This window comes from Actinocorallia longicatena, assembly GCF_039534125.1.
GTDB classification, from domain to species: Bacteria; Actinomycetota; Actinomycetes; order Streptosporangiales; family Streptosporangiaceae; genus Actinocorallia; species Actinocorallia longicatena.
This window is the reverse complement of sequence record NZ_BAAAUV010000017.1, coordinates 1-115343: the sequence shown is the minus strand read 5'-3', so window position 1 is coordinate 115343 and position 115343 is coordinate 1. Positions and strand designations below refer to the sequence as shown.

The 115343-nt window shown below is 71.8% G+C and carries 104 protein-coding genes and 1 tRNA gene (1 of these 105 running past the window's edge); 48 read left to right on the top strand and 57 right to left on the bottom strand.

Translation table 11 applies throughout. The annotated features are described in order from the left end of the window. Positions 1-176, top strand: the end of a protein-coding gene (locus ABD785_RS28300; protein ID WP_344834254.1) for a YihY/virulence factor BrkB family protein. The gene continues 769 nt to the left of window position 1, outside the view; the window shows 176 of its 945 coding nt (coding positions 770-945); the start codon falls outside the window, past its left edge; its stop codon occupies positions 174-176. 10 nt (positions 177-186) lie between these two features. Here the strand turns inward: ABD785_RS28300 and ABD785_RS28295 are convergent, their stop codons facing one another. Beyond that, positions 187-492, bottom strand: coding sequence for a DUF397 domain-containing protein (locus ABD785_RS28295; RefSeq protein ID WP_344834252.1), 306 nt, complete (start codon positions 490-492; stop codon positions 187-189). Beyond that, entirely contained in the window at positions 489-1352 is an 864-nt protein-coding gene (locus tag ABD785_RS28290) for a helix-turn-helix domain-containing protein (RefSeq protein ID WP_344834249.1), read from the bottom strand. The genes ABD785_RS28295 and ABD785_RS28290 overlap by 4 nt, the downstream gene beginning before the upstream one ends. A gap of 184 nt (positions 1353-1536) precedes the next feature. Between ABD785_RS28290 and ABD785_RS28285 the strand changes: the two genes are divergently transcribed. After that, a complete protein-coding gene (locus ABD785_RS28285; protein WP_344834247.1) occupies positions 1537-1944 on the top strand; it encodes an ATP-binding protein in 408 nt (135 codons plus the stop codon). A gap of 9 nt (positions 1945-1953) precedes the next feature. Here ABD785_RS28285 and ABD785_RS28280 read toward each other — a convergent pair whose 3' ends face one another. From ABD785_RS28280 to galE, 3 genes are read right to left on the bottom strand one after another with little or no spacing between them, the layout of a single operon-like run. Beyond that, positions 1954-2745, bottom strand: a complete 792-nt coding sequence (locus ABD785_RS28280) for a patatin-like phospholipase family protein (protein WP_344834244.1) — start codon at positions 2743-2745, stop codon at positions 1954-1956. 50 nt (positions 2746-2795) lie between these two features. Further along, a complete protein-coding gene (gene galK / locus ABD785_RS28275) occupies positions 2796-3896 on the bottom strand; it encodes a galactokinase (RefSeq protein ID WP_344834241.1) in 1101 nt (366 codons plus the stop codon). Then, entirely contained in the window at positions 3893-4840 is a 948-nt protein-coding gene (gene galE / locus ABD785_RS28270; RefSeq protein ID WP_344834238.1) for a UDP-glucose 4-epimerase GalE, read from the bottom strand. Before galE ends, galK begins: the two co-directional genes overlap by 4 nt. Positions 4841-4950: 110 nt before the next feature. Here galE and ABD785_RS28265 point away from each other — a divergent pair, with 110 nt between their 5' ends. From ABD785_RS28265 to ABD785_RS28255, 3 genes are read left to right on the top strand one after another with little or no spacing between them, the layout of a single operon-like run. Beyond that, positions 4951-5901 carry a hemolysin family protein gene (locus ABD785_RS28265; RefSeq protein ID WP_344834235.1) on the top strand — a complete coding sequence of 317 codons (951 nt, stop codon included), beginning with the start codon at positions 4951-4953 and terminating at the stop codon, positions 5899-5901. A gap of 2 nt (positions 5902-5903) precedes the next feature. After that, positions 5904-6986 (top strand): tryptophan--tRNA ligase, encoded by a 1083-nt coding sequence (trpS, locus tag ABD785_RS28260; protein WP_425547827.1) that lies wholly within the window; start codon positions 5904-5906, stop codon positions 6984-6986. Beyond that, positions 6976-7503: a 2'-5' RNA ligase family protein gene (locus tag ABD785_RS28255; protein ID WP_344834232.1), complete on the top strand. Its 528-nt coding sequence runs from the start codon at positions 6976-6978 to the stop codon at positions 7501-7503. The genes trpS and ABD785_RS28255 overlap by 11 nt, the downstream gene beginning before the upstream one ends. Before the next feature lie 25 nt (positions 7504-7528). Here the strand turns inward: ABD785_RS28255 and ABD785_RS28250 are convergent, their stop codons facing one another. The 9 genes from ABD785_RS28250 to ABD785_RS28210 all read right to left on the bottom strand — a co-directional run bounded on the left by ABD785_RS28250 (position 7529) and on the right by ABD785_RS28210 (position 19084). Beyond that, a complete protein-coding gene (locus ABD785_RS28250; protein WP_344834230.1) occupies positions 7529-8860 on the bottom strand; it encodes a GH25 family lysozyme in 1332 nt (443 codons plus the stop codon). Positions 8861-8925: 65 nt separating this feature from the next. After that, positions 8926-10017: a COG1361 family protein gene (locus tag ABD785_RS28245; protein WP_344834228.1), complete on the bottom strand. Its 1092-nt coding sequence runs from the start codon at positions 10015-10017 to the stop codon at positions 8926-8928. 128 nt (positions 10018-10145) lie between these two features. Then, positions 10146-11699, bottom strand: coding sequence for a serine/threonine-protein kinase (locus tag ABD785_RS28240; RefSeq protein WP_344834226.1), 1554 nt, complete (start codon positions 11697-11699; stop codon positions 10146-10148). Then, a complete protein-coding gene (locus ABD785_RS28235; protein ID WP_344834224.1) occupies positions 11692-12984 on the bottom strand; it encodes a protein kinase domain-containing protein in 1293 nt (430 codons plus the stop codon). Before ABD785_RS28235 ends, ABD785_RS28240 begins: the two co-directional genes overlap by 8 nt. A gap of 5 nt (positions 12985-12989) precedes the next feature. After that, positions 12990-14468 carry a serine/threonine-protein kinase gene (locus tag ABD785_RS28230; RefSeq protein WP_344834221.1) on the bottom strand — a complete coding sequence of 493 codons (1479 nt, stop codon included), beginning with the start codon at positions 14466-14468 and terminating at the stop codon, positions 12990-12992. Beyond that, positions 14465-16093 (bottom strand): serine/threonine-protein kinase, encoded by a 1629-nt coding sequence (locus ABD785_RS28225; protein WP_344834218.1) that lies wholly within the window; start codon positions 16091-16093, stop codon positions 14465-14467. Before ABD785_RS28225 ends, ABD785_RS28230 begins: the two co-directional genes overlap by 4 nt. 133 nt (positions 16094-16226) lie before the next feature. Then, complete coding sequence (locus tag ABD785_RS28220) at positions 16227-17216, bottom strand: malate dehydrogenase (protein ID WP_344834215.1); 990 nt, start codon at positions 17214-17216, stop codon at positions 16227-16229. 166 nt (positions 17217-17382) lie between these two features. Further along, positions 17383-18600, bottom strand: coding sequence for an NADP-dependent isocitrate dehydrogenase (locus ABD785_RS28215; protein ID WP_344834213.1), 1218 nt, complete (start codon positions 18598-18600; stop codon positions 17383-17385). A 127-nt stretch (positions 18601-18727) separates the two neighbouring features. After that, a complete protein-coding gene (locus ABD785_RS28210) occupies positions 18728-19084 on the bottom strand; it encodes a DUF3017 domain-containing protein (protein ID WP_344834210.1) in 357 nt (118 codons plus the stop codon). A gap of 143 nt (positions 19085-19227) precedes the next feature. Here ABD785_RS28210 and ABD785_RS28205 point away from each other — a divergent pair, with 143 nt between their 5' ends. Next, the gene (locus ABD785_RS28205) at positions 19228-19920 is read left to right on the top strand and encodes an FHA domain-containing protein (RefSeq protein WP_344834208.1); all 693 of its coding nucleotides are present in this window, start codon (positions 19228-19230) and stop codon (positions 19918-19920) included. Positions 19921-20111: 191 nt separating this feature from the next. Beyond that, positions 20112-22151 (top strand): TerD family protein, encoded by a 2040-nt coding sequence (locus ABD785_RS28200; protein ID WP_344834205.1) that lies wholly within the window; start codon positions 20112-20114, stop codon positions 22149-22151. A 10-nt stretch (positions 22152-22161) separates the two neighbouring features. Here the strand turns inward: ABD785_RS28200 and ABD785_RS28195 are convergent, their stop codons facing one another. Together ABD785_RS28195 and ABD785_RS28190 are read right to left on the bottom strand one after the other, a co-directional pair. Continuing rightward, complete coding sequence (locus tag ABD785_RS28195) at positions 22162-23007, bottom strand: bifunctional methylenetetrahydrofolate dehydrogenase/methenyltetrahydrofolate cyclohydrolase (RefSeq protein WP_344834202.1); 846 nt, start codon at positions 23005-23007, stop codon at positions 22162-22164. 88 nt (positions 23008-23095) lie between these two features. After that, positions 23096-23171: transfer RNA gene (locus ABD785_RS28190), tRNA-Thr, on the bottom strand. A 69-nt stretch (positions 23172-23240) separates the two neighbouring features. On the opposite strand from ABD785_RS28190, the gene ABD785_RS28185 reads away from it, so the two are divergent. Next, a complete protein-coding gene (locus tag ABD785_RS28185) occupies positions 23241-23828 on the top strand; it encodes a GNAT family N-acetyltransferase (RefSeq protein WP_344834199.1) in 588 nt (195 codons plus the stop codon). A 331-nt stretch (positions 23829-24159) separates the two neighbouring features. Here the strand turns inward: ABD785_RS28185 and ABD785_RS28180 are convergent, their stop codons facing one another. The 3 genes from ABD785_RS28180 to purN all read right to left on the bottom strand — a co-directional run bounded on the left by ABD785_RS28180 (position 24160) and on the right by purN (position 26638). Then, positions 24160-24333: a hypothetical protein gene (locus ABD785_RS28180; RefSeq protein WP_344834196.1), complete on the bottom strand. Its 174-nt coding sequence runs from the start codon at positions 24331-24333 to the stop codon at positions 24160-24162. A gap of 110 nt (positions 24334-24443) precedes the next feature. After that, a complete protein-coding gene (purH, locus tag ABD785_RS28175) occupies positions 24444-26006 on the bottom strand; it encodes a bifunctional phosphoribosylaminoimidazolecarboxamide formyltransferase/IMP cyclohydrolase (RefSeq protein WP_344834193.1) in 1563 nt (520 codons plus the stop codon). Next, positions 26003-26638 (bottom strand): phosphoribosylglycinamide formyltransferase, encoded by a 636-nt coding sequence (gene purN / locus ABD785_RS28170; protein WP_344834190.1) that lies wholly within the window; start codon positions 26636-26638, stop codon positions 26003-26005. Before purN ends, purH begins: the two co-directional genes overlap by 4 nt. A gap of 174 nt (positions 26639-26812) precedes the next feature. On the opposite strand from purN, the gene ABD785_RS28165 reads away from it, so the two are divergent. Then, positions 26813-27214: a hypothetical protein gene (locus tag ABD785_RS28165; protein WP_344834187.1), complete on the top strand. Its 402-nt coding sequence runs from the start codon at positions 26813-26815 to the stop codon at positions 27212-27214. Between the two features lie 21 nt (positions 27215-27235). Here ABD785_RS28165 and ABD785_RS28160 read toward each other — a convergent pair whose 3' ends face one another. Beyond that, entirely contained in the window at positions 27236-28924 is a 1689-nt protein-coding gene (locus ABD785_RS28160) for a cell division protein PerM (RefSeq protein WP_344834184.1), read from the bottom strand. Between the two features lie 122 nt (positions 28925-29046). Beyond that, positions 29047-29658, bottom strand: a complete 612-nt coding sequence (locus tag ABD785_RS28155; RefSeq protein ID WP_344834181.1) for an LUD domain-containing protein — start codon at positions 29656-29658, stop codon at positions 29047-29049. Positions 29659-29797: 139 nt separating this feature from the next. Here ABD785_RS28155 and sigJ point away from each other — a divergent pair, with 139 nt between their 5' ends. Further along, positions 29798-30691, top strand: a complete 894-nt coding sequence (sigJ, locus tag ABD785_RS28150) for an RNA polymerase sigma factor SigJ (protein ID WP_344834179.1) — start codon at positions 29798-29800, stop codon at positions 30689-30691. 56 nt (positions 30692-30747) lie between these two features. Here sigJ and sucD read toward each other — a convergent pair whose 3' ends face one another. Beyond that, complete coding sequence (sucD, locus tag ABD785_RS28145) at positions 30748-31635, bottom strand: succinate--CoA ligase subunit alpha (protein WP_344834176.1); 888 nt, start codon at positions 31633-31635, stop codon at positions 30748-30750. Then, positions 31635-32819 carry an ADP-forming succinate--CoA ligase subunit beta gene (gene sucC / locus ABD785_RS28140; protein WP_344834173.1) on the bottom strand — a complete coding sequence of 395 codons (1185 nt, stop codon included), beginning with the start codon at positions 32817-32819 and terminating at the stop codon, positions 31635-31637. Before sucC ends, sucD begins: the two co-directional genes overlap by 1 nt. Positions 32820-33037: 218 nt before the next feature. On the opposite strand from sucC, the gene ABD785_RS28135 reads away from it, so the two are divergent. Next, a complete protein-coding gene (locus ABD785_RS28135; RefSeq protein WP_344834170.1) occupies positions 33038-34411 on the top strand; it encodes a glycoside hydrolase family 15 protein in 1374 nt (457 codons plus the stop codon). A gap of 38 nt (positions 34412-34449) precedes the next feature. Here the strand turns inward: ABD785_RS28135 and ABD785_RS28130 are convergent, their stop codons facing one another. The 5 genes from ABD785_RS28130 to ABD785_RS28110 all read right to left on the bottom strand — a co-directional run bounded on the left by ABD785_RS28130 (position 34450) and on the right by ABD785_RS28110 (position 39744). Continuing rightward, complete coding sequence (locus ABD785_RS28130; RefSeq protein WP_344834167.1) at positions 34450-35646, bottom strand: MFS transporter; 1197 nt, start codon at positions 35644-35646, stop codon at positions 34450-34452. A gap of 6 nt (positions 35647-35652) precedes the next feature. Next, positions 35653-37392: a tetratricopeptide repeat protein gene (locus ABD785_RS28125; RefSeq protein ID WP_344834164.1), complete on the bottom strand. Its 1740-nt coding sequence runs from the start codon at positions 37390-37392 to the stop codon at positions 35653-35655. A 72-nt stretch (positions 37393-37464) separates the two neighbouring features. Beyond that, positions 37465-38304, bottom strand: a complete 840-nt coding sequence (locus ABD785_RS28120; RefSeq protein ID WP_344834161.1) for a serine hydrolase — start codon at positions 38302-38304, stop codon at positions 37465-37467. A gap of 90 nt (positions 38305-38394) precedes the next feature. Then, entirely contained in the window at positions 38395-39255 is an 861-nt protein-coding gene (locus tag ABD785_RS28115; protein WP_344834158.1) for a serine hydrolase, read from the bottom strand. A gap of 63 nt (positions 39256-39318) precedes the next feature. Then, on the bottom strand, positions 39319-39744 hold the full coding sequence (locus ABD785_RS28110) for an SRPBCC family protein (protein ID WP_344834155.1): 426 nt from the start codon (positions 39742-39744) through the stop codon (positions 39319-39321). Positions 39745-39940: 196 nt separating this feature from the next. Between ABD785_RS28110 and pcrA the strand changes: the two genes are divergently transcribed. Both pcrA and ABD785_RS41400 read left to right on the top strand, forming a co-directional pair. Further along, entirely contained in the window at positions 39941-42172 is a 2232-nt protein-coding gene (gene pcrA, locus ABD785_RS28105) for a DNA helicase PcrA (protein ID WP_344834152.1), read from the top strand. A gap of 121 nt (positions 42173-42293) precedes the next feature. Then, positions 42294-43559 carry a pentapeptide repeat-containing protein gene (locus ABD785_RS41400; RefSeq protein ID WP_425547830.1) on the top strand — a complete coding sequence of 422 codons (1266 nt, stop codon included), beginning with the start codon at positions 42294-42296 and terminating at the stop codon, positions 43557-43559. Between the two features lie 236 nt (positions 43560-43795). Here the strand turns inward: ABD785_RS41400 and ABD785_RS28095 are convergent, their stop codons facing one another. The 3 genes from ABD785_RS28095 to ABD785_RS28085 form a co-directional block, all read right to left on the bottom strand. After that, entirely contained in the window at positions 43796-45109 is a 1314-nt protein-coding gene (locus tag ABD785_RS28095) for an LCP family protein (protein ID WP_344834146.1), read from the bottom strand. A gap of 78 nt (positions 45110-45187) precedes the next feature. Further along, on the bottom strand, positions 45188-45814 hold the full coding sequence (locus ABD785_RS28090) for a LuxR C-terminal-related transcriptional regulator (RefSeq protein ID WP_344834143.1): 627 nt from the start codon (positions 45812-45814) through the stop codon (positions 45188-45190). Beyond that, on the bottom strand, positions 45811-46947 hold the full coding sequence (locus ABD785_RS28085) for an ATP-binding protein (RefSeq protein WP_344834140.1): 1137 nt from the start codon (positions 46945-46947) through the stop codon (positions 45811-45813). Before ABD785_RS28085 ends, ABD785_RS28090 begins: the two co-directional genes overlap by 4 nt. A 120-nt stretch (positions 46948-47067) precedes the next feature. On the opposite strand from ABD785_RS28085, the gene ABD785_RS28080 reads away from it, so the two are divergent. Both ABD785_RS28080 and ABD785_RS28075 read left to right on the top strand, forming a co-directional pair. Continuing rightward, a complete protein-coding gene (locus tag ABD785_RS28080) occupies positions 47068-48288 on the top strand; it encodes a PspC domain-containing protein (RefSeq protein WP_344834137.1) in 1221 nt (406 codons plus the stop codon). After that, a complete protein-coding gene (locus ABD785_RS28075; protein WP_344834134.1) occupies positions 48278-48472 on the top strand; it encodes a DUF6332 family protein in 195 nt (64 codons plus the stop codon). The genes ABD785_RS28080 and ABD785_RS28075 overlap by 11 nt, the downstream gene beginning before the upstream one ends. Here ABD785_RS28075 and ABD785_RS28070 read toward each other — a convergent pair. After that, the gene (locus tag ABD785_RS28070) at positions 48469-48879 is read right to left on the bottom strand and encodes a cupin domain-containing protein (protein ID WP_344834132.1); all 411 of its coding nucleotides are present in this window, start codon (positions 48877-48879) and stop codon (positions 48469-48471) included. The genes ABD785_RS28075 and ABD785_RS28070 overlap by 4 nt on opposite strands. Positions 48880-49115: 236 nt before the next feature. Here ABD785_RS28070 and ABD785_RS28065 point away from each other — a divergent pair, with 236 nt between their 5' ends. The 8 genes from ABD785_RS28065 (at position 49116) to ABD785_RS28030 (ending at position 58618) form a co-directional block, all read left to right on the top strand. Beyond that, positions 49116-50624, top strand: a complete 1509-nt coding sequence (locus tag ABD785_RS28065) for an alkaline phosphatase D family protein (RefSeq protein WP_344834129.1) — start codon at positions 49116-49118, stop codon at positions 50622-50624. Positions 50625-50672: 48 nt separating this feature from the next. Beyond that, positions 50673-52070 (top strand): MFS transporter, encoded by a 1398-nt coding sequence (locus ABD785_RS28060; RefSeq protein WP_344834126.1) that lies wholly within the window; start codon positions 50673-50675, stop codon positions 52068-52070. Next, positions 52067-52603, top strand: coding sequence for a TetR/AcrR family transcriptional regulator (locus ABD785_RS28055; protein ID WP_344834123.1), 537 nt, complete (start codon positions 52067-52069; stop codon positions 52601-52603). Before ABD785_RS28060 ends, ABD785_RS28055 begins: the two co-directional genes overlap by 4 nt. A gap of 18 nt (positions 52604-52621) precedes the next feature. Then, positions 52622-53338, top strand: a complete 717-nt coding sequence (locus tag ABD785_RS28050; protein WP_344834122.1) for an SRPBCC family protein — start codon at positions 52622-52624, stop codon at positions 53336-53338. A 236-nt stretch (positions 53339-53574) separates the two neighbouring features. Then, complete coding sequence (locus ABD785_RS28045) at positions 53575-54273, top strand: class I SAM-dependent methyltransferase (protein WP_344834119.1); 699 nt, start codon at positions 53575-53577, stop codon at positions 54271-54273. A 2-nt stretch (positions 54274-54275) separates the two neighbouring features. After that, positions 54276-54971: a class I SAM-dependent methyltransferase gene (locus tag ABD785_RS28040; protein WP_344834117.1), complete on the top strand. Its 696-nt coding sequence runs from the start codon at positions 54276-54278 to the stop codon at positions 54969-54971. Then, positions 54968-57289: a hypothetical protein gene (locus tag ABD785_RS28035; protein ID WP_344834116.1), complete on the top strand. Its 2322-nt coding sequence runs from the start codon at positions 54968-54970 to the stop codon at positions 57287-57289. Before ABD785_RS28040 ends, ABD785_RS28035 begins: the two co-directional genes overlap by 4 nt. A 183-nt stretch (positions 57290-57472) precedes the next feature. Beyond that, a complete protein-coding gene (locus ABD785_RS28030; RefSeq protein ID WP_344834113.1) occupies positions 57473-58618 on the top strand; it encodes a glycosyltransferase in 1146 nt (381 codons plus the stop codon). A gap of 15 nt (positions 58619-58633) precedes the next feature. On the opposite strand, the gene ABD785_RS28025 is transcribed toward ABD785_RS28030, so the two are convergent. The 3 genes from ABD785_RS28025 to ABD785_RS28015 all read right to left on the bottom strand — a co-directional run bounded on the left by ABD785_RS28025 (position 58634) and on the right by ABD785_RS28015 (position 61678). After that, complete coding sequence (locus ABD785_RS28025) at positions 58634-60313, bottom strand: class I SAM-dependent methyltransferase (RefSeq protein WP_344834110.1); 1680 nt, start codon at positions 60311-60313, stop codon at positions 58634-58636. Beyond that, positions 60310-61125 (bottom strand): hypothetical protein, encoded by an 816-nt coding sequence (locus ABD785_RS28020; RefSeq protein ID WP_344834107.1) that lies wholly within the window; start codon positions 61123-61125, stop codon positions 60310-60312. Before ABD785_RS28020 ends, ABD785_RS28025 begins: the two co-directional genes overlap by 4 nt. Positions 61126-61186: 61 nt before the next feature. Then, positions 61187-61678 (bottom strand): GNAT family N-acetyltransferase, encoded by a 492-nt coding sequence (locus tag ABD785_RS28015; RefSeq protein ID WP_344834105.1) that lies wholly within the window; start codon positions 61676-61678, stop codon positions 61187-61189. Positions 61679-61767: 89 nt separating this feature from the next. Between ABD785_RS28015 and ABD785_RS28010 the strand changes: the two genes are divergently transcribed. The 5 genes from ABD785_RS28010 to ABD785_RS27990 are packed head-to-tail and all read left to right on the top strand — an operon-like array spanning position 61768 to position 66166. Further along, positions 61768-62001, top strand: coding sequence for an acyl carrier protein (locus ABD785_RS28010; protein WP_344834103.1), 234 nt, complete (start codon positions 61768-61770; stop codon positions 61999-62001). Beyond that, a complete protein-coding gene (locus tag ABD785_RS28005; RefSeq protein WP_344834101.1) occupies positions 61994-62668 on the top strand; it encodes an SDR family NAD(P)-dependent oxidoreductase in 675 nt (224 codons plus the stop codon). Before ABD785_RS28010 ends, ABD785_RS28005 begins: the two co-directional genes overlap by 8 nt. Further along, entirely contained in the window at positions 62668-63933 is a 1266-nt protein-coding gene (locus tag ABD785_RS28000; protein ID WP_344834099.1) for an AMP-binding protein, read from the top strand. The genes ABD785_RS28005 and ABD785_RS28000 overlap by 1 nt, the downstream gene beginning before the upstream one ends. Then, on the top strand, positions 63930-64973 hold the full coding sequence (locus ABD785_RS27995; RefSeq protein ID WP_344834096.1) for a LuxE/PaaK family acyltransferase: 1044 nt from the start codon (positions 63930-63932) through the stop codon (positions 64971-64973). Before ABD785_RS28000 ends, ABD785_RS27995 begins: the two co-directional genes overlap by 4 nt. Next, positions 64970-66166 carry an acyl-CoA reductase gene (locus ABD785_RS27990; protein ID WP_344834094.1) on the top strand — a complete coding sequence of 399 codons (1197 nt, stop codon included), beginning with the start codon at positions 64970-64972 and terminating at the stop codon, positions 66164-66166. Before ABD785_RS27995 ends, ABD785_RS27990 begins: the two co-directional genes overlap by 4 nt. On the opposite strand, the gene ABD785_RS27985 is transcribed toward ABD785_RS27990, so the two are convergent. Together ABD785_RS27985 and ABD785_RS27980 are read right to left on the bottom strand one after the other, a co-directional pair. After that, a complete protein-coding gene (locus ABD785_RS27985; protein WP_344834092.1) occupies positions 66156-67904 on the bottom strand; it encodes a class I SAM-dependent methyltransferase in 1749 nt (582 codons plus the stop codon). The two genes, ABD785_RS27990 and ABD785_RS27985, sit on opposite strands and share 11 nt — an antisense overlap. Next, positions 67901-68617 carry a hypothetical protein gene (locus ABD785_RS27980; protein ID WP_344834090.1) on the bottom strand — a complete coding sequence of 239 codons (717 nt, stop codon included), beginning with the start codon at positions 68615-68617 and terminating at the stop codon, positions 67901-67903. Before ABD785_RS27980 ends, ABD785_RS27985 begins: the two co-directional genes overlap by 4 nt. 199 nt (positions 68618-68816) lie before the next feature. Here ABD785_RS27980 and ABD785_RS27975 point away from each other — a divergent pair, with 199 nt between their 5' ends. Both ABD785_RS27975 and ABD785_RS27970 read left to right on the top strand, forming a co-directional pair. Continuing rightward, positions 68817-70523, top strand: a complete 1707-nt coding sequence (locus ABD785_RS27975) for a hypothetical protein (RefSeq protein WP_344834087.1) — start codon at positions 68817-68819, stop codon at positions 70521-70523. Positions 70524-70528: 5 nt separating this feature from the next. Next, positions 70529-71578 carry a hypothetical protein gene (locus ABD785_RS27970; protein ID WP_344834085.1) on the top strand — a complete coding sequence of 350 codons (1050 nt, stop codon included), beginning with the start codon at positions 70529-70531 and terminating at the stop codon, positions 71576-71578. Here the strand turns inward: ABD785_RS27970 and ABD785_RS27965 are convergent. Then, positions 71504-72625 carry a DegT/DnrJ/EryC1/StrS family aminotransferase gene (locus ABD785_RS27965; protein ID WP_344834082.1) on the bottom strand — a complete coding sequence of 374 codons (1122 nt, stop codon included), beginning with the start codon at positions 72623-72625 and terminating at the stop codon, positions 71504-71506. The genes ABD785_RS27970 and ABD785_RS27965 overlap by 75 nt on opposite strands. Positions 72626-72629: 4 nt before the next feature. Then, a complete protein-coding gene (gene pseB / locus ABD785_RS27960; protein ID WP_344834080.1) occupies positions 72630-73610 on the bottom strand; it encodes a UDP-N-acetylglucosamine 4,6-dehydratase (inverting) in 981 nt (326 codons plus the stop codon). Between the two features lie 98 nt (positions 73611-73708). On the opposite strand from pseB, the gene ABD785_RS27955 reads away from it, so the two are divergent. Further along, a complete protein-coding gene (locus tag ABD785_RS27955; RefSeq protein ID WP_344834078.1) occupies positions 73709-74443 on the top strand; it encodes a cytidylyltransferase domain-containing protein in 735 nt (244 codons plus the stop codon). Further along, on the top strand, positions 74440-75453 hold the full coding sequence (locus ABD785_RS27950) for a PseG/SpsG family protein (protein WP_344834075.1): 1014 nt from the start codon (positions 74440-74442) through the stop codon (positions 75451-75453). Before ABD785_RS27955 ends, ABD785_RS27950 begins: the two co-directional genes overlap by 4 nt. Here ABD785_RS27950 and pseI read toward each other — a convergent pair. From pseI to ABD785_RS27910, 8 genes are all read right to left on the bottom strand, one after another. After that, entirely contained in the window at positions 75419-76456 is a 1038-nt protein-coding gene (gene pseI / locus ABD785_RS27945; protein WP_344834072.1) for a pseudaminic acid synthase, read from the bottom strand. The two genes, ABD785_RS27950 and pseI, sit on opposite strands and share 35 nt — an antisense overlap. A gap of 10 nt (positions 76457-76466) precedes the next feature. Beyond that, entirely contained in the window at positions 76467-79838 is a 3372-nt protein-coding gene (locus tag ABD785_RS27940) for a bifunctional glycosyltransferase/CDP-glycerol:glycerophosphate glycerophosphotransferase (protein WP_344834069.1), read from the bottom strand. Further along, positions 79835-83221 (bottom strand): bifunctional glycosyltransferase/CDP-glycerol:glycerophosphate glycerophosphotransferase, encoded by a 3387-nt coding sequence (locus tag ABD785_RS27935; protein WP_344834066.1) that lies wholly within the window; start codon positions 83219-83221, stop codon positions 79835-79837. Before ABD785_RS27935 ends, ABD785_RS27940 begins: the two co-directional genes overlap by 4 nt. An 11-nt stretch (positions 83222-83232) precedes the next feature. Then, positions 83233-84789, bottom strand: a complete 1557-nt coding sequence (locus ABD785_RS27930; RefSeq protein WP_344834065.1) for a CDP-glycerol glycerophosphotransferase family protein — start codon at positions 84787-84789, stop codon at positions 83233-83235. Continuing rightward, complete coding sequence (locus tag ABD785_RS27925) at positions 84786-86210, bottom strand: SDR family NAD(P)-dependent oxidoreductase (RefSeq protein WP_344834064.1); 1425 nt, start codon at positions 86208-86210, stop codon at positions 84786-84788. Before ABD785_RS27925 ends, ABD785_RS27930 begins: the two co-directional genes overlap by 4 nt. Continuing rightward, positions 86210-87790, bottom strand: a complete 1581-nt coding sequence (locus ABD785_RS27920) for a CDP-glycerol glycerophosphotransferase family protein (RefSeq protein WP_344834063.1) — start codon at positions 87788-87790, stop codon at positions 86210-86212. Before ABD785_RS27920 ends, ABD785_RS27925 begins: the two co-directional genes overlap by 1 nt. 80 nt (positions 87791-87870) lie before the next feature. Further along, positions 87871-88602 carry a CDP-alcohol phosphatidyltransferase family protein gene (locus ABD785_RS27915; RefSeq protein ID WP_344834060.1) on the bottom strand — a complete coding sequence of 244 codons (732 nt, stop codon included), beginning with the start codon at positions 88600-88602 and terminating at the stop codon, positions 87871-87873. Beyond that, positions 88599-88802, bottom strand: coding sequence for a hypothetical protein (locus tag ABD785_RS27910; protein ID WP_344834059.1), 204 nt, complete (start codon positions 88800-88802; stop codon positions 88599-88601). The genes ABD785_RS27915 and ABD785_RS27910 overlap by 4 nt, the downstream gene beginning before the upstream one ends. Positions 88803-88972: 170 nt before the next feature. Here ABD785_RS27910 and ABD785_RS27905 point away from each other — a divergent pair, with 170 nt between their 5' ends. From ABD785_RS27905 to ABD785_RS27880, 6 genes are all read left to right on the top strand, one after another. Beyond that, the gene (locus ABD785_RS27905) at positions 88973-89533 is read left to right on the top strand and encodes a peroxiredoxin (RefSeq protein WP_344834057.1); all 561 of its coding nucleotides are present in this window, start codon (positions 88973-88975) and stop codon (positions 89531-89533) included. Continuing rightward, entirely contained in the window at positions 89530-90066 is a 537-nt protein-coding gene (ahpD, locus tag ABD785_RS27900) for an alkylhydroperoxidase, AhpD family (RefSeq protein ID WP_344834055.1), read from the top strand. Before ABD785_RS27905 ends, ahpD begins: the two co-directional genes overlap by 4 nt. A 102-nt stretch (positions 90067-90168) precedes the next feature. Continuing rightward, on the top strand, positions 90169-91308 hold the full coding sequence (locus ABD785_RS27895) for a glycosyltransferase family 4 protein (RefSeq protein WP_344834051.1): 1140 nt from the start codon (positions 90169-90171) through the stop codon (positions 91306-91308). A gap of 74 nt (positions 91309-91382) precedes the next feature. Next, positions 91383-91835, top strand: coding sequence for a hypothetical protein (locus ABD785_RS27890; RefSeq protein WP_344834046.1), 453 nt, complete (start codon positions 91383-91385; stop codon positions 91833-91835). Continuing rightward, the gene (locus tag ABD785_RS27885) at positions 91832-92980 is read left to right on the top strand and encodes a glycosyltransferase (protein ID WP_344834042.1); all 1149 of its coding nucleotides are present in this window, start codon (positions 91832-91834) and stop codon (positions 92978-92980) included. The genes ABD785_RS27890 and ABD785_RS27885 overlap by 4 nt, the downstream gene beginning before the upstream one ends. Continuing rightward, complete coding sequence (locus ABD785_RS27880; protein WP_344834039.1) at positions 92977-93684, top strand: DNA alkylation repair protein; 708 nt, start codon at positions 92977-92979, stop codon at positions 93682-93684. Before ABD785_RS27885 ends, ABD785_RS27880 begins: the two co-directional genes overlap by 4 nt. Positions 93685-93691: 7 nt before the next feature. On the opposite strand, the gene ABD785_RS27875 is transcribed toward ABD785_RS27880, so the two are convergent. Further along, positions 93692-94669 carry a zinc metalloprotease gene (locus tag ABD785_RS27875; protein WP_344834036.1) on the bottom strand — a complete coding sequence of 326 codons (978 nt, stop codon included), beginning with the start codon at positions 94667-94669 and terminating at the stop codon, positions 93692-93694. 193 nt (positions 94670-94862) lie between these two features. On the opposite strand from ABD785_RS27875, the gene guaA reads away from it, so the two are divergent. Then, the gene (gene guaA, locus ABD785_RS27870) at positions 94863-96413 is read left to right on the top strand and encodes a glutamine-hydrolyzing GMP synthase (RefSeq protein ID WP_344834033.1); all 1551 of its coding nucleotides are present in this window, start codon (positions 94863-94865) and stop codon (positions 96411-96413) included. Between the two features lie 58 nt (positions 96414-96471). On the opposite strand, the gene ABD785_RS27865 is transcribed toward guaA, so the two are convergent. Further along, positions 96472-97053: a TetR/AcrR family transcriptional regulator gene (locus ABD785_RS27865; RefSeq protein ID WP_344834030.1), complete on the bottom strand. Its 582-nt coding sequence runs from the start codon at positions 97051-97053 to the stop codon at positions 96472-96474. Positions 97054-97246: 193 nt separating this feature from the next. Between ABD785_RS27865 and ABD785_RS27860 the strand changes: the two genes are divergently transcribed. Both ABD785_RS27860 and ABD785_RS27855 read left to right on the top strand, forming a co-directional pair. Beyond that, positions 97247-98809 (top strand): succinic semialdehyde dehydrogenase, encoded by a 1563-nt coding sequence (locus ABD785_RS27860; RefSeq protein ID WP_344834027.1) that lies wholly within the window; start codon positions 97247-97249, stop codon positions 98807-98809. A 41-nt stretch (positions 98810-98850) separates the two neighbouring features. After that, the gene (locus ABD785_RS27855; protein WP_344834025.1) at positions 98851-100566 is read left to right on the top strand and encodes a GMC oxidoreductase; all 1716 of its coding nucleotides are present in this window, start codon (positions 98851-98853) and stop codon (positions 100564-100566) included. Here the strand turns inward: ABD785_RS27855 and glpD are convergent, their stop codons facing one another. Beyond that, positions 100567-102225 carry a glycerol-3-phosphate dehydrogenase gene (gene glpD / locus ABD785_RS27850; protein WP_344834333.1) on the bottom strand — a complete coding sequence of 553 codons (1659 nt, stop codon included), beginning with the start codon at positions 102223-102225 and terminating at the stop codon, positions 100567-100569. It abuts the gene before it with no gap. A gap of 272 nt (positions 102226-102497) precedes the next feature. Here glpD and ABD785_RS27845 point away from each other — a divergent pair, with 272 nt between their 5' ends. Both ABD785_RS27845 and ABD785_RS27840 read left to right on the top strand, forming a co-directional pair. Next, the gene (locus tag ABD785_RS27845; RefSeq protein ID WP_344834023.1) at positions 102498-102971 is read left to right on the top strand and encodes a hypothetical protein; all 474 of its coding nucleotides are present in this window, start codon (positions 102498-102500) and stop codon (positions 102969-102971) included. Beyond that, positions 102968-103498 (top strand): hypothetical protein, encoded by a 531-nt coding sequence (locus ABD785_RS27840; RefSeq protein WP_344834021.1) that lies wholly within the window; start codon positions 102968-102970, stop codon positions 103496-103498. The genes ABD785_RS27845 and ABD785_RS27840 overlap by 4 nt, the downstream gene beginning before the upstream one ends. 52 nt (positions 103499-103550) lie before the next feature. Here ABD785_RS27840 and ABD785_RS27835 read toward each other — a convergent pair whose 3' ends face one another. Together ABD785_RS27835 and guaB are read right to left on the bottom strand one after the other, a co-directional pair. After that, on the bottom strand, positions 103551-104663 hold the full coding sequence (locus tag ABD785_RS27835; protein WP_344834019.1) for a GuaB3 family IMP dehydrogenase-related protein: 1113 nt from the start codon (positions 104661-104663) through the stop codon (positions 103551-103553). A gap of 64 nt (positions 104664-104727) precedes the next feature. Then, entirely contained in the window at positions 104728-106224 is a 1497-nt protein-coding gene (gene guaB / locus ABD785_RS27830; protein ID WP_344834016.1) for an IMP dehydrogenase, read from the bottom strand. A 146-nt stretch (positions 106225-106370) separates the two neighbouring features. Between guaB and ABD785_RS27825 the strand changes: the two genes are divergently transcribed. Further along, positions 106371-106751: a DUF5319 domain-containing protein gene (locus tag ABD785_RS27825; RefSeq protein WP_344834014.1), complete on the top strand. Its 381-nt coding sequence runs from the start codon at positions 106371-106373 to the stop codon at positions 106749-106751. Between the two features lie 90 nt (positions 106752-106841). Here the strand turns inward: ABD785_RS27825 and ABD785_RS27820 are convergent, their stop codons facing one another. The 4 genes from ABD785_RS27820 to groES all read right to left on the bottom strand — a co-directional run bounded on the left by ABD785_RS27820 (position 106842) and on the right by groES (position 110239). Continuing rightward, on the bottom strand, positions 106842-107408 hold the full coding sequence (locus ABD785_RS27820; RefSeq protein ID WP_344834012.1) for a hypothetical protein: 567 nt from the start codon (positions 107406-107408) through the stop codon (positions 106842-106844). Next, positions 107405-108001, bottom strand: a complete 597-nt coding sequence (locus tag ABD785_RS27815; protein ID WP_425547829.1) for a sigma-70 family RNA polymerase sigma factor — start codon at positions 107999-108001, stop codon at positions 107405-107407. The genes ABD785_RS27820 and ABD785_RS27815 overlap by 4 nt, the downstream gene beginning before the upstream one ends. Positions 108002-108191: 190 nt before the next feature. Continuing rightward, positions 108192-109814, bottom strand: coding sequence for a chaperonin GroEL (groL, locus tag ABD785_RS27810; protein ID WP_344834009.1), 1623 nt, complete (start codon positions 109812-109814; stop codon positions 108192-108194). A 116-nt stretch (positions 109815-109930) separates the two neighbouring features. After that, positions 109931-110239, bottom strand: coding sequence for a co-chaperone GroES (groES, locus tag ABD785_RS27805; protein ID WP_344834006.1), 309 nt, complete (start codon positions 110237-110239; stop codon positions 109931-109933). Between the two features lie 201 nt (positions 110240-110440). Here groES and ABD785_RS27800 point away from each other — a divergent pair, with 201 nt between their 5' ends. The 4 genes from ABD785_RS27800 to ABD785_RS27790 all read left to right on the top strand — a co-directional run bounded on the left by ABD785_RS27800 (position 110441) and on the right by ABD785_RS27790 (position 114739). Continuing rightward, positions 110441-111613 (top strand): class I SAM-dependent methyltransferase, encoded by a 1173-nt coding sequence (locus ABD785_RS27800; protein ID WP_344834003.1) that lies wholly within the window; start codon positions 110441-110443, stop codon positions 111611-111613. Between the two features lie 93 nt (positions 111614-111706). Further along, on the top strand, positions 111707-111937 hold the full coding sequence (locus ABD785_RS41395; RefSeq protein WP_425547826.1) for a TFIIB-type zinc ribbon-containing protein: 231 nt from the start codon (positions 111707-111709) through the stop codon (positions 111935-111937). Positions 111938-112178: 241 nt separating this feature from the next. Next, on the top strand, positions 112179-113669 hold the full coding sequence (locus tag ABD785_RS27795) for a hypothetical protein (RefSeq protein WP_344834000.1): 1491 nt from the start codon (positions 112179-112181) through the stop codon (positions 113667-113669). 128 nt (positions 113670-113797) lie between these two features. Continuing rightward, positions 113798-114739, top strand: a complete 942-nt coding sequence (locus ABD785_RS27790) for a phosphotransferase family protein (RefSeq protein ID WP_344833997.1) — start codon at positions 113798-113800, stop codon at positions 114737-114739. A 24-nt stretch (positions 114740-114763) separates the two neighbouring features. Here ABD785_RS27790 and ABD785_RS27785 read toward each other — a convergent pair whose 3' ends face one another. Further along, complete coding sequence (locus ABD785_RS27785) at positions 114764-115222, bottom strand: DUF4259 domain-containing protein (protein WP_344833994.1); 459 nt, start codon at positions 115220-115222, stop codon at positions 114764-114766. Positions 115223-115343 lie beyond the last annotated feature (121 nt).

The window sequence follows — 115343 nt, the reverse complement described above, 5'->3', positions numbered from 1 at the left end:
TCCTCAGCCGGACGGCCAACAACCCGGTCTACGCCTCGTTCGCCGTCCTCATCGGCGTCCTCATCTGGATGAACCTGGTCTCCCGGCTCACCTTCTACGCCGCCGCCTGGACCGCCACCCGCTCCAAGGTCATGACCGCCGACACCCCCACCCACGCCGACCCGGACGCCGCCTGACCGTCCCGGCCTAGGGCCTGACCCCCGCCCGGAACGCCTCCCAAGCCCCCGCCCCGAACACCAGCACCCCGCCCCCGGGATGCTTGGAATCCCGCACGAGCACCCGCCGAGCACCCCCGGCCACCTCGACGCACTCAGCTCCGCCGCTGCCGCTGTGGCTGCTCTTGTGCCAGGCTGCGATTTCGACGCACTCTTGGCCCTCGCTGCCGCTGTGGCTGCTCTTCCGCCAAGCCACAACCTCGACGCACTGCCCTTCCGCGCCGCTGCTGTAGGTGCTCTTGCGCCAAGGAAGTCCAGAGAACCTCAGACCGCTCATGCTTCTGACACTAGCCGTTCGATCAGATCCAGAGTGTTTGATTCGGACAGCGATACCGCGCGTAGATGGTCGAAGACGAGGCTATAGCGCTTGGTCTCTTCCACTTGCTCCAGGTACCAGCCTTGGGTGAGGTTCTCGACCAGAACGATGTCGAGGTTGTGCGCGGTGAAGATGCTGAACGAGCCGTTCAAGCCAGCGTGCCCCTGCGCCGAGTAGGGCAAGACCTGGATCGTCACGTTGGCCAGCTGGGCCTGCGCAAGAAGGTGCCGTAGTTGCTCTCGGCGAACCTGCGGGCCGCCGAACTCCTGCATCAGGCACGCTTCGCTCATGACGACCCGCAAGTGCGGGGGATCGTCAGATGTCAGTAGTTGCTGGCGGCGCGATCTTATGGCCGCCAATCCTTCGATATCGGGCGGCTTTCCCATAGAGATCCCGGACGCGATGACAGCCCGCGCGTAGTCGTCGGTTTGGAGCAAGCCGGGAATCAAATGAAGCTGCCAGGTACGGATCGACGCCGATGCGGCCTCTATCGAGATGTAGTCGAACATCGCCGAGGACATGCCCTCGTACGTCTGCCACCAGCCCTGTGACTTGGCGTTGCGGGCGAGCGCGAACAGAGACTCGCGCAGCAGCAGGTCCGTCACCGCGTACTTGTCGAGGATCTGTTCCAGGGCGGGGCGGCGGATGCCGCGTTGGGCGTTCTCCAGCTTGCTGAGGGAGGACTCGGTGCGGCCGAGGAGATGCGCGGCGGCGTGGAGGCCGAGGCCGCGGGACTCGCGGATGCGTTTCAGCTCCAGCGCCAGGCGTCGCTGGCGCCAGGTCGGGGGGTCGCTGCCGGGGACTGCGAGCGCGTCGGCCATGCACACATGGTGGCCGAGTCGCTACCGGAATTCTGGAAGTTGCGGGTTCGGTCCGGAATTGACTGAGTGCGGGGGCGCACCGGGGCAGGTGGGGACAGAGGGCGGGTGTGGGGGGTGATGGGCGGGTTCGCCGTTGATGCTTGCTGTCGGTAGCTGTAGCGAGTGGAACGGAAGGAGCGGCCGGGTGGAGACTGCGGAGCGGCGGCGGTTCGAGGTCATGGTGCTGCCCGGGGTGCCCAGGGCGGCCACGGCGGCGCGGCAGGTGCTGCGCGATCTGCTGGTGGACGGGCATCCGGGGCTGGCGGACGCCGAGGTCTGCATGTCGGAGCTGATCGCGAACGCGTTGCGGCACACCTCCAGCGGGGTCGACGGCGGCCGGGTCCGGGTCGAGGTCGAGTTCGGCAAGGAGTGCGTCCGGATCAAGGTCGTCGACGACGGCGGCGGCGACTCGACGCCCCGGCTGGTCGAAGGCGACGGCGAGTCCGGGCGGGGCATGACGATCGTCGACGCCCTGTCCAGCAGCTGGGACGTCGAGTACGTCGCGGGCAAGACGGGCGTCTGGTTCGAGATCCGGCCGGACCCGGGACCCTGAGGACGTCCCTCAGCGGCTCAGCAGCGGGGCGACGGCCTCCGCCTGGGCCCGTCCCGCCCGGTAGGAGGGCGTCCACGCCGCCCGCCTCCCGACGTCCGGGCCTATCGCCCCGACCGACGCGTCATCGGGCACGATCTTCAGACCGGCGCCTTCGGGAAGCGGCGGTGTGGGAAAGGCGTGGCCCATCGGTTCGAGGACGACGACGAATCCGGCGTGCGCGGCGAGGTCGGCGTTGGCGCCCGCGCGCAGGGCGCCGTCGAGGTGGGGCTCGCCCCGCAGGGTCACGGGCGGGGAGAGGGTCGGCATCGCGGTGCTCGCCGCCACGGCGGCCCGCAGCGGCACCCCGTCCTCGCGCGACCACACCACGGGACGCCCGGTCGCCGCGTTGACCGTGGGGATCAGCAGCGGGGTCGACGGCCAGGCGGGGTCGCCGCCGATCGTCCAGCCCATCTGCGCCAGGTGGAGTTCCTCGGGGTAGGGGGCGGCGGCCGCCGCCAGGAGCCCGACCTCGCGCAGGGCGGCGTCCGGCGCGAGCCCCTCCTTCCCGAGCAGCGCGAACACCTCGCCGAGCCGCTCAGGCCCCGCCGAGGGAACCTTCGACTCAGGAAGCTCCTCCAGGTCGGCCAGGTCACGCCCGGTCGTCAGGGCCGCCGCCACGATGGCCCCCGCCGACGTCCCGACCAGCAGATCCGCGGCCCCCAGATCGTGTCCGCGATCCCGCAGACCCCGCGCCAGCCCCGCCATCCACGCCGTCCCGACCGGTCCGCCCGGCCCCAGCACCACCGCAAGAGAGATCGTCATGACCCCACCCTGCGACTTCAACCTTCCTTGAAGTCAACCCCGGGGACGGATCAGGCGATGCGGCGGGCGCCCTCGGCGGCCACGGCCTCAAGATAGAGCGGGGTGCGCCAGCCCTTGGCCGTGTAGGCCGCGGTGACAGCCTGCTGGACGGTCTCGATGCGGTCGCGGTGGACGAGGGCGATGACGGAGCCGCCGAAGCCGCCGCCGACCATGCGGGCGCCCCGGGCGCCGGCGCGGACGGCGGTGTCGACGGCGGTGTCGGCCTCGGGCCAGGAGACCTCGTACTGGTCGCGGAGCGACAGGTGCGAGGCGGTGAGGAGGGCGCCGACCTCGGGGATCGCTCCGGCCTTGAGGAGGCCCACGGTGGCCTCGACCCGGTGGTTCTCGGTCACGACGTGCTGGACGCGGCGGCGGAGTTCGGGGTCGCGGAGCTTCATCAGGGCTCCGGCCAGGTCCTTGACGTCGCGCAGGCCCGGGACGCCCAGGATCCCGGCGGCCTTCTCGCAGGCGGCCCTGCGGTTCGCGTACTCGCCGTCGCCCAGGGAGTGGGAGGCCAGCGTGTTGATGATCAGGATCCGGTGGTCGCCGAGGGCCAGCGGGATCTGCGAGGACAGCCCGCTGCGGCAGTCGAGCAGCAGCGCGTGTCCCGCCCGGCCGAGCATCGAGGCGGACTGGTCGAGGATGCCGCACGGCACCCCCGCGTAGTCGTTCTCGGCCCGCTGGGCGACCTTCGCCAGCTCCATGCGCCCGGCGGTGTCCAGGTCGGCGACCGGCCCGCCGTACAGATCGCTCAGCGCGACGGCCGTGGCGCACTCCAGCGCCGCCGACGACGACAGTCCCGCCCCCTGCGGCAGGTCGGAGGAGATCCGCAGGGTCGCGCCGCCGACCTCGTGGCCCGCGTCCCGCAGGCAGCCCGCGACTCCGGCGACATAGGCCGCCCAGCCCTTCACGGCGCCGGGGGCGAGCCCCTCCAGCGGGACGGTCTCCGTCTGGTGGCCCGAGTGCAGCTCCAGCAGGCCGTCGTCGCGCCGTTCGGCCTCGACCGTGACGCCCTGGGGCAGCGCGAACGGCAGCACGAGGCCGTCGTTGTAGTCGGTGTGCTCGCCGATCAGGTTGACCCGGCCGGGAGCGTGCCACACGCCGGCGGTCACTGGCAGAACTTCCACGCGTCCGCGACCATCGTGGCGAGGTCGCGCTCGACCCGCCAGCCCAGCTCGGCCTGGATCTTCTCGGAGGAGGCGATCAGCACGGCCGGGTCCCCGGCGCGGCGCGGCGCGATCTCGGCCGGGATCGGGTGGCCGGTGACCTGGCGGCACACGTCGACGACCTGCTGGACGGAGTAGCCGCTGCCCGAACCGAGGTTGTAGATCCTGTGCTCGTGCTCGGTGCAGCAGTCCAGGGCGAGCAGATGGGCGTTCCCGAGGTCCACGACGTGCACGTAGTCGCGGATGCAGGTGCCGTCCTCGGTCGGGTAGTCGTCGCCGAACAGCTTCACGTGCTCGCGCGCCCCGGTCGCGACGGCCAGCACGTTCGGGATCAGGTGCGTCTCGACCGTGTGCCGCTCGCCGTAGGGGCCGAGCGCGCCCGCGACGTTGAAGTAGCGCAGCGAGACGGCGCCGAAGCCGTGCAGCCGCGCGTACTCGGTCAGCACCCCGTCGATCGCCAGCTTGGTGGCCCCGTAGGGGTTGGTCGGCCGGGTCGGGTCGGTCTCCAGGATCGGCGTCGACTCGGGCTCGCCATAGGTCGCCGCGGTCGACGAGAAGACGATCTTCGCGACGCCCGTCCTGCGCATCGCGTCGAACAGCGCCAGCGACTCCCCGAGGTTCTTGTCCCAGTACAGCGCGGGCTGCTCCACCGACTCGCCCACCAGGCTCTTGGCCGCGAAGTGGACCACACCGTCGAAGCCGCCCTCGGCCAGCACCCCGTAGGCGGCCTCGCGCAGGCTCCCCTGGACGAACCGCGCGCCCTCGGGAACCGCGTCCGCATGCCCGGTGGAGAGGTCGTCGAGGACGACGACCTCGTGACCGGCCTCGACGAGCTGGGCCCCCACCACACTGCCGATGTACCCGGCGCCACCTGTGACCAGCAGCTTCACGTTCCAAGCCTCCCGTGTTGGGGAACCAGTAGATTGACCTTCGACCGTCCCCGACTTCACCTGGACATGAAGCCTAACCATAGATCGGCCCTCCTCCGGGCGAGCGCCTCGTGACCGCCCTCCTCCTGATCGTCACGGTGCCCGCGGGGATCCTCGCGGGCTGGTTGTGGGGACGCGGCAGCGGCCGCGCGGACGCCTTCAGCGCCCAGGAGGTCAGGGATCTCGTCGCCGGGCACGACGAGATCACCGCCGACGAGCGGGAGCTCATCGAGGACGTCTTCGCCGCCGGGGAACGCCAGCTCCGCGAGGTGCTCGTGCCCAGGACCGAGGTCGAGTTCCTGGACGGCTCCCTGCCCCTGTCCAAGGCCGCCCGCCAGGTCGCGAGCAGCCCCCACTCCCGCTTCCCCGTCTACACGGGCAACCACGACGACGTGATCGGCTTCGTCCACGTCCGCGACCTGCTCAACCCGTCCGCGATGGAGTCGGACCGGCCCCTGTCCGAGGCCGTCCGGCCGGTGCTGTACCTCCCGGCCGGGCGGAAGGTCCTGCCCGTGATGTCGGAGATGCGCAGGGACGGCCGGCATCTGGCGATCGTCATCGACGAGTACGGCGGCACCGCCGGGATCGTCACGCTGGAGGACCTGGTCGAGGAGCTGATCGGCGACATCCGCGACGAGTACGACGTCGGCGACACCCAGGCGCGGCGGTTCCAGAACGGCGTCGTGGAGGTCGACGGCCTCACCAACACCGCCGACTTCGCCGACGAGACGGGGATCACCCTCCCCGGGGGACCCTACGAGACCGTCGGCGGGTATCTGATGGCCGTACTGGGGCATGTCCCCGGGGCCGGGGAGTCGACCGTGTTCGAGCGGCACCGGCTGGAGATCACCGAGATGGACCGCCGGCGCGTGGCCCGGGTGCGCGTCACGCCCCTCGCCGGACCGGACCCCGGACCGGAGGAGGCGGACGAGGGAGCGACGATCAACGGTTCGGTGCCAACCCGGGAGCGGGTCGCGGGCGTCGTACCAGAGGACGAGGTTTCTGGGAGAATCGGAACGTGACCGTGTCTGAACCAACTGCACCCGAGGCCGTGACCACCGGGACGACCACCGGGACGGCCCCCGGCCGCCCGCGGGTCCTCTCGGGGATCCAGCCGACCGCCGACTCCTTCCATCTGGGCAACTACCTGGGCGCCGTCCGGAACTGGGTCGGCCTCCAGGACTCCCATGAGGCGTTCTACATGGTCGTGGACATGCACGCGATCACCGTCGACTACGACCCCGAGGTGCTGCGCCAGAGGATCCGCCGGTCGGCCGCCCAGCTGTTCGCGGTGGGGCTCGAACCGTCGCGGAGCACGGTGTTCGTGCAGAGCCAGGTCCACGAGCACGCCGAGCTCGCGTGGATCCTCGGCGCCCTGACCGGGTTCGGCGAGGCGTCGCGGATGACCCAGTTCAAGGACAAGTCCGCCAAGCACGGCACCCAGGCGGCCTCGGTCGGGCTGTTCACCTACCCGATCCTCCAGGCCGCCGACATCCTGCTGTACACCCCGCCGCTCGGCGGCAAGGACTTCCAGGTGCCCGTCGGCGAGGACCAGCGGCAGCACCTGGAGCTCACCCGCACCCTGGCCGGGCGGTTCAACCACCGGTTCGGGCCGACCTTCGTCGAGCCGGACGCCCACATCCTCAAGTCCACGGCGAAGATCCAGGACCTGCAGGAGCCGGAGCGGAAGATGTCGAAGTCCTCCTCCTCCCCGCAGGGCATCATCGACATCCTCGACGAGCCCGGCCCGCTCAAGAAGAAGATCATGCGGGCCGTCACGGACGCCGAGACGGAGATCAGGTACGACCCGGAGACCAAGCCGGGCGTCTCCAACCTGCTGACGATCATGTCGGCGCTGGGCGGCGAGCCGATCGAGGGCCTCGAGGGGCACTTCGCCGGGGCCGGATACGGCCAGCTCAAGAAGGAACTCGCCGAGCTGGCGCTGGAGACCTTCGGTCCGATCCGGGAACGCACCCTGGAACTGCTGGCGGATCCGGCTGAGCTCGACCGCATGCTGGCCAAGGGCGCGGAACGGGCCAGTGAAGTCGCCGCCGGGACAATGGACACCGTGCGCGAACGAGTGGGCTACTTGAGGCGTGGTATCTGACCAGACCATCGGGGTCTCACTCGCCGTCCCCGATCCCTACGGGGCGGACCTTCAACGGCAGCGGGAGGCCTTCGGCGACCCTCTCGCCAGCAAGGTGCCCGCCCATGTGACGCTGGTGCCGCCGACCCCCGTGGCCGGCGGCGACATGGAGGCCGTCCTCGCCCATCTCACGAGCGTCGCGGCGATCACCGAGCCGTTCAGGCTCCGCCTGCGCGGAACCGGAACGTTCCGGCCGATCTCTCCGGTCGTGTTCGTGTCGGTGGTCGAAGGCATCAGCCCGAGTGAACTGCTCCAGGAGAAGCTGCGCAGGCCGCCGCTGGAGCGGGAACTGCTCTTCCCCTACCACCCGCACGTGACGGTGGCGCACAACGTCGAGGAGCACGTGCTGGACCGGGCCTTCAAGGAGCTGGCCGGGTTCCACGCGGTCTTCGACGTCGAGGCGTTCTGGCTCTATGAGCACGGTGCGGACGAGGTGTGGCGCCCGGTGCGGCCCTTCCCGCTGATGGGAGGCCGCTGACGGGCCGGCCGGAGCCGGCCGGGCGTCAGCGGGGGCAGACCACGCCGTTCTTGTCGCCGTCCTTGTACCAGTAGTACTCGGGGTCCCAGCCCTTGCGGTAAGGGCCGAGCTTGGCCTTGGTGACCGACTTGCAGCTTCCGTAACGCTTGTCCTGCGTGATCGCGGCCTTGCCGCCGACCTTGGCGCGCAGCCACGGGGCGTTGTAGCGGGAGACCGGGTCGAGGGAGCCGGTGGCCTTGACCGAGAACTTCGTGATCAGGGTGCCCTTGGCGCGCTTGGCGACCTTGAGCGTGAACCTGAAGGTGCCCTTCTGGTTCGCCTTCACCCAGGGGAAGGCGCAGACGGCGCCTCCGGTCGCGCGCTTGCACGACTTCCGGTTGCCGATCTTGCTGAGGGTGAGGCCCTTGGGCAGCTTGATCGTGAGCTTCACCGGGCCGGTGCCGTCCGGGCCGCGGTTGCCGGTGACGACCGTCAGGGTGGCCTTCTTGTTCGCCTTCAGCTTGCCGATCTTGGCCCGGACCACGACGTCAGCGACGGGCTTGTCGCGGCGCCCCGCGAAGGCCTGGAGGTCCTTGAGCGAGCCGGGGAACATGTTCTGGTCGCCGGGGAACAGCGGCTTGTCGTTGCCGTTCCAGAACTGCCAGATCGTGTACTTCGTGAAGCCCGACGGCATGATCGGCTGGGTGGGCTTGCGCTGCCAGTTGGCCGCCCACAGGGGGTTGGTCAGGTTGAACGCGCTTGTGCCGTTCGGCTCGGCGGCCGTTCCGGTGCAGTTCTTCCACCACGAGGCGTTGGTGTAGATCAGCGGATAGCGTCCGGTGCGCTGGAAGTAGCGGGAGCTGAACGACCTGATCCAGGTGATCATGGCTTCCGGCTTCATGTTGTAGCAGTCCTTGCGGACGCCCGCGACGGCCGGAAGCGACTTGTTCGCCGGGTCGTTCTCCAGGTCGACGGCGCCCGGGAGGGTGCGGCCGTCGGGGATCCAGCCGCCGCCGTTGTTCATGAAGAAGTCGGCCTGCACGGCGCCGGTCGTGCGGTTGGGCGTCGCGAAGTGGTACGAGCCCTGGATCAGCCCGGCGTTGCGGGCGCCCTGGACGTTCTGCGCGAAGTACGGGTCGGTGTACAGGCCCGCGTCGTTGACCTTGCCGCTGGTGCCGCGGGTCGCCCGGATGATCGTGAACTTCGCGCCCTTGGCGGCGATGTCCGGCCAGTTGACGTTCGGGCCCTGCCAGTAGCTGATGTCCGGGCCCGGGATGCTGCCGGGCGGTGCCACCGGGGGGACGGGTGCCTTCGCCTGGGCGCCCACGGCAGTGCCGAGGACGAGCCCGACCGAGATCAGGCCAGCCGCGACCCGCATACGAACCCCCATAGATCGGTGCAAGAGCGCCCAAACTCTAGCCCAAGATCATGAGGAATCCGGGCTTAACGCTCGAACCGGAGCAGCAGGCAGCCCGTCACCACCAGCATCAGGCCGAGCGCCGCCAGGGGCACGGGGTCGGTCCCGGTCTCCGGGAGCATCCGCCCCTGGGGCACCACGGGGGCCACGACCTCGACCAGGGCGACGGCCGTGTTGTTCTCCGGATCGACGTCCCCGACGTCGGCCGACGCGGTGGCCGCGAAGTTCCCGATCACGCCGTGGGCGTCCGGGTCGACGACGATCCTCACCCGCACGGTCGCGGATTCGCCGGGAGCCAGCCGTCCCAGGTCGCAGCGGCCCTCGTCGCCCCTGGCGCGGCAGTTCTCGGCGAGGCCCACGATCCGGGCCCGCTCGGTCCCCAGCGCGACCCTGACCCGGCCGGCGGCGACGCTCCCCCGGTTGACGACCCGCGCCACCATCGTGAACGCCCGGCCCGCCACGGCCCTGCGCGGCGCGGCCAGCCGCACGGCCAGATCGGTGCCCGGGCGCACGAAGACCGAGGCCGTCCCGGAACCCTCCAGCGCGTTCCCGCCCGACACGACCGCCCGGGCGATCTGCTCCCCTCCGGCCCGCGCCTTGACCACGGCGGACACGGTCACGGCCGCGCTGCCACCGACCTCGAGGCTCCCGACCCGGCAGAGGGCGCCGTTGCCCTGCTCGACGCAGCCGTCCCCGCCGACGCCGAGCAGCCCGACCCCGGCGGGCAGCACCACCGACACCCGGACCCCGGACGCGGCCGCCGTTCCCGCGTTCCGCACCCGTGCCACGTAGCTCAGCACGGTCCCCTGCCGCACCTTCCCGCCGGGCTCGACACCGAGCCCCACGTTCAGCACGCCCCTGCGGACGGCGGCCCGGGGGACCTCCGCCCGGGAGACCACGGGAGCCTCGGGGACCTCGGGGACTGCGGGGACCTCGGGGGCCTCGGGGACGTCCGCGCGGGCCTCCGCCACGGGACCGGGGAGGACGGCGCCCGCTCGTTTCAGGCGTCCCACCCCTGGCCGGTCGTTCGCCGCGGCGGGCGCGCCGGAGGAGGCGGCCAGGGCGGCCCCCAGGAGAACAGAGACCAGGACCGAGCGGCGGCGCATCGAGTAACCCACACCCCGTGGTTGTCGGTGAGCGTGTACATCCCGAAGGCTACGATCACCCCTAGTGATCATTTGGTCGCGACACGCCCGAGACCCGCTTGTTGGCCATCCCCTGACCGGCCGCCCTCCTAGGGCGTGTCTCAGTTCTGCGGGAGGTGGCCGGCCGCGGTGATCGCGATGTTCTTCGTCGCCTCGCGCTGGGCCGGGGTGACGACGCTTCCGTCGCTGACCCGATAGGTGATCTGGAGGAGCGTCCGGCCCGCGTAGAGGGTGGCGAGGGAGGTCGCGCTGGCGAAGGAGCCCTTGCCCACCTTCTCCTGGACGAAGGCCGCGTCGCCGGCGCCGGGGAGGTCCTTCACCGGGGTCGTGGTCTCCACGTAGACGGGGTCGCTGGAGGTCCCGGCGTCGTTGACGGCCTGGCGGCGGTAGAGGGCGTAGGCGTCCTTCGCCTGGTCGCTGCCGGGCTTCCCGGACTTGTCGGGGAAGAAGCGGACCTTGATCTCGACATTGCCCCAGGTGCACAGGCCCGGCCGCGCCGAACCCGCGTCGGTGCCCGTCAGCCGGGCGGCCTCGGCGGCGCTGAGCAGGCCGCACGGATCGGGGGCCTGGGCGGCCGAGGCGACCGGGGCGGTGGAGGGCGCGGTGCCCGGGTCCTGCGAGCCCGGCGGCGGTGTGGTCGCCGCCGAGCTGGGCCCTCCGCCGAAGAGGTCGTCCTTGAACAGGAGCGCGCCGGCGGCCAGGCACGTGGCGAGCAGGCCCGCGGCCAGCACGGCGAGCAGCCGTCCGGGACCGCGCGGCGGCGCGCTGGGGATCGTGGGGACGCCCTGGTGCGGCGGCATCCGCCCCGGCAGCGGCGGCAGGACGGCGGGAGCGGGGGTGCCGTCGCCCGCCACTGCCTGGAACGTCTGCCGGACGAGCCGGGGGTCCGGCCGCCGGGCCGGGTCGCGGGCGAGCATCGCCAGCAGCACGCCGCCCAGCGGGCCCGCGTTCACCGGCACCGGGGCGTCCTCGGTGAGAACGGCGCCGAGCATGGCCATCGCGTTCGGCCGGGCGAAGGGCGAGCGTCCCTCGACGGCCGCGTACAGGGTCGCCGCGAGGGACCAGAGGTCGGAGGAGGGCCCGACGGCGCTGCCCTGCTGGAGGCGTTCGGGGGCCATGTAGCCGGGGGAGCCGATCAGCCCGTGGGTCAGGGTCAGCCGCTCGTCGCCCGCGATCGTCGCGATGCCGAAGTCGGTGAGGATCGCCTGGCCCGAGGCCGTCAGCAGGACGTTCGCCGGTTTCACGTCCCGGTGGAGGATCCCCCTGCGGTGCGCCAGGGCGAGGGCGTCCAGGAGCTGGACGCCGATCTCGGCGACCTGCTTGGGCGGCATCGGACCGCGCTCGACCCGCACCTGCTCCAGCGAGGAGCCGTTGATCAGGTCCATCACGATCCACGGGCGGTCGTCCTGGCTGAGCACGTCGTGGACGGTGATGATCGACGGATGGGCCAGCGCCGCGGCGGCCCGGGCCTCCCGCATCATCCGCTCGCAGAACTCGGCCCGCTGCTGCGGGGTGAGCCCCGCGGGCAGCCTGACCTCCTTCACGGCCACGCCGCGGTGCAGGAACTCGTCCCTGGCCCGCCAGACGTCGCCCATCCCGCCGCCACCGAGCCGGTCCTCGAGCCGGTAACGGCCCCCGAGCAGCACATCAGACACGGTTCAGCGCCTCCGCGCTCCAGCGGGCGCCGCGCTCGGCGACGGGACGCATCTTCGGGTTCGGGTCGCCCCGGCGGGCGTACTCGACCGTGACGACGACGTTGGCCAGCCGGTAGACCACGCTCGTGCCGCGCAGGCCGCTGCCGAGGAACGCCTCGTTCCCCAGCCCGGCGAGGTCGCTGACCGGCCCGCCGCCGAGGCCGCCGAAGCGCTTGGCCTGGTCGAAGGCGTCCTCGCCGCCGCCCAGCTCGATGCGGATCGTCAGGTCGAAGGACAGGGAGCCGGGCAGGTCCGGCCGCAACGAGACCTTCGACCGCCAGTTGCAGGTGCCCGGCTGGTAGGAGCTCGGCTTGTCGTGGCGGGGCACGAGCGTCTCGGCCTGGGCGTCGGTGAGCAGCGAGCAGGCGTCCGGCATCGACACGAACTCCTTCGACCGGGGCGGCACGACCGGCCCGGGCGCGGGCCCGCCGTTCGCCGCCGGAAGCGCCGCCGGGGTCTTCTTCGGTTCGCCGGGAAGTGATGCGAAGACGGCCGCGGGCACGACCACCGCGACGATCGCCGCGGCGCCCAGCGCGACCGCGATCCGGTTCAGCCGCAGACGGCCGTCCCGGGAGGCGGGAAGAAGGTCGCGCAGCCCGCGGCGGACGAGGTCGGAGTCCGGACGGGCGGCGGGGTCGGGGCCGAGGAGCGGGGCCAGCACCGCGCCGAGCCGCCGACCGCGCAGCGAGGGCGTGACCTGCCCGTTCCGCAGCGCGCCGAGGTCGGCGAACGGGACCCGTCCCTCGACGGCCGTGTACAGGGTCGCCGCCAGCGCCCACAGGTCCGAGGCGGGCACGGTCACCGCCTCGGGCGGGGTGTAGGCCTCGTGCGGCCGGGTGATCCCGAAGCCGGTGAGCTTCACCTGGCCGTCCGCGGTGAACACGACGCCGTCCGGCTGGATCCCGCCATGGACGACCCCGAGCGCGTGCGCGCTCACCAGGGCGTCCAGCAGAGCCAGCCCCACCGCGACGGCCTGCGGCTCGTCCATCAGCCCCGACGTCGCCAGCGAGGGCCCCTCGGTCAGCTCCGTGACGACCCACGAACGGCCGTCCTGCTCGACGACGTCGTGGACGATGACGAGGCCCGGATGCCGCAGCACCGTCGCCGCCCGGACGGCGTCGAGCGCCGAGTCCTCGATCTGCCGGACCGTGACGTCACGGTGCAGCACCTCGTCGCGCGCCCGCCAGAGGGTCTGGGCGGGATCGAGCGCCTGGACGAGCCGGTACCGGCCCGACAACATGATCATCCGATTCACCCCTGCCTGTTCAGCGACGCCGCGACCAGGGAGGAGGCCTTCTCGTTGGCCGCCTTGACCTTCGCCTCGATGCCGGGGGCGTCCTTCTTGAGCAGGTCGTTCCGCGTGGTCACGACCACCGCGAGGTTGCTGACCGAGAACACCGTGACCGACGTGTGGTCGCCCAGCCGGACGGCGTCGTAGGCGATCGCCTTGTCGCCGAGGCCCGGGACCTCGCGGACCGGCGACTGGGAGTCCCCGCCACCGGCACCGTACTTGGCGCTCTCCTCGGCGTCGGCCCGCTCGCCCGTGACGAACTCCTGCGCCGTCTCCGGTCCGTTGCCGATCGGGCCCGGGGTCATCAGCACGAACTCGATCCGCACGTCGAGGTCGGCGTCACTGGCGTGCAGGACACAGGTGGCCTTCGGATCCGCGCCGCCGTAGGTGTCGCCGAGCTGCTTGGACCCGTTCGGCACCAGCTCCGTGACCTGGGTGTCCGTGAGCTGGCTGCACGCCCGGGGCATCTCCGCCCACTTGCCGGGCTCGTCCGGGGCCGCCGCCGGTGCCGCGACGGGTGCCGCCGGCGGCTTCTTCGGCTCGGTCAGCCCGACGGTCGCGATCACCGCGATCGAGGCGGCCGCGACCGCGAGCCCGAGGGCCCCGGCGAGCAGGCCGAGCGGCTTCACCCGGACCGCCGTGTCATCCCCCGGGCCGGCCTCGGCGATCCGCTCCAGGGCGTCGCGGAGATCCGCGGGACGGTCGGCCGGATCCTTGGCCAGCTGCCCGGCCAGAACGGGGCCCAGCGCGGCCGAGCGCTCCGGCGGCCTGGGCGTGCCCGCGACGACCGCGCTCAGCACGGCCAGCGGCCCGTCCCCGCCGAACGCCGGAACCCCCTCGGCCGCGAAGTACAGGCTCGCCGCCAGCGACCACAGATCGGCCGCGGGCGCCGGACGCGAACCGTCGAGCCGCTCCGGGGCGGTGAATCCGGGGGTGCCGACCGAGGCCGCCTCACCCGACCTGGCCCTGGCTCCCCCGCCGAAGCCGGTCAGCACCGCATGGCCGTCGGGGGTCAGCCAGATCCGCGACGGCCCGATGTCCCCGTGCAGGATCCCCAGCGCGTGCGCGGCCCGCAGCGCGCCCACCAGCTCGACCCCGAGCCCCGCCACCTGGACGGGCGTGAGCGGGCCGAATCCGGCGACCATCTCGTCCAGCGGACGGCCGGAGATCGGCAGCGTGATGATCCACGGCCGGTCCCCGTCCACGAAGGCGTCGAGGACGCGGTTGATCGACGGATGCCGCAGCCGCCCGGCCACCTCGGCCTCGGCCACGATCCGGCCGGTCAGATCGCGGCGGGCGTCCTCCTCCAGTTCGGGCGGAAGCGGGATCTCCCGGGCGAAGACCTGGGCGCCCGTGCGCTGGTCGAGGGCCAGATGCAGGGTGGCGGAGAGCGGCTGGAGCAGGGCGTAGTGGCCGGCCAACGGCGACGGCGCGCTCATGAGCGCGCCTTCAGGTTCTCGGCCGCCCAGCGGGCGAACTGGATCGCGTTCGCGCGGATCTGCTTCCCGCCGGTCTTCCGTGACACGTCGGCGTGGGTGACCTCGATGACGACGTTGCTGACCCGGAACACCACCTCGGTCTTCTGGGCGTCGAGGCGGCCCAGGGTGTCGGTCACGTAGGCCTCGTCGCCGATGCCGGTGAGCTGCTCGGCCTTGGTCTCGATGCCGGAGGTGATGCTCTCGCCCCCGATGTCCCCGTAGTGCCAGATGACCTTGTCACTGCCCTTCAGCGCGGACTGGAAGCGGGAGTGGAACCGGTCGTGGGCGTCCTCGGGGGTCATCGCGTACGGGTCGTCGTCGAGGGAGCCGCCCTGAAGGCCGATCTCGACGCCCGCGCCGGGGGCGTCCCACGCGCAGCTCGGTTCCTGGCTGCCGCTCGCCTTGCCCTCGCCCTTGAAGTTCTTGATGATCTGCCGGGCCTGGGCGGAGGTCATCACGGTGCAGAAGTCGATGGGGCCGGTGAACTTCCCCGCGGGCGCGGCCGAGGCCGTCGCGGGGGCGCTCGTGACCGGCGCCGAGGACTTGGCCACGGCCGGGGGCTTCGTCTCCGGCTCCCCGTCGGTCACGACCACCGCGACGGCGGCGAGGGCCAGGAGCAGGACGCCCCCCGCCAGGGCGGGGGCGAGGAGCCTGGAGGGCTTCCGGGGCGGACGCCAGTTCACGTCGACGGTCGTCCGGCCCTCGGGGGCAGCGGCGGCGGGCGGGGCAGGGGGCAGCGGGATCACCCCGGAGGCGCCGCCCTGGGCGACCCTGGCCAGCACCCCCTCGACGATCACCGGGTCGGGGCGGACGCGCGGATCCTTCGCGAGCATGTGGAGCAGCAGCGGAGCCAGCTCGCCCGCGGCGGACGGCGGGCGCGGATCCTGGGTGAGGACCTTGGTCAGCACCACGATGTGATCGTCGCCCGGGTAGGCCGAGATCCCCTCGACGGCACGGTAGAGGGTCGCGGCCAGCGACCACAGGTCCGACTGGGGACCGCCGCTCTCGCCGCGCAGCCGCTCCGGCGCGATGTGGCCGGGCGAGCCGACCAGCATCCCCGACCGGGTGATCGTCGCCTGGCCCTCGACGGTCGCGATGCCGAAGTCGGTGAGGACGGCCCTGCCGTCGGCGGTCAGGAAGATGTTGCCCGGCTTGATGTCGCGGTGCAGGATGCCGACCGTGTGCGCGGCGATCAGCGCCTTGACCACCTGGAGGCCGATCTCCGCGGCGAACGGCACGCTGATCGGGCCCTGCGACTTGAGGACCACGTCGAGGGTCTGCCCCTGGAGGAGCTGCATGACGATCCACGGCCGGTCGTCGTCGATGAACGCGTCGTGGACGACCACGATCCCCGGATGCCGGAGCTGGGCGGCGGCCTGCGCCTCCCGGACGGCACGGGCGCAGGCCTCGGCCCGCCCGCCGGCGTCGAGCTCGGGAGAGAGCGTCAGCTCCTTGATCGCGACCTCGCGGCCCAGGGTCTCGTCCCTGGCCCGCCAGACCGTACCCATCCCGCCGCTGCCGAGGACGCTGAGCAGCTGGTAACGCTCCACCAGACGGTGCGCGGTGACATCCGGACCTTCAGGCATGGCCGAAATCATAAATGCGGTGATAACCACTCATCACACCGAGGACCGTCCGTACCTGTCCGAACCCGGCCAGCGAAACAAGCGAAAGGCCCCGGGAGCAGGAGCTCACGGAGCCTTTTCACGAATTACAAGATCAGATGAGGCCGAGGGCCTTGACCGCGTCGCGCTCCTCGATCAGCTCGGCGACCGAGGCGTCGATGCGGGTGCGGGAGAAGTCGTTGATCTCCAGACCCTGGACGATCTCCCACTTGCCGTCCTTCGAGGTGACGGGGAAAGAGGAGATGATGCCCTCGGGAACGCCGTAGGAGCCGTCGGAGGGGATGGCCGCCGAGACCCAGTCGCCCTCGGGGGTGCCGTTGACCCACGAGTGGACGTGGTCGATCGCGGCGGAGGCGGCGGAGGCGGCCGAGGACGCGCCCCTGGCCTCGATGATCGCCGCACCGCGCTTGGCGACGGTCGGGATGAAGTCGTTCGCGAGCCACGCCTCGTCGTTGATGACCTCGGCGGCGTTCTTGCCGGCGATCTCCGCGTGGAAGATGTCGGGGTACTGGGTGGCGGAGTGGTTGCCCCAGATCGTCACCTTGGTGATCTCCGAGACCGGGGTGCCGGTCTTCAGGGAGAGCTGGCCCAGGGCGCGGTTGTGGTCGAGGCGGGTCATCGCGGTGAACCGCTCGGCCGGGACGTCCGGAGCCGCGGAGGCCGCGATCAGGGCGTTGGTGTTGGCCGGGTTGCCGACGACCAGGACGCGGATGTCGTCCGCCGCGCCGTCGTTGATCGCCTTGCCCTGCGGGCCGAAGATGCCGCCGTTGGCCGACAGCAGGTCGCCGCGCTCCATGCCCGCGGTCCGCGGACGGGCGCCGACGAGCAGGGCCACGTTCGCGCCGGCGAAACCGTCGGCCGGGTTGTCGAAGATGTCGACGGCCACGAGGTTCGGGAACGCGCTGTCGATGAGCTCCATCGCGGTGCCCTCGGCGGCCTTCACGGCCTGGGGAATCTCCAGGAGCCGCAGCTTGACCGGCACATCCTTGCCGAGCAGCTGGCCGGACGCGATGCGGAAAAGCAGCGCGTACCCGATCTGACCGGCGGCGCCGGTGACAGTGACATTGACGGGAGTGCGGGTCATGACGAACTCTCCAGGCAGGGATGGGCGGATCTCTCGGTATCGAGATACTGCGTCTGCCAGGCTATCGCGACCCCCAACGAGAAGTGCCACGCACCCATGGTGAGGTGCGCGGCACTTTCATCCCCGCGTGCACGGGGTCGGCGGTGGTGACCGCCGGTCACAACCTTTACAGAGAGATCTTCTTCTGCAGGTTGACATCCAGGGCGTGGAGGAACTCCTCCGTGGTCAGCCAGGGAGCGTCCTTGCTGATGAGCAGCGCCAGGTCCTTGGTCATCTGACCGGACTCGACGGTCTCCACGCAGACGGCCTCGAGGGCCTCGGCGAAGCCGGTGACCTCGGGGGTGCCGTCGAGCTTGCCACGGTGGGCGAGGCCACGGGTCCAGGCGTAGATCGAGGCGATCGGGTTGGTCGAGGTGGCCTTGCCCTGCTGGTGCTGGCGGTAGTGCCGGGTGACGGTGCCGTGCGCGGCCTCGGCCTCGACGGTCTGGCCGTCGGGGGTCATGAGGACCGACGTCATCAGGCCGAGCGAGCCGAAGCCCTGGGCCACGATGTCGGACTGGACGTCGCCGTCGTAGTTCTTGCAGGCCCAGACGTAGCCGCCCTCCCACTTGAGCGCCGCCGCGACCATGTCGTCGATGAGGCGGTGCTCGTAGGTGAGGCCGTTGGCGTCGAACTCGGCCTTGAACTCGGTCTCGAAGACCTCGGCGAAGATGTCCTTGAAGCGGCCGTCGTAGGCCTTCAGGATCGTGTTCTTCGTCGACAGGTAGACCGGGTAGTTGCGGTCGAGGCCGTAGCGCAGCGACGCGCGGGCGAAGTCACGGATGGACTCGTCCAGGTTGTACATCGCCATGGCGACGCCGGCACCCGGGAAGTCGTAGACGTCGAGCTCCATCGGAGCCGAGCCGTCCTTGGGGGTGTAGGTCAGGGTGAGCGTGCCCTCGCCCGGGACCTTGATGTCGGTCGCGCGGTACTGGTCACCGAAGGCGTGACGGCCGACGACGATCGGCTGCGTCCAGCCCGGCACCAGGCGCGGGACGTTCTGCATGATGATCGGCTCGCGGAAGATCACACCACCGAGGATGTTGCGGATCGTCCCGTTGGGGGACCGCCACATCTTCTTCAGGCCGAACTCCTCGACGCGGGCCTCGTCCGGCGTGATGGTGGCGCACTTGACGCCCACGCCGTACTGCTTGATCGCGTTCGCCGCGTCGATCGTCACCTGGTCGTCGGTGGCGTCGCGGTGTTCCATGCCGAGGTCGTAGTACTTAAGGTCCACGTCCAGGTACGGAAGGATCAGCTGGTCCTTGATGAACTGCCAGATGATCCGCGTCATCTCGTCGCCGTCGAGCTCGACGACGGGCGCCTCTACTTTGATCTTGGGCATTGCTAGTGGCTGTCCCTTTCGTGCACCGGGCTGTGACCCTTGTAAGGCTCAACTGGGAAGCGTAGCTGAGGCCCTGGAGCGGTCTAGACCTGTCCCCCCTGTTTAGGGCGAGTGACAAAGGACTCACTTACGTAGCGTGAGTGACCCAGCCGAGGAATCCGATGCCCAGACCCAGCACCGCGAGGACGATCACGTCGGTCGTGCGGCGGCGGGTGGCGAGGAATCCCACCCGGCTCTCGGCCATCACTCCCCTGGCCACCGCTCCGAAGATCAGGGACGCCGCCATCAGGAAGGAGCCGACCTTGAAGCTGCCGAAGCAGGCGATCAGGCCGACCAGGACGCCGACGAGGACGACCAGGTAGGGAGCCTGCGCTGTCCAACCCTGGACAGCACCGGTTTTCGGGGCGGGAGCGGTCCTGCGCCGACGCCGGACTCCCCGGCCCTTCTGCTGGTCCAGCCGCCCTGGACGGTCACCTGAGGTCACGAAGAAAGTTTACGGCGAGCCCGGTCCGTTCCACGTCAAACTCCCTCCCACCTCAATTTCTACCCGCGAGTAGGTGGGTGTGGCGGTGTGCGCGCCGGGTAACCCCGACGACAGGGGTCGCTAACTGAGTGGGAGGAACCACAGTGGAGGGGCCGTTCATACGGATCGAGGACAGCGGCATGGTCGTGCCGCTACGTCCCGACGTCACGACGGTCGGCAGAGGAAAGGGGGTGGACATCCGTCTGGAGGATCCGAGCGTGTCCCGCTTCCATGCCGAACTGGTACGTCGTGGACCATACGTCTACATCGTCGACATGGGGCTTTCGCGCAACGGGACCAGGGTCAACGGGCGTCCCATCGCCCGCCGAGTCCTCGAAGACGGGGACGTCGTCAGCTTCGGGTCAGCCCGGGGCCGCCTGGGGGGCATCCCCCGCGAAGACGTGGATCCGGAGACCGAGCTGAAGCGCGCGGTCGCGCCGGAGCTCACCAGGCGAGAGATCGACGTCCTGACGTCCCTGTGCCGCCCGGCACTTTCCGACGAGGCGTTCGTCGCCCCCGCGACGGCACGCGAGATCGCAACCGATCTGGTGGTGACGGAGGCCGCTGTGAAGCAGCACCTCCTCCGCCTCTACCAGAAGTTCCGCGTCCCGGAGGGCGCGAACCGCCGCACCCGCCTCGCCAACGAGGTGATCGCCATGGGCCTGGTCCGCCCGCTGCCGACGGTCCACGTGCCGCAGCAGCAACAGCGCACCGTCCCGTCCACCCCCGAACCCCGCCGCCCCGCCACCGCGACGGGCTACACCCAGAGAACCCCGGTAACGAGAAGAGCCAGCTGACGGAGGCCCCACAGGGGACAGCCAACCCTTCTCGCCCGGAACGGGCACACCACCGCACCCGGCCCTGCACCCAGCGGCCGGGTGCACCCGTCCCCGAACATCTCAGGTTGGCCACTTCCAGAAGAACCGGTCACGCATATGCCTAGCGTTGTCACACGGTGTACTGGACGCGGGCGCGAGATGGGGTCTTCGTGGAACAACTGGTCAAGGGAGCGAACGTCGCGCTGGCGGCACTGAGCGACATCGAGGGGCCGGTGACGCTGACGCTCGGCTGGAGCGATCCGACCGGAGCGGGCGAGGCCGACGTGTCGGTGCTCCTCCAGGGGGCCGACGGCAAGGCGCGCGGCGACGGGGACTTCTTCTTCTACAACCATCCGAGCAGTGCGGACGGGACGGTCCAGCTGCTGGGGAAGACACCGACCGGCGGGGGCAGCGAGGACGGGATCCAGGTCGATCTCGAAGCCCTGCCCGCGGACGTCACGGGCGTCGTGATCGCGGCCAGCCGGTACGGCGGGGCGACCTTCGGGGAGCTGGACGACCTGCGGCTGACGCTCGCCGACAGCGCGGGGAACCCGCTCCTCTCCTTCGACATCGGCGACGCCGGTGAGGAGACCGCGTTCGTCTTCGGGGAGCTCTACCGGCGGGACGGGGCGTGGAAGTTCCGGGCCGTCGGGCAGGGGTACGCGAGCGGGCTCGCGGGGCTCGCGGGGGACTTCGGCATCGACGTCCAGGACGACGAGGCGGAGGCCGAGGCCGGCGCTGAGGCGGTCACCGAGGCCTCGACCGTGGCCGCCGAGGCGGCGGACGGCGGGACCGTCACACGGACGGCGCCCGAGGCCGTCCACGCCGAACCCGTTCGCGCCGAACCCGCGGCCGACGTTGCGGCGCCTCCCGTCGCGAAGACGCTCGAAGCACCGGCTGCCGGGCGGGTGCGGACCGGGCGGCGGGTCGTGAAGAAGAACACGCTGCCCGTGGCGAAGGTGAATCTCGCCGATCACGCGGGCTGGCAGGGGGCGCGGCTGTTCTCGGTCTCCGGGCTGCGCAACGACCAGGAGCGTGAGGTCAGGGCGACGTCGACGCTGCTGGCCGTCATGACCCAGGTGCCGGAGTTCGGGCGGCGGATCACGGCCCGGTTCGGGGCGCCCGCCGGGACCATGCAGACCTTCGCCGAGGCGTCGTTCAAGCACGGGGAGAGCACCGTCCGGCCGGACGGCGTCGTCCGGGTCTCCCGTGCGGGACGCATCTGGACCGCCCTGGTCGAGACCAAGACCGGCGGCAGCCCGCTGAAGCGCGAGCAGGTCGAGTCCTACCTCGAGGTCGCCTCCCGGAACTCCTACGAGTGCGTGATCACCCTGTCGAACGATCTCGCGCTCGACGGCGGCCATCCGGTGACCGTCGACCGGCGCAAGACCAGGAAGGTGGCGCTCCGGCACCTGTCGTGGGCCGAGGTGGCGCACGAGGCCAGGCTGCTCTGCCACCACGAGGGGACCGCCAACCCCTCGCACGCCTGGCTGCTCGGGGAGCTCCTGCACTATCTGGAGCAGGACAACGCGGGCTGCCAGGGCTTCCAGAACATGGGCGCCACCTGGGTGCCGATCCGCAACTCGATCACCGAGGGGACTCTGCGGCCCGGCGACAGGCGGGCCGTCCAGGTGGCGGAGAACTGGGAGAAGCTGATCCGGCAGCTCTGCCTGCGGCTGGGCGGGGAAAGCGGGCTTCCGGTCGCGCCCGTCGTCCGGAAGAAGCGCGGGGACGATCCCGCCGAGCGGCGGGCGCGGACCGTCGCGGGGCTGGTCGAGACGGGACGGCTGACGGCGGAGATCAAGACGTCGGGCGCGGCCGGGCCGCTGGGCGTCGAGGCGGATCTGCGGACCGGGCAGATCGAGGCGACCACGGTGGTGCCCGCCCCCGACCGTGCCCGGACGCTCACCAGGGTCACCCGGCTGCTGCGTCAGCTCGACGGGGCGCCGGGCGAGCTCCGGATAGAGGCGCTGCCCCCGGGCGGCTCGACCGGGCCCTGTGAGCTGCTGAAGAACCTGAGGGCGGAGCCCGGCCTGCTGGCGCAGGGCGGCGCCGAGGAGATCGCGGCCTTCCGGCTGACGCTTCCGATGAGCATGGGGACCCGGCGGGGCGTCGAGGAGACGGGGTTCATCCGCAGCGTCGACGCGGTGGTCGACCGCTTCCAGGAGCAGGTCCTCGCCGGGCTCAGGGTGGCCGAAGCCACCCCGTGAGCCGGCGGCGTCAGATGAGTTCGGCGCGTTCCACCACGTTGGACAGGAGCATGGCGCGGGTCATGGGGCCGACGCCGCCGGGGTTGGGGGCGACCCAGGCGGCCACCTCGGTCACCGCGAAGGAGACGTCGCCGGCGAGCTTGCCGTCGACGCGGGAGACGCCGACGTCGAGGACGGCGGCGCCGGGCTTGACCATGTCGGCGGTGATGAGGCCGGGGACGCCGGCGGCGGCGACGATGATGTCGGCGCGGCGGGTGTGGCGGACCAGGTCGCGGGTGCCGGTGTGGCAGAGGGTGACGGTCGAGTTCTCCGAGCGGCGGGTGAGGAGCAGGCCGAGCGGGCGGCCGACCGTCAGGCCGCGGCCGACGACCACGACCTCGGCGCCGTCGAGCGGGACGTCGTAGCGGCGCAGCAGCGCGACGATCCCCTTCGGGGTGCACGGGAGCGGGCCCGGCTGCATCATGACGAGACGGCCGAGGTTGATCGGGTGGAGGCCGTCGGCGTCCTTGCCCGGGTCGATGAGCTCCAGGACGCGCTGCTCGTCGAGGTGCCGGGGCAGCGGAAGCTGGACGATGTAGCCGGTGCAGCCGGGGTCGGCGTTGAGCTCGGCGACGGCCTGCTCGACCTGCTCCTGGGTGGCGTCGGCGGGAAGGTCCTTGCGGATCGAGGTGATCCCGACCTCGGCGCAGTCGCGGTGCTTCATCGCGACGTAGGACTGGCTGCCGGGGTCGTCGCCGACCAGGACGGTGCCGAGTCCCACCGAGACACCGCGGTCCTTCAGGGCGGCGACCCGCTGCTTGAGGTCGGAGCGGATCTCGGCCGCGGTGGCCTTGCCGTCGAGAATCTGTGCCGTCACGTGCTGCCCTCATCCGGAAGGTGGGTCATTGCCCGCCCATTCTTCCAGCCCGGCCCCGAAAGCACGAAAGCGGCCCGGAGGCCGCTCGTGGAGCCCCTTTACGGAATCGAACCGTAGACCTTCTCCTTACCATGGAGACGCTCTGCCGACTGAGCTAAAGGGGCCTGCGCGCTGGGCGCAGGCAAAACTATATAGCCACGGGGCCGGTGGTCAGAACCCCTAAGGTCGGCTGGGTGGAATGGTTCGATCGACCGATGATGTCCGGCCGTCACGTACGGCTGGAGGCGCTTTCCCAGGAGCATGCCGAGGGGCTGCACGAGGCCGGCGGGGACCCGGACGTCTGGACCTGGCTGGGTGATCCGCAGCCACGGGACCTGGACGGCACCCGGGCCCTGATCCAGAAGGCGCTCGACCAGTACGAGCGCGGGGAGCGCGTCCCGTTCGCCCAGATCGACGCCCGTACCGGGCGGGTCGCCGGGACGACCTCGTTCTACGACCTGTCGCCCAGGGACCGCGGCCTGGCGATCGGGCACACCTGGATCGGGACGCCGTGGCACCGCACGGGCCTGAACACCGAGGCCAAGCTGCTGATGCTGACCCGCGCGTTCGAGGAGCTGGGCGCGATCAGGGTCGCCTGGCACACGCACGGGCGGAACGTCCGCTCCCAGAACGCGATCGCCCGGCTGGGCGCGACGTTCGAGGGGGTGGTCCGCAACCACCGCATCCGCTACGACGGCACCTTCCGCGACACCTACCAGTACTCGATGATCGACACCGAGTGGCCGGACGCGCGGAAGGCCCTCAAGGCCAGGCTGCGTTAGACGCTAGGGGCTGTTTCAAAGTCGGCGCCCGTGGCGAGCGGCGTCCAGGTGCGTGCCTCGCGGGGGCGGAGGAGGGAGTCGACCTGGTTGGGTCGGCGACCGACGACAACCTCGCGAGGTGCGTGCCTGGGCGCCGCGCAGTAGGGCAGTTGACTTTGAAACAGCCCCTAGGGTCTGTTTCGAAGTCGGCGCCCGTGGCGAGCGGCGTCCAGGTGCGTGCCTCGGGGGTGCGGAGGAGGGAGTCGGCCTGGTGTGGCCGGCGACTGACGACAAGCCCCCGAGGTGCGTGCCTGGACGTCGCGCAGTAGGGCAGGTGGCTTTGAAACAGGCCCTAGTCCTCGCTCGCCTCACCGGCGGCCCTGCGGGCCATGACCTTGTCGGTGAGGATCCAGCTCGCGTTGGCCGCCATGACGGCGGCGAGGACGGCGGCGGCGAGACCCACGAGGTCCCGGCCCTGCGTGAGCAGATGCGTGTCCAGCATGAACAGGGCCATGATGTAGTGCACGAGGGCTTCTCCTTCGGGGGCGACCTTCGCGAGAGTATCAACCCGCGCCCGCGAAACGTCCCATGATCAGCGAAAACGCCCCTCCCGCACGGGAGGGGCGTTCGCTTCTCTCAGTGGAAGAAGTGGCGGGTACCGGTGAAGTAGACCGTCACTCCGGCCTTCTCCGCGGCCTCGATCATGAGCTCGTCGCGGATGGATCCGCCCGGCTGGACGATCGCCGTGACACCCGCGTCGAGCAGGATCTCCGGGCCGTCGGGGAAGGGGAAGAAGGCGTCCGAGGCGGCGACGGACCCGGCCGCGCGCTCGCCCGCCCGGCTGACCGCCAGGTTGCAGGAGTCGACCCGGTTGACCTGGCCCATGCCGACCCCGACGGACGCGCCGTTCTTGGCCAGCAGGATCGCGTTGGACTTGGCGGAGCGGACGGCCCGCCAGGCGAACTCGAGGTCGGCCAGGACCTCGGGGGTCGCCGGGGTGCCGGTCTTGAGCTCCCAGCCGGACGCGGTGTCGCCGGGGGCGTCCAGGACGTCGGCGCTCTGGATCAGCAGCCCGCCGCTGATCGCCCTGGTCTCGGCGCGCGGCTCGCGCTTCAGCGGCTCGCAGACCAGGACGCGCAGGTTCTTCTTGGCGGTGAGGATCTCCAGCGCCTCCGCCTCGTAGGACGGCGCGACGATCACCTCGGTGAAGATGCCGTCGAGCTGGCGGGCCAGGTCGGCGGTGACCTCGCGGTTGGCCGCGATCACGCCGCCGTAGGCCGAGACCGGGTCGCACTCGTGCGCCTTCAGGTGCGCCTCGGCGATGGTGGCGCCGACCGCGATGCCGCACGGGTTGGCGTGCTTGATGATCGCGACGGCGGGGGCGTCGAAGTCGTAGGCGGCGCGGTGCGCGGCGTCGGTGTCGACGTAGTTGTTGTACGACATCTCCTTGCCGTTGAGCTGCTGCGCTCCGGCGAGGCCGCCGCCGGAGGCGTCGGTGTAGAGGGCCGCGCGCTGGTGCGGGTTCTCGCCGTACCGCAGGGTCGCCGAGCGCTCCCGGGTGACGCCCGTGAAGTCCGGCCAGCCGGTCTCCTGAGCGACGGCGTCGGGGGCGTGGACGCTGGCGAACCAGGAGGCCACGGCGACGTCGTAGGAGGCGGTGTGAGAGAACGCGGCGGCGGCCAGGCGGCGGCGGGCGTCGAGGTCGAACCCGCCCTCACCGACGGCCGCCAGGACCTCGCCGTAGGCCGCGGGCGACACGACGACGGCCACCGACGGGTGGTTCTTCGCGGCGGCGCGGACCATGGTCGGCCCGCCGATGTCGATCTGCTCGACGCACTCGTCGGGGGCGGCCCCCGAGGCGACGGTCGCGGTGAAGGGGTACAGGTTGACGACCACGAGGTCGAACGGCTCGACGTCGAGGTCGGCGAGCTGCCGGACGTGGTCGTCGAGGCGGCGGTCGGCGAGGATGCCCGCGTGGACCTTCGGGTGCAGGGTCTTCACCCGGCCGTCGAGGCACTCGGGGAAGCCCGTCAGCTTCTCGACCTTCATCACCGGGACCCCGGCCTCGGCGATCCTCGAGGCGGTCGAGCCCGTCGAGACGATCTCGACCCCGGCGGCGTGCAGGCCGCGGGCCAGCTCCTCCAGACCGGTCTTGTCGTACACACTGACCAGGGCGCGCTTGATGGCGATGCGGCTCACCGGGAGCTTCCTTCCTCGTTACAGCTCTTGCACTTCATGGAGAGATGCCGGTCACTGCGGCGGGTCCAGCCGTCGCGGGCGAGCCGCCCGATGACGTCGATGAACAGACGGCGCTCGACGACCTTGATCCGCTCATGGAGCGTCTCCTCGTCGTCGTGCCAGCGCACGGGGACCGTCTCCTGCGCGATGATCGGCCCGGTGTCGACGCCCGCGTCCACGAAGTGGACCGTGCAGCCCGTCAGCTTCACGCCGTAGGCCAGCGCGTCCCTGACCGCGTGCGCGCCGGGGAAGGCGGGCAGCAGGGCGGGGTGGGTGTTGACGGTCGTGAAGGCGGCCAGGAACTCCGGGCCGAGGATCTTCATGAACCCGGCCGAGATCACGAGGGCGGGCTCGTGCTCGGCGGTGGCCGCGGTCAGCGCCGCGTCCCAGGCCGCGCGGTCGGCGAAATCGGGCACCGGGACGACGAACGTCGGAATTCCCGCCGCCTCCGCCCGCGACAACCCGGCGATTCCGGGACGGTCCGCGCCCACGGCCACCACCCGCGCACCATAGGCTGGATCCGCGCATGCGTCGAGCAGCGCCTGTAGGTTTGTCCCCGCGCCGGAGACGAGGACGACGAGCCGGGCGGACACCGGAAGGACTCCCTGAAGGAAGAAACGGCGATCCAAGGGTCCTCCCCTGGATCTTCGGCGGATGTTTCCGCCGGTCCGCAGCTTATCGGCACCTTGGCGATTCCTCCGAAGCAGGTACCTCAGACAGCGGCTTTGTTGGAGACATCCCCAAAGGGATGTGGGTTAGGGAGAACCGTGGTTAACGATCAGCGTCAGGCCGTCGACCGGTCCGGGGTGAAGGCCCTCTGGCTGGGCCTGGGCTCCCTTCTGCTGGCCCTCTTCTGTGTTCCGCTTCCCCTCGGCGTCGTGGTGGGGATCATCGCGGTGGTCGTCGGGCTCCGGGCGCGGAAGCCGGGCGTCAAGGTGCCGGGAGCGGTCGCGGGCATCGTGTTCGGCGTGATCGGGACCGTCATCTCCGCGATCATGTGCACCGGCGCGGTGTACCTCTGGTCGGAGATCAACGGCTACCAGAAGTGCACCAGCACCGCGAACACGAACACCGACGAGGACGCCTGCAAGGACATCTGGCTGCCGAAGCTGGAGAAGAAGCTGCACGTCCCCGAGGGCACGTTCACCGACCACAAGGACCTTTTCTGAGTGGCGAACGTCACGCTCTGATCAGGGCTCGCGGCGTCGCAGGATCGGCTCGGACTCCACGAACGCGAACGGATCGGCGTTCGGGGGCCTGCGCGGTGCGGGAGCCGGGGGCTCCGGCTCCTCCTCGACGGCCGGAGCGGCCGCCGCCTCGCGCTTGAGGCGCCGCCGCTCGGCCCGTTCGCTCTCCGGCCGGTCGCGCAGCAGCCACCAGTTGGCGATCCAGGCCGCGCACGCGGCGGCGAGGCCGACCTCCAGCGCGGTCAGCAGCCCGATCTGCCAGGGCGAGGGCCCCATCGTGGCCATCCTGCCGCCGCCCAGCGGTCCGCCGGACAGCGCCGCGAGCACGAACATCACCCCACCGGTCGCCACCCCCGACACGAACCCCCACAGGGGGGCCGCCTCCGGGACGGTGCTCGGCATGGCCCGCACGACGAGCGTCCCGCCGACGGCGCCCGCCGCGAACGGCGCGAGCAGGGCCAGCAGCGACAGCAGCGGCGCGGGTCCCGGCTGCGGGAGCGCGGCGAGCGGCGGGAACGACGGCAGCGCGCCGAGGAACACCCCCGTCGGCGAGACGCTCGTCCCCGCGCCCACGCTGAACCCCGGTCCCACGGCGAACGCCATCCCCCAGATGACCGCGTTGGGCAGGTAGGCGATCTCGACGAGGATCAGCAGCGCACCGCCGACGGCGCCCGGCGCGAGCAGCGCGTAGACGTCGCCCGCCTCCCGGTGGTGCAGCGCCAGCGACGATCCGATCAGCAGCGCCCCCGAGGCGATGAGCACGGCCATCGCCCCGAGGAGTCCCATCACGACCGACCGGGGCCGGTCGGGCAGCAGCCGCAGCAGCGCCCCGACCCCCGACCGCACCTTGCCGCGCGAGGCAGACAGCGCCCGCGCCGCCCCGAGCCCTCCGGCCACGAACGCCAGCGAGAAGCAGGCCACGAACGCCTCGCCCGGCGACGGCCGGAGCGCGGGCGTCCGGGCGATCAGCGCCAGCATCACCGCGAACGTCGCGTAGGGCGCCGCCAGCAGCAGCGACACCTGCACGACCCCGACCCGCTGCCGGTACCGCGACTCGGCGGCCCGGATCACCCATCCGCCGCTGCGGTACAGCAGCCCGCCGGGCAGCAGGATCAGTCCCAGCGGCAGCAGGCCGACCCGGCCGCTCGGCACCGAGAAGCCGGCGTGGTGCGAGACCAGCCAGAAGTTGACGGCCGTCCGGAACACCCCCGGCAGCCCCTCCCCGAGCCCGGTCCGCGGCGCGGCGATCCACCCCACGAGCGTGACGGTCGTCAGGACGACGAGCCCCAGCCCCACACACCACGCGGCCCCCACCATCCCGGTGACGGCCAGCGGCCTCGCGGGCCCTCCGCCGAGGCCCCGCCGCGCCTCCCCGTCCGCCGGGGTCTTGGCCGCGGGCGGTCTCCCCTGCGCCGGCTTCCGCTTCTGCGCGGGCCGTCCCGATCCCTGGGGGCGCGGCCCGGCGGCACGGGGCCGCCCCGTGCCGCGTTCGGGCGGCACCCGTCCGGCCCGGTCGCCCGTCCCGCCCCGGGCCTGCGCCGGACGCCCCTGCCGCGGCACGGGCCTGCCGTCCCCCGACCCCTTGCGCGCCGCCCCTTCCCCCGGCTTCGGCTCGCCGCCCGCGGCTCCCCGGACGTCCCCGCCCTCCGCCGGACACGGCGACGGCACCGCCGCCGCCCTGGCATCGCGCACGACGCGCAGTCGACGGGGCTCTGGGGGCTGCTTGGCGTCACTCACCCGCCCATGCTGGCACCACCCCCGACCCCCCGCCGCCCCCCTGGCCCGGCGTGTCGCGTTCGCGCCTTACCTCACCCTCAGAAACCGGCGGGTTCCCTGAGCAGGAGGACGGTCGCCCGGCCGGGGCGGGGTTCGGCGTTGAGGACGAGGAGCCGGTTGACGGCGCTGGGGACGCCGTAGACGGCCAGGGCGCGGGCGTTCTCCAGGGGAAGGGCGTGCTCCTCGACGCGGCGGAGGGCGGTGGCGAGATCGGGGACGATCTTCTGCGCGCCGACGAGCCAGATGGCCCGGGCGGCGCCGCCGGAGTAGGCGGGGAGCTGGCTCCCGCTGCCGGAGGCGGCGACGAGGGAACCGGTCTCGGTGACGGCCGCCACGCTGCCGATCACGACGTCGGGGCAGGACGTCAGCCGCCGGATCTCGTCGGCCCGGGTGGCGCGGTCCATCGCCACGACGCGCGGCCGGACGGCGTCGTAGCGCCCCGAGGAGCTGATGTCGTCCTCGATGCCGGACAGGCGCAGTGTCTCGCTCGCCGAGGAGAACACGGCGGCTCCGGCGGGGATCAGCTCACGGACGCGCGCCCGCGCCGCCGCGACGTCGTCGAGGATCTCGACGGCGAAACCCCCGGCCTTCAGCGCCAGGGCGGTCCGCTCCAGGCTCTGCTCGGAAGCGGGATCGGTGAACGGGGACATGACGCCTCCTGTGACACGTTGACGGATACGTGAGCTCCGACGACGCGGCCGCCCGGAATGTCAGGCGTCCGTGCGGCCTCACCATCCGGCACCCTGGTCCGTCGGAAGGGAGAAGGTCGCCTGGGAAGAAGGAGACGCCATGACCCCGCAGGACGCGGTGATGGGAGAGCGACGGCAGCTGACCGGGCTCGCCTACCGGCTGCTCGGCTCGCTCGCCGACGCCGAGGACGTCGTGCAGGAGGCCTACGCCCGCTGGTACGCCCTGGCGCCCGCCCGGCGGGACGAGATCGTCTCCCCCGGCGCCTGGCTGACGACGGTCGCCAGCCGGCTCTGCCTCGACCAGCTCGGCTCCGCGCGGGCCCGGCGGGAGCGCTACGTGGGCGAGTGGATCCCCGAGCCGCTGCCCGGCCGCGCCGCCTGGACCGGCGGCCCCGCCGCCGACCCCGCCGACCGGGTCACCCTGGACGAGTCGGTGACGATGGCCTTCCTGGTCATGCTGGAGTCGATGACGCCCGCCGAGCGCGTCGCGTTCGTCCTGCACGACGTCTTCCGCTACCCCTTCGCCGAGGTGGCCGAGATCGTCGGCCGCTCCCCCGCGGCCTGCCGTCAGCTCGCCTCCTCGGCCCGCCGCCGGCTGCCGCCCGAGCCGGAGCCGGCCGTCCCCGCGGCCCGGTACGCCGCGACCGTCCGGGCGTTCAAGGAGGCCTGGCAGGCGGGCGACATCGCCGCTCTCATCGGCCTGCTCGACGAGGACGCGACGGCGACGGGCGACGGGGGCGGCCTCGTCAACGCCGTGTCCCCGCCGGTGGAGGGCGCCGAGCGGATCGCCCGCTTCCTGGTCGGCCTGGCCTCCGCCGCGCCGGACCTGGATCTGGAGGAACGCACCGTCAACGGCCGTCCGGGCCTGATCGGCCGCCTGGACGGCGCCGTCGCGGCCGTCTACGCCTTCCAGGTCACCGGGGGGCGGATCACCCGCATCTGGACGGTCCTCAACCCCGCGAAGCTCCGCCCCTGGACGGCGGGCGGGGAATGACAGAGGGGCCGCACCCCTGACGGGTGCGGCCCCCTGCGGTGAAGCCGGGAAGATCCTTAGAGGTTCTTCATGATCTCGCGCATGAGCCGCGCGGTCTCGGACGGGGTCTTGCCGACGCGGACGCCGACCTTCTCCAGGGCGTCCTTCTTGGCCTGGGCGGTACCGGCGGAGCCGGAGACGATGGCGCCGGCGTGGCCCATGGTCTTGCCCTCGGGGGCGGTGAAGCCCGCGACGTAGCCGACGACCGGCTTGGTGATGTGCTGCTCGATGTAGGCCGCGGCCCGCTCCTCGGCGTCGCCGCCGATCTCACCGATCATCACGATGGCATCGGTGTCCGGGTCGTCCTGGAACGCCTGGAGCGCATCGATGTGCGTGGTGCCGATGACGGGGTCGCCACCGATGCCGACGCAGGTCGAGAAGCCGAAGTCGCGCAGCTCGAACATCATCTGGTAGGTCAGGGTGCCCGACTTGGAGACCAGGCCGACCCGGCCCTTCGGGGTGATGTCGGCGGGGATGATGCCCGCGTTCGACGCGCCCGGAGAGGCGATGCCGGGGCAGTTCGGACCGATGATGCGGGTCTTGTTGCCCTTGGCGACGGCGTGCGCCCAGAAGTAGGTCGAGTCGTGCACCGGCACGCCCTCGGTGATCACCACGGCGAGCGGGATCTCGGCGTCGATCGCCTCGATGACCGCGTCCTTGGTGAACTTCGGCGGCACGAAGACGACGGACACGTCCGCGCCGGAGGCCTCGATGGCCTCCGTCACGGTGCCGTAGACCGGCAGGTCCTTGCCCTCGAGGGTGATGGTCGTCCCGGCCTTGCGGGCGTTGACGCCGCCGACCACGTTGGCGCCGGAGCGGAGCATGCGCGCGGCGTGCTTCGAGCCCTCCGAGCCGGTGATGCCCTGGACGATGATCTTGCTGTCTTCAGTCAGCCAGATGGCCATTACGCACCTACCGCGGCGAGTTCGGCGGCGCGGCGGGCCGCGTCGTCCATGGTTTCGACCTGCTCGACGCCCGGGAGAGCGGCGTCGTTGAGGATCTGGCGGCCGAGCTCGGCGTTGTTGCCGTCGAGCCGGACGACCAGCGGGCGGTCCACGCTCTCGCCCTTCGAGCCGAGCAGCTCGTAGGCGGAGACGATGCCGTTGGCGACCGCGTCACAGGCGGTGATGCCGCCGAACACGTTCACGAAGATCGACTTCACGGCCGGGTCGGAGAGGATGATCTCCAGACCGGCGGCCATGACCTCGGCGGACGCGCCGCCGCCGATGTCGAGGAAGTTGGCGGGCTTCGGCGAGCCGGCGAACTCCTCACCCGCGTAGGCGACGACGTCGAGGGTCGACATGACCAGGCCCGCGCCGTTGCCGATGATGCCGACGGTGCCGTCGAGCTTGACGTAGTTGAGGTCCTTGGCCTTGGCCGCCGCCTCGAGCGGGTCGGCCGCGTCCTTGTCCTCGAGCTCGGCCTGCTTCGGCTGGCGGAAGGCGGCGTTCTCGTCGAGCGAGACCTTGCCGTCGAGCGCGCGCACCTCGTCGGCGGCGTTGAGGATCAGCGGGTTGACCTCGACCAGCGTGGCGTCCTCGGAGACGAAGACCTTCCACAGCTTCTCGATGATGTCGGTGGCGCCGTCCAGGGCGACCTCCGGCAGACGCGCGGCGACCGCGATCTCGCGGGCCTTCGCGGCGTCGACGCCCTCGAGGGCGTTGATCGGGATCATGGCCAGCTGGTCGTGCGGCACGTCCTCGATCTCGACACCACCCTCGACGGTGGCGATGGTGAGGAAGGTGCGGTTCGCGCGGTCCAGCAGGAAGGAGAAGTAGAACTCCTGCTTGATGGCCGAGCCCTCCTCGACGAGGACCTTGTGGACCGTGTGGCCCTTGATGTCCATGCCCAGGATCTGGGTGGCCAGGGTCTCGGCCTCGGCGGCGTCGTCGGCGAGCTTGACGCCGCCCGCCTTGCCGCGGCCGCCGGCCTTGACCTGCGCCTTGATGACGACCTTCTTGTTGCCCGCCGCGAAAAGCTCCTCGGCGATGGCCCGCGCTTCGGCGGGCGTGGTGGCGACCTTGCCGGTGGGCACCGGTACGCCGTAGGAGGCGAAGAGTTCCTTCGCCTGATGTTCGAAAAGGTCCACGAGGGTGACGTCCTTAACGGATCGACGGGTGATCGACCGCACGTGCGGTAGTCACGGCGGTCCGCTCCGGCAAGAAAGCCTAGCCTCCCCCGGCCCGTGTGCTGGCCAGCGGGTCGCTTACTGATCAGTAGCCCTGGGTAGAGCACCTCGGAAGGGACGTTTGCCTGCGTTTGATGTACTACTAAGGGAAGTTCTGGGGAAGTTGGGGGAAAACGCCGGTGGTGCGACGCTGGGTGCGGCCTGTCGCGGCTCTGCTCACCGTGGCGGCCGTCGGGGCCACGTGCGCCTCCACCGACGGGCTCGGACAGGCCCGCTGGGACTCCCCCGGCCTGGTCGGAGGCGGTGGCTGGCCGTTCGTCTCGACCCCCATCAGCACCCTCGACGCACGTGACGCTTCTTACATTCCCGGCAGCTCCGCGGTCCGGCTCGCCGACGGGCGCGTCCTGGTCATCCCGCACGGCGCGAGCAACCCGGTCAAGATCTCCGAGAACGACCCGCGGGTGGCCTCCGCGGTGCGGGGCGACCGCGGCTGGCTCGAGGACGGGCTGATCCCCGGGCTCACCGCCGACCATCGCGACATGGCCTCCCGCGCCCTGCTCGACCTGCGGATGCTGACCGCGCCCTCCGGCGCGTCGACGGCGAGCTGGTACGGCATGTGGAACTACGTCTGGCCGCGTGACGCCGCCTTCCACGCCGCCGCCTTCGCCGCCACCGGCCATCTGGTCGAGGCCCGGCGGATCCTCGGCTTCCTCTCCCGGGTGCAGGGCGCCGACGGCCGCTGGGCCAGCCGTTTCCGCCCCGACGGCTCCCCCGCCACCGACGGCCGTCCCGTCCAGCTCGACGAGATCGGCTGGACGCTCTGGGCCGCCTGGTTCGTCGCCAGGTACGACCCCGCCGCCACGGCCTACCTGCCGATGGTCGAGAAGGGCGCCGAGTGGATCGCGAGCCATCTCGGCCCCGACGGCCTGCCGCCCGCCTCGTCCGACTACTTCGAACGGTCCGTCTCGACCGAGCAGGAGCCGCGGCGTCCGACCCTCGGCGTCTCGGGGCCGCTGCTGCTCGGGCTCCGGGCGGCCGCCGACCTGTCGAGGGCGTCCCATCCGGACAAGGCCGCGCGCTTCCACACCGCCGCGACCACCCTGAGCTCGGCGATCACCCGCGAGTACGGCAGGTACGGCTATCCCCGCTCGCCCCTCCCCGGCGGCAACATGGACGCGAGTGTGACCTTCCTCGCACCTCCGTTCGCCCCGGCGGACCCGGCCGTCACCGCCGCCATCGCCAACGCCGCCGACCGCATGACGGTCTCCAACGGCGGGCTTCTCCCCGGCGAGAACTGGGGCGGCAACCGCACCCAGGCCTGGACCCCCGAGGTCGCCCTGTTCGCGCTCTCGGCCGTCTCGGGCGGCCGCGCCGACGAGGCCGTCTCCCGGCTCGACTGGCTGTCGGGCCACCGGACCTCGCTCGGCGTCCTGGCCGAGAAGGTCAACGACAAGGGCCGCACCGCCTCCGTCGCCCCCCTCGGCTGGACGGCCGCCACGGTCCTGCTGGCCCTGTCCGCCCAGAGCACGCCGCTGCCCGTCCCGCCCGCCTGAGTCACTCCTTCACGGTCACTCCTTCGCGGGTCACTCCTTCACGGGCACTCCTTCACGAGGCTCACCTGGGCGGGGAGCGGATCCACCAGCGCGGAGCGCATCGCGAGCAGGGCCGTGACGAGGTTGCCGAAGCCCGCCAGCAGGATCACCCGCTCGAAGCCGCCGAGCGGCTCCTCCAGCACCCCGCCGAGCAGGGCCGCCACCGGCATCGCCGCCCACGCGATCATCCGGCTGGCCCCGATGACCCGGCCGAGCAGGCGCGACGGGACCAGCCGGTGCCGGGTCGTGAACATCGCCACGTCCGCGAGGCCGCCCCCGGCGAACACCACCGCCCAGACCGTCCCGATCGCGACGGGACCGTGCAGGAGGGGCAGCAGCAGGACCCCCGCGCCCATGACGGCGTTCCCGCCGGTGATGAGCGTGCCGGGCCCGTACCTGGCCAGCAGCGCCGGCGCGGCCGTCGCGCCGAGCAGCAGGCCGAGCCCCTCCAGCCCGAGGACCGCGCCGACCAGCACGGGACCGAAGCCCTCGTAGTGCGACAGGTAGTAGACGACGTTGAACTGGACCGTGCAGATGCACAGGTTGAACGCGGCGAACGCCCACGCGGCCGTCCACAGGAACGGGCTGGCGCGCAGGAACCGCGCCCCCTCCGCCAGCCCGGCCCGCCGCCCGCCGGAAGGCCGCCGGGTGGGCCCGACGAGCGTCAGCAGCAGGGCGGAGACGAAGAACGTCGCGGCGTCGAGGTAGAGCGCGGGCCCGTAGCCGATCGTCACCACGAGCGTCCCGCCGAGGACCGGGCCGAGCAGGTTGAGGACGCTGTCGCCGCCGTAGAGGCGGGCGTTGGCGACCGGCAGCGAGACCTCGTCGACCAGCTCGGGCACGATCGCCTGGAAGGCCGGATGGTAGAGCGGGTCGACGCAGGCCAGCAGGAACGCCAGCAGGTAGATCACCCACAGCGGCGCGAGCCCGGCCTCCACCGCCAGGACGGCCGCCAGCGCCCCGGCCGCGAGGTCGCCGGTGACGAGCAGTCGCTGGCGCGGGAGCCGGTCGGCGAGCAGCCCGCCCGGCAGGAGCAGCAGCAGGTGCGGGCCGAAGGTGACGGCGTAGACCGCGCCGGTCTGGAGCGCCGAGCCGGTCAGGTGCAGGACGAACAGCGGCAGCGTCAGCCGGTACACCCAGTTGCCGAGGGAGGAGACGAGATAGGCCGAGAGCAGGAGCCAGAAGCGCCGTCCCATCGCCGGTCAGTCCGCCAGGGCTGCCCTGATCTCAGGGTCCGCCGGATCCAGTTCGGCCGCCCTGCGCAGATCCCGCTCCGCCTGGTCGGGACGGCCCGCCGCCCGGTGGGCCAGGGCCCGGTTGAACAGCAGCCCCGGATCCTCGCCGAGCTCCAGGGCCCGGCCCAGATCCGCGACGGCCTCCTCGGGACGCCCGTTCTCGAAGGCGAGGATCCCCCGCCCCGCCCACGCGACGGCCAGTGAGGGCGCCTGCTCCACCGCCCGGTCGAACGCCGCCCTGGCCTCGCGGTACCGTCCGGCGGCGCCCTCGATCTGGCCGAGCGTGCACAGCAGGTAGGGATTGCCGGGGTCACCGGCCAGCGCCTCGTCGACGTCGCTCCTGGCCAGCTCCGGCTCGCCCAGCGCGACCAGCAGCCCGGCCCGGTTGGCCCTGGCGTCCGTCAGCGACGGGTCGAGTTCGAGTGCCGTGTCGAGGTCCTGGAGCGCGCCCTTGAGGTCCCCGCGGGCGAACAGCACCTCGGAGCGGTTGTAGTGGGCCTCGGCGAACGGGGGCCCGACGGCCAGCGCGGTGTTGTAGTCGGCCAGCGCCTCGTCGTGGCGCCCGGCGGCGAACAGCAGGTTCCCCCGGTCGACGTAGTAGTCGGGATAGCCGGGATCGGCGGCGACGGCCGCGTCGAGGTCCTCCAGCGCGCCGTCCCGGTCGCCGGTGAGGATCCGGAGCTGGGCCCGGTTGACGCGCAGGACCAGCCGGTGGATCGGCTGGGCGCCCGGCGGGAGCGTCGCGGCCAGCCGCATCGACTCCTCGACCAGCTCCATGGCCGCGTCGAGGTCGCCCCTGCGGGCCATGATGAGCGCCTTGCCGTTGAGGTCGAAGCCGAGCTTGACCGCCCGGTTCTCCGGGTCGGGCAGCAGGTCGGACAGGGCGATCGCGAGGTTGACCCAGCCGAGCGCGCCGTCGAGGTCGCGCCGCTCCCGCAGATGGTGGCGGGTCAGCAGCATCGCGCTGGTGTAGGCCATCGTCGAGTGCCGGGACGGGTCGGTCGTCAGGGCACGGGCCGCCTTGAGGACGGCCTCGGCCTCCTCCTCGCGCTCCAGCGCCCCGAGCGCCACGGCGAGATGGTGCACCAGGTTCCACCAGACCTCGGATCCGCCGGCGGGATCCTCCAGGGCGAGTCCGAGCCTCGCGAGCTCGATCACCGCATGGTGGCAGCCGCGGTCCAGGCACCACTCGGCGGCGTCCTGGTGGTCCGCGGCGTCGCCCGCGTACCAGCGCACCGGGCCGTCCGCCCGCGGGCGGGGCGCGGGCCCGGCGGCCTCCTCCAGGGAGAAGGCCGGGGCGCGCCTGGCCAGCGCGGCGAGGACCTCGCGGTCGGCCGGATCGGCCTCGGGCAGCTCGGACACGACGAGCAGGAGGGTCTCGCTGAGCGCCGCCAGGACGTCCCGGACGAACGCCGCGAAGCCGTTCGCGATCCGCAGGGTCCGCTGCGGCGCGGGCACGAGGATCCGCTCCGAACGGTCGGCGCTGGCCGCCAGCGAGTCCCGCCGGACCGGAACGTCCAGGTCGGGGGCGACGGCCCGCAGCTCCAGGTCGTGTTCGGCGATCACCGGCGCGGGCGCGAGCGGCACCAGCACCCGGGCCAGGGCCGCCGCGACGGTGTACGGGCCACCGGCCCGCCGGTCGGCTGTGGTCTCGACGCGCAGCAGCACGGCCTCCGAGGATCTTGGCGCGAAAACGCCACTATCCACCGCGTCCCCGAGAATCTCCAAAGCTCTGACCGGACCCGGACAGCAAGTCAGAGGGCTGCAAGGAGGCCCGGGTCAGGCCGCGCGGAGGGCTCCGGTCGTCATCCGGGCGAGGTGCTCGACCGTCTCGATCCCCGCGGCCATCGACGGCTGCTCCGCGCTGAGGACCGCGATCAGGAAGTCGTGGCCGTGGCCGGTGATCCTGCCGACCGAGTTGATCGCCCAGCCGGTGCCCTGGTAGCGCAGGGGCGTCCAGCCGTTCTTGAGCGCCACCCGGTCGCCCGGACGGGCCGCGGCGCTGACGCCCCAGCGCTGGCTCGGCGTCACCGACCCCATCAGCTCCAGGGCGTAGGCCCGGCTGAGGCTGGGGATCGGGCCGCGCGCCGTCAGGGTCTTCAGCAGCGCCACCTGGTCGCTCGGGCACGTGCTGCTCGCCCCCCACTTGAGCTGGTAGGGAAAGGTGCAGCGCAGCCCGAACCTGGCGTTCGCCGCGCTCAGCCCGGTGCTGTCGCCGACGATCCGGTAGAGGGCGTCGGCGGCGATGTTGTCGCTGAACCGGATCATCCGGCGGGTCAGCCGCCGCTCCCGCTGACTGAGCTTGATCCCGGTGAGCAGCCGGGCGAGCAGGATGTCGACCTTGGCGACGCTCGCCACGACGTACCCCTCGTCCTCGCGGTAGCCGAAGGTGGTGCCGCCGCGCAGATCCGTCACCTGGAGCGACGCCCGCCCCTCACGTCCCGCGAGATAGCGGTGGACGGCCTTGCGCAGCTTCGGGAAGTGGTCGACCTGGACGGGCCGCCGCGCGGGGGTCGCGGCCACGTTCCTGACCGGCTCCTGCGAGCCCGGGACCGGCGTGGCGCAACCGGTGACGGTACCCGCACCGACCAGCAGAAGACACACGAGGACATGGCGCATGCGCCCAGGAAAGCGCCCCGTGACCCGCGCCGCCCGCAAGCCCGGCCAACCTTGGCGGTGGCTTGACCCGCCTATGGCCCGATTCGATGATCAGCGCAGCCCGCCGACCGCGATCCGCGCCAGGCCCTCGACCGTCCGGACGCCCGTCTCCATGGACGGCTGCTCCGCGCTGAACACCGCGACGAGGTAGTCGTGGCCGTGCCCGGTGATCCGGCCGATGCTGTGCACCGACCAGCCGCTGCCCTGGAAGCGCACCGGGGTCCAGCCGTTCTTGTTCGCGACCCGGTCGCCCCTGCGCGCCGCCGCCCCGATCCCCCAGCGCTGGTCCGGGGTGACGGTCTCCATCAGGTGCAGCACCCGGCGCCGTTCGGCCGCGCTCAGCGGACCCTTGTCACCGGCGAGGAAGCCGAGGAGCTTCACCTGGTCGTCCGGATCCGTCCGGGTCGCGCCCCAGACCGTCGGGAACGGGACGGTGTGGTTCAGCCCGAGCCTGCGGTCCACCCGGCCCATGCCGGGGCCGCGCCCGGCGAGGCGGTAGAGGGAGTCGGCGGCCGTGTTGTCGCTGTGGCGGATCATCTGCCCGGCGGTGCCCCACGGGACGCGGCGGTCCTGGGCGAGCAGGCCGACGAGGATGTTGACCTTCATCACGCTGGCCGTGATGTAGCGCTCGTGCTGGTGGTAGCCGAAGGTCGCGCCGGTCCTCAGGTCGCGGACCATGACCGACGCGCGTCCCGGCCTGGTCTTCAGGTAGCGCTCCACCGCCTCGCGCGGGGATTTGCGCACCGGCGCGGCCGCCGCGGGCGCAGGGGGCACCGAAGTCGCCGGGGACACCGCGGTCCCCGGGGAGAGGGTACGGACCGCCTCCACCGGGACGGCCGTCCTGACCGGCGCGGCGGAGCCGCCGCACCCCGAGAGAAGGACCACGGTCGACAGGGCCAGCAGACGCCTCATGCCGTCCAGGAGACCCCGCCGCGACGATCACCGCCACGAAGGCGGGCGCGCTTTTACCCAGGATTAATGCGCAGGACAGCCGGGCTTGCACCGGGAGGCGTGCCCGGCCAGCAGCTTCGCCAGCGTTCTCGTCGCGAACCGCAGCACCGCCCCCGCGCCCGGCCCCTCCCCCGACGCCGCGTACTCGATCTCCGTGCCGCCGTTCTTCGGCGTCAGCCGCACGTCCGCCCGGTAGTTCCTGATCGGGGTGAAGCCGATCATCACATAGGCGTAGTGGGTGGACGGCTCGTAGGCGACGACCTTCTCCTTGACCGGGAAGATCGCGCGCACGGCGCCGACGCCGTTCGGATCGGGCGTGCCGGCCGTGGCGCGCCGCGCCCGTGCGACGGACAGCCGCATCCAGACCGGCCAGGCCTCGGCCACCGCGAGGTGGCGGAAGACCGCTTCGGGCGAGGCGGGGGAGAACACTGTGGCGGAGGCAGAGGGCATGCCCGCGACTGTAAGGCCACGCTTATTACCCGACAAGAGGCCCCCGCCGTGAGCTGAAGCACGGGACGTGGCCCGCCCGTTCCTCGCTCTGCTCGGGACGTGGCCCGCCCTTTCCTCGCTCTGCTCGGGACGTGGCTCACCGCTTTCCTCGCTCTGCTCGGAAAGTGTCCCCGGCCGCCCGTAGACTCGGTGGACGATGTCGACTGCAACCTCACACCCGCTCCTTGACGGTCTCAACCCTCAGCAGCGCGCCGCCGTGGTCCACTCCGGCGGGCCGCTGCTGATCGTGGCGGGGGCCGGATCCGGGAAGACCAGGGTCCTCACGCACCGGATCGCCTACCTGCTCGGGGAGCGGGACGTGCATCCCGGGCAGATCCTGGCGATCACGTTCACCAACAAGGCGGCGGGCGAGATGAAGGAGCGCGTCGACGCCCTCGTCGGGCCCCGCTCCCGGGCCATGTGGGTGATGACCTTCCACTCGGCGTGCGTGCGGATCCTGCGCCGCGAGGCCTCGCGGCTGGGCTTCCCCTCGTCGTTCTCGATCTACGACCAGGCCGACTCGCAGCGCCTCATGGCGCTCGTCTGCCGGGAGCTCGACCTCGACCCGAAGCGCTACCCGCCGAAGTCGTTCTCCACCCAGGTCTCGAACCTGAAGAACGAGCTGATCGACTACGAGACCTACAAGACCCGCGCCTCCACCCATCTCGAGCAGACCCTCGCCGAGGCGTACGAGATGTACCAGGCCAGGCTCCAGCAGGCCGGCGCGATGGACTTCGACGACCTGATCATGACCACGGTCGCCGTCCTGCAGATGTTCCCCGACGTCGCCGAGCACTACCGGCGCCGGTTCCGGCACGTCATGGTCGACGAGTACCAGGACACCAACCACGCCCAGTACGAGCTGGTCCGCGAGCTGACCATGCCCGTCGAGGGGCTCGGCGGCGCCGAACTGTGCGTGGTCGGTGACGCCGACCAGTCGATCTACGCCTTCCGCGGCGCGACCATCCGCAACATCCTCGAGTTCGAGCGCGACTACCCCGACGCCACGACGATCCTGCTGGAGCAGAACTACCGCTCCACCCAGACCATCCTGTCGGCCGCCAACGCGGTGATCGAGCGGAACGGCAACCGCAAGCCCAAGCGCCTCTGGTCCGACCAGGGCGAGGGCGAGAAGATCACCGGTTATGTGGCCGACAACGAGCACGACGAGGCGGCGTTCGTCGCGGCCGAGATCGACCGGCTCGGCGACAACGAGGGCGTGAAGCCCGGCGACGTCGCCGTCTTCTACCGTACCAACGCCCAGTCCCGTGTGTTCGAAGAGGTCTTCATCCGGGTCGGGCTGCCCTACAAGGTCGTCGGCGGCGTCCGGTTCTACGAGCGCAAGGAGATCCGCGACCTGCTCGCCTACCTCCGCGTGCTGGCCAACCCCGAGGACGCCGTCTCGCTGCGGCGCATCCTCAACGTGCCCAAGCGCGGGATCGGCGACCGTGCCGAGGCCTGTGTCGAGGCCCACGCGGCGCGCAACAGGATGTCGTTCTGGCAGGCGCTGCGCACCCCCTACGACGTGCCGGGCATGGCGACCCGCTCGATCAACGCGGTCTCCGAGTTCGTGACCCTGCTCGACGAGCTGCGCGCCATGGTCGGCTCGCACTCCCCCGCCGAGATCATCCAGGCGATCCTGGTGAAATCGGGGTACCTGGCCGAACTGAGGGCGTCCAAGGATCCGCAGGACGAGACCCGCATCGAGAACCTCCAGGAACTCGAGAACGTGGCCCGCGAGTTCGAGGGCATGTCCGCCGACCGCGACCCCGAGGATTTCCAGCCGCCGAACGAGCTGACGGCCTTCCTGGAACGCGTCTCGCTCGTCGCCGACGCCGACCAGATCCCCGACGACGGCGAGGGCGTCGTCACCCTGATGACCCTGCACACCGCCAAGGGCCTGGAGTTCCCCGTCGTCTTCCTGACGGGCCTCGAGGACGGCGTCTTCCCGCACCTGCGCGCCCTCGGCAACCCCAAGGAGCTCGAGGAGGAGCGCCGCCTCGCCTATGTCGGCATCACCAGGGCCCGCGAGCGGCTGCACGTCTCGCGCGCCTCGATGCGCAGCTCGTGGGGCGCCCCGCAGATGAACCCGCCGTCGCGGTTCCTCGGTGAGATCCCCGACCCGCTCCTGATCTGGGAACGGCTGGGGGCCACGAACGGCACCCCGGCGATGGCGTCCCTGGCGTCCCGGCCCGGCGTCCGCTCGCCCGGCAACCGGGTCGTCCCCACCCTCACGGCGGGCGACAAGGTCACCCACGACTCCTTCGGCCTCGGCACGGTCGTGGCGGTCGACGGCGCGGGCGAGAAGGCCGCCGCCTCCGTCGACTTCGGCGGCGACTACGGCGTCAAGCGCTTCGTCCTGCGCTACGCCCCCATCGAGAAGCTCTAGAGAACGCGTACGGGCCCCGGCGAGACGCTCGCCGGGGCCCGTACGCGTTGCCAGTTGTTCGCAGGTCGCCGGGTTATTCGTAGATGGTGGGGTTGCGGCGCTGCTCGGCGATGCGGATCTCGTGGTTGGACGGCAGGCGGAGCGGGCCCGACGGGTGGCCGGGGGGCAGCTCGGGCGCCGGTCCGGCCTCCTTGAGCTCGCGCAGCCAGTCGACCGTGCGCTCGTCGCGCTCCCGCTCGGCCTCGCGCGAGGAGGGCGCGGGGGCCGGGCGGCGGGGACGGTCCAGGGTTCCGGAACGGTGCCCGGGCTGGGGGGCGCGGCCGGGAACCGGCGCCTGGGGGGCCGCGGGCTGCGGCGGTCCCTGCGCCACCCGGTGGGTGCCGCTCTGCACGATGCGGTTCTGCGCGGTGCGGGTCTGAGCGGTGTTGTTCTGCGCGGTGTTGTTCTGCGCGGTGCTGATCTGCCCGGTGCGGCCCTGCGGAGCGTGGCTCTGCGGGGCGCGGTCCTGCTGCGGCACGGGCGTGCCGTGGTGCAGGCGCTCCGGACGCTCGAAGCGCGGCAGCGAGAACACCGCGATCAGGGCGAGCCCGACGCCGATGCACTGGAGGCTGAGCTTCAGCGTGTCGGCGGGCCACGGCTCGCCGTACAGGAGCGTCGCCGCGACGAGCAGCTGGAGCTTGCCGATCACATTGACCGTGACGCAGATCATGACCAGGCGGCACTGCTGGAGGGCGACCTGGAGCAGCCCGATGCCGAGCCCGCCGGCGACCAGGAAGATCCAGACGTAGGGGCTGGTCAGGACGGCGTCGGGCCGGTCGGTCAGCAGCGAGGGGATGCCGAGGCCGAACGCCTCGCACGTTCCCAGCAGGACGCCGGCGCCGATGCCGTACGCGACGCCCGTCAGCGGGCGTCCGTGCCGGCTGTCGGTCTTGCGGTCCTGCACGCAGAACAGCCAGACGGGCACCGCCACGGAGGGAATGAGCACCGCGGCGAGCTTCCACAGCGGCGGATCCCCCAGCGCGCGCGACGGTTCGACGGGGACCTCGAACCCGTGCGAGGTGATCAGGCCGGACGAGACGGCCAGCGCGACCATCGCGAAGACCGACAGGGCGACCGCCCGCCACTCGCGCGGGCTCAGCCTCTCCCCGAAGATCGAGGTGGCGACGAACAGCAGCGGCGGCAGCGCCAGCAGATAGGTGACGAACAGCAGCGATACCGGGGCGTGCCCGACCGCCAGATAGGCCACGCCGGTGCCGGACATCAGCACCACGAGGCAGACCAGCCACGTCGCCGACGACAGCAGCTCGCCCGCCGTCTTCAGCGGGTGGCGGGCCGACAGCCGGGGGAACCTGGTTCCGGCGATCTTGAACAGGACGAACGCGACTAGGTATACGGCATGGGTGGCGCAGGCGAACACGATCTTGTCCACGAGGCGCTCCTCCGGGGAAGTGGGTGGGCCAGAGGGACGGTTACCACATGGTCACACGTTCCCCCTGCCCCCCTCTTGTCAGCTTCGCCTGGAATCGCATCGCGTTTTAGCCGATCTGCTCAATCTTCTACGAACCACGGCCCGGTTCCCCCACCGGATCGGTCCGGATTCGCGCACTTCGGCGCGCGTCCCGGTCAGGTGCAGAGATCGGCGAGGGACTCCTCGTCCTTCTTCTTGACGGCGGAGACATGGGCGGTGGCGGCGACCGGGTTGAGGGTGGAGTCGACCTTGTCCTGGATGAAGTCCCAGTCGGGGTTCGCGGTGCTGATCAGCGGGGGGATGAACTGAACGCTCTTGACGTCCAGGCCCTTCTCCTTCTGGGACAGCTGGACCAGGGCCGGGAGGAGGTCGCGCGGGATGTCGGTGGAGACGGCGCGCTTGGCGGCCGAGGCGATCTGGTTGAAGCGGGTGAGGACCGTCATCGGGTCGGCCTGCTGTTCGAGGCCGTAGAGCAGGCACTTCTGGCGCGACATGCGGGCGTAGTCGCTGCTGCCGGTGCGGGTGCGGCCGAACCAGAGGGCCTGGTCGCCGGTGAGCCTGCGGGTGCCCGCCCTGATCAGGCCCTCGTCGTTCCTGCCGTAGACGAGATCCTCGTCGATCTTCACCGTGATGCCGCCGACGGCGTCGACGAGCTGGGCGAAGCCCTTCATGTCGATCATCGCGTAGTAGTCGATCTCCAGCCCGAGGATGCCGCCGACCGTCGCCTTGAGCAGGGTCTCGCCGCGCTCGCCCGCCGGGACGCCGGGGACGATGTCCGGGTGGTCCTCGGCCCACTGGTAGACCTCGTTGAGCAGGGCGGGCGTGCCCTCGGTGCCGTCGCCGGCGAAACCGTCGGGGAAGGCCGCCCTGGACGCCTCGGTCGGCATCGGGACGTCCTCGAGGTTGCGGGGCAGCGAGAACAGGGTCGTCTTCCCCTTCTCGGTGTCGAGGCTGGCGACCGTCATCGAGTCGGTCCGCACGCCGGGACGGCCGGGGGCCGCGTCCGCGCCGATCAGCAGGAGGTTGACGCGCTTCTTGCCCTTCCACGCGTCGGACCCCGAGGAGGAGGCGAACACCGAGGTCACGACGCCCTTGGAGGTCTGGGCGAGCTCGGCGGCCCTGGCCAGCGGCAGCGCCACGACCAGGCTCATCACGACCGCGGCGATCGCGGGCAGGATCCGCCCCCTGGACGTCGCGGGCCGCACGACCCAGAAGGCGCTGAAGATCACTCCGACCCACAGGACCGCGACGGCCGCGAGCACGATGCTCAGGGCGTCCAGCCAGCGGGGCTGGACCAGCCACACGGCGACCCGGTCGCGCATCGGCCCGGCCAGCACCCCGGCCCCGGCCAGGAGCGCGATCTCAAGCCCCAGCAGCAGCGCTCCGAAGCGGCGCAGGCCGGTCGCGAACTGGGCCAGCCCCCACACGAAGGCCGATCCCACCACGAGTCCCAGGCCACGCCATGTCACAGAAGGTCCCTCTCACACTACGGATCTCCCAACATACCGTGACATTTTCGTTATCTTGCCGGGAGCCCGGAAGGTCCCTCAGACGAGGCGGCGGGCGGCCGCCCAGCGGGAGAGCTCGTGCCGGTTGGAGAGCTGGAGCTTGCGCAGGACGCTGCTGACGTGCGTCTCGACCGTCTTCACCGAGATGAAGAGCTCCTTGGCGATCTCCTTGTAGGCGTAGCCGCGGGCGATCAGGCGCAGGACCTCGCGCTCGCGGGCCGTGAGCTGGTCGAGCTCCGGGTCGATCGCCGGGGCGTCGGAGGCGGAGAAGGCGTCCAGGACGAATCCGGCCAGCCGGGGCGAGAAGACCGCGTCGCCGTCGGCCACCCGGCCGATCGCGTCGGTGAGCTCGGGACCGGAGATGGTCTTGGTGACATAGCCGCGGGCCCCGCCCCTGACCACGCCGATCACGTCCTCGGCGGCGTCGGAGACCGACAGGGCCAGGAACTTGGTGTCCGAGGGGAGCACCCGGCGCAGCACCTCGACCCCGCCGCCGCCCGGCAGATGGACGTCCAGGAGGACGACCTCCGGCTTGGCGGCCTTGATCACCGTGACCGCCTCGTCGACGTCGGCGGCCTCGCCCACGACCTCGATCGTCGGGCCGAGTTCGGCCTTGACGCCCGTCCTGAACATCTGGTGGTCGTCCACCAGTACGACGCGTGTCACTTCTTGAGCTCCAGTCTGATCTCGGTGCCCTCGCCCGGCGCGGACTTCACGCGGGCGGTGCCCCCGTGCCGTTCCATCCGCCCGATGATGCTGCCTCGGACACCCATTCTGTCCTCAGGGACCCCGCCCTGGTCGAATCCCTTGCCGCGATCGCGGACGAAGATCTCCAGCTCGTCCGCCTCGACCTCGGCGTAGACCGAGATCGACGGCGCCCCGCTGTGCTTGGCCGCGTTGACCGTCGCCTCCCTGGCGGCCTGGATCATCGCGCTGATCCGGTCGTCGAGCTCGCAGTCGCCCACGCAGACCACGTCGATGGGGATGCCGTGGGCGTCCTCCACCTCGGCGACGATCTCCTTGACGGCCGCGGCGAACATCTGCGTCGAGTCCGACTTGGGCTGGTAGAGCCAGGCCCTCAGCTCGCGCTCCTGCGACCGGGCCAGCCGGGCCACCTCGCGCGGATCCTGGGCGTTGCGCTGGATGAGGGTGAGGGTGTGCAGGACCGAGTCGTGGATGTGGGCGGCGACCTCGGCCCGCTCCTGCGACCTGATCCGCTCGCCGCGCTCGGCGTCGAGGTCCTGCCAGAGCCGCACCAGCCACGGGGTGATGATCACGGTGACGCCCGACAGCACGATCGCGGTCGCCAGCAGCACCTGGGGGATCTCGGCCGGCTTCACCTTCTGGGCGAAGAACCCGCCGATGCCGCCGATCACCAGGACCGCGCCGAGCAGGCTCCGCCACCACATGCCCTTCGGCAGGACGGTCCAGCGTCCGCGCTGCTCCCGGTCGGCCTGCTGCCAGAGGATCGTCGCACCGACGCCGATCACCAGGACCGGCCAGATCGCGACCTTGGAGATGCCGGAGATGCCGAAGGCCGCCGCGAGACCGCCGTAGAGCAGGCCGTAGGCGACGAGCTGGGCGTAGTCGCGGGGCTTGCCCGGCTCGTCCGCCCGCGGGGCGAGGACCCAGAAGGCGACGTAGGCCACGATGCCGGGCCCCGCGGCCATGAGCAGGACGAAGGCCAGCCTGACCCAGAGTGTCTCCAGGCCCAGGTGCGCGGCGAGACCGCGGCACACACCGGCGATGAGCCGGTCGTCCCTGCGGCGCTCGAACCGCGGAGGGGTGGGAGACGTCATGCTCAGATCGTCACACTCTTTGCGTGCCACCGCATCAGGGGCACGCCCCGATCCCGAATCAGGGTCGACTAGGGGGTGTCCCGGATGTCCCCCCGCCGCGGCGGGGGCCAGGATGGTCCCATGACATCGGAGCGGCTCTCCAGGGCGAGCGAAGGACGGCTGGTCGCGGGCGTCTGCTCGGGCATCGCCCGGCGGACGGGCATCGACCCGCTGGTCGTGCGCGTCGGGTTCGCGCTGCTGGTGTTCACCACCTGGAGCGGGCTGCTCATGTACATCGCCGCCGCCCTGCTCATGGGCGACCAGGAGGGCAATCCCTCGATCGCCGAGCGGGCCTTCCACCGGCGGCTCGACGACGCCGCCGTGATCGGCGCGCTGGTCGTGCTGTTCCTGTTCGGGATGCTCGGCGGATTCGTCGGGTCGTTCGGCGGTCCCGGCCGCGACATGGTCACCAGCCTGGTGGTCCTCGTGTTCGCGGTGCTCATCGCGCAGGCCAGGGGGGTCGACCTGGTCGAGGCGGCCAAGGCCCTGCCGGACCGGCTGAAGGGCGTCCCGATGGAGTACCCGCCGGCGGCGGCCGCCCCGGCGCCGCACGGGCCGACGGAGACCCAGGAGTGGATCGACCTGGCCACCCTGAAGCCGATCGAGGTCGTGGTGCCGCGGCGGGACCACGAGGTGAACGTCCAGGTGAAGGTCGCGGGACGGCCCTGGTCGCGTCCGCCGAAGCCCGTCCCGCCGGCGCGGTCGCCGCTCGGGCACATCACCTTCCTGCTGGCCTGCGTCGCGGGGGCCGCCATGGTGCCCTTCGCGCACGGCCTGGAGACCCCGCGCACCATTATGATCATCGCCTCCGCCGCCCTCGCGGTGGTGGCACTCGGCCTGGTGGCCGGCACCTGGATCGGCCGTCCGCACGGGCTCATGTTCCTCGGCGTCGCGCTGTCGGCCACCCTGCTGATCACCGCGGCCGCCGGGACCCTTCCCGAAGGGAGCCGCTTTGGCGACACCACCTGGCGTCCCACCGCCACCCCCACAGAGACCTACCGGATGATGGCCGGAGACGGAACCTTGGACCTGCGCTCACTCCCCCTGCTGCCCGGACAGTCGTACCAGGTCAGAGCCGAACTCGGCGTCGGCGGCCTGCGCGTGATCCTTCCCGCGAACGCGAAGGTGCGCGTCAAGGCCTCGATCCTGCTGGGCGACATCACCATCGACAAGAAGACCATCAGCGGCCCGCGCGCCCGGTACGACGATCTCGTCCCCGGGGCCACGACCGAGGACGCCCCCACGATCGAGCTGACCGTCAAGGGCAGGATCGGCGACCTGGAGCTGACCCATGCGGCATAGGACCGACCCCGGAGCCCTGCTCGCGGGCCTGTTCTTCCTGGGCGTCGCGGCGCTGTTCATGGTCTTCGGCCTGGACGGCGGCCGCGAGCCCGACCTGATCGTCATCGCGCCCGCGATGGCGATCCTCCTGGCCCTGGTCCTCCTGGTCCGGGTCCTCACCCGAGGGCGCCGCCGCGACCTCTAAAGGTAGGCGTGAAGCGTGACGGCGTAGACGGTGCCCGGGTTGACGACCTCGTGCATGTGGTCGCCGGTCTGGATCCGGATCCGGTTGGAGCGCAGCGGGCGTTCGACCGCGCCCTCGTCACCGACGGTGACCTCGGCCAGCTCGCCCGCGATCACGCCGGTGACCTGGGTCGCCCCGTGGTGGCCGTGGGCGGGGAGACGGAATCCGGGGGGCCAGGTGATCAGCCACAGCCCGTTGTCGAGCTGGAGGCGGGTCCGCTCGGACGGGTGGAAGCGCACCAGGTGCCACCACTGCTCGGGGGCCGCGGCGGTGTCGGCGATCAGCCCGGCCAGCTGGCCGACGGTGACGACGGCAGCGACCACGTTCTGGTCACGCTGAGTGATGTCAGGGAAGGTCTCGGTCTTCAAGGAAGATCTCTCGGTTTCAAGGTCTCCGGGACATGGGGCCCGCGCGGAGACGAGTTGGGCTGGACCGGCTGGGTTCAGCGACAACAACACGAAGACAGCGCGCCACCGCTGTGACGGGAGAATGAGGCGCGCGAAGACATGAGAGAGATGCTACCTCGCTTTCATTCCGCAGTCATGCGTCGTACCCCTTCCGCGCGGAAGATCGCAGAAAAATGTGATCATGGAAGGGGTACGGGATGGCCATCGACAGACGCGGCTTCCTGCGGACCGGGCTCATCGCGGGCGGGGCCGCCGGTCTCGCGCTCAAGGGCGGGGCTCCGGCGTTCGGGCTCGACCGGCCGGCGCTGACCAGCGGCGTCCAGACCGGTGACGTCGCGGACGGGCAGGCGATCGTCTGGGCGCGCGCCGACCGGCCCGCCCACCTGTACGTGGACTACGGCACCCGTCCCGACCTGCTCGACGCCAGGACCGTGCGCGGCCCCCTGCTCACCCCGGACAGCGACCTGACCGGCAAGGTCAGGCTGCGCGGCCTCGCCGACGGCGAGGAGATCCACTACCGGGTGCGCCTCGACGACGGCCGGGCGGTCTCGGTGCCGGAGCTCGGCTCGTTCCGCACCCCGCCGAAGGCCGGGCAGGACGTCCGGTTCGTCTGGGGCGGAGACCTCGCCGGCCAGGGCTGGGGGATCAACGAGTCCTTCGGCGGCTTCAAGATCTTCAACGCGATGGGCGCGCTGAACCCCGACTTCTTCCTGTGCAGCGGCGACATCGTCTACTCCGACGGCCCGCTCTCGCCGACCGTCGCGCTCCCCGACGGCTCGACCTGGACGAACCTCATGACGGCCGAGAAGTCCAAGGTCGCCGAGACCCTCGCCGAGTACCGCGGCCAGTTCCGCTACAACCTGCTCGACGGCCCGCTGAAGGCCTTCAACGCCAGGGTCCCGATGGTCTACCAGTGGGACGACCACGAGGTCCGCAACAACTGGTACCCCGGACAGATCATCGACGACGCCCGCTACACCGAGAAGCGCGTCGACGTGCTGGTGGCCCGCGCCCGGCAGGCGGCCCTGGAGTACACCCCGGTCGACCCCCGCACCCCCACGCTCCACCGGAAGATCTCCCACGGCCCCCTCGTGGACGTCTTCGTGCTCGACATGCGCACCCACAAGAACCCCAACACGACCGACCGGGAGACCACGGGCCCCGGCCTCCTCGGCCCCGAGCAGACCGCCTGGCTCAAGAAGGAGCTGCGCCGCTCCAAGGCCACCTGGAAGATCATCGCCAACGACCTCCCGCTGGGCCTGATCGTCCCCGACGGCGCCGGCCAGGAGGGAGTGGCCCAGGGCGACGGGGGCCTGCCCCTCGGCCGTGAGCGCGAGTTCGCCGACGTCCTGCGCCAGGCCTCCCGGGACGCGGTCACCGGCATCGTCTTCCTCACCGCCGACGTCCACTACACCGCGGCCCACTACTACGACCCGGCCAAGGCCTCCTTCCGCGAGTTCACCCCCTTCTGGGAGTTCGTCGCGGGCCCGCTCAACGCCGGGACGTTCGGCCCCAACACCCTCGACGCGACCTTCGGACCCGAGCTGAAGTTCATCAGGACCGGGCCCAGGGCCAACGCCTCCCCGGCCGAGAACGCCCAGTTCTTCGGCTCCGTGGCGGTCTCCGCCGAGACCCGGGCGCTGACCGTCCAGCTGATCGATCTGCACGGGACCGTGCTCTACACGCAGGAGCTCGCGGCGCCCTGAGGCGGACATCACATCGATCAGGGGTGAACATTCGTTTACTCTGCAAGGGTGAACACTCGTACACCCCTGATCACGCCCGTCCTGGCCTCCTGCGGCGTCGTCGTCGCCCTCATGCAGACGATCATCGTCCCGATGCTCCCGGAACTTCCGGCACTGACGGGCAGCAGCGCCTCCAACGTGGGGTGGATGGTCACCGCGACCCTGCTGAGCGGGGCCGTCAGCACGCCGCTGCTCGGACGGGCCGGGGACATGTACGGCAAGCGGCGGGTGCTGCTGTGGTCGCTGTTCTCGGTGACGATCGGTTCGCTGATCTGCGCCGTGACGGCGAACCTGCCGGCGCTCGTCGCCGGGCGGGCCCTCCAGGGGGTGGGGCTCGCCGTCATGCCGCTGGGGATCAGCATCATGCGCGACGAGCTGCCCGGGGAGAAGGTGACCTCGGCGGTCGCCCTCATGAGCGCGACCATCGGGATCGGCGCCGCGATCGGGCTGCCCATCGCGGCTGTCGTGATCCAGTACGCCTCCTGGCACACGATGTTCTGGGTGTGCGCGATCGTGAGCCTCCTCGTTCTCGGCGCCGTCCGTTGGATCGTTCCCGAGTCTCCGGTGCGGAGCCGGGGCCGCTTCGACTACCTGGGGGCCGCCGGGCTGACGGCCGCCCTGCTCTGCCTGCTGCTCGCGCTGAGCAAGGGGTCGGACTGGGGGTTCGCCTCGCCGCTGACGCTCGGGCTGGCCGGGGGCGGCCTGCTGATCGCGCTCGGCTGGGGCTGGTACGAGCTGCGGCACGACGAGCCGCTCATCGACCTGCGGGTCTCGGCCCGTCCCACGGTGCTGATGGCCAACCTCGCCGCGATGTTCATCGGGTTCGCCTTCTACGCCAACTCGCTGGTGACCGCGCAGCTCGTCCAGGAACCGACCTCGACCGGATACGGTCTCGGGCTGTCGATCGTGGCGAGCGGCCTGTGCCTGCTGCCGGGCGGGGTGTGCATGGCGTTCCTGTCGCCGGTCTCCGCGCGGATCTCCGTGGCGCGCGGGCCGAAGACCACCGTGGCCCTGGCCGCGGCGCTCATCGCAGTAGGCTATGGCGTCCGCTATTTCACCAGCCACCAGCTCTGGACGATCATCTTGGGCGCCACCATCGTCGCGACCGGAACGGGCCTCGCCTACTCGGCCCTCCCCATGCTGATCATGCGTGCGATCCCGCTCTCCGAGACGGCCGCCGCGAACGGCCTGAACACCCTCATGCGGATGATCGGGCAGTCGGCGTCCAGCGCGATGTCGGCCGCCGTGCTCGCCCACATGACCTTCCAGGGACGCGCCACGCTCGGCGCCTATCTGCTGATCTTCGTGATCGCCGGGGTCGCCGCGCTGATCGCGCTCGCCACCACGCTGATGATCCCGCGCAGGGTCCCGCAGCCCGCCACCGTCCCGGTACCGCTCCCGGCATGAGCGACACCGGCCGGACGGCCATCCTCAAGGCCGCCCGGCGCGCGTTCGCGCTGCGCCCCTACGCCAACGTGACCCTGCGGAGCATCGCCTCCGACGCCGGGGTCAGCGCGGCGCTGATCGTCAAGCACTTCGGCGGCAAGGACCAGCTCTTCGAGGCCGTCGCCGACTTCACCTCCGACGCCGACCTGCTCTTCGACGCCCCGCGCGCCGAGCTCGGCCGCCACATGGTCGAGACCCTGCTGGTCACCCGGCGGGCCAGCAACAGCAGCCCGCTGGTCCGCGTGATCTTCGGCATCGGCGCGGGCGACGAGCGCGCGCTGCTGCTCGACCGCTTCCGGGAGCAGGTCACCACCCGCCTGGAGAAGCTCCTCGACGGCCACGATCCGCGGCTGCGGGCCGAGCTCATCCTGTCCCAGTTCCTCGGGATGAGCGCGACGATCAGCATTCACCCGGGCGGGCGCACCACCACGGCGGACGTGTCTCGTATCGTCGACCTGTACGCCCCCGCCATCCAGGCCCTCGTCGACGGCTAGTCACTCCCGGAGGTCCCCATGGAGCTCGACCACGAGTTCACCGTCCAAGCCGATCCCGCCGCGGTGTGGCGGGCCCTCCAGGACCCCGGTCTCGTGGCCCCGCTCATCCCCGGCGCCGTTCTCAAACCGGCCGAGAAGGCCGACGACGACCTCGCGGGCAAGCTCAAGCTGAAGTTCGGCCCCACCTCGGTCACCCTCAAGGGCAGCGCCCACGTCCTGGTCACCGACGACCTGACCCGCACCGCGATCGTCGAGGCCCACGCCCGCGAGGCCCGCGGCCCCGGCACCGCCACGGCCACCTTCCAGGCGACGGTCCACACCGCCCCCGGCGCCTCCCGGGTGACGCTCCACACCAAGCTCACCCTGACCGGCCGGATCGCCGCCTTCTCCGAACCCCTCGTGCACGACACCGGCGCCAAGCTCCTCACGAAGTTCGCCACCGCCCTCACCGCCGCGCTGAACGCCCCCGAGCCCGAGACCGTCGCGGCGACCGCTCCGGTGGCCGAGGCCGTCGCCGAGCTTGAGGACGAGCTCCGCACCGAGCCCGAGCCCGTCGTGGAGGCCGAGCCCGAGGCCGTGGTGGTCGCCGAGCCCGAGGTGGTCAAGGCGGAGGAGCCGGACTGGTTCGCGGCGGTGGAGCGGCCCTCGCTCGTACGGAGGCTGGCGCCGTTCGCGGGGCTTCTCCTGGTGTTCCTGCTGATCCGGCGCATGATGCGGGCGAAGCGCCCCGCCTGAGGGGCGGCGGGACGCTCCGGCGACCGCTGCCCCGGCCGGTTCCGCCGCCGCGACCCCCACCGTGACGACCCCGCGCGCGGGGTCGTCGGCGTTTCCGACCCTTCGGTCATTTCACCGGACATCACCCCACGGATCTCTCCGTGAAGGTAATTCAAAGTAAAGGTCTGCCATTACTCATGGCGACATGCCCCCAAGAAATGTGAGGCGCTCGAAACTGTCCTGCGGAGGTAACGACTATGCAGGCAACAGAGATTCGTAAACTCGCCGAACTGGAAGACCGCCACTGGTGGTACCGCGAAAGGCGCTCGCTGCTGGCCCGTCAGCTGAGGCGGCTGGGCCCGCCGTCCACCGCACTCGACATCGGCGCCGCGGGCGGCGGCAACACCCGTGTGCTGCGCGACCACGGCTGGAGCGCGGTGGCGGTCGACTACTCCCCCGAAGCCGTCGAGCTCGCGCTGGGCCGCGGTCTCGACGCCCGCTGGGCCGACGCCCGTGAGCTGCCGATCGAGTCGGCGTCCATGAGCCTCGTCGTCGCCTTCGACGTCCTCGAGCACATCGAGGAGGACCACCTCGTCGCCGAGGAGATCGTCCGGGTGCTGAGGCCCGGCGGCACCGCCCTCATCGCCGTCCCCTGCGACATGGCCCTGTGGTCCGCGCACGACGACGCCGTGGGCCATGTCCGCCGCTACACCCGCGCGTCCCTGATCGACGTCGCCGAGAAGGCGGGCCTGACGGTCGACAAGGTGTGGAGCTGGAACGTCCTGCTGCGACCCGTCGCGGCCCGGCGGCGCAGGACGTCCGAGGGCAGCGATCTCGACCACGTGCCCGCCCCGCTCAACCTGGCCCTGTCGGCGATCATCGCGGCGGAACGCTACCTGCCCGTCAAGAACGCCCCCGGCATCTCCCTCATCATGCGTGCGACCAGGAAGGACTGACCATGACCAGTCTCATCACCGGCCACCCCGGGCTCGCCGTCGACCGGCGTTCGCTCATGACCGACGCCTGGGACCTCTACGCCCACGCCTCGCTGCCGCTCCGGGTCAAGCAGCGGCTGCGGCCCGCGGGCAGCGGAATGGAACTGATCTTCCCGCATGTGCCCGTCGGCGCCCGGGTCCTCGACATCGGCTGCGGTTCCGGCCTGCTGCTCGGCCTGCTCGCCAAGCAGGACCGCCAGATCACCGGCGTCGGGTTCGACCCGTCCAAGGGGGCGATCGGCCTCGCCCAGGAGATGGCGGGTCACGCCGTGGAGACCGGCTCCACGCTGTCGTTCGAGCGCAGGGACAGCCGCGAGGAGTGGCCTCAGGGCGCCTTCGACGTCGTCACGATGGTCGACGTCATCCACCACATCCCGGTCGCCGCGCAGCGCGAGGTCTTCGACAAGGCCTGCCAGGCCGTCCGCCCCGGCGGCGTCTTCGTCTACAAGGACATGGGGCTCGAGCCGTTCTGGCGGGCCACGGCCTGCCGGCTCCACGACGTCGTGATCGCCCGCGACTGGATCCACCCGATCCCGGTCGCGACGGTCGAGGCGTGGGCGGCCGAGCACGGTCTCGTGGTCGAGTCCGGCGAGCTGGCGCTGCGGGCCCTCTACGTGAACGAGATCCGGGTGTTCCGCAAGATCGGCGCGTCTGCGTGACCATGGTCGAAGTCCCCGTGCGGACGCCCTCGGTCCCCTCGGGGCCGGGGGCGTCCGGCGTCCGCCTCCGGTCCGTCCTGTCCTCGGGCTGGATCCCCGCCGCGCTCGTCGCGGCCTTCGCCGTCGCCGTCCTCCTCAGGACCGGGACTCCGGCCTCCGACATCGCGGTCTTCGCCGCCTATCTGCTGGTCGGCGTCACCCTTCCCGGCGTCCTGGTCTGGCGGCGCCTGCGCGGCGAGCGCGGCTGGTTCGCCGAGGACGTCGCCGCCGGGACGGTCCTCGGCTACGCGCTGGAGGTCCTCGCCTACCTGCCCGCCAGGGCGGTCGGCCATCCCCGGCTGTTCCTGCTGGTCCCGGTGTACACGATCGCGGCGTTCGCGCTCTTCCCCAGGCTGCGGAGGCACTGGCGCGGTTCGGGCCGGGCGGGCCGCGCGCACGCGTGGTGGTCGTGGAGCATGGCCGCCCTGGCCGCCTGGACGATCGCGGGCGCGGGCATCCTGTTCTTCCAGCGGCACGGCCTGACCTGGCCCGGCTACGCCTCCCCCTACGTCGACATGCCGAGCCATCTCGCCCTCGTCGGCGAGGTCCGCCACCATGTGCCGCCGACCGTCCCCTACGTCGCGGGCGAGCCGCTGCACTACCACTGGTTCGCCTACGCCGAGATGGCCGCGACGAGCTGGGCGACCGGCATCGAGGCCCAGACGCTCCTGTACCGGCTGAGCGCGCTGCCGATCGTCCTCGCCGGGCTGGTCGCGCTGTCCCTGACGGCCCGCCGGATCACCGGGCAGGTGTGGGGGGCCGTCCTCGTCGTCGCGACGCTGGTCGTGGGGCTGGTCCCGAGCCCCTACGGCTGGTCGGCGTCGGTGGTCGCCGACGGCGGCAACAGCGCGAGCTGGCTCAGCCCGACCCAGGCGTTCGGCGCGGCCCTGTGCCTGCCGGCCGTGCTGCTCCTCACCGATCTGCTGCGCGGCGACGCCCGTCGGGGCCGGGGCCGGTGGATTCTGCTCGCGCTGCTGCTCGCGGCCGTCACCGGGGCCAAGGCCACCTTCCTCCCGCTGCTGCTCGCCGGGCTCGCCCTGACGATCGCGGTGCGCTTCGCGGTCGAGCGGCGTCCGCCCCGGACGGCCCTCGCGGCCTTCGGCCTGGTGCTCTGCTTCTTCGCGTTCGCGCAGGTCGTGCTGTTCGGCGGGGCCTCGCAGGGGCTGCGGACGGCACCGCTGATGTCGATGAAGGGATCGTCGCTCGCCACGCTGACCGGGGTGGTGCCCCGCGCGGCGGGCTGGCCGCCGCTGCTCGCGCTGGTCTGCGCGGTCTTCGCGGTGTCGTACCTGATCCTGTGGTGCGGCCTGTTCGGGCTGGTCCGCAGGCCGTCGCGGGCGCTCGATCCGGCCTTCCCGCTGGTCCTCGGGATGGGGCTGACCGGGCTGGCCGCGATGGCGTGGTTCGGCCATCCCGGCTACGGGCAGCTGTACTTCCTCAAGTCCGCGCGGCCCTACCTCATCATCGCCGCGGTCTTCGGGCTCGTCACGGCCTGGCCGCGGATGGAGCGGCGGCACGCCTCGTGGGCCGCCGGGCTCGCCGCCGCGGGCGCCGGGATCGTCCTGCTGGTCAGGGCGCTGGCCGGGGAGTCCGCCCCCACCCTGGCGAAGCTCGGTGAGGCGGCGCTGGTGTGGCGGCTGATCTGGCCGTGGCTGCTGCTGGCCGGGGCGCTTGTGACGGCGTTCCTGGCGATCCGGCGGTTCGCCGCCCCCGGCGCGGCCCTGGCCTGCGGCCTGGCCCTCATGACCGGGACGACCTTCGCCATGCTGCCCGCCCAGGCCGAGGTCCTGGCCGCGGCCGCCCACGAGACCCCGAGACCCCGGACGATCACCGCGGGGGCGCTCCAGGCGGGCCGCTGGCTGCGCGACCACTCCTCCCCGGACGACCTGGTCGCCACCAACGTCCACTGCCGGGCCGAGACCCGCGCGGGCTGCGAGAACCGGCACTTCTGGATCTCGGCCTACACCGAGCGCCGGATGCTGGTCGAGGGCTGGGGCTACACCGACAGGACGAGCGCGCAGGCACGGCTGTTCGTCTTCTCCAACGCCCTCGTGCCGTACTGGGATCCGCAGCGGCTCGCCGACAACGACGCCGCGTTCCGCAGCCCCTCGGCCGCGACGATCGGCAGGCTCCGGGACCGCTACGGGGTCCGGTGGCTGTTCGTGGACGAGAACCACCACAAGCCCTCGGCCGAACTTCCCGCATTCGCGACGTTCATCCACCGGGCCGGAGGATGCGCCGTCTACTGGATCCCAGCTCCCGGCAAAGAAATGGACTGAGAAAGGTCCGGAGCAGCATGGGAAATGCGGTCCGCGTGCAGACTGAGCTTTCTCAGCCGACCGCAATTCCCCGTTCCGAAAGGTCGAGTTCCCATGGAATCTGTTCTTAAAGCGACAGTTCCGGCGCCGCGGACGACCACTTCAGAAAGGCCGCGTCTCGCACAGGTCGAAGTGGTCATCCCGGTGCTCAACGAGGAACGGGCCCTCGGCGGGGCGGTGCGCACGCTCCATGAGTACCTGTCGCGGTCCTTCCCCTTCGGCTGGCGGATCACGATCGTCGACAACGGCAGCACCGACGCCACGCTGGAGGTCGCGACCGACCTCGCCGAGCAGCTCTCCGACGTCGCGGTGCGGCGCCTGGAGATCCGCGGACGCGGGGCGGCGCTGCGGGCGGCGTGGGAGAGCAGCGACGCCGACGTCGTCGCCTACATGGACGTCGACCTGTCGACCGGGCTCGACGCGCTGCTCCCGCTGGTCGCTCCGCTGGTCAGCGGGCATTCCGACGTGACGATCGGCAGCAGGCTGGCGCGCGGCGCCCGGGTCGACCGCGGCCTCAAGCGCGAGGCCACCAGCCGCTGCTACAACCTGCTGCTGCGGATCGGATTCCGGACCGGCTTCCGCGACGCGCAGTGCGGCTTCAAGGCCGTCAGGACCGACGTGGTCCGGCCGCTGCTGGCGAAGATCGAGGACAACCGCTGGTTCTTCGACACCGAGCTGCTGCTGCTCGCGGAGTACAACGGGCTGCGGGTGCGGGAGATCCCGGTCGACTGGATCGAGGACGTCGACACCCGGGTGAAGGTCGTCTCCACCGCGATCGACGACCTGCGCGGGATGTTCCGGGTGGCCAGGACGATGGCCGCAGGACGCGCCGCCGCCGACCTTCCCGCCCGTCCCGGGCTGACGCCGACCCATCCCGACGCCGTCCTCGCCCGTCCGCGGGCGGCGCTGCTGGCCAAGCTCCTGTCGTTCGGGGCCATCGGACTGCTGTCCGGCGGCCTGCACGCGCTGATCTACCTGCTGCTGCGCACCCAGTGCGCCCCGATGTGGGCGAACTTCGTGGCGCTCGTCGTCACCGCGATCGCCAACACCGAGGCCAACCGGCGCTGGACCTTCAACAAGGCCGGCGGGCCGAGCGGCGGCGTCCACACCAGGGCGGGGCTGCTGTTCGCGGTCAACTACCTGTTCACCACGGGCGTGGTCACCGCCGTGACCCTGCTCTTCCCCGGCGTCGGGCGCACGGTCGAGACCGCCGCCCTGGTCTGCTCGTTCCTGACCATGACGGCGCTGCGCTTCGTCGCCCTCGACCGCTGGGTGTTCGCCCGCCGCTGAGGCCCGTCCCGGCGGTCAGGCCCTGGCGAGCCTGATCAGGACCCGGCCCGGGCTGGTGACCAGGCGTCCCGCCCGGAACGAGCGGGAGCCCTTGAGATGCCGGATCTGGCGGTCCCGCTGCGCCACCGCCTTCTCCAGCCGGGCGGCCTTCTTCTCGCTCGCCGCGAGGGTGCGCTCGGCCCAGCGGGCCCGCGACCTGACCATGCGGAGCTCCTCGGTGACCGCGCCGTGCAACGCCAGGAGCTCGCGGTGGCTGGGCAGCCGCTCGACGCCCATCACCTCGCCCCTGGCCACCGCCGCCGTGAGCGGTGCCGCCTCCGCCCGCGACAGACCTCGCCCGGCGGCGAGGATCTCCGCCTCCAGGGCCAGGCCCGTGCGCTCCGCCGGATGGTCCGCCGGGCGTCCCGCGGTCACCTGGAGGAGACGGGTCAGCTCGTGGGCGCCCATTCCGGGCGGCCACGGCAGCGGCCGGTCGGCGGCCAGCAGGCCGATCGCGAAGTGGCGCAGCACCCTGGCCAGCGCCTCCTCCGGCGCGACCTCGGCGGTCAGCTCCCGGCTCGGGTCGGCGAGAACGAACCCCGCCTCGCCCGTCAGGACGTCCCCGATCAGGACGTTGTCCGGCGTCGCGAACACACCGACCTGGCCCGGGAGCCCGAGCACCCAGTCGGCGTAGGCGCGGAGCGTGCGGCGCAGCCCGGGCAGATCGTGGTCCGCGCACGCCCGCTCCAGGACCCGCTGGAGGGAGCGCCCGGCGGGCAGCAGTCCCGCGAGCCGCTCGGGCAGCCGGGCGACCCGGCCGTGCACGCGCGGGTCGAGATCACCGCACGGGGTGCGGATCCCGCCGTCGACCTCCACCACCACCGGACGCCCGGTGCCCACCGGATCGGCCGCCAGCAGCGCGGGCGGCAGCGTCTCCGCGCCGGGACCGACGACCACGACCCAGCCCGCGGCGAGCTCCATCGCGAGGCCCGCGCGGAGCGCGTCGTGCAGGAGCTCGGCCGGGTCGGCGGAGGTCTGGAGACTCGCCGCGGACGTCCGCGCCGCCGCCTCCATCGCCTCGAAGGGCAGGTCGGAGGCCGGTGAGCAGAGCACGGCCGGCCGGCCGGGCAGAGGGTGGGCGAGGAACAGCCCGCAGCCCGGCAGCACGTCGACGAGCTCCCCGAGCCCCGACGGCCGGACGCCCTCAGGACGCCATTTGCGGATCGTCGTCGGGTCGGCGTCGGCGATGCCCGCCAGCCGGTGCAGCCCGAGCGGGTTCTCCGCGCCGAGCAGCAGGGTCCCGCCGTCCTCCCGCAGCTCGACGAGCCTTTCCACGCTCCGCGCCCAGGTCTCGGGCGCGCTCTCGGGCGAGCGCAGCCGGCCGACGCCGTCGAGGGCGACGACCAGGTCGAACCGCCCGCCGCGCACCCGGTCGAGGGCCCCGCACACGACCTCGGCGCCGGTGCTCCCGGCCAGCTCCTCCGCGTCGGGCAGCGACCTGACCATGACCGTCACCCCGGCCCCGGAGTCCAGCAGGCCGCCGAGCAGCTCCGGTTCGTGCGGGCCCGCGACCAGCACCCGGACGCCCGGCCCGGCGAAGCGCCGCACGAGGTCGCGGAGCACCGGCCCGCCCGCCGCCGGACGCCCCGCGGCGAGATCGGCCCAGCGGTTCATCTCCCCGCCGATGAGTCGCACGCCGTTCGTCGCGTCGTTCATGACACCTCCGCTGGTACGGGCCACCGGAGGAGGAGCCTCAGCTCCTCCGGCGGGGCGAGGTAGGACCGGCCGAGCTCGGCCGCGGCGATCTCGCGGGCGACGGCGAGCTCGACCGAGGGACCGTGCAGCTCCGGGTACAGCCGCGGGACGAGGTCCCTGCCCTCGTACAGCGGATTGACCCCGGCCATGAGCATCGGATCGCCGTAGACCGCGGGCGCGCAGCCCGCCGCGATCCCGTAGAAGACGGCCGAGGTCAGCCGGTTGGAGGCGACCCTGCGGTGCCGTCGCAGCTCGGCGAGCTGCCGGTAGAGGAAGCCGGGGTCGCCGTCGCGGCGGCCGTGGCTGATCACCCGGAATCCGGCCTTCTCGTAGACCGTCCGGATGTGCGGCTGGTCGTACTCCAGCCAGTACAGGCACATCGTCACCGGGCCCGGCTCGGTCGCCCTGATCTCGGCGATGAGCCGGTCGTGCGCGCCGAGCAGCTCGTTCCTGTCCCACCCGTGGAAGGGATAGAAGATCGTCCCCTCGCGGGCCGGTGCGGGCTCCTCCGGCTCGAGCTCGAGCAGGTAGTTCCAGGGCGCGCCGATGACGGTGTAGTCGCGCCAGCCGTGGGCGATCCCGCGCCGCCGCACGACGTCCGACCAGACGTACTTGCCGTAGCCCGACGTCAGCTTGTGGCCGATGCCGTAGCCGTGCACGAAGGTCCAGCCGTGCTGCAGGACTCCGCCGATCCGCGGCGGATCGTCCGGCGGCAGTCCGCAGTAGCGGCTCAGGATCCGCGAGTGCCCGTAGAAGTGGTTGGTGGGGTCCACGCAGGTGGGCCTACCCCCGCCCCGCCAAGGGCGGCCCATGCGCGGGTCACACGAAGATCCATTAGGACGGAGTTTCCTCGCGCGTCAGCACGAGCCGTACCACTTCCTGGTCGATTCCATTGATTCGCCGGATATGACGTCCGGACTCGCGGAAGCCGGTGCGCCGGTGCAGGGCGAGGACGGCCGCGTTGCCCGCGAGCACCTCGCCGTGCAGCGCCGGGACGGCCAGCACCGTGAAGGCGTGGTCGACGGCCGCGCGCTCCAGCCCGATCCAGGCGGGCATCAGGGCGTCGCCGAGGCCGTCGAGGTCGAGCCAGAACCCCCATTCCGGCGCGTCGCCGTCCAGGCCGGAGAAGGTGACGACGCCCGAGGGCACCGACCGGTGCTCATAGACCAGCACCCGCCGCGACGGATCGGAGCGCACCGCCGTCCACCAGCGACGATGCTCCTCGGCGGAGATCTCGTGGGTGGTGAAGCTCGCCGCCCGCACCTGCGGATGGTTGCGCCACCGGCGGACCGCATCGAGATCGTCTTCGGTCGGCTCGCGAAGCACGTCGACTCCCGTCACACCCTCTGGTTACACTCGGCTCTGGTTGCACTTCGTGTTCAATCGAGGACGTTACGCCACCCCCTGGAGGTCTCATGACCGATATCGACAAACTCCGCCGGGTCTTCCGCACCGCCCTCAACCTGCCCGACGGCTACGACGTCGACGGCCTGGAGTACCGGGCGATCGACAAGTGGGACTCCCTCGCCCACATGACGCTCGTCGCGGCCATCGAGGACGCGTTCGACATCATGATCGACACTCAGGACGTCATCGACATGAGCTCGTTCGGCAAGGCGAAGGAGCTGGTGGAGCGCTGCCTTGCCTGACGGCCGCGTCGTCCTGGTGACGGGCTCCACCCGCGGCATCGGGGCCGCCACCGCCGACCTGCTGGCCGGGCGCGGCTGGACCGTGGTGCGGCACGGCGGCGCCCACGCCGACGTCGCCGATCCCGAGGCCCTCGCGGGCTTCCTGCGCACGGTCTTCCGCGAGCACCGGCGCCTCGACGGGCTGGTGGTCAACGCGGGCGTCCACGAGGCCGGGCTGCTGGGGATGACCCCGGCGGAGTCGGTCGAGCGGCTGTTCGCCGTCAACGCGGCGGGCGCGGTCCACACCGTCCAGGCGGCGGTGCGGCTGCTGCGGCGCGGCACCCGGCCCTCGATCGTGCTGCTGTCCTCGGTGATGGGCACCTCCGGCATGGCCGGGCAGGCCGTCTACGGGGCCAGCAAGGCCGCGGTCCTCGGGCTGGCCAGAGCCGCCGCCAAGGAACTCGGCCCGGCCGGGATCCGGGTCAACGCGGTGGCCCCCGGCTTCGTCGAGACCGACATGCTCGCCTCCCTCGACGCCGGGGCCCGCGCGGAGCGGATCGCGGCGACGGCGCTGGGACGCCTGGCCTCGCCCGAGGACGTGGCGGGCGTCATCGCCTTCCTGCTCTCCGACGACGCCCGGTTCGTCACCGGCCAGGTCATCGGCGTGGACGGGGGGCTGGTCCTGTGATGGATCCCGGGGCCCGGCTGGTCGACGCCGCGACGGGCGAGATCAGCGGAGTTCACGAGGCCGAGGCCGCCGCCGGGGCCCTGGGCGCGCTGCCGCCGGGACCGCTGGTCCTGAGCGCGGCCACCGACGTGCGGACCGCCCTGTGGTACCTCGGGGCGGTCCTGGCGGAGCGGCCGGTGATCCTGCTCGATCCGGCCCTGCCCGCCGGGGCCTTCGCCGAGCGGTTCGGCGCCGCCGCCGTCCTGGACTCCGGCGGGATCACCGAACGCGGGCCCGGCGCCGCCTGCCATCCCGACCTGGCCGTGCTGCTGGCGACGTCGGGCTCGACCGGCGACCCGAAGCTCGTCCGGCTGTCGCGGCGGGCGGTGACAGCCAACGCCGAGAGCATCGCCGAGGCGCTCGGCATCGACGCCGGCGAGGTCGCCCCCACGACCCTGCCGCTCTACTACAGCTACGGCCTCTCCGTGCTGAACAGCCATGTCGTGCGCGGCGCGACCGTGGTGTTCGAGGCGTCGGGGTTCATGAGCCGGAGCTTCTGGGACGCCGTCGACGCCCACCGGGCCACGTCGCTCGCGGGTGTGCCCGCCCAGTACGAGATGCTCCGGCGGCTGCGCTTCGACCCGGCCGCCCACCCGAGCCTGCGCGCGCTGACCCAGGCGGGCGGCAGGCTCCGGCCCGAACTCGCCGCCGAGTTCGCCGCGAGGCTGCCGCTCCACATCATGTACGGGCAGACCGAGGCCACCGCGCGGATGGCCGTCCTGCCGCCGGAGGAGTTCACGGCCCGTCCCGGCTCGGCCGGGCGGGCGATCCCCGGCGGCTCCCTGGAGATCCGCGACGAGCAGGTCCTCTACCGCGGCCCGAACGTGATGATGGGCTACGCCGAGAACGCCGCCGACCTCGCCCGGGGCGACGACCTCGGCGGGGTCCTGGCCACCGGCGACCTCGGCCGCCTCGACGCCGACGGGTACCTGACCCTGACCGGCAGGCTCAAGCGCATCGGCAAGGTCTTCGGCACCCGGCTCAACCTCGACGACGTCGAGCGCATGGCGGGCGGGCTCGGCGCCGTCGCGGCGGTCAGCCACGGCGACCGCGTCGTGATCTGGGCCGAGCGCGCCGACGAGGCGGCCCTGGCCAGGGCCGCGGGCGAGCTCGCCGACCGGCTCCGCCTCCACCACAGCGGCTTCGACGTCCGCTCCCTCGACGCCCTCCCCCTGCTCGGCAACGGCAAGATCGACTATCGCGCTCTGGAGGCGCTGACGGAATGACGACCTCCCCGATGCACCCCGCCCGGACGCCGCAGGCCGTCAAGGACGAGCGGCTGGCACGCGAGCTGTCCGCCCTCACCGCCCGCCACCGCGCCCGCTGCCTTCCCTACGCCCGGATCCTCGACGCGCTCGGCGCCCCGCAGGAGTACACGGCCGTCGCGGACCTTCCGTGGCTGCCGGTGCGGATGTTCAAGGAGCACGAGCTGCGCAGCGTCCCGGAGGAGGCGGTGTTCCGGGTCCTGACCTCGAGCGGGACCACCGGCGGCGCCGTCAGCCGGATCCACCTCGACCGCGAGGCCGCCGCGGTGCAGACCCGGATGCTGGCGCGCACGCTCCAGACCGTCCTCGGGCCCCGGCGGCTGCCCATGCTGATCGTCGACAGCCCCGCCATCCGGCGCAAGGCCAGCGCCCGCGCCGCGGGGGTGCTCGGCATGGCGACCTTCGGCCGCGACCACGCCTGGGCGCTGGACGACGACGAACGGCCCGACCCCGAGGCCGTGCGGGCGTTCCTCGGCCGTCACGGCGACGGGCCGTTCCTGATCTTCGGGTTCACCTTCATGGTCTGGCAGTACCTCTACGAGACCGGGGCGGGCCTCGATCTGTCGAACGGCGTCCTGGTGCACTCGGGAGGCTGGAAGAAGCTCGCCGACCGGGCCGTCGACGCCGCCTCCTTCCGCGCCGCCTTCGCCGAGCGCACCGGGCTGGTGCGGATCCACGACTTCTACGGGATGGTCGAGCAGATCGGGACGGTCTTCCTCGAGGGCCCCTCGGGCGGCTCGCTCTACTGCCCCGACTTCGCCGACGTCATCGTCCGCGACCCCGCGACCTGGGCGGAGGCCCCGCACGGCACTCCCGGGGTGATCGAGGTCGTGAGCACCCTGCCCGAGTCCTATCCGGGCCATGTCCTGCTCACCGAGGACCTGGGCGTGATCCACGGCGTCGACGACGGCGACTGGCCGGGCAAGCGCTTCTCCGTGCTCGGCCGCCTTCCCAGGGCCGAGGCCCGCGGCTGCGGCGACACCTACCAGGGGGCCAGATGATCGTCGAGACCGTCCCGCCGCTCGGCCCGCTGCTCGCCGAGACCGCCGCCGAACCGCCGGACGGCCCGCTGACCGTCGGCGACGAGCGGGTCCGCGACTTCCTCGCCGCGCTGTCGAAGCGGCTCCTCGACCCGGCCAGGGCCCGGCTCCATCCGGAGCTCGCGGCGCTCGGGTTCTTCCTGCGCCGAGGGGAGCTGAACCGGCTCGGTTCCTTCACCGACCCCGGCGGCGTCCTCCGGCATCCGCGCGGCCTGGTCCTGCACTTCCCGCCCGCGAACGTCGACACCGTCTTCGTCTACTCCTGGGCGCTGTCGGCCCTGGCGGGCAACGCCAACATCGTGCGCCTGTCGGCCCGCGGCGGCCCCGCCACCGGCGCCATCCTCGACGCCCTGCGCGAGACCGACGCCCATCCGGCGATCGCCCGCACCCAGCGGCTGGTCTCCTACGACCGGTCCGACGAGATCACCGCGGCTCTCTCCCTGGCCTGCGACCTGCGCGTCATCTGGGGCGGCGACTCCTCGGTCGAGGGGCTGCGCCGCTTCCCGCTGCGCCCCTCGGCGCGCGACCTCGCCTTCCCCGACCGCTCATCGTTCGCCGCCGTCTCGTCCGGCGCCTGGGCCGCGGCCGGCCCCGCCGAGCGCCGCAGGGCCGCCGACGCCTTCGTCACCGACTCCTACTGGTTCGACCAGGCCGCCTGTTCCTCCCCGCGCACGGTCTTCTGGGTCGGCGGCGGCTCCGCCGGGGACCGGACGGAGTTCTGCGCCCTCGTCGACGAGGCGGCCGCCGCCCGCGGCTTCACCACCGACGCCGCCATGGCCGTCCAGAAGCGGGTCGCCGCCTACGGCATGGCCGCCGAGGGCGCCGCGGACTCGCTCCGCTTCCACGGCAACGGCCTGGCGGCCATCGGCCTCACCGACCCCGGGCGGCTCCCCCGGCACTGGCTCGGGGCGGGCGCCTTCGCCCACACCGAGGTCCCCGGCCTGGCCTCACTGATCCCGCGGCTGACCCGCAAGGACCAGACGCTCAGCGTCTACGGCTTCGACGCCGCCGAGCTCCACGCGTTCGCGGCGGCGGCCGGCGGCCGGGGAATCGACCGGATCGTCCCCTTCGGCTCGGCCCTGTCGTTCGCCCCCGTCTGGGACGGCTACGACCTCCTCCACGAGTTCACCCGCCTGGTGACCGTCAGGGTCTGACCCTGCGGACGGCCCTCGCGGGGGCCGTGGCGAGGCGGCCCATCTTGAAGCTGCGGGAGCCGCGGAGCGTTCGCAGGTTCTCCTTGACCGCCTTCAGGTCGCGCTGCGCACCGGCCAGGACATCCTTCACCCGGGCGAGGTCGCGGCGGGCGGCCGCGGTCTCCTTCTTCGCCGCCGCGAGTTCCGTGCGGAGATCGCGGAGCTCGGCCTCCCGTTCCAGGAGGGCGGTGTTGAGCCAGTCGGTGCGGCGGAGGGACTCCTCCAGCTCGGCCAGGGCCCTGCGGCGGGCGATCAGGGCGTCGCGGTGGCTGGGGATCGTGCGGGACGCGCCCTCCTCCAGGTCGGCGGCCAGGCGGGACTGACCCGCCGGGCTCAGCTCCTCGCGGACCGCCGTGATCGCCGCCTCCAGGAGGACGGCCTCGCGCAGGTGGATCCGGTCCTCCGGCCGTCCGGCCATGGCCAGCAGGGTCGTCGCGATCGCCGTGAGGTCGAGGGTCGCGGGCCACGGGTGCCGCAGCCCGCCGGAGCACAGCCGGTGGGCCAGCAGCCACATCGAGCGGGCCAGGGCGAGCCCGGCGGGCACGGGCTCGGCCCAGTCCCAGCTCGGGTCGAGGACCTCGAAGCCCTCGCCGCCGAAGACGACGTCCCTCGGCGTCGCGAAGGCCGGTGACGGCTGCCCGTCGAGCCAGGCGGCATAGGCGCGCAGGCTGGCGCGCAACGCGGGCAGATCGCCCCGGGCACAGGCCTCGACGAGCTCGTCCTCCAGCAGCCTCCCCCCGGGGACGGGCCCCGCGAGCAGCGCCGGATCGCGCAGGGCCAGGCCCGCGGCCCCCGCCTCACCGGACAGCGGAAGCCGCTCCCATCCCTCGCGGGCCCGGTGCAGCTCGACGGGCACCGACCAGGCGCCGTGCCCCTCGACCGCGAGCCCGGACGGCAGCGGCTCCGGCCCGGTCACGGCCAGCCAGCCGGGGGCGAAGTCGGCTCCCCTGCCCTGCCGGAGCGCGCGCACCGCGGGCTCGCCCGGGTCGAAGAGCACCGGAGTCCGCGCGTACCGGACGCCCAGCGACCGGGCGACCAGCACTCCGGCGAGCGCGAAGTCGCCCAGCCGCTCCGTGCCGAGCAGCAGGGTCGGCGCGAACGGGCCGGGATAGGCGGCGAAGCAGCGGTCGGAGCCCACCCCCAGCCGGGAGGCGAAGTCCTCCAGATCGCCCGGCAGGGTCGGATCCTGCTCGACCTGCCAGTTCTCAGCGGTCTCCGGGTCGGGATCGGCCAGCCGGTGGACGCCGAAGCCGTTGTCGGCCGTGAGCAGCATCCGGCCGTTCTCCGCGAGCAGCCCGGTCAGCACCTCCAGGCTCTCGGCCCAGGTCAGCGGGCTGCTGTCCGGGGTGTTCAGCCGGGTGAGGCCGCCTGCGGCGATCACCGCGTCGAACGGCCCCTCGCCCTCCATCTTGGCCAGCCCCCCGCACAGGACGGCCAGTTCCTCGTCCTCGGCGCGGCGCAGGGCGATCTCCTGCGCGTCCGGCAGGGAGCGCACGAGGTAGGAGACGTGCGCCCGCCGGTCGAGCAGCCACTCCAGGACGCGCTCCTCGTGCGGCCCGCACAGCAGCACCCGGCTCCCGGCCGGCACCGCCCGTCCCAGCAGCGCCGTGACGGCCGCCCCGCCGGGCAGGACGCCGCCGAGATCGGAACCGGCGACCAGCTCGCCGCCGATCAGCCGTACCCCGCTCATCGCGCTCATCGCCCCTCCTCGGCGGCGGGCCAGCGGAAGAGCTCCCGCAGTTCCGCCGGCTCCGCCCGGTAGTCCGTTCCCAGTTCCTCGCGGGCGATCTCCCTGGCCCGGCCGGGGTCGACCCGTTCGCCGTGCAGTTCCGGCCACTGCCGACGCAGCCGCCCGACCCCGCCGAAGACCGGGTGGGCGTCGTCGAGGACCATCGGATCGCCGTAGACGGCGGGCTCGCATCCCACCGAGATCCCGTAGAGGATCGCCGTGCTGAGCCGGTTCGAGGCGACCCTGCGGTGCGTCCTCAGCTCCGCGAGCTGCCTTTTCAGGAAATTCGTGTCGGTGTACCGGTAGTTGTTGCCCCGGAAACCGTGACTGATGACGCGGAAACCCGCCGACTCGTACAGTTCCCTCATGCCGGAATCCTTGTATTCGAGCCAGTAGAGGCAGACGGTGACCGGCCCGGTCTCGACGTCCCGGATCTCCTCTATCAGGCCCTTGTGGTCGCCGATGACGCGCTGCTGTTCCCAGCCGTGAAAGGGATACCAGATCACCCCTTCCCGCTTGCTCAGCGGCTGCTCGGGTTCGAGTTCCAGCAGGTAGTTCCAGGGAGCGCCGATCACCCGGCCGTCATGGCCGTCCAGGCTGAGGCCGCGTCGGCGCACCCGCTCCGACCACAGGAAGCGCGACCAGCCCGGCTCGAAGGAATGCCGGGTGCCGAAGCCGTTCAAAACATTCCAGCCATGCTGCAGATATCCCGGCATACGCGGCGGACGGGACTCGTCCAGGCCGCAATACCGGGCCAGTACGTGTGCATGGCCGTACCAATGATTGCCGTGATGCACCTGACATCCCCACGTCGACTGTGCCACCATTTGATTACCCTGCGTTATGTCGCCTAACCACCAACGATTCCGCTGGAGACCCACTGTGAGACTTGAAGTGAAGCCGGTGGACTTCGAGCGATTCCTGGGCATCGCCTCGGTCTTCTGGCGCAACAACCTGCCCGCCTCCGACGGCGACCGGTGGATCGTCGTCGAGGCGCTGCACCACCAGTCGCGCAACGTCCTGCGGAACCTGCTGTTCGCCAACGCCCTGCGCCGGGTCGAACCGGCCCGGATCCTGGTCCTCACCGGGACCGACGAGCACTGGTACGGCACCATCTGGGCCGACTTCAACGTCGAGAAGGTCGAGCGGCTGTGCGAGGCGTTCCACGTCGCCGAGGTCATCGACGTCCACGCCCTCGCCGACCGCTTCACCGCCGCCCCCGACGGCGAGCCCCCGGCCTTCGACGTGGCCGGCGAGCGGCTCGTCCCCTCCGGCGAGGGCCCCGTCCGCTGGTCGGGCATCACCCCCGGGAAGCTCGACGCCAGCACCTACGCCTCGGTCTGCCGCCTCGACCTCGTGCCGCGGCTGGACCCGGAGCAGCGGGAGGACGCCCGGTACACCGGCCGGGGCCTGCGCTCGGCGGCCTTCGCCGGGATCTACGAGACCCTCTTCAGGGAACTGGACACGGTCGCCTTCGTCACCAGCCATGTCGACTACGACCCGTGGGGGCTGGGCGTCGAGGCGGCCCTCCGGCACGAGGTGCCGGTCGTCCACGTGCAGTCGACGGGATCGCTGAAGGCCTACACCCTGTTCCCCGAGAAGGTGGCGGGCGAGCCCGAGGGATTCCGGGCCGAGATGACCCGGGAGATCGGCCGCTACTTCGACGACCACGTGTGGGCGAACCGGGAGATCATCCGGCCGTCCGCCGAGCTGGTGGCCTGGCGGAGCCGGAGCAACCTCGGCCGGCCGAGCTGGTGGCGGTTCGGGGCGAGCGCGGTGTGCGAGCTGCGGACCCCCGGGGAGCGGGCCCAGTTCCGGGCCTACACGATGGAGCGGCTGGGCCTGGATCCCGCGCTGCCGGTCGTCACGGTCTTCAACCACGCCGTCTCCGACGCCCTCGGCACCAACCGCGAGTCCTTCGGCGACCTGGCCGGATGGTTCGAGGAGACCGTGAGGGCCGCGCCCACGCTTCCCGCCGCGAACTGGCTGGTCCTCGACCATCCCGACCAGGACAAGTACGACTCGACCGGCCACTTCGCCTCGGTCGCGGAGGCCCACGCGTCGTTCCCGAACATGGTCTTCATGAGCAGCAAGGACCTGTCCAAGAACGCCCTGTGGAGCATGACCGACCTCGGCCTCACCGTCCGCGGCAGCGTCAGCAACGAGCTCCCGGCGTTCGGCATCCCGGTCCTGCAGACCGGCTGGTCGGAGTGGAGCTCCTGCTCGGTCTCTACCGTGGTCACCGACCGGGAGTCCTACTGGAAGACCCTGACGTCCTTCATCGAGGCGCTGGCCAGGGGCGAGTCCCTGATCACAGCCGAGCAGGTCGAACGCGCCCGGCTGTGGCTGTGGTTCTACCGCGGCGCCGCCGACGTGGCGTCCCTGCTGGTCCCGCACTGGGACCTGATGCCGGAGCAGACCCACTTCCGGGCCCTCGAGATCAACATGAGGTCGGTGGAGTCCGACGGAGACCCGCTCTTCTCCGCCGTCCGCCGCATGTGGAACCGGCGCGAGCCGTTCCTGACCCGCTTCGACCTCACCTCGGCCGAGGCCCTGTCCGAAGCGCTCCCCGCCGACCCGAGAGGTTGACCGACATGTCCGCGAAGGCCACCTACCTGCTCACCGACCGCGACACCGAGGAGACGGTCGGCTTCCCTGCCTCCCTCACCGACGGACGGCACCCGGCGGTCCGCCTGACCGAGGGCTTCTCCCGCCGGGTCAGGACCGTCGGACGCTGCACCTCCTCCCCCTCGGTCCTGGGCCTGGCCTTCCCCTCCGGCGGCGGGCTCCGCCTGCGGGTGGCCGTCGACCAGCACACCCCCACGACCTGGGAGGACGCGACGGGCCCCGAGGTGCCCAGGGGCGGCGACGAGCCCCGGCTCGTCCTGGTCTGCGTCCAGCGGAGGCTCCGGCGGGCGCTGCTGCTCACCGGGCGGGGAGGCAAGCGCAAGAACGCCGAGATCCATCTCGACCTGGAACCGGACGAGGTCCCGCCGGGCGGGCTCGCCCTGGTCGAGTTCTGGGGGATCCACGAGTGGAGGGGCGCCGTCGCGGTGCCCCCGGGCCTGATGCCCCGGGCCGCCACCGGCCTGTCCGTCCTGGAGGCCGAGCTCGGCCGCGGCCCCGCCCCCGAGCCGATGCCCCGAAGGATCGACGGCCGCACGAGCGAGAGCCTCGGCTGGGTGAGCACCGGCGGCGTCCCGACCAGGAAGCTCGGGAGCGCGGGCCCCGTCGCGCTCGACTCCGACCTGTTCGTCGTCAATCCCGGGCCCGCGCTGCGCCTCGATCTGGCGCCGCTCCCGCGGAAGGCCTCCGCGCGCACCCGGTGGGGCCGCTACTCCCAGCACGCCGAACGCGCCGCGGAACTGGCCCTCCAGGCGCTGCTGCGGACGCCGATGGAGGCTCCGGGCTTCACCGCGGTCGACCTGGCGACCGGGGCCGACTTCGCGGTCGGCGACACCTGCGACCCGGACGGCCGGGTCGAGGTGAGGCTCGCGCCCCGCACCGCGCCGGTGCTGGTCCGGATCGTCAGGTCGCAGCAGCATCCCGGGCTGAGGCTGATGAGCTGTTCAGCCGAGGATGCCGAGCAGGGCGTCGCAGACCCGGTCCTGGTCCGAACGGGACAGGCCGGGATAGAGGGGTAGCGAGAGCTGTTCGGCGTAGAAGGCCTCGGCCCGCGGGCAGAGCCCCCTGCGGTAGCCGAGGTCGGCGAAGACCGGGTGCCAGTGGACCGGGATGTAGTTGACCTGCACCCCGATCCCGGCGGCCCGCATCCGGTCGAAGACCTCGCGCCTGCGGCCGTCCAGGATCCGGACGGCGTACAGGTGCCACATCGGATCGGCGCCCCGGGCCGCCGCGGGCAGCCGCAGTCCCGGCACCCCCGCGAGCAGTTCGCCGTAGCGGGCCACCAGGGCGGCCCGCCGGGCCTTGAAGTCGGCCAGCCGGCCGAGCTGCCGGGTGCCCAGGGCGCACAGCAGGTCGGGCAGCCGGTAGTTGAGGCCGAACTCGTGCACCTCCTGGTGCCAGCCGCCCTCGTCGGGGTACCGCTGCTCGGCCGGATCCCTGACCAGGCCGATGCAGCGGAACCGCCGGGCCCGCTCCAGCAGCGCCGGCGAGGTGCTCGCGACGGCTCCGCCCTCGCCGGTCGTCGCGTTCTTGGTGGGGAAGAAGGAGAAGGTCGTGACGTCGGCCAGTGACCCCACCGGACGGCCGCCGAGCGTCGAGCCGAGGGAGTGCGCGGCGTCGGCCATCAGCAGGGCTCCGGCCCGGTCGGCGACCTCGCGCAGCGCCGGATGGTCGGCCGGACGGCCCGCGTAGTCGACCGCCGCGATCACCCTGGTGCGGGCGGTGGTCGCCGCCTCGGCCGCGGCGGGATCGAGGTTCACCGACTCCTCGTCGATGTCGGCGAAGACGATCCGCGCCCCGAGCATCGCCGCGGTGGAGGCCGTCGCGACGAAGGTCATCGGTGAGGTCACGACCTCGTCGCCGGGGCCGATCCCGGCGGCCGCGTAGGCGGTGTGGAGGGCGGCGGTGCCGGAGGTGACGCTCACGCACGGGGCGCCCGCCCAGCCCTCCAGCGCCCGTTCGAACGCGCCGACGGCGGGCCCGGTGGTCAGCCAGTCGCCGCGCAGGACGTCCGCGACCGCCTCGATGTCGCCCTCGTCGATGGACTGCCTGCCGTAGGGGAGCACCGGCTCACCCGAACGACGCGAGCATGGCCCGCAGATCGTCGCGGACCAGCCACATGTCGTTGGTGTCGGAGCGGTAGGAGAACCCCTCGCTGACGCTCTCCCCCGCCTGCGGCGGCGTGTACCCCCAGGTCGCGATCGTCGGCATGACCACGTAGCGGTCGGACAGCCGGACGGTCCGGTGGCTGTCGTCGGGGGCGATCATCTCCTCGTGCAGCTTCTCGCCGGGCCGCACGCCGATCTCGTGGACCGTGCACTCGGGGGCGACGGCCTTGGCCAGGTCGACGATCCGCATGCTGGGGATGCGCGGGATGTACAGCTCGCCGCCCTGCATGAGCCCGAAGGAGTCCATGACGAACCGGACGGCCTGGTCGAGCGTGATCCAGAACCGGGTCATGCGCTTGTCGGTGATCGGCAGGCTGCGGCCCTCGGCGGCGAGCCTGGCGAAGAACGGGATGACCGAGCCGCGGCTGCCCATCACGTTGCCGTACCTGACGACCGCGAAGCGGGTGCGGTGACCGGCGGCGTAGTGGTTGGCCGACACGAACAGCTTGTCGGCGACGAGCTTGGTCGCGCCGTAGAGGTTGATCGGGCTGGACGCCTTGTCGGTCGAGAGCGCGACGACCTTGCGCACCCCGCAGTCGATGGCCGCCTCGATGACGTTCTGCGAGCCCTGCACGTTGGTCTGGACGTACTCGAACGGGTTGTACTCCGCGGTGTCGACCTGCTTGAGCGCCGCGGCGTGCACCACATAGTCGATCTCGTGCATGGCGCGCCTGAGCCGCTCGCGGTCCCGGATGTCGCCGATGAAGTATCTGATCCTCGGATCGTCTCCGAAGACCTGCCTCATCTCGTACTGCTTGAGCTCGTCCCGGGAGAACACGACGATGCGCCGCGGATCCAGCTCGTCGAGCGCCTGACGCAGGAACGCCTTGCCGAAGGACCCGGTGCCGCCGGTGAGAAGGATCGAGGATCCGCCAAGCTCCAAGTCGTTACCCTCCGATAAAGATTGACCACTCTGGGTGAGAGTGTTGCGGTAGCTTAACTCTCAGTCATCGACGGTGGGTAGGTCTGGAGAAAAACACTATGACTCTGAGCATGGTCGGGATCGTCCAGGCACGGATGGGCTCGTCCCGGCTTCCGGGCAAGGTCCTCCGGCGGCTGGACGGCCGCAGCGTGCTCGGCTGGGTGGTCCGCGCCGCCGCGGACAGCCGCGCGCTCGACGACCTCGTGGTGGCCACGACCGAGGAGGCCGTCGACGACGCCGTCGTGGAGGAGTGCGAGCGGCTGGGCGTCGCCTGGCACCGCGGCCCCGTCGACGACGTGCTGACCCGCTATCTCGACGCGCTCGACCGCCATCCGGCCGAGTCGGTCATGCGGTTCACCGCCGACTGCCCGCTGCTCGACCCTGCCCTCATCCGGACGGCCGCGACGGTCTTCCGCTCCCTGCCCGACCTCGACTACCTCAGCACGTCACTGGGTGGAACGCTCCCGCGCGGCCTCGACGTCGAGGTCATCAGGTCCACCGCCCTGCGCCGGGTCGGCGGCCTCGCGGCCGACCACCACCGCGTCCACGTGACGTCCTACGCCTACACCCATCCCGGGGCCTTCAGCCTGATGGGACTGGCCTTCCCGCCCGCCGCGCCCCGGTTCAGGGTCACCCTCGACACCGCCGAGGACCTCCAGGTGATCGAGTCGATCGTCGCGAAGTTCGGCGACACGCCGGTGCCGCACCGCACACTGGTCGAATGGCTGGAGCTGAACCCCGAGGTCGTGGCGCTCAACGCGGGCACGAGGCAGAAGGAACTCGCCGAGGCGTGAGGATCGGCGTCCGCTGCGACGCACGCGAGCGGACCGGCGCGGGGCACCTGATCCGGTGCGTCGCCCTGGCCGAGGAGCTGCGCGGGCGCGGCGCCGAGGTCGTCTTCCTGGGGACCGTCACCGGGCCGCCCTGGCTGCTGGAGCTGATGGCCGCGCTCGGGGTGCCGCTGGTGGCCGCGCCGGACGAGCCGGAGCGCCTGGCCGGGCTCGCGGTGCGGCTCGGGCTCGACCGGGTCGTCGTCGACTCCTACGAGACCGATCCCGGCTGCTGCGCGGCCCTGCGCGAGGCCGGGATCGTCGTGCTCGCCATCGTCGACGACACGCTCCGCGGCCAGCACGCCGACCTCTACCTCGACCAGAACCTCGGCGCCGAGGACCGTCCCGTGGCCCTGCCCGAGGGCAGCACCCGCCTGGCCGGGACGTCCTTCGTGCTGCTGCGCGACTCGGTCAGGAGGCTCCGTCCCGAACGTCCCCGCACGCACACGCCGGGACGGCCGGGGGTGCTGTGCTTCCTCGGCGGCACCGACGCCACGCAGGCCGCCCCCGAGGTCGCCGCGCGGGTCCTGGCCACCGGGGCGCCGGTCGACGCCATGGTCGTGGCCGTCACCGACGAGATCGCCGAACGGGTCGCCGCGCTCAGGACGGGCCCCGGCCAGACCGTCACCCCGATCAGGCCGCATCCGGAGCTGCCCGCGGTCGCCGCGGCGGCCGACCTCGTCATCGGCGCGGCCGGGACGACCACCTGGGAGCTGCTCTGCCTCGGCGTGCCCATGGCCCTGGTGATGGTCGCGGAGAACCAGCGGCTCGGCTACGACGCGGTGGTCGCGCGCGGGCTCGCCGCCGGGCTGGCCGAGCCGGACGCCCCCGAGGAGCTCCTGCGGCTGCTGACCGACCCGGGTGCCCGCGAGGTCCTCGCCCGGCGCGGCCACGGCCTGGTCGACGGGCGCGGCCGCGAACGGGTGGCCGACGCCCTCCTCACAGCAGATCCCAGGTCAGCGGCGTGCCCTTGACGGCGTCCCGGCGGAAGGTCCGGCCCTCGACCCGGCCGAAGTCGTCGGGGGCCAGGCCGCCGGCGGGCCGGATCGAGCGGACGTTGCCCGCGCTGACCGGCTCGCCCGCCCGGACGTCGGCCACGACGTAGAGGGAGCGCCGGAACCTCAGCCCCTCCGTCTCGGTCGGCCGCGGGCCGATCCTCGCCCGGCCCAGCGCCCGCCACGCCCGGCCGGTCTCGGTCACCAGCGCCGCCAGTTCCCCGGGGTCGAGGGAGAAGGCGGAGTCCACTCCGGGCTCCCGGTCGAGCGTGACGTGCTTCTCGATGACACACGCGCCCAGGGCCACCGCGGCGACGGCCGCCCCGAGCCCGGGCGTGTGGTCGGAGTAGCCGACCGGCACCCCGAACATCTCCGCGAGCAGCGGCAGCGCCCGCAGGTCGCAGTCCTCGATCGGGGCGGGGTAGGCGGCGGTGCAGCCCAGCAGGACCAGATCGGCGCAGCCCGCCCCGCGCGCCGCGGTCACCGCCGCCTCGATCTCGCCCGCGGTCGCCATGCCGGTCGAGATGATCAGCGGCTTCCCGGTGGCGGCGGCCAGCCGGATGAGCGGCAGGTCCACGATCTCCGAGGAGGCGATCTTGTACGCGGGGACGCCGAGCCCCTCCAGGAACGCGACCGCGCTCGGGTCGAACGGGCTCGAGAAGGCCGTCAGCCCCAGCGACCGGGCCCGGTCGAAGATCGGCTCATGCCACTCCCAGGGGGTGTGCGCCTCCTCGTAGAGGTCGTGGAGGCGCCTGCCGCCCCACAGTCCGTGCCCGCCGGAGATCCGGAAGGCCTCCGTGTCCGCGTCGATGGTGATCGTGTCGGCCCGGTAGGTCTGGAGCTTGAGGGCGTGCGCCCCGGCCTCGGCGACCTTCTCGACGATGGCCAGGGCCCGGTCCAGGGAGCCGTTGTGGTTGCCGGACATCTCGGCGATGACGTAGGGGGCGGAGGCCGTTCCGATCTCGCGCTCGTCGATCCTCATGCGGGGGTCCCTACCCGTTCCCCAGCTCGAGGAGACGCGCGATGACGCGCTCGGCGGCGTGCCCGTCGTCGAACGGGCAGAACTTCTCCCGGAACGCCCGGTACCGCTCCGCGTGCGCCTCCGTGACCGCGTCCAGGTCCCGGACGGCCTCGAAGAGCTCGGCGGAATCGCGGCACAGCGGCCCCGGCGCCTCGGCCTCGAAGTCGAAGTAGAAGCCCCTGACCCGGTCGCGGTAGTGCTCCAGGTCGTAGGTGAAGAACAGCATCGGCTTGCCGGTGATGGCGAAGTCGAACATGACGGAGGAGTAGTCGGTGACCAGGATGTCGGCCACCAGGTAGAGCTCCGCGATGTCGGGGTAGCGGGAGACGTCGAGGACGAAGTCCTCGATCCGCGACCAGACGCGGTCCGTCACCAGGTAGTGGGTGCGCATCAGCAGCACGTGGTCGTCGCCGAGCGCCTTCGCCGCTGCCTCGACGTCCAGCGCCAGCTCGAACGCGCGCCGTCCGGGGGCGACGAGCTGGTCGTCGCGCCAGGTCGGGGCGTAGAGGACGACCTTCTTGCCCTCGGGGATCCCGAGCCGCCTGCGGACCCGTGCGGCGATCTCCTCTCGGCCGGGGGCGCTGAGGACGTCGTTGCGGGGATAGCCGCTCTCGATGACCGGGCCGTCGTACTGGTAGGCCCGGCGCATGATCGGGGTCGTGAACGGGTTCGGCGAGACGAGCAGGTCCCAGCGCACGACCTCCTGGGCGATCCAGCTCCGGACGTCCTGGCGCTTGTGCGGGAGCATCGGCACGTCGAGGCCGAGACGCTTCAGCGGGGTGCCGTGCCAGCACTGGACGTAGGTCTGCCCGGGGCGCTTGTCGTACCAGGGCGGCTGGGCCTCGTTGCTGACGACGTAACGCGTCCTGGCCAGGGCCTCGTAGTGGTCGCGGCTGCCGAACAGGATCGGGCGGCCGCCGTCGGGGACGGTGAACTGCCCCTGGCTCGACACCCAGCCGCAGTCGAGCCCGCCGCCCTGCCGCCGGAGCTCCTCGAAGACCGCGCGCGGGTTGCAGGAGTACTGCTTGCCCTTGAACGAGTCGAAGACCACGAGATCGAGAAGCGGTTCGGCCCGCGACCGCGGGTACTCGCGCTCGCGCAGGACCCGCTGGGCGTACCGGCCCCGCTCGTCGGGGCCCAGGGCCAGGCGGACGCGCAGTTCCAGCGCCTCGGTCCGCCCGCTGGCCTCCACCTCGTGGAAGCCCGCGACCCTCGCCTCGGGCAGGTCGGCGAGGACCCGGCGCTCGGCGCCCAGCTCGGTGCCGTCCAGCAGGAACCGCCAGGTGCCGGGGATCAGCGGCCCGGCGAGGCCGGAACCGGTGTGGCCCGGCCGGAAACGGAAGGAGAAGCGGTCGCCCGTCCAGCGCAGCGGCACCGGGCACTCCTCACCGGTCTGCCGGTGCCGGACGGTGATCTCCTCCTGCCGTCCGGACGGGCCGAGGTGCCTGCCGCTGATCTCGAGGTCGGGGCCGTCCCAGCGGACCCCGGTCGCGATCGGGCGGGCGGGTCCGACGCGGGCGCGGCAGTGGCCGCCGAGGGTCCGGGTGAGGCTGAGCTCGTCCCCGTCGCCCAGGGCGTAGCGGGCCTCGGGGACGTCCTCGTCGAGCAGCAGGCGGTGGGAGCGGCCGTCCGCCTCCAGGCAGAAGTCCCACAGCTCGCCGAGCCCGGCCTCGGCGGTGAAGCCCGCCAGCGGCAGCACCGCCGTGAACCCGAAGGCCCCGGAGGGGGTGAGCGGCACCGTGAAGCGCCGGCCGTCCTTCGTGCGGGCGGTCAGCCCGGCGCCGGTGCCCGGCTCGGTACGGGCGCGGCCCGCGATCTCGATCCCGTCCCCGGAAAGGCGGTGGCCGGTGACGACCGCCGCGGGCCTGCCGACCTTGACGACGAAGCGGTCGCCGCCGGAGACCGGGCGGATCCGCACCCCGGACTCCAGGTCCCTCGACCTGATCCAGCGGGCCTGCGGGGCGGTGGGGCAGCCGAGCGGCCGCCGCTCGCGCAGCCCCTGCGCGGAGGCCTCGACCTCGATCTCCCACTCCGAAGCCCGCGGCCCCTTCCTGCCGTACGGCAGGGCCGCGAAATCGATCTCGGTGACGAATCCGGCCCAGTCGTAGCAGGCGGTCTGCTGGCCGGAGGCGGCGGTGATCTCCGGCCGCCTGACCCGCCGGACCGGCAGCGGCACCCGGGTCCCGTGCTTGGTGTCGCGGAGCGTCAGCCGGATCCGCAGATCGTCCTCTGCGGCCACGTCGACCCGTCCGAAGTGGGCCCTGCCGGTGACCGTCAGCAGGTCGCCCGTCCAGCGGAGCTCGTCGGCGCGGGCCTGGAGCGTGAGCTCGTCCGTGACGTCGTAGAGGTGGCGGGGGAGGTCCTTGCGCGTGCCGTAGAACGGGTAGCGGGCATACCAGCGCACCCCGGTGAGGGTGCGGCGCCGGAAGACGGGAGCGCCGACGATCGGCGCCTGGTCGGTCGCCGCGACCTCGACGAGCTCGTCCGGCATCCGGGCGCCGAGCAGATGGAGCCGCAGCCTGGCCAGGGCGGGCAGGCCGGACACGTCGGCGCCGCGCAGGAACTCCGCCCCCTGGATCATGAGCGTCCCGCGGTCGCCGGCGGTGGTGCGGGGGATCGCGTCGATGAGATCGCCGAGCAGCCCGGCCGCGATCCTGCGCCGGAACTCCGCGACCAGGCCGGGGCGGTGCTCCAGCAGGACGTCGCGGACGGCCCTGGCCTCGGCGAGCGCCTTCAGCAGGGTCGCGGCGTCGTACTTCGCGGCGACCGGGCGGAGCACGTCGTCGCGGACCCGGACCGGCGCCTCGACCGTCGTGACCGCCGAGGCGAGGAGCTGGGCGCGGACGACGGCCGCCGCCCCGCATCCGCCGGGGCCGAACTCGAGGGCGCGGCGCCGCCAGAACCCGGTGCGGAACAGCTTGGTGGCCAGATGCTCGTCCAGCGGCGGCTCCGGCGCGACCAGGGTGGTGCGGCCGGTCTCCTTGCGCATGAGGGCACCGCAGGCGACGTCGGCGCCGGTGGTCTCCAGCGCCTCCACCAGGGCGGCGAACGCCCGGGGCGGGACGAGGTCGTCGGGGTCGACGAAGGCCAGGAACTCCCCGCGGGCCTGACGGGCGCCGAGGTCGCGGGCCGAGGTCCCGCCGGTCCGCTCGGTCAGCCGGAACCGGGGATCGCGCTCGGCGAACGACTTCGCGACGACCTCGCCGCCGTCGATCGAGCCGTCGTCGACCATGACGGCCTCGAGGTCGGAGAGCGTCTGGGCGGCGATCGACTCCAGGCAGTCCTGGAGCCGGTCGGAGGCGTCGCGGAAGGCGACGACGACGGTCAGCCTGGGCGCGCTCATGACAGGTGGTCCAGGACGCGGCCGGCGGCGGAGCCGTCCTCGTGCGGGCAGTAACGCGCGGCGAAGTCCGCGTAGCGCTCCCGGCCGGGGTGGGCGGCGTCGAGCTCGCCGAGCGCGTCGAAGACCTCGTCGGGCGTCCTCAGCAGCGGCCCCGGCGCCTCGGCCTCGAAGTCGAAGTAGAAGCCGCGGACGTGGTCGCGGTAGCGCTCCAGGTCGTAGGTGTAGAAGAACATCGGTCGGCCCGTCGAGGCGAAGTCGAACATCGCCGAGGAGTAGTCGGTCATCAGCGCGTCGGTGATCAGGTAGAGGTCGGCGATGTCGGGATAGGTCGTGACATCGATGACGCCGCCGCCGGGCCGGAACGCCGGCCGGTCGGTGACGAGGTAGTGGGTGCGCAGCAGGACGACGTGGTCGTCGCCGAGGGCTCCGGCCAGCCGGTTCAGGTCGAGTTCCAGCCGGAAGCCGCGCTTGCCGATGGCCGAGTGCAGATCGTCCCGCCAGGTCGGGGCGTACATGACGACCCGCTTGCCCTCGGGGACGCCGAGCCTGCGCCGCACCTCGGCCGCGCGGGCCGCGGCGTCCGGCCGGTGCAGGGCGTCGTTGCGCGGGTAGCCGCTGACCAGGACCTCGCCGTCATAGCCGAACGCCCGGCGGAACAGCGGGACGGAGAACGCGTTCTGGGCGAGCAGCAGGTCCCACTGGGGGACGTCGTGCTCGGTCCAGTCGCGGCCCTCGGTCCGCTTGTAGGACATCTCCCTGAGGTCGCGGCCGAGCCTCTTCAGCGGGGTGCCGTGCCAGCACTGGACGTAGGTCTGGCCCTCGCGCTTGGCGTACCAGGGCTCCTGCGAGAAGTTGCCGAACACGTACCGGGCGCGGGCGAGCGCCTCGTAGTGCGCCTCGCTTCCGGCCAGGACGACGCGGGCGCCGTCGGGGACGGGGAAGCGCCCGTCCGCGGTCACCCACACGCAGTCGATCCCGCCGCCCTCCCCGCCCGTCCTGCGGCGCATCTCCTCGAAGATGCCGCGCGGATTGCAGGAGTACTGGCGGCCCTTGTAGGCGTCGAAGACCGCGAGGTCGAGGACGGGCCGTCGCCGCCACGCCCGGTAGGCGGTGCCGCTGAGCCGGGCCTGGGCGTACTTCCCGCGTTCGGCGGGGGTGAGGGCGGCCTCGACCTTCAGGCCCAGTTCGTCGACCTTGTGCAGGGTGACCGCGACCTCGTGGTCGCCGGCGACCCTCGGCGCGGGCAGCGAGCGGAACCCGCTGCGCGCCACCACGACCGGGGTGTCGTCCTCGCCGAGGACCTCCCAGCGGCCCCGCCCCAGCGGGATCTCCCCCCAGGTGCCGGGCATCGCCGCCGGCCGGAAGGACGCGCTGAAGACCCCGCCGTCCTCCCAGGTCAGCGGGACGGTGTACTCCTCCGACGATCTGCGCCTGCGCAGCCGGAGCACGGCCGGATCCTCCGCTCGGCCGCTGTGCACCCCGGTCAGGCGCAGTTCGCCGTCGGAGGTCCAGCCGACCCCGGTGACGGTCGGCACCGGGGTCCTGGCCACGACCCGGAACGTCCCGAACCGGGTCCGGGTGAAGGCCAGCTCGCCGCCGGGCACCGGGACGACCGCGTCCTCGAGCTCGGTCCTGAGCGCCCTGCCACCGATCTTGAACGTCCAGCCGGAACCGATCGGCTCCGCCAGGTCCGCCAGCGGGAGCACGACCCGGAAGTCCCGCCCGTCGGTCGCGGCGACGGCCCTGACCTTCACCGAACCCGAATCGGCGACCAGCATCGTCCTGTCCCCCGGCCGGCCCGCCAGCCGTCCCGACAGCACGAGCCCGTCCCCGGTGACCTCGTGGCCGGTGATCTCGGCCTCGATCCGGCGGACCCGCAGCAGGTACTGTCCCGGCCCCGCGACGGCCTCCGCCTGGAGCCCGCCGGAGAGCCGGACGGCCGCAGGCCACTTCTGCGCGGCCGACCCCGGGTTCCCGAGGCTGCGGCGGCGCCTGACCCCCTGGTTGACGATCTCCACGTACAGCCTCCAGTCGGCCGGCCGGAACCTCCCGAGGGTCCGCAGGGCGGTCGCCGGGATCTCGGCGGTGAAGCCGGAGGCGTCGTAGCAGACGGCCGACTGACCCGACCCGGCAGTCACGTCGGGCCGGTCGACCCGGGTGAGGGGGACCCGGACCAGGCCGAGCCCGCGGGCCGAGACCAGCCACAGCCGGATCGACGAACCGGCGGCGTCGAGGTGGCGGACGTAGGCGTGACCCTCCAGCCGTAGGACCCCGTCCGTCCAGTCGCAGCGGTCGACCCTGGCCACCGGGTGCAGTTCGGCGGTGACGTCGTAGAGGTGGTCGGGCTCGCTCCCGGCGAACGGCAGGTCGGCGTACCAGCGGCGGCCCCGGCGGGTGACCGTGGTCGCGGCCGTGCCTCCGAGCCGCTCGAACCGGAGCAGCTCGCGCAGCCGGTCCTCGGCGCCCGTGGCGAGCAGGTGCAGGCGGAGACGCTCGATCGCGGGCAGTCCCGCGACCGAGGCGGGATCCATGGCGGCGGCGAGCCCGGCGCCGATCCGGAGCGGCCCGGCCGCCTCGTCGAGCCGCTCGAGGCCCTCGAACAGCACCCGCAGCTCCACGTCGACCAGGACGTGCCGGTCGTAGGCGCCGACGAGCTTCGGCGCGCGGACCACCAGGTCGTCCCGGACGGTCCTGGCCGAGGCCAGCCGCTGCTCCAGGTTGGCCGAGTCGTAGCGCTCCTCGGTGATCGAGCCGTCGCGCTTGCGCCAGTGGTAGACGACCTCGGGCAGGACGTCGACGGCCTTGGCGACCGCGTGGGCGCGCACGTTGACCGGCGGGTCCTCGTACAGGCCGGCCGGGAAGACGAACAGGTGGGCGTCCCAGAACGAGCGGCGGAAGACCTTGTTCCAGGGGGTCCTGTCCCTGACCAGCACCTCGTGCCGCGACACATGGGTGCGTTCGAGACGCTCGGCGTGCAGGCCCTGGTGCAGGACCGAGCGGACGAGACGGCCGTCCTGGAGGCGTTCGACGGCTCCGGTCGCGAAGTCCGAGCCCGTCCGGTCGAGCGAGGCGACCATGAGGCGGTAGGCGTCCGGCGGGACGACGTCGTCGGCGTCGGCGAAGGCCAGGTACTCCCCCGACGCCAGCCTGACCCCGGCGTTGCGGGCCGGCCCCGGCCCCGCGGGGTCCTGCTGGACCAGCCGGAAGCGCGGGTCGCGGCCGGCCATGGCCTTGGCGATGACGGAGCTCGCGTCGGTGCTGCCGTCGTCGACCATGACGACTTCCAGGTCGGTGAGGGTCTGGGCGGCCAGCGAGTCGAGGCACGCGGCGAGGTAGTCCTCCACATCGTGGACGGGAACGACGACGCTGAGCTTGGGGGACACACGGCTCCTGTTCATGTTTCGGCCCGCTTGGCGATCATGTCGACGGCGTCGCGGAAGCGGGTGAGCGGCGACGGCTCGTCCGGGCCCAGCAGATGGAGCCTGAGCTCCCTGCGGCGCTCCGCGAGCGGGTCGGGCCCCATCACCTCGGCCAGGGCGGCGGCGGTGCCGTCGCCGTCGAGCAGATGGCCCGCGGACGCGGACGGGCAGCGGGCGTGGAAGTCGGCCTCGGCCAGGCCGCGCGGATTGGTGACGGCGTAGGGACGGCCGCACGCCAGGTAGTCGGAGATGACGCTGGAGACGTCGCAGACCAGGAGGTCGGTCCGGGCGAACGCCTCGTGGAGGGGACCGTCCGCGACCTCGAGCCGGGCCAGGAGCCCGCGGTGGGCGGCGGCGACGGCGGGCGAGCGGCGGCCGGTCAGCGGGTGCGGGCGGTACAGCACCCGGACGCCCGCCGCCAGCAGGTCCTCGACGATCCCCGTGCCGAGCGGCCCGACGGAGCACTCGTCGGCGTCGGCCGTCCAGCCCTCCCAGGTCGGGGCGTACAGGACGGTGAAGCGCTCGTTGCCGGACGGCCCCCGGCGGATCGCCTCGATCTGGGGACGGCCGATCTCGACGATCGCCTCGTCCCTGACCCCGACGTCCGCCCTGCGGTACCGTTCACGGCCCGCGGGACCGGCCACCCACACCTCGTCGTAGACCCTCGTGAACGGGTTGAAGCTGGGCGTCTTGTCGCTGTCACCGTGCCCGACGAACACATGGCCGCAGTGCGGCAGCCGGAGGAGATGGCTGTTGAGCCCGCTGTTGGCGGGGTAGAGCGCGACCCGGACGGACGGCAGCTCCAGCCCCATCGCCTCGCCCACCTTCTCCAGGCAGAGCACGGGCAGCCCGGTCGGGGCCAGCGCGGCGACGGCCCGCGGGTCCCGCAGGATCACCAGCGAACGCCGGTCCAGGGCGGCGACGGTCTCCAGCCACATGTTCGCCTGGTAGACCGCGTCGGGCCCGCCGGGGAAGTAGAGGACGACCTCCGGCCGGTAGGAGCCGGCCCACTCCTGAACCCGCTCCCGCCACCGGTGCCGGTCGCCCAGATGCCGCGCCCGCAGGACGCCGAGCGTCACGGGGGCGAGCATGGCGAGCACGACGGCCAGCGCCGGAACCGCGGCCCACGGCAGGAACGCGACGCCGATCCCCGCGGCGGTCTCCACCGGGCGGGGCGACGGCAGCCTCCGGGAGGGCCGGGGGACAGCGGGCCCGCTCAGCGGGACGTTCCGGGTGCGCCGCACGACGGCGTGGAGTTCGTCCTCCTTGGTCCGCAGCGCGAGGAGCAGGACGCTCCCCCAGGTCAGCGCCAGGAACACCAGCCCGGCGGGCAGCGGAAGCAGCAGCAGGGCCGCCGACTGCCGGATCGTGAACCTGGCCCTTCCTCCGATCCCGAGCCCCTCGAGCAGCCGGGCCGTGCCGCGGTCGCGGCGGTCCAGCAGGTGGGAGAGGGCCAGGACGGCGGCGAACAGCCAGGGATTCCCGGTGAGGGCGGCGGCGAACGGCAGCGCGCAGCTCAGCAGGGGCGTCACAGGGCCTCCACGCGGGCGTGCTCCGGTTCGCGGGCGGGGGGGACCTCGGGTCTGCGGACGTCGACGACCTGGCCGGTCAGATCCGACAGCAGGACGTCGACGGCGGTCAGCGCGACCGCGTTCGAGGGCAGCAGCGAGCCGGCGGGCTCGGCGCCGAACGCGCGCTCGCGCATCGGGGTGGCGGTCCGCTCGGGATTGACGCAGTTCACCCGCACCCCGGTGGGCGCCCACTCCTCGGCGAGCGCCTGGGTCAGGTTGACGATCGCGGCCTTGGTCGAGGAGTAGATGCTGTAGCCGGCCCGGCCGCGGGTGTAGCTGGAGGAGGTGAACAGCAGGAGCTGGCCGCCGGTGGCGCGCAGGTGGGGGTGGGCGGCGCGGGCGATCGTGATCGGCGCCAGGTAGTTGACCCGGACGATCTCGTCGACCTCGGCGTCGTCGGTGTCGGCGAGCAGGCCGATCCGCAGCAGCCCCGCGGTGTTGACCACGTGGTCGATCCGGCCGGAGACCTTCGCGGCCTGGGCGAGGGCCCGCTCGACGGCGTTGGGGTCCTCGATGTTCGTGCCGGTCAGCGAGCGGGAGAAGGCGTGGACGGTCGCCCCGTGCGCGGCCGCGATCCGGCAGATGTCGGCGCCGATGCCGTAGGCGCCGCCGAACACGACGACGGACCGGCCGGCCAGCAGGGAGCGGTCGGCCGAGGGGACGGTGTCGGAGGCGAGCTGGAACAGCTTGTCGGCGAGGAACAGGTCGACCGGGTGGGTGATCTTCATGTTGGCCTCGGCGCCCTCGACGACCTTGATCGGCACCTGCGGCAAGTAGCGCAGGACCACGCTGCAGTCGTCGGTGGCCACGACCCGTCCCGAGGTGAAGCCGGGGTCGGCGAGCGCCTTCTCGTAGGCCGCGCGGATGGTCGAGCGGCGGAAGCCCTGCGGGGTCTGGCCGCGGCGCAGCAGGTCACGGCGCGGGACGTCCTTGAGGACGGTGCGCTCGTACTCGTCGACCGTGATGATCGTGTCGGCCGAGGGGATGGCGACGTCGACGGCGTCGTAGGTGTCGAGGGCGCGCACGCAGTCGGAGATGGTCCGGCCGTCGAGGAAGGGCCGGACGGCGTCGTGGAAGAGCAGGTTGCACTCGTCGTCGACCGCGTTGATCGCCCGCCAGGTCGTCTGGCCGCGGGTCGCGCCGCCCTCCAGCACCCGGCTGACCTTGCCGTAGCCGCCGGCCGCGACCAGCGCGCGGACCTCGTCGAGGTGGCCGGGGGCCATCATGACGACGATCTCGTCGATCTCGGGGCTGAACTGGAAGACCCGGATCGTGTGCTCGATGACCGGGCGTCCGGCGATCCGGACGAGCTGCTTGGGGATGCCGAGCCCCATCCGCTCCCCGACGCCCCCGGCCAGCACCACCGCGACGTTCCTGCGCATCAGTTCCCCCACACTTCGTTGATCACCCGCTCGGCCGCCCGGCCGTCGTCGTAAGGGCAGAACCGGGCCGCGAAGTCCGCGTAGGCCTGCTTGTGCGCGCCGTCGTCGGGCGAGCGGAGTTCCGCGATCAGCTCGTCCGACGTGCGCACCAGCGGCCCCGGCGCCTCGGCCGCCAGATCGAAGTAGAAGCCGCGGACCTCGTCGCGGTAGTGCTCCAGGTCGTAGGCGAACAGGAGGATCGGCTTGCCGGTCACCGCGAAGTCGAACATCGCCGAGGAGTAGTCGGTGACGAGGACGTCCGCGACCAGGTAGAGGTCGGCGATGTCGGGGTAGCCGGAGGCGTCCACGACGAAGGAGTCGGCGTGCCGCCACGCCCGCCCGGTGCCCATGTGGTGGTGGGCGCGCAGCAGGAGCACGTGGTCGTGGCCGAGCTCCGCCCGGGCCCGGCCGAGGTCGAGGGCGAGCTGGTAGGGCCGGCGCTGCTTGCGGCCGATGATCAGATCGTCCCGCCAGGTCGGCGCGTAGAGCACGACCCGCTTGCCGGGCGGCAGCCCGAGCGCGGCCCGCACCCGTGCCGCCCGGACGTCCCGCATCGGGTCGTTCAGCAGGTCGTTGCGGGGGTAGCCGGTCTCCAGGACGGGGCCCTCGTAGCCGTAGGCACGCCGCATGATCGGGGTCGTGAACGGGTTGGGCGAGATGAGGTGGTCCCAGTGCGGGACGTCGCCGCGGATCCGCTCCCAGGCGCCGTTGCGCGCCTCGCCCAGGGTCCTGACGTCGAAGCCGAGGGTCTTCAGCGGGGTGCCGTGCCAGGTCTGCAGGTAGGTCTGGCCCTCGCGCTTGCGGAACCACGGCGGCATCCGGTTGTTGACGACCAGGTAGCGGGCGCGGGCGACGGCGTCGTAGTGCTCGCGCGTCCCGGACAGGACGACCCGGGCGCCCTCGGGCGGCGCGAACTGGCCGTCGGCGGAGATCCAGACGTGGTCGAGGTCGCGGTCCTGCTCGCGCAGCCGCTCGAACAGGGCGCGCGGGTTGCAGGAGTAGCGGCGGCCGTTCATCGAGTCGTACAGCACGAGATCGCGCAGCGGCCTGGTGCGCAGCGCGGGATAGTCGTGGTCGCGGAGCCTGGCCTGGGCGGAGGCGCCCTGCTCGTCGGGGGCGAGGGCCCGCCGCACCCGCAGCGTGAGCTCGTCGGCGCCGCTCCTGCGGACCCTGAACTCGTGGCGGCCGTCCAGCCGGGCGCCGGGCAGCCTGCCGCCCGCCCAGTGGCAGCGCAGCAGGGTCCAGTCGCCGCTCGTCAGCGGCAGCTCGTCACCGAAGACGGGGATCCGGCCGACCGGCAGGCGGGCGGTGAACCGGCCGCTCTCCGCGTCGCTCTCGAGGGCGAAGACGTGCTCGCGTCCGGTCTTGCGGTGGTGCAGGATCACCCTGCGCCGCGGGCCGGGGTGCTCCCCGGTCAGCACGAGGGTGCCGTCGCCGTCCCAGCGGACTCCGGTGACGATCACCGCGCCCCGGCCGTTCCGCCGCATCCTGCGGCGCAGCCCGGCGGGCAGCAGCCGTAGGACGGATCGCACAGGGAACACGCGGCACACCTCTCCTTCGCTACTCAGCGTCCAATCATGGACGCAAGACGTGACCAGTTGAGGGGTTCTTGAGAAGCCGTTTACTCGGCGAGCACCGGTTCGCTCGGGTTCATCCGGCTTGTCGCGGCGCGGCGGGTCTGCCGCCAGAACGCGTGGATGAGATGCAGCTCGAAGCAGAGCAGCGCGGCCGCGGCGCAGGCCGTCACCTGGACGACCAGGCCGGTCAGCGGGCCGACGACGAACACGGCCATCTGGAACTCGATGCCGCTGAAGTAGCGCCTGCGCACCCGGTCGCGGGCGCGTTCCGGCACGGGCGCACGGGGCGCGGGGACGGGCGGCGCGAGGGACCTGCGGGCCTTCCCGATCTGCTGCCCGTTGAGGTAGCGGAAGACGTCGACGAGGACGACCCCCGCGGCGAACAGGAGGTATCCGGAGTCACCGGTGGCGGCGTAGAGGCCGTGGCCGAGGGCCGCCGCGCACACGACCGTGCGCACCCGGTCGAGGATGTAGTCGAGCCACTCCCCGAACGCCGACCCGAGGCCCTTCAGCCGGGCCAGCTTCCCGTCGACGCAGTCGGCCAGGAAGCACAGGTAGGACAGCGCCGCGCCGAGCACCAGCGCCCCGGTCGCGAACGCCCCCGCCGCCGCGAGCCCCAGCCCGAAGGCGACGGCCGTGACCGCGCCGGGGGTGAGCCGGGTGCGGTTCGCGACGCACCGGGTCAGCCGGATCGCCAGCGGGTCCACGCAGTAGACCGTCCACCACGAGTCGCTGGCCTTCAGGGTCCCCCGGACGTCCGCCAGGCTGTAGCTCACCTCCGTCCCAGCACCCGGCCGAACAGCGAGCGGCGCGGGCGGGCCAGCAGCCAGTCGCCGTCCCGGTCGTCCGCGCCGGCGTCGCGGAGCTCCTCGACCAGGGTCAGGCGGAAGTCCACGGACGCGACGGGACGGTCGGCGGCGGGACGCCCGGAGGAGGCGCGGGGACGCGGGATCTCGACGACGGTCAGTGTGTTCATGCTCGCAAGCATGGTGACAGTTGGCTACCGGACCCTTGCGCATCGTCACTACCTGGGGATCACTTGACCTACTTTTTGGCCGGGCGGCGATTTCGGCCTTCGCGGCCTTGGCCCCGGGGCGACGGGCTCGGCGCTACCGTTCTCCCATCACGACTACCCTGGAGATCGTCTTGCTCACTATCGGTGACCAGTTCCCGGCCTACGCCCTCACCGCCTGCGTCTCCCTCGACGCCGACGGCGCCTTCGACATGATCGACGAGAAGACCTACGAGGGGAAGTGGCGCGTCGTCTTCTTCTGGCCGAAGGACTTCACCTTCGTCTGCCCGACCGAGATCGCCGAGTTCGGCCGGCTCAACGAGGACTTCGCCGACCGCGACTGCCAGGTGCTCGGCGTGTCCACGGACAACGAGTTCACCCACTACAACTGGCGCAGGCACCACGAGGACCTGCGCGACCTGCCGTTCCCGATGCTGTCCGACCTGAACCGCGGGCTCTCCTCCGACCTGGGCATCCTGACCGCGGACGGCGTCGCCCAGCGCGCCACCTTCCTGGTCGACCCGGACAACGAGATCCAGTTCGTCATGGTCACCGCCGGGTCCGTCGGCCGCAACGTCAAGGAGGTCCTGCGGGTCCTCGACGCCCTCCAGTCCGACGAGCTGTGCCCGTGCAACTGGAACAAGGGCGAGCGCACCCTCGACGCCGGCAAGCTCCTCGCGGGCGTCCGAGCGTGAGCCTCGACTCCCTCACATCGGCCCTTCCGCCCTACGCCAGGGACATCAGGCTCAACCTGGGTTCCGTCACGACCACCTCCCGGCTGTCCGAGCAGCGGCTGTGGGGAACGGTCGTGGCCACCGCCCTGGCCACGAGGAGCGCGGAGGTCATCGCCGCGGTCACCGCCGAGGCCCGCGACCGGCTCACGGCAGAGGCGTTCGAGGCGGCCAAGGCGGCGAACGCGGTCATGGCGATGAACAACGTCTACTACCGCTCCACCCATCTCATCGGGGACGAGGCCTACACCACGCTCCCGGCCGGTCTGCGGATGAGCGTCATCGGCAGGCCGGGCGTGGACAGGACCGACTTCGAGCTGTGGTGCCTCGCGGTCTCCGCGGTCAACGGCTGCGGCCGCTGCCTGGAGTCCCACGAGAGGGTCCTGCGCGAGGGCGGCCTCGGCCGTGAGCTCGTCCAGGAGGCCCTGCGGATCGCCGCGGTCGTCAACGCGACGGCCGCCGTCCTGGAGTCCGAGCGGGCGCTCGCAACCCTCTGACGCCCTCTTCCGGAGCCCTCCGGCGTGTGATCGACACGCCGGAGGGCTTCAACGCTTGGCAAACCCGGACCCCCGGACGCCCTCCGCCCGGACACTGAGCGAGTGAGGATCACCTATGCGCTGATGAACGCCAACGGCATGGGCGGCACCGTCAGGACGATCAACACCCAGGTCGCGGCGATGGCCGACGCCGGGCACGAGGTCGAGCTGATCAGCGCGCTCCGCTGGCGCAGGAACCCGGGCTTCCCCTACCACCCGGCCGTCCGGATCCGGCATCTCACCGAGGCCGGCAGCGGAGTGCTCGACGACGGCCCGAGCCCGGAGATCCCCGAGGGGGAGCCGTTCCGGCACCGCTTCACCCCCGGGGTCGTGGACGCCGTCGCGGACGCGTTCTCCAGGCTGGACACCGACGTCCTCATCACCACCCGTCCCGCCCTCAACCTGCTGGCCGCCCGGCACGCCCCCGAGCCGGTGATCAGGATCGGCCAGGTGCACAACTCGATCGTCCAGCTCTGCGGGGACCTGCGCCCGGCCGTCGCCGCCGAGTACCGCCGCCTCGACGCGGTCGTGACGCTCACCGAGACCGACCGCCTGGGCTACGCCGGCCTGCTCGGCCCCGGGGTCCGGACCGCCGCCCTGCCCAACGCGCTGCACAGCCTGGACGAGCCGCGCTGCGACCCGGCGAGCAAGGTGGTCGCCGCCGCGGGGACCCTCGCCCGGCGCAAGGGCTTCCCGATGCTGATCAAGGCCTTCGCGCAGGTCGTCGCGCGGCATCCCGACTGGAAGCTGCGGATCTACGGCCACGGCCCCGGCCGCGAGCGGCTGCAAGAGCTGATCTTCAGGCTGCACCTCTACAACCACGTCCATCTGATGGGCCAGAGCGAGCGGCTGTCCGCCGAGTTCGCCAAGGCGTCGGTGTTCGCGCTGAGCTCCCGCAGGGAGGCGTTCGGGATGGTCCTCGCCGAGGCGATGAGCCAGGGCCTCGCCCCCGTCAGCTTCGACTGCCCGTTCGGCCCGCGCGAGATCATCACCCATGGCCGGGACGGCCTGCTCGTCCCGCCGGAGGACACCGACGCCCTCGCCGAGGCCCTCTGCCGGGTGATCGGCGACGGCGCCGAGCGCGCCCGCCTCGGCGCCGAGGCCGCCCGGTCGACCCGCGCCAGGTTCGGCCCGCGCTCCCAGCTGGAAGCCTGGGAGAGCCTGCTGGCCGACCTCCGCGCCGCCCGGCTCACGACCGCCTGAACGACGACACGCCGGGTCTTCAACGCTTGGCAAACCCGGCCCCCGGCCGCGGCCTTGCGGCGAAACTCCTGGTCATGGCACACGCCGAAATCGAAGAGGTCTGGCCCCGTGAGGGCAGGGTCCGCCTGGACGGCTCCCTGATCGACGCCGCGCCCGGCGGCCGGCTGCTGGAACTGCGCTGCACGGCCCCGCCGAGCCGCTCGCTCCTGCACCGGGCCGCCGCCCGCGTGCTGCGCGGCCCCCGCCTCCGCCGCTTCCCCGCCGTCGTCGAGGGCACCCTGTTCTCCACGACGTTCCCCGTCTCCGCGTTCGCCCGGCCCCGCCCCTGGCCCGAGTGGGAGATGTACCTCGTTCCTCTCGCGGCGGGCTCTCCCGCGGCCGAGCTGCGGCTGGGCCGCCATCTCGACGACGTCCCGAAGAAGGCCGAGGTCTACGTCTACCCGGCGCAGAAGGCCCGCGGCGTCCGGGTCAAGCCGGTCTTCACCGACGGCGACCATCTCGCGCTGCGCTGCCGGAGGGCCCGGTGAGGATCACCTACATGCTGCACTGCGCCGAGGGCATCGGCGGCACGATCCGCACGGTGTTCACCCAGGCGGGCCAGCTCGCGGCGGCCGGGCACGATGTGGAGATCATGGGCGTCTTCCGGCGGCGGGAGCGCCACCAGCTCCCCCTCAGCCCGGACGTGCCGCTGCACCGGCTGGTCGACGCCCGCAAGGGGGCCGTCCCGCCCGACCCGGCCCCGGGCAGCGAGATCCCCGCCGGGGAGACCGGCTCGGCGGTCTACACCCGCGGCACCGAGCGGATCGTCGCCGACTACATGGCCTCCTTCGACCGCGACGTGCTCGTCACCACCCGTCCCGCCCTCAACCTGCTGTCGGCGCGGTACGGCTCCCGCGCCGCGGTGCGGGTCGGGCAGGAGCACTGGAACCTGCACGGCCACCGGCCCGACGTCACCGCCGCGATCCTCGCCGACTACCACCGGCTCGACCTCGTGGCCGCGCTGACCGCCCACGACGCCGCCGCCTACACCGAGGCCCTGCCCGGCACCAGGATCGTCCTGATGCCCAACCCGCTGCCCACCCTGGACGTCCCCCGCGCCGACCCCGACAGCAGGATCGTGGTCGCGGCCGGGGGGTTCCGCCGGTTCAAGGGCTTCGACCTGCTGATCCGCTCCTTCGAGCAGGTCGCGCTCCGGCATCCCGGCTGGCGGCTGCGGATCTACGGCGGCGGCTACGACCAGGGACCCGCCCTCCGCAGGCAGATCAACAAGCGGCACCTCTACAACCACGTCCATCTGATGGGCCAGACCACGACCCTGGACCGCGAGTACGCCAAGGCGTCGGTCTTCGCGCTGAGCTCCCGCGCCGAGGGGTTCGGGATGGTGCTGCTCGAGGCCATGAGCCAGGGCCTGGCCGTGGCGAGCTTCGACTGCCCGCACGGGCCCGCCGACATCGTCACCCACGGGCGCGACGGGCTGCTGGTCCCGCCGCGGGACGTCGAGGCGATGGCCGGGACCCTGTGCCGGCTGATCGAGGACCGGGCGCTGCGCGTCCGGCTGGGGGACGCCGCCGTCGAGGCCGCCCGCGCCTACGGGCCCGGCGCGATCGCCCGGCGCTGGGAGGGCCTGTTCGAGGAGCTTCTGTCAGAGCGGCGGGCCACACTACGGGCATGAGCGTCGAGGAGATCGCCGATCGGATCGAGGGCGAGCTGCGGATCGTGGCGTCGCCCGAGCGGGCCGTCGGCGAGAAGGCCTATCTGAAGAGCGAGCTGGAGCACCTCGGGGTGCCGGTGCCCGAGATCCGGAAGATCACCCGGGTGGCGGTCGCGGGGCTGGGCCGTGAGGAGGCGCTCGCGCTCGCCGCCGAGCTGTGGCCGCCGGGGATCCACGAGCTGCGGATGGCGGCGATCGAGACCCTGGTCCGGCATGTGGGGCTGCTGCGCTTCGAGGACCTCGCGGTCGCCGAGGGGCTCATCAGGGACTCCCGTACCTGGGCCTACGTCGACACGATCGCCGTGAAGATCGTCGGTGAGCTGCTCCGCGACGACCGGTCCCCGCTGGATTCCTGGGTGCGCGACGAGAACTTCTGGATCCGGCGCACGTCGCTGCTGGCCCTGCTCCCGGGCGTCCGCGACGGAGATCCCGATCTGGACCGCCTGACGGCCTACGGCGACCTGCTGATCGGCGAGAGGGAGTTCTTCATCCGCAAGGCCCTCGGCTGGGTCCTGCGCGAACTCGCCAAGCGCGACCCCGCCTGGGTGCGCGCGTGGGTTCGCGCCAGGATCGGCGAGGTGTCGGGCGTCACCTTCCGCGAGGCCGTCCGGATGCTCCCCGAGCGCGACCAGACCGAGCTGAGGGCCGCCTACGCCGCCCGCTGACCGTCGCCTACGGAGCGCGGTAGTGCTTCCAGGTGTTGTGCAGGCGGGTCGACTGGCCCGCGGTGAACTGCGTCATGCAGGTGTCGTAGGAGTAGTCCATGAAGTTGTGGATCGGGTCGGTGCCCGGGGCGTCGCAGGTGTCGGGCGCGATGAGCGGGCAGCCGCTGGCGGGCTCCGACTCGTCGGGGGTGTCGGTGACGCGGTCACCGGCCTCGCAGCCGTCCTGGGACGGGTAGTTGCGGCCGAACGTGTGGTAGAGCCCGAGCCAGTGGCCGGTCTCGTGGGTGCCGGAGTAGCCCAGGTTGTAGTTCTTGATCGTGCTGCCGGGCAGGCTGCCGTAGTGGACCACGACGCCGTCGAGCTTCGGCTTCTTCTTGTAGTCCCACGGCCAGGTCGCCCAGCCGAGCAGCTCGGAGCCGAGGTTGGCGGTGTAGAAGTTCAGCGTGCCCTTGCCGCCCTTGTGCAGCTTCTTCTTGTAGGCCGCCTCGTACTTGCGCGGGCTGGTGAACCAGGCCTTGTTGTTGGTCCTGGTGATGCCCTTGATCCAGAAGTTGACGTGGGCGTTGTACCCGCCGGTCTTGCCGCGGTAGGTGGCGTCGAGGACGTCGAGCTGCTTCTGCAGCATCGCCTTCGACACGTCGCCCTTCTTGCCGTCCTTGAGGACGTGGAACCAGACCGGGATGCTGATCCACTCGTCGACCGCGGCGCGCAGCGCGTTGGCCCTGCCCGACTGGCTGACCCTGGCCGTCTGGTTCAGGGCCTGCTCGACCGCCGCCGCCGTCTTGGGACTGACCGCGGCGTTCGGCTCCGTGGCGTGCGACCCGGCCCGGACGCGCGCGCCGGTGGTGTCGGTGGCCTCGCCCGCGCAGACCTTCTCCGGCTTCTCCGGCGCGGCCGCGACGGCCTCCTGCCGGGTCGCGTGCGGAATCGACGCCGCCGCCGTGACGGCCAAGCCGATGGCGGCGTACTTGACTGCACGCTTCAAGACTGAGCTCCTCGAGGGGGTCGAACCGGGGCGAGAGACGAATCTACACAACCGAGGTGACAGATCACCGGGAGACGAGCAACCTTTGGGCCTCTCCAGGTGTCACGGCCCACCCTCCCGACGCGCGCTCACTCAGCGTAGGAGCCCCCTAGACTGGTGACTACTCCGTGTCTTCCTCTTAGGGGTTCTATCCGTGAGCGAACAGTCGTTCGATACTGTTCTCGTCGTTGACTTCGGTGCGCAGTACGCGCAGCTGATCGCCCGGCGGGTCCGCGAGTGCCAGGTCTTCAGCGAGATCGTCCCGTCGACCATGCCGGTCGCGGAGATGATGGCGAGGAGGCCCAAGGCGATCATCCTGTCGGGCGGTCCCGCCTCGGTGTACGAGCCGGGCGCTCCCGCGGCGCCCGAGGGGCTGTTCGAGGCCGGGGTGCCGGTGTTCGGCATCTGCTACGGCTTCCAGGTGATGGCCCAGACGCTCGGCGGCGTGGTCGAGCGCACCGACGTGGCCGAGTACGGCCGCACCCCCCTGACGGTCTCCGGCGGCTCCCTGTTCGAGGGCCTGCCCGCCGACCAGCAGGTGTGGATGTCGCACGGCACCTACGCCAGCCAGGCCCCGGCCGGCTTCACCGTGACGGCCACCACCGACGTCACCCCCATCGCGGCGTTCGAGAACCCCGAGGCGGGCTTCTACGGCGTCCAGTTCCACCCCGAGGTGCTGCACACCGAGCACGGCCAGAAGCTGATGCGCCGGTTCCTCGAGCTCGCGGGCGTCCGGCCGAACTGGACCATGGTCAACATCGCCGAGGAGTCGATCGAGGCCGTCCGCGCCCAGGTCGGCGACCGTCGCGCGATCTGCGGCCTGTCCGGGGGCGTCGACTCCGCGGTCGCGGCCGCGCTGGTGCAGCGCGCCATCGGCGACAAGCTGACCTGCGTCTACGTCGACCACGGGCTGATGCGCAAGGGCGAGTCCGAGCAGGTCGAGAAGGACTTCGTCGCGGCCACGGGCGTCAACCTCAAGGTCGTGGACGCCGAGGAGCGTTTCCTCGACGCGCTGGCGGGCGTCACCGATCCCGAGGAGAAGCGCAAGATCATCGGCCGGGAGTTCATCCGGGTCTTCGAGGCCGCGGCGCGGGAGATCTCCGCCGACGGCGACGTCGAGTTCCTGGTCCAGGGCACCCTCTACCCCGACGTGGTGGAGTCCGGCGGCGGCACCGGCACGGCCAACATCAAGTCGCACCACAACGTCGGCGGCCTGCCCGACGATCTTCAGTTCGAGCTGATCGAGCCGCTGCGCACCCTGTTCAAGGACGAGGTGCGGGCGCTCGGCGAGCAGCTCGGCCTGCCGGGCGAGATCGTGTGGCGCCAGCCGTTCCCCGGCCCCGGGCTGGGCATCCGGATCATCGGCGCGGTCGACCGCGAGCGGCTCGACCTGCTGCGCGAGGCCGACGCGATCGCCCGCGAGGAGCTGACCAGGGCCGGGCTCGACCGCGACGTCTGGCAGTTCCCGGTCGTCCTGCTGGCCGACGTGCGGTCGGTGGGCGTCCAGGGCGACGGCCGGACCTACGGGCACCCGATCGTGCTGCGCCCGGTCTCCTCCGAGGACGCGATGACCGCCGACTGGTCGCGCCTGCCGTACGAGCTCCTGGAGCGGATCTCGACCCGCATCACCAACGAGGTCCGCGAGGTCAACCGGGTCGTGGTCGACATCACCTCGAAGCCCCCCGGCACCATCGAGTGGGAGTGACCTCCCCCTGAGCACGAGAAGGCCCGGCGCCGCCTGCGCCGGGCCTTCCGCGTCCCGGCTAGGCGACGGCGTGCCGGTCTCCCATGACCATCCTCATCCCGCTCGCGTAGACCTCCGGAGGGACCCGCTCGGGGTCCAGGAGGTGCTGCAGAGCGAGGCCGAGGTCCATGGCCATCGCCAGGGTGGCCCGGTCGGTCGGGGAGACGCCGTCCGTCTCCCCCTCGGCGCCCTCCTCGCCGTCGAAGCGCTCGGCCAGCCCGTCGCGCTGGGACTGGTACCAGTCGGCGACCCGCCAGCCGGCCGCGTAGTCGCGCATGCCGTAGAGCCAGAACTCGACCAGGAGCTGGGCGAGCAGCCTGGACTCGTCGGTGCCGAGGCCCTTGGCGTACTCGACCCAGTCGGGCTGGTTCAGCCCGCCGCACAGCTCGGCGCCGCTGGTGGTGTAGCGCTCCAGCAGCGCGAGCAGCAGATCGGTCTTGCCGGTGAAGTTGGAGTAGACCGCTCCCTTGGTGAGTCCGGCACTGGCCGCGATGTCGTCCAGCGAGGCTCCGTGAATGCCTCTCTCGGCCCACAGTCTCTGGGCCGCGTCCAGTAGCGCGTTGCGCGTCTGGACCCGTTTCTCCTGCCTTCCCACCCTCATCTTCGCTCCCTCCACGTGCGTCTCCCCTCCCTGAGAATCTCCCCCCTTTCCTGATACACCGCCCGGGCATGGTCGTTCCGGAATATTTCAAACTGGACCGGTCCATTGTGTGAGCCAGTTAACAATGACCGGGTGGCCATATGAGCTACTGGTGGGTATTCAAGTCTGGCCGGGTGGTCATATGCTGACGAACATGGCAACCCAGACGGCTTCCACCCGCGCCCTCTCCGACGCTGTCGTCAGCAAGATCACCGGTCTCGTGGTCTCCGACGGGGGCAGCACCGCGATCAACGCGCCGTTCACCGGCGAGCCGCTCGCCACCCTCCCGCTGTCGTCGGCCGGGGACGTGGAGCTCGCCTACGCCAAGGCCCGTGAGGCGCAGAAGGCATGGGCCGCGCTGCCCGTCGCCGACCGCGTCCGGCCGGTCCTGAAGTTCGTCGACGAGTTCATCGCCCGCCGCGACGAGATCCTCGACATCCTCCAGTGGGAGACGGGCAAGGCCCGCCGCCACGCGTTCGAGGAGTTCCTCGACGTCACCCTCGGCCCGCTCTACTACGCGCGCAAGGCCGGCAAGCTGCTGGCCCCCAAGCGCCGCGCCGGCGCCTTCCCCATCGCCACGAGGACCTCCGAGCACCGCCAGCCCAAGGGCGTCGTCGGGATGATCACCCCGTGGAACTACCCGATCAGCATGGGCGTCGGCGACACCATCCCGGCCCTCATCGCGGGCAACGGCGTGGTCCACAAGCCCGACACCCAGACGGCGCTGTCCGTGCTGTGGTGCGTCGACCTGATGATCGAGTGCGGGCTCCCCCGCGACCTGTGGCAGGTCGTCCTGGGCGACCCGGCCGAGATCGGCGACACCCTCATCGGCAACGCCGACTACATCGCCTTCACCGGCTCCACCCGCGCCGGGCGCCTGATCGCCGAGAAGGCCGCTCCCCGCCTCATCGGCTACTCCCTCGAGCTCGGCGGCAAGAACCCGATGATCGTCCTGGAGGACGCCGACCTGGACAAGGCCGCCCGCGGCGCCATCCGGGCCTGCTTCTCCAACGCCGGCCAGCTCTGCATCTCCATCGAGCGGCTGTTCGTGCACGAGAAGGTCTACGACGCCTTCGTCGAGAAGTTCGCCACCGCGACCAGGGCCATGAAGCTCGGCTCGTCGCTGACCTTCGACGAGCAGATGGGCTCGCTGACCTACCCCCGCCAGCTCGAGACGGTCACCACCCATGTGGAGCAGGCCGTCGAGAAGGGCGCGACGGTCGTCGCCGGCGGCAAGGCCCGGCCCGACCTCGGCCCGCTGTTCTACGAGCCGACCATCCTCACCGACGTCACCACCGACATGGACCTGTGCGCCGGAGAGACCTTCGGCCCCGTCGTCAGCGTCTACAGGTTCTCCTCCGAGGAGGAGGCGATCGAGCGGGCCAACGACACCAGCTACGGCCTCAACGCGTCGGTGTGGACCAAGAACGTGGCGCGCGGCCGCAGGGTCGCCGCCCGCATCCAGGCCGGGACGGTCAACGTCAACGAGGGCTACGGCTCGGCCATGGCCTCCCACGACGCCCCGATGGGCGGCATGAAGCAGTCGGGCGTCGGCAGGCGCCACGGCTCGGAGGGCCTCCTCAAGTACACCGAGGTGCAGACGATCGCGTCCCAGCAGTTCATGGAGCTGGACGCCCCGCCGCAGATCGCCTACGCCAAGTACGCCGACCTCCTCACCTCCTCGCTGAGGACGATGAAGAGGTTCCGGCTCAAGTAGCAAGGCTCATGCACCCCCCAACCCCTGTCTGAGGAGCCACTGTGGACTTTGACGTGCTCGTCGTCGGCTCGGGCTTCGGTGGCTCCGTCACCGCGCTCCGGCTGACCGAGAAGGGCTACAAGGTCGGCGTGATCGAGGCCGGACGCCGCTGGGACACCCGGGGCGAGGGGACGGGCGACCGTCCCCTGCCGAAGACGAGCTGGCGGCTGCGCAGCTACGTGTGGGCTCCCGCGCTCGGCCTCACCGGCATCCAGCGCATCCACCTCGTGCGCGGCAAGAAGGGCAGCATGGTCACCGTGCTGGCCGGGGCGGGGGTCGGCGGCGGTTCGCTGAACTACGCCAACACCCTCTACGTCCCGCCGAGGCCCTTCTTCGAGGACCGGCAGTGGGGGCACATCACCGACTGGCAGGACGAGCTGGCCCCGTACTACGACCAGGCCACCCGGATGCTGGGCGTCGTGCAGAACCCGGCGATGACCGCCGCCGACAAGGTCATGAAGAAGGTCGCCGACCGGATGGGCAAGGGCGACACCTTCCGGCTCACCCCGGTCGGCGTGTTCTTCGGCAAGCACGGCGGCTCGGTCGAGCCCGACCCGTTCTTCGGCGGGGCGGGGCCCGAGCGCAAGGGCTGCACGCAGTGCGGCGAGTGCATGAGCGGCTGCCGTCACGGCGCCAAGAACATGCTCACCGAGAACTACCTGTACCTGGCCGAACGGGCGGGGGCGAAGATCCTTCCGCTGTCGCGCGTCACGGACGTGCGGCCGCTCGCCGGCGGCGGCTACGAGGTGAGCATCGTCCGCACCGGCTCGTTCGGGCGGCACAGGCGGACGCTGACCGCGGGGCAGGTCGTGTTCGCGGCGGGCACCTACGGCACCCAGAAGCTGCTGCACAAGCTGAAGAACAAGTCTTTGACCGGCATCTCCGACCGGCTCGGCTCCCTCACCCGCACCAACTCCGAGGCGATCCTGGGCGCGGAGCGGTTCCGGGTGAAGGGCGAGGACTACTCCAAGGGCGTCGCCATCACGTCCTCCTTCCACCCGGACGAGTCCACGCACATCGAGCCGGTCCGCTACGGCCACGGCTCGAACCTCATGGGGGGCATCCGCACGATCCTCATCGACGGCGGCGGCGCCCCTCGCTCTGTGAAGTTCCTCGGCGAACTGGTGAAGCGGCCGTGGGACCTGGTCCGGCTGCCGAACCTGCGCGGCTGGTCGCAGCGGACCGTCATCGCCCTGGTGATGCAGACCCGCGACAACTCCATCACCCTGCGCGGCAAGAAGGGCCCGTTCGGCTGGGACCTCAAGGCCGAGCCCGGGCACGGCGAGCCCAACCCGACCTGGATCCCGGTGGGGCACGAGGCCGTCCGGATGATGGCCGAGGAGGCCGGCGGCATCCCCGGCGGAAGCTGGGGCGACCTGTTCGACATCCCGCTGACCGCGCACTTCCTCGGCGGCTGCGTGATCGGCGACTCGCCCGAGACGGGCGTCATCGACCCCTACCACCGCCTCTACGGCCACGAGGGACTGCACATCGTCGACGGCTCGACCATCTCGGCGAACCTCGGCGTCAACCCGTCCCTGACCATCACCGCCCAGGCCGAACGCGCCATGTCCTTCTGGCCGAACCACGGCGAGGCCGATGAGCGGCCCGCGCTCGGCTCCGCCTACACCCGCCTCAAGCCCACCATGCCCAAGAACGCGCTGGTCCCGGCCTCGGCACCGGCCGCCTACCGGCTCCCGATCGTCGGCATCACCTGATCACGCGGTGGGCACTATGTCCGGCGCTCCGCGGCGCCGGGCATCGGCCTCCTGGTCGTCCTGGGAGAGCTGGGAGAGGCGTTCGGCCTCGACCTGCTTGGTGAAGTACTCGATCTCGCGCTGGGTCTGCTCGACCGACCAGCCGAGGACGGGCGCGGCGAGCGCGGCGGCCTCCTCGACCACGCCGACGCCGCGGTCCCAGATCTCGATGGAGATGCGGGTGCGGCGGGACAGGATGTCGTCGAGGTGGCGGGCGCCCTCGTGGGTGGCCGCGTAGACGATCTCGGCCCTGAGGTAGTCGTCGGCGCCCGTCAGGGGCTTGCCCAGGTCCGGACGCCCGGCGACCAGCTCCAGCAGGTCCTCGATCAGGGTGCCGTACCGCCGGAGCAGGTGCTCGATCCGGGCGACGTGCAGCTTGGACTGGGCGGCCAGCCGGTAGCGGGAGTTCCACAGCGGCTCGAAGCCCTCGCCGCCGGCCAGCGCGACCCGGTCGGTGCAGGAGGCGGCGATGCGCCCGTCGAGGCCGTGGGCCACCGCGTCGACGGCGTCCTTGGCCATCACCCGGTAGGTCGTGTACTTGCCGCCCGCGATCATGACCAGGCCGGGCACCGGGTGGGCCACGACGTGCTCGCGCGACAGCTTCGACGTCTCCTCCGACTCCCCGCTCAGCAGGGGCCTGAGACCCGCGTAGACGCCCTCCACGTCGTCCGGGGTCAGCGGGACGTTCAGCACGGCGTTGAGATGGTCGAGGACGTACTGGATGTCGGCGCTGGACGCCGCGGGATGCGCCTTGTCGAGCGTCCAGGTGGTGTCGGTCGTGCCGATGATCCAGTGCCGTCCCCACGGGATCACGAACAGCACCGACTTCTCGGTCCGCAGGATGATCCCCGACGCGCTGTGGATCCGGTCGCGCGGCACCACGAGATGGACGCCCTTGGACGCCTTCACATGGATCTGCCCGCGCCCGCCGACCAGGTCCTGGATGTCGTCGGTCCACACCCCGGTGGCGTTGACGACCTGCTTGGCGTGGATCTCGAGCCTGTCCCCCGACTCCAGATCGCGCACCTGGACCCCGGTGACGCGCTCGCCCTCGCGCAGGAAGCCCACGCACTGGGTCCTGGAGGCGATCCTGGCGCCGTATCCGGCGGCCGTCCTGAGGACCATCATCACGTAGCGGGCGTCGTCGACCTGGGCGTCCCAGTACTGGACGGCGCCGGTGAAGGCGGCTTTGCGCAGGGAGGGCGCCACCTTCAGCGCCTGCCTGCGGGTGAGGTGCCGGTGGTTCGGCACGCCGCGCTTGGCGCCCATGGAGAACGACAGGGCGTCGTAGAGGGCGACGCCCGCCCCGACATAGGCCCGCTCCCACACGTGGTGGGTCATCGGGAACAGGAACGGCACCGGCTTGACCAGGTGCGGGGCGATCCGCTGGAGCAGCAGCCCCCGCTCGGTCAGCGCCTCCCTGACGAGATCGAAGTTGTACTGCTCCAGGTAGCGCAGCCCGCCGTGGATCAGCTTCGACGACCGCGACGACGTCCCGGAGGCGAAGTCCCGCGCCTCCACCAGCGCCACCTTGAGCCCCCGGCTGACGGCGTCCAGCGCCACCCCCGCGCCGACGATCCCGCCGCCCACCACGACGACGTCGAACTCCTCCGCCCCCATCGCCTCAAGCGCGTCCACCCGCTCCGCGGGCCCCAATCGAGAGCTGCCCAACCCCGCCACCGGCCACCCCCGGGTCGCTCCTACTGACGGGTAGTCCCTTCCCCGCCCACCCCCGTCCCCAACGTCCCACCCCCGTGAACCTCAGAAGAATCCTCACCCGCGACGCCCGGTGGTCCTCCCGTTCCCCGGCGGACCGGCCCCGCCATCCCTAAGATCCACCTCCAAGGGATGACCGCTCCGTCGGTATTCGCCCCACACGAACGGGATCGCCCATGCGCCCGCTGCACCGCACGCTGCTGTCCGGAACACTGGCCGCCGTCACGGCCGTGAACATCGCCTTCATCGTCGACCGGGCCAGGACTCCGCCCGAGGTCCGGCCCTGCACCCTGCGCGTCGCCGCGGGCGCCGCCGACAGGTGGGCGGGCGGCCCCATCTGCGAGTGGACGGACGGCTCCGGCACCCCGGTCCGCCTCGTGATCACCCCGGACCGCGGGGCCGCCGACTTCGGGTTCGACCGGGCCGAGGCCGATCGCGACCATGTGATCGGACCGGTCCCCGGGATCCGCCGCGCCTACGTCTGGACGTCCCTGTACGGCCTCACGGGCCACAACGCGGGAGCCGGAGCGCACGTCGAAGGGCAGAACATCAAAGTCTCCGCCGGACCGGCCGCGAGCGGACCACAGGTCCGGGACGTCGCCACCCGGATCCTCGCCGACACCGTCCGCGACCTCAGGGACCGCTCATGAGACAACGCCACCGCGCCGTCCTGACCGGCACGGCCCTCGCGGTCAGCACACTGGCGGCGCTGACGACGACCGTCCTCAACCTGTGGGGCTGGCCGGAGCCTCCCACGCGTTCCAAGGTCTCCGCACCCGCCCCCGCCCTGCCCGACCTGTGCGCCTGGCTCACGGCCCGCGAACCCGGCAGCACCCCCACCGACCGGGTCCAGGACCGCAACGTCAGCCTCTGCCGCGTCGGCGATCCGCCCCGGCGAGTGATCCTCATCGGCGCGGCCCGGCCCGAGGCCCAGAGCCCCTACCAGCAGGTGGTCAAGACGGCACAGGGTTCCTCCACGGCCGCCCCCACCCGGTTCGCCGCGGCCCGCTTCACCGGCGAACAGCGCGAGGACGAGGACGCCACCCGGATCCTGGTCTTCCATCGCGGCCTGGCCTTCGCCGTCGTCGTGCGCGGCGGCCAGGACACCGGCAGGGCCGACCGCACCCGGCACGCCCGCGACTTGGCCGAGGCGCTGGTCCACGAACTGCGGCCCTGAGACGCGAAAGCGGCCGGCGCCCTGAGACGCCGGCCGCTTTCGGAAGCAGGGATCAGCCCGTGACGACGACCTGGACGCGCTGGAAGTCCTTGACCTCGGTGTAGCCGGAGGTCGCCATCGCGCGCTTGAGGGCGCCGATCAGGTTCATCGAGCCGTCGGCCACGTGCGAGGGGCCGTAGAGGATCTGCTCGAGGGAGCCGATGGTGCCGAGGTCCAGGCGGGTCCCGCGCGGAACGTCGCCGTGGTGGGCCTCGGAGCCCCAGTGGAAGCCCCGGCCGGGGGCCTCGGTGGCGCGGGCGACCGGCGAGCCGATCATGACGGCGTCGGCGCCGCAGGCGACGGCCCTGGCGATGTCGCCGGACTGGCGCATGCCGCCGTCGGCGATGACGTGGACGTACCGGCCGCCGGACTCGTCCAGGTAGTCCTTGCGGGCCGCGGCGACGTCCGCGACGGCCGTGGCCATCGGGATCGCCACGCCCAGGACGCCGCTGGTCGTGTGGGCCGAGCCGCCGCCGAAGCCGACGAGCACGCCCGCGGCGCCGGTCCGCATCAGGTGCAGGGCGGCCTGGTAGGTCGCGCACCCGCCGACGATCACCGGCACGTCCAGGTCGTAGATGAACTGCTTGAGGTTCAGCGGCTCGGCCCGCCCGGAGACGTGCTCGGCCGAGACCGTGGTGCCGCGGATGACGAACAGGTCGACACCGGCGTCCACCACGGACTTGTAGTACTTGGCCGTGCGCTGCGGCGACAGGGAGGCCGCCACCGTCACGCCGGCGTCGCGGATCTCGGCGATCCGCTTGCCGATCAGCTCTTCCTTGATCGGCTCGGCGTAGACCTCCTGGAGCCGCCGGGTCGCCCGGGCGTCGTCCAGGGAGGCGATCTCCGCGAGCAGCGGCTCCGGGTCCTCGTAGCGGGTCCACAGGCCCTCGAGGTCGAGGACCCCGAGCCCGCCGAGGTTCCCGACCGCGATCGCGGTGGCCGGGCTGACCACGCTGTCCATCGGCGCGACCAGCAGCGGGATCTCGAAGCGGTACGCGTCGATCTGCCAGGCGACGCTGACCTCTTCGGGGTCGCGCGTCCGGCGGGACGGCACGATCCCGATCTCGTCGAACGCATAGGCCCTGCGGCCGCTCTTGCCACGCCCGATCTCAACCTCAGCAGCCACCGGTAACGCCCTTCGAGTGGAGTTGATTACACCCGATTCTAGCGGCTGCCGAGGCCCACCCCCGCTATCGGCCCTGGTAGTTGGGGGCTTCGACGGTCATCTGGATGTCGTGGGGGTGGCTCTCCTTCAGACCGGCCGAGGTGATCTGCATCAGGCGGCCTCCTGCCTGCAGGTCGGGGATGGTCTTGGCGCCGGTGTACCACATCGACTGGTGGAGGCCGCCGACGAGCTGGTGGGCGACGGAGCGCAGCGGGCCGCGGTAGGGCACCTGGCCCTCGATGCCCTCGGGGATCAGGTTGTCGGCGGCGACGTCGGCCTGGGCGTAGCGGTCCTTGGAGTAGGACTTGCCGCCGCGCTCGCGGTTGCGCATCGCGCCGAGGGAGCCCATGCCGCGGTAGGCCTTGTACTGCTTGCCGTGCACGAAGATCAGCTCGCCCGGGGACTCGTCGACTCCCGCCAGCAGCGAGCCGAGCATGACGGTGTCGGCGCCGGCCGCGATGGCCTTGCCGATGTCGCCGGAGTACTGCAGGCCGCCGTCGCCGATCACCGGCACCCCGGCCGCACGGCACGCGCGCGCCGCCTCGTTGATCGCGGTGATCTGCGGCACGCCCACCCCGGCCACGACGCGGGTGGTGCAGATCGAGCCGGGCCCGACCCCGACCTTCACGCCGTCGGCACCGGCGTCGACCAGCATCTTGGCGCCCGCGTAGGTCGCGATGTTGCCGCCGATGACCTGGACCCGGGAGTTGGCCTTGATCTTGCCGATCGTGTCGGCGACGCCCTTGGAGTGACCCTGGGCGACGTCCACGATGATCGCGTCGACCCCGGCCTCGATGAGCGCCTGGGCCCGCTTGACCGCGTCCTCGCCGACGCCTACCGCGGCGGCCACGACCAGGCGGCCCTCCGGGTCCTTCGTGGCGTCGGGGTAGCGCTCGGTCTTGGTGAAGTCCTTGACGGTGATCAGCCCGCGCAGCCGCCCGCCGGAGTCGATCAGGGGCAGCTTCTCGATCTTGTTCTTGGCCAGGAGGGCGAAGGCCTCCTCGCGCGTGACGTCCTCGGTCGCCGTCACCAGCGGCATCTGGGTCATGACCTCGCGGACCGGCCGGTCGGGATCGCTCTCGAAGCGGGTGTCGCGGTTGGTCACGATGCCCAGGAGCACACCGCGCTCGTCGGTCACCGGCACCCCGGAGATCCGGTAGCGCGCGCACAGTTCCTCGACGTCGCGGAGCGTCGCGAAAGGCGAACAGGTGATCGGATTCGTGATCATCCCCGCCTCGGACCGCTTCACGGTGTCGACGTCGGCGGCCTGGTCCTCGATCGACATGTTGCGGTGGAGCACCCCGATGCCGCCCTGACGGGCCATGGCGATCGCCATCCGCGCCTCGGTGACGGTGTCCATCGCGCTGGAGAGCAGCGGGATCCGCAGCTTGATCCCGCGGGAGAGCCGGGTGGTCGTGTCGGCGTCACCTGGCTGCATGTCGGAATAGCCCGGCAGCAGCAGCACGTCGTCGAAGGTCAGGCCCACCGGGGCGAACTTGTCCGAGTCCACTGCCGAATTCATGATCGACCTTCCTGGGGCGCTTGGTGTTCAACCCATCGTAGGCCTAACAACCTTCGAGACCTGCGCGTTCCCGTGTTGGATCATTTGAGAAAAGCCATCCTGTGGACGGTTGCGGCTCAGTGCCATATCCGCAGTAGTTTGGGTGTGTGCACGACGAAGCGCCGCTCGACCCCTTCGCCGGCGACCCGGACGACCCGGCCGCCGCCCTTGGCGATCTCGAAGAGATCGCCCCGCTGAGCGCGGCAGAGCGCGAAGACGTGCTGGCCGACCTCGCCGACCTGGAGGTCTTCCGGACCCTGCTGGAGCCCCTCGGCGTCCGCGGCCTGACCGTCGACTGCGAGGACTGCGGCAAGACCCACTACATCGACTGGGAACTGCTGCGCGGCAACCTGCGCCACCTCCTGGACGAGGGCCAGCCCCGCGTCCACGAACCGGCCCTCAGCCCCGACCCCATCGACTACGTCACCTGGGACTACGCCCGCGGCTACGTCGACGGCGTCATCGACTCCGAAGAAGGACGTTCTTAACGCTGCGCGTCGGCCGCCGGGGACTCCAGGCGGGTGGCTGAGCTCACTGCCGGATGCGGGAGCGCGGGAGTGCGGCCGGGGTTGAAGTCCTCAGCGCCAGGTGCCGTCGTGCAGGCGCTGTTCGATCAGCTTTCTGATCTCCTCCGGGGTGCGGGCCACCTGGCTGTGGGAGGTCTCCTCCGGGGCCGGCTTCGGGGTCGGCGAGGCTTTGGGGTGCGCGGGCCTTCCGGGCGGGCGGGCCGGCCGGGGCGGGGCCGGGTTCGCCGGGGTGATGTGGGCCTCGGCCTCCGCCTTGGGCTTCTTGCGGTCCGGCTTCGCCGAGCTGGAGCTCTGGGGGGCCGCACGACGGGGCTCGTCGCGTTCCGCCCAGCCCCCGCCCGCCGCAGCGACACCGGTCGTGGCCAGGACCGCCGAGGCGACGCCCAGGGCCACCGCCGTCCGGACCCCGGTCCGGCGCGGCTTGCGCGGGTCCACCGCCGGATCCCCGGTCGCGGGTGCGGCGTCGTCGACGTCGTCCAGCAGGGAACGCAGCAGCAGGACCGCGGAGTCCTGATCTTCTGGAGGCTCGGGCAGCCGGGTCGCCAGCCGGTCGAACAGCGCGTCAGTGGCGCGCAGGGAGCCGAGATCGACGGGTTCGCTGTCCCCGGCGCTCGTCAACGTCCCGACTCCTCCATCGCGACCGCCATGGCACGCAGGCGCGCCAGCGCCCGGTGCTGCGCCACCCGAACGGCGCCCGCGGTCATGCCGAGCACATTACCGGTCTCCTCCGCCGACAGCCCCGCGACCACCCGGAGCAGGACGAGTTCGCGTTGCTGGTCCGGCAGCCGGTAGAGCAGGTCACGGGCCTGCTCGGCCTCCAGGTACCGGATCGCGGTCTCCTCCGGGCCCGGACGCTCGTCCGGCCCGTCCGGCAGGTCCTCGGTGGGAACCGCCGTCCTTATCGCGCTGCGCAGCGCGTCCGCGATCTTGTGCGCCGCGATGCCGAACACGAACGACGCGAACGGCCGTCCCATGTCGCGGTAGCGCGGCAGCGCCGACAGCACCGCTATGCAGACCTCCTGTGCCACGTCGTCGGCGGCGTGGTACTGGCCTGACACTCGTCCCAGACGTGCCCTGCAGTACCGCACCACCATCGGACGCACGCGCCCGATGAGGACCTCGGTGGCCCCCGCATCCCCCTGTACCGCAAGAGTCGCCAGCTCTCGCAGGTCAGGCTCGCTTTCCTCGCTCCGGGACGGCCGCGGCACCACCACGTGCACGGCCTCGGTCCCGACGATCGCAGCCTCCGTCACGTAGAGCACTATGCCCAGCCCAGTGGTTGATGTCTTCACAGTCGACGACAACAGAATGGTCACAGTGCGAGCACAGGCCGTACGAAACCCTCTTCCGCATACAGAAAACCCCCGCGGACGAGCGTCCGCGGGGGCTTTCCGGAACTTCTCAGTGGCCGTGACCGTGGCCGTGACCGCCGCCGGCGGCGGGGGCCTCGTCCTCCTGCTTCTCGACGACCAGCACCTCGGTGGTGAGGAGCATGCCCGCGATGGAGGCGGCGTTGGTGACGGCGGAGCGGGTGACCTTGACCGGGTCGATGACGCCCTCGGCCTTGAGGTCGCCGTAGACGCCGGAGGCCGCGTTGTAGCCGTGGCCGGCCTGCAGCTCCTGCACCTTGGCGACGACGACGTAGCCCTCCTGGCCCGCGTTCTCGGCGATCCAGCGCAGCGGCTCGACGAGCGAGCGGCGCAGCGCCTCGGCGCCGGTGGCCTCGTCGCCCGTCAGGCCGAGGGAGTCGAAGCCCTCCTTGGCCACGTGCGCGAGCGCGGAGCCACCGCCGGAGACGATGCCCTCCTCGATCGCGGCGCGGGTCGCGGAGATCGCGTCCTCGAGACGGTGCTTCTTCTCCTTGAGCTCGACCTCGGTGGCCGCGCCCACGCGGAGCACGCACACGCCGCCGGCGAGCTTGGCGAGGCGCTCCTGGAGCTTCTCGCGGTCCCAGTCGGAGTCGCTGTTCTCGATCTCGACCTTGATCTGGCGGACCCGGTCGGAGATGCCCTGCGCGTCGCCGAGGCCGTCCACGATGGTGGTGGCGTCCTTGGTGACGGTGATGCGCCGGGCCTGGCCCAGCACCTCGAGGCCGACCGAGTCGAGCTTGAGGCCGATGGCCTCGGAGACGACCTGGCCGCCGGTCAGCGTGGCGATGTCGCCCAGCATGGCCTTGCGGCGGTCGCCGAAGCCCGGGGCCTTGACGGCCACGGACAGGAACGTGCCGCGGATCTTGTTCGCGACGAGCAGGGCCAGGGCCTCGCCCTCCACGTCCTCGGCGATGACGAGCAGCGCCTTCTTGGACTGCGCGACCTTCTCCGCCAGCGGCAGGAACTCGTTGACGCTCGAGATCTTGCCCTCGACGACGAGCACGTAGGCGTCCTCCAGGACGGCCTCCATGCGCTCGGGGTCGGTCACCATGTGCGGCGACAGGTAGCCCTTGTCGAACTGCAGGCCCTCGGTGAACTCCAGCTCCATGCCGAAGGTGTGGGCCTCCTCGACGGTGATGACACCGTCCTTGCCGACCTTGTCGAAGGCCTCGGCGATCAGCTCGCCGATCTTGCCGTCCTGCGCGGAGATCGCGCCGACGTGGGCGATGGCCTTCTTGTCGTCGACCTCGGTCGCCGACTTCAGCAGCAGGTCGGAGACGTGCTTGGCGGCGATGTCGATGCCGCGCTTGAGGCTCAGGGGCGACGCCCCTGCGGCGACGTTGCGCAGGCCCTCGCGGACCAGCGCCTGCGCCAGGACGGTCGCGGTGGTGGTGCCGTCACCCGCGACGTCGTTGGTCTTGGTGGCGACCTCCTTGACGAGCTGGGCCCCGAGGTTCTCGTAGGGGTTCTCCAGCTCGACCTCACGCGCGATGGTGACACCGTCGTTGGTGATGGTCGGGGCGCCGAACTTCTTGTCGATGACGACGTTGCGGCCGCGCGGGCCGATCGTCACCTTTACCGCGTCGGCGAGCGCGTTGACGCCACGCTCAAGGGCGCGGCGGGCATCCTCGTCGAACTCCAGGATCTTGGCCATGAAGAGTCTTCCTCGTTGTGTTGTGCTTCCAAGCACGACGCCCCGGCCGCCCTAGGGGCCGCCGGGGCGGGTGCGAAGTTCAAGGCCGCGAAGAGATCACGGCCGGCTGAAGCTTCTTACTTCTCGACGATCGCGAGGACGTCACGGGCGGACAGGACGAGGTAGTCCTGGCCGCTGTAGCGAACCTCGGTGCCGCCGTACTTGGAGTACAGGACGACGTCGCCGACAGAGACGTCCAGCGGAATGCGGGCGCCCTTGTCGTCTACGCGGCCGGGACCGACGGCGAGGACGGTGCCCTCCTGCGGCTTCTCCTTGGCGGTGTCAGGGATGACCAGGCCGGAGGCGGTGGTGGTCTCGGCCTCGAGGGGCTGGACCACGATCCGGTCCTCGAGCGGCTTGAGAACAACCTTGGTGGCGGTCGACATGTCGAACCTCCCCTTCGATTGTGATCTTGAAGATAACGTGTCAGTCAGGGAAGCGACTTCCGACCGGCCTGTCGTCGCGGGTGCCAGACCGGGCTCGTCGCATTGGCACTCACACTAGGAGAGTGCCAGCCAGAGATTATGCCGTGACCTGCTGCCCGTCAACCGGACGCTCTGTGACACGGAGCCTCTACGGTGGTTCGCATGGAGATCGACGGGTTCCAAGAGCTGCTGACCCCGGCTGGACAGGACGTTCTGCTCTCAGCGATGGAGTCCGACATCTCCGAGAAGGGCCTTCTGGCGTCCGCGACCCGGCTGCGCGCCCGCCACTCTGCGTCACTGGTCTCCGCGGCCCTCACCCAGGTCCGGCTCCGCCACCGGGCGGTGGCCAAGTTCGGCCCGGACGCCCTCCGCATGTACTTCACCCCGCACGGTCTCGAGCAGTCCACCCGCGCTTCGGTCGCCGAGTACCGGGCGGGGCGCTTCTTCGGGCCGGTCCTCGAGCTGTGCTGCGGCATCGGCGCCGACCTGCTGCACCGGGCGCGCGCCGGGATCGCCGGCGTCGGCGTCGACCTCGACCCGCTGACGGTCGCCGTCGCCCAGGCCAACCTCGCCGCCTTCCAGATGGGCAACCTGGCCTCCGCCCGGGTCGGTGACGCCCTGGAGCAGGACCCGGCCGGGTTCGAGGCCGTCTTCGCCGATCCGGGCCGCCGCACCGCCCGCGGCCGGGTCTTCGACCCCAGGTCCTACGAGCCGCCCCTCGACTCCCTGCTCGCCCTCGCGGCCCGCGCCCCTGCGGCCTGCGTCAAGGTCGCCCCCGGCATCCCCTACGAGGCCATCCCCGACGGCGCGAGCACCGAGTGGATCTCCGACCACGGCGAGGTGAAGGAGGCGGCCCTCTGGTTCGGCGCCCTGGCCACCGGCCCGGTCCGCAGCGCCACCCTCCTGCGCGACGGCCATGTCCACACCCTCACGCCCGACGCCTCCCTCGGCGACGCCCCCGTCGGCCCCTGGGCCCGCTACCTCTACGAGCCCGACGGCGCCGTGATCCGCGCCCATCTCGTCGCCGAGGCCGCCGCCCTCCTCGACGGCCACCTGGCCGACCCCCGCATCGCCTACGTGACCTCCGACCGGCTCGTCGAGACCCCCTACGCGACGGCCTACGAGGTCCGCACCGTCCTCCCGTTCTCCGTCAAACGGCTGAAGGCGCTCCTGCGCGAGAACGACATCGGCACCCTCACGCTGAAGAAGCGCGGCTTCGCCGCCGACCTCGACCGGCTCCACAAGGACCTCAAACCCACGGGAACCCTTACCGGAACGGTCGTTCTGACCCGCGTCGGCGACTCTCCCGTAGCCCTGCTCTGCGGCAAGGTCTGACGGCACGCCGTCAACGATCCGACAAAAGATGCCGCCATTCCGGCATTGGTGTTACTAGTCTGGGTGAAATAGGTGCCTGACGGGGGGTCGGCGATGACAGAGGCGATCTTGTTCTGTCCGAAATGCCGCGCTGAAATGACGAGTCATCAGCTCGGCGAAATAATGATCTTTCAATGCGACTTCTGCCGCGGCGTCTTTGTGAGCGAACAGGGCCTGTTCCGGCTCATCGACTGCCAGGGTCCCGAAGTGCCGGTTCTCGCGACAAACCCCCAGCACAACGGGGTCACACGGGGCCCCTATGAGGGCCGCCACCGGCACGGCTGATCGGGCATCTCGCCGCAAGCACCGCCCAAGCCGCGATTTCTGCTATTCACCGAAAGCCGTTGCATTTTCTTCTCCGACTTATCGCATGCGCGATCAAGCACTAAAGTGAGTGCTTCACATCACTGCCGCGAACCCTTCGGTAATTTTCGCCTTGGCGGGGTACGGCGGCACACGACAGGAGCATCGGGTGGAAACGAATCACAACTTCCTGCAGACAGGGGGTCAACCGGTCTCGGACCGGATGCGGGAGTTGCTCGCCCGTGCGGCGCAGGACCATGTGTACGAGTCCCGTTCACAGGGTCAGGTCCTGGACGAGATCCGGCAGCGGCTCGAAGGGATGGAATGGCTGCTGCGGGAGGTCAGGGAGCGCGAGCTCACCGGCTTGACGGGCCAGCTGGACACCGTACGGGGTCAGATGGACGAGCTCACCGGCAAGCCGCCGGAATGGGCCGAAGGTCTGGCCGAGCACATAGAGGCCGTGGGTGAGCGCGTAAAGCCGGTCAGCGAACTGCCGGCGCTCTGGGCCGACGTCGGCGTGGTAGCCGAGAACGTCGACGAGAGCCTCTCCCGCTTGCAGAGCGTCCTGGACTCCGCGCAGCACATCGCGGACGCCACGGCGGCGGCCTCACAGCGCATGGAGGACATGGCCAAGCGGCTCGACAAGCTGCAGGGCAGCATGGAGGCGGCGTCCGTCCGGTTCAACCGGCTGGACAAGTCGCTCGCCGAGCAGGGCCACAAGTCGGAGAAGCTGGAACACCTGCTCGGTGACGTCACCAAGCGCGTCGACCAGTCACTCGGCGAGATGGCCGAGAAGTTCGACCAGAGCCTCGAAGCCATGGGCGGCCGTGTGGAGGCGGTCGGCGGGCGCCTCGAGGGCCTCGACGGACGGGTCGAGGGCCTGGGCAGCAAGATCGACGGTTTCGACAGCCGCTTCGACTCCCTGGGCGAGCGCATCTCCCAGCTGCCCGCCGCACTGGAGATCGGTGAACTGCACCGGAAGCTGGCCGAGCTGGCCGCGCGTCCGGTGGCCGACTACTCCGACCGGTTCGACGACCTGGAGCGTCAGGTCAGCACGGTCACCGATCCGCTGATCGTCGAGCTGCGCACCAGGCCGGACCGGGGCGAGGTCGAGGACATGATGTCCAAGATCGTCGAGTCGGCGCACGGCGACCTGGTCAAGCAGATGGACAACAACACGCGGGTCGTCGCCGAGGAGGTCAAGAAGCGCTTCGACGGCATCCAGGAGGACGTCTCCAAGCGCGTCGACAGCGCCCTCGAGGGCGTCGGCCGGCAGCTCGAGATCGCCCTCGACAGCGTCGGCAAGCAGGTCGGGACCGTCCACGACGACGTGACCAAGCGCATCGACGTCTCCCACGACGACGTCACCCGCAAGTTCGACAACGTCCGTGAGGACATCTCGAAGAAGTTCGAGGTCATCCACGACGACGTCGCCAAGCGGGTCGAGAGCGTCTTCGAGGAGGTCGTCAAGCGCACCGACGCCGTCCACGACGAGGTCACCAAGCGCACCGACGCGGTGCACGAGGAGGTCGCCAAGCGCTCGGACTACGTCCAGGCGGAGCTCGGCAAGCGCGTCGACGGCGTCACCGAGGACGTCGGCAAAAAGGTCACCGCGGTCCACGAGGACGTTCTCAAGCGCCTCGCGACCCTGGAGGAGACCATGCTCGCCCTGGCGGAGGCGCTCCTGCGCCCCCGCCGCGACGGCAAGGAATAGCGACAGTCACCACGTGGCCTTACGGTGGGCTCCTCGCGGGTCCGACCGTAAGGCCACGTGCGTGATCAGGAAAGTGTTACGTTCTGTCTTCGTAAAATCACTCCTCATCCCCTTCGGAATCCGTTTACATGGACCCCGTGAGCACCGCAAAGGCACCACTGGCGACGGCCAGGGCCCTCCCGCTCGGCAACCCGCCGGACGAGTCGACCCTGCGCTGGGTTCAGGAGTGCCTGGGAGCGGGCAGCACGGTCAAGATGATCCGCCCGCTGACCGGCGGAACCGACCACACCAACCACGCCCTCGTCGTCGAGACCCGGTCGGGCACCCCGCACCGGTTCGTGCTCCGCCGCTGGACGTCCTGGGACCCCGAGTTCCCGCCCGAACGCGAGATCGCCGCGCTGGCCCTGCTGGCCGGCTGCGAGATCCCCACCCCGCAGCTCATGGCCGCCGACCCCTCGGGCGCCCGCTGCGACGCCCCCGCGCTGCTGATCACCCGGCTGCCCGGCCACCCGCCGCGGCCCTCCCCCGACGACCTGTCGGAGTACCTGATCCAGCTCGCCGCGGCCCTCCTGTCGATCCACGAGGTCGGCGGAGCCTCCACGATGCCCCCGTACACCCCGTACAACCGCCTGGACGTCCGGCAGCCGCCGCGCCTGGCCCAGAACCCCGGCCTTTGGGAAAAGGCGTTCGACGTCGTCTCAGGGCCGCAGCCGGAGTTCACGCCGCGGTTCATCCACCGCGACTACCACCCCGACAACAGCCTGTGGGCCTACGGCCGGCTCCAGGGCGTCATCGACTGGGACAAGGCCTCCTACGGCCCCATCGGCATCGACATCGCCCACATGCGCTGGAACCTCCTCCTGCGCTACGGCATCGAGGCCGCCGACCGTTTCGCCTCCGCCTTCGAACAGGTCCGCGGCTCCTACGAGCACAACCCGTACTGGGACATCCGCTGCGTCGTCGACCTTCTCCCCGAAGACGACCACCACCCCCTCGACGAGCAACGCATCCTCGCCCTCGAGGACTACCTCCGCGAGCTCCTCGCCCGCCTGGGCGTCCTCCGCCACTGACGCGTCACGCCACCCTGCCGCCCGTCAGGCGAGGTAACGGCGGTACAGGGCGAGCTGCCCCATCCAGTCGGCCAGATCCTCCGCGGACTCGCACCACTCGCGGTACTCGTTGTCCTCCGCCCGCACCGCCTTGTCGAGAACGGCCGCGGCCAGCGCGCGCAGCTCCTCGGTGACGGTGAACGCCGTGGCCTCCAGGACGGGCGCCACGCTTTCATCCAGGATCTCCCCGGACCGGCGCACACCCACCAGGCACGCCGCCGCCACCGGCCCGTCGGCGTCATCGGAACAGACGCGCCCCTCGTCGGCGACGAAGCCCGTCAGCATTTCCGTCAGCGCCCTCTGCGCATCAGGTCCCTCAGCGAGACGGGCGAGATCGTCCGCCGACTCGTCGCTGTCGAAAGGACCCGGAAAGCGGCCGAGCCAGGGAGCATTCCACGGCGGTACGGCCGCCACCGTCTCCCACCAGGCCGTCTCGCTCTCCATGAAGGCATCCTCCCAAGGCCACCGGAAATGCGAAAGGCCCCGGACATTTGTCCGGGGCCTTTCAGCATGTTGATTGCGGCGGTGTCCTACTCTCCCACACAGTCTCCCGTGCAGTACCATC

Bases quoted from the DNA above. Each gene is read 5' to 3' on its own strand.
- sucD (WP_344834176.1), bottom strand. From the start codon at position 31,635: ATGGCCATCTGGCTGACTGAAGACAGCAAGATCATCGTCCAGGGCATC.
- ABD785_RS28295 (WP_344834252.1), bottom strand. From the start codon at position 492: ATGAGCGGTCTGAGGTTCTCTGGACTTCCTTGGCGCAAGAGCACCTAC.
- ABD785_RS28025 (WP_344834110.1), bottom strand. From the start codon at position 60,313: ATGAACGACGCGACGAACGGCGTGCGACTCATCGGCGGGGAGATGAAC.
- ABD785_RS28045 (WP_344834119.1), top strand. From the start codon at position 53,575: ATGCAGGCAACAGAGATTCGTAAACTCGCCGAACTGGAAGACCGCCAC.
- ABD785_RS27785 (WP_344833994.1), bottom strand. From the start codon at position 115,222: ATGGAGAGCGAGACGGCCTGGTGGGAGACGGTGGCGGCCGTACCGCCG.
- ABD785_RS28215 (WP_344834213.1), bottom strand. From the start codon at position 18,600: ATGCCCAAGATCAAAGTAGAGGCGCCCGTCGTCGAGCTCGACGGCGAC.
- ABD785_RS27860 (WP_344834027.1), top strand. From the start codon at position 97,247: ATGGCAACCCAGACGGCTTCCACCCGCGCCCTCTCCGACGCTGTCGTC.
- groL (WP_344834009.1), bottom strand. From the start codon at position 109,814: ATGGCCAAGATCCTGGAGTTCGACGAGGATGCCCGCCGCGCCCTTGAG.
- ABD785_RS28080 (WP_344834137.1), top strand. From the start codon at position 47,068: ATGACATCGGAGCGGCTCTCCAGGGCGAGCGAAGGACGGCTGGTCGCG.
- ABD785_RS28130 (WP_344834167.1), bottom strand. From the start codon at position 35,646: ATGGGACGGCGCTTCTGGCTCCTGCTCTCGGCCTATCTCGTCTCCTCC.
- ABD785_RS27970 (WP_344834085.1), top strand. From the start codon at position 70,529: ATGTCCGCGAAGGCCACCTACCTGCTCACCGACCGCGACACCGAGGAG.
- ABD785_RS41395 (WP_425547826.1), top strand. From the start codon at position 111,707: ATGACAGAGGCGATCTTGTTCTGTCCGAAATGCCGCGCTGAAATGACG.
- ABD785_RS28040 (WP_344834117.1), top strand. From the start codon at position 54,276: ATGACCAGTCTCATCACCGGCCACCCCGGGCTCGCCGTCGACCGGCGT.
- pcrA (WP_344834152.1), top strand. From the start codon at position 39,941: ATGTCGACTGCAACCTCACACCCGCTCCTTGACGGTCTCAACCCTCAG.
- ABD785_RS27995 (WP_344834096.1), top strand. From the start codon at position 63,930: ATGACGACCTCCCCGATGCACCCCGCCCGGACGCCGCAGGCCGTCAAG.
- ABD785_RS28250 (WP_344834230.1), bottom strand. From the start codon at position 8,860: ATGCGGGTCGCGGCTGGCCTGATCTCGGTCGGGCTCGTCCTCGGCACT.
- ABD785_RS28290 (WP_344834249.1), bottom strand. From the start codon at position 1,352: ATGGCCGACGCGCTCGCAGTCCCCGGCAGCGACCCCCCGACCTGGCGC.
- ABD785_RS28225 (WP_344834218.1), bottom strand. From the start codon at position 16,093: ATGCCTGAAGGTCCGGATGTCACCGCGCACCGTCTGGTGGAGCGTTAC.
- ABD785_RS27795 (WP_344834000.1), top strand. From the start codon at position 112,179: ATGCGGGAGTTGCTCGCCCGTGCGGCGCAGGACCATGTGTACGAGTCC.
- ABD785_RS28055 (WP_344834123.1), top strand. From the start codon at position 52,067: ATGAGCGACACCGGCCGGACGGCCATCCTCAAGGCCGCCCGGCGCGCG.
- ABD785_RS28010 (WP_344834103.1), top strand. From the start codon at position 61,768: ATGACCGATATCGACAAACTCCGCCGGGTCTTCCGCACCGCCCTCAAC.
- ABD785_RS28000 (WP_344834099.1), top strand. From the start codon at position 62,668: ATGGATCCCGGGGCCCGGCTGGTCGACGCCGCGACGGGCGAGATCAGC.
- ABD785_RS27880 (WP_344834039.1), top strand. From the start codon at position 92,977: ATGAGCGTCGAGGAGATCGCCGATCGGATCGAGGGCGAGCTGCGGATC.
- ABD785_RS27990 (WP_344834094.1), top strand. From the start codon at position 64,970: ATGATCGTCGAGACCGTCCCGCCGCTCGGCCCGCTGCTCGCCGAGACC.
- ABD785_RS27890 (WP_344834046.1), top strand. From the start codon at position 91,383: ATGGCACACGCCGAAATCGAAGAGGTCTGGCCCCGTGAGGGCAGGGTC.
- ABD785_RS27925 (WP_344834064.1), bottom strand. From the start codon at position 86,210: ATGCGCAGGAACGTCGCGGTGGTGCTGGCCGGGGGCGTCGGGGAGCGG.
- sigJ (WP_344834179.1), top strand. From the start codon at position 29,798: ATGACCCCGCAGGACGCGGTGATGGGAGAGCGACGGCAGCTGACCGGG.
- ABD785_RS28085 (WP_344834140.1), bottom strand. From the start codon at position 46,947: ATGACGTCTCCCACCCCTCCGCGGTTCGAGCGCCGCAGGGACGACCGG.
- ABD785_RS27865 (WP_344834030.1), bottom strand. From the start codon at position 97,053: ATGAGGGTGGGAAGGCAGGAGAAACGGGTCCAGACGCGCAACGCGCTA.
- ABD785_RS27840 (WP_344834021.1), top strand. From the start codon at position 102,968: ATGAGACAACGCCACCGCGCCGTCCTGACCGGCACGGCCCTCGCGGTC.
- guaB (WP_344834016.1), bottom strand. From the start codon at position 106,224: ATGAATTCGGCAGTGGACTCGGACAAGTTCGCCCCGGTGGGCCTGACC.
- ABD785_RS28235 (WP_344834224.1), bottom strand. From the start codon at position 12,984: ATGATCATGTTGTCGGGCCGGTACCGGCTCGTCCAGGCGCTCGATCCC.
- ABD785_RS27985 (WP_344834092.1), bottom strand. From the start codon at position 67,904: ATGAGCGCGATGAGCGGGGTACGGCTGATCGGCGGCGAGCTGGTCGCC.
- ABD785_RS28120 (WP_344834161.1), bottom strand. From the start codon at position 38,304: ATGCGCCATGTCCTCGTGTGTCTTCTGCTGGTCGGTGCGGGTACCGTC.
- ABD785_RS28220 (WP_344834215.1), bottom strand. From the start codon at position 17,216: ATGACCCGCACTCCCGTCAATGTCACTGTCACCGGCGCCGCCGGTCAG.
- ABD785_RS28075 (WP_344834134.1), top strand. From the start codon at position 48,278: ATGCGGCATAGGACCGACCCCGGAGCCCTGCTCGCGGGCCTGTTCTTC.
- ABD785_RS27910 (WP_344834059.1), bottom strand. From the start codon at position 88,802: ATGAACACACTGACCGTCGTCGAGATCCCGCGTCCCCGCGCCTCCTCC.
- ABD785_RS27790 (WP_344833997.1), top strand. From the start codon at position 113,798: ATGGACCCCGTGAGCACCGCAAAGGCACCACTGGCGACGGCCAGGGCC.
- ABD785_RS27800 (WP_344834003.1), top strand. From the start codon at position 110,441: ATGGAGATCGACGGGTTCCAAGAGCTGCTGACCCCGGCTGGACAGGAC.
- pseI (WP_344834072.1), bottom strand. From the start codon at position 76,456: ATGAGGATCGACGAGCGCGAGATCGGAACGGCCTCCGCCCCCTACGTC.
- ABD785_RS27845 (WP_344834023.1), top strand. From the start codon at position 102,498: ATGCGCCCGCTGCACCGCACGCTGCTGTCCGGAACACTGGCCGCCGTC.
- ABD785_RS28280 (WP_344834244.1), bottom strand. From the start codon at position 2,745: ATGACGATCTCTCTTGCGGTGGTGCTGGGGCCGGGCGGACCGGTCGGG.
- groES (WP_344834006.1), bottom strand. From the start codon at position 110,239: ATGTCGACCGCCACCAAGGTTGTTCTCAAGCCGCTCGAGGACCGGATC.
- ABD785_RS28155 (WP_344834181.1), bottom strand. From the start codon at position 29,658: ATGTCCCCGTTCACCGATCCCGCTTCCGAGCAGAGCCTGGAGCGGACC.
- ABD785_RS28050 (WP_344834122.1), top strand. From the start codon at position 52,622: ATGGAGCTCGACCACGAGTTCACCGTCCAAGCCGATCCCGCCGCGGTG.
- ABD785_RS27955 (WP_344834078.1), top strand. From the start codon at position 73,709: ATGACTCTGAGCATGGTCGGGATCGTCCAGGCACGGATGGGCTCGTCC.
- ABD785_RS28065 (WP_344834129.1), top strand. From the start codon at position 49,116: ATGGCCATCGACAGACGCGGCTTCCTGCGGACCGGGCTCATCGCGGGC.
- glpD (WP_344834333.1), bottom strand. From the start codon at position 102,225: ATGGGGGCGGAGGAGTTCGACGTCGTCGTGGTGGGCGGCGGGATCGTC.
- ABD785_RS28110 (WP_344834155.1), bottom strand. From the start codon at position 39,744: ATGCCCTCTGCCTCCGCCACAGTGTTCTCCCCCGCCTCGCCCGAAGCG.
- ABD785_RS27940 (WP_344834069.1), bottom strand. From the start codon at position 79,838: ATGAGCGCGCCCAGGCTGACCGTCGTCGTCGCCTTCCGCGACGCCTCC.
- ABD785_RS28230 (WP_344834221.1), bottom strand. From the start codon at position 14,468: ATGAGCGCGCCGTCGCCGTTGGCCGGCCACTACGCCCTGCTCCAGCCG.
- ABD785_RS28115 (WP_344834158.1), bottom strand. From the start codon at position 39,255: ATGAGGCGTCTGCTGGCCCTGTCGACCGTGGTCCTTCTCTCGGGGTGC.